This is a genomic window from Flavihumibacter sp. UBA7668, assembly GCF_002483205.1.
Classification (GTDB): Bacteria; Bacteroidota; Bacteroidia; order Chitinophagales; family Chitinophagaceae; genus Flavihumibacter.
In genome coordinates, this window is the sequence record NZ_DLHM01000007.1 from 1,133,330 (window position 1) to 1,245,333 (window position 112,004).

Annotated in this window: 103 protein-coding genes and 1 tRNA gene (1 of these 104 cut by a window edge); 58 read left to right on the top strand and 46 right to left on the bottom strand. The window is 42.4% G+C overall.

What is annotated here, in order from left to right:
- Window positions 1-22: the final stretch of a serine hydrolase gene (locus B2746_RS22210; RefSeq protein WP_422653618.1), read on the top strand. Its footprint begins 1,160 nt before the window's first position; 22 of the gene's 1,182 nt are visible here — the last part of the coding sequence; its start codon lies beyond the left edge, outside the window; the stop codon is at window positions 20-22.
- A gap of 1 nt (window position 23) precedes the next feature.
- Complete coding sequence (locus B2746_RS22215; protein ID WP_290799252.1) at window positions 24-698, top strand: polysaccharide deacetylase family protein; 675 nt, start codon at window positions 24-26, stop codon at window positions 696-698.
- Window positions 699-750: 52 nt separating this feature from the next.
- Here B2746_RS22215 and fabG read toward each other — a convergent pair whose 3' ends face one another.
- Window positions 751-1,506 carry a 3-oxoacyl-[acyl-carrier-protein] reductase gene (gene fabG / locus B2746_RS22220; protein ID WP_290799254.1) on the bottom strand — a complete coding sequence of 252 codons (756 nt, stop codon included), beginning with the start codon at window positions 1,504-1,506 and terminating at the stop codon, window positions 751-753.
- Window positions 1,507-1,593: 87 nt separating this feature from the next.
- On the opposite strand from fabG, the gene B2746_RS22225 reads away from it, so the two are divergent.
- Complete coding sequence (locus tag B2746_RS22225) at window positions 1,594-2,331, top strand: hypothetical protein (protein WP_290799256.1); 738 nt, start codon at window positions 1,594-1,596, stop codon at window positions 2,329-2,331.
- Here the strand turns inward: B2746_RS22225 and B2746_RS22230 are convergent.
- Together B2746_RS22230 and lptB are read right to left on the bottom strand one after the other, a co-directional pair.
- Entirely contained in the window at window positions 2,318-3,823 is a 1,506-nt protein-coding gene (locus tag B2746_RS22230; protein ID WP_290799258.1) for a GH3 auxin-responsive promoter family protein, read from the bottom strand. The genes B2746_RS22225 and B2746_RS22230 overlap by 14 nt on opposite strands.
- A gap of 24 nt (window positions 3,824-3,847) precedes the next feature.
- Window positions 3,848-4,639 (bottom strand): LPS export ABC transporter ATP-binding protein, encoded by a 792-nt coding sequence (lptB, locus tag B2746_RS22235; protein WP_290799260.1) that lies wholly within the window; start codon window positions 4,637-4,639, stop codon window positions 3,848-3,850.
- An 84-nt stretch (window positions 4,640-4,723) separates the two neighbouring features.
- On the opposite strand from lptB, the gene metF reads away from it, so the two are divergent.
- Complete coding sequence (gene metF / locus B2746_RS22240) at window positions 4,724-5,677, top strand: methylenetetrahydrofolate reductase [NAD(P)H] (protein ID WP_290799261.1); 954 nt, start codon at window positions 4,724-4,726, stop codon at window positions 5,675-5,677.
- 77 nt (window positions 5,678-5,754) lie between these two features.
- Here metF and B2746_RS22245 read toward each other — a convergent pair whose 3' ends face one another.
- Genes B2746_RS22245 through B2746_RS22255 form a run of 3 tightly spaced genes read right to left on the bottom strand, consistent with a single transcriptional unit; the run spans window position 5,755 to window position 9,847 of the window.
- Window positions 5,755-6,450, bottom strand: coding sequence for a porin family protein (locus B2746_RS22245; RefSeq protein ID WP_290799263.1), 696 nt, complete (start codon window positions 6,448-6,450; stop codon window positions 5,755-5,757).
- A 59-nt stretch (window positions 6,451-6,509) separates the two neighbouring features.
- A complete protein-coding gene (locus B2746_RS22250; RefSeq protein ID WP_290799265.1) occupies window positions 6,510-8,375 on the bottom strand; it encodes a peptidylprolyl isomerase in 1,866 nt (621 codons plus the stop codon).
- Window positions 8,372-9,847: a TlpA family protein disulfide reductase gene (locus B2746_RS22255; RefSeq protein ID WP_290799267.1), complete on the bottom strand. Its 1,476-nt coding sequence runs from the start codon at window positions 9,845-9,847 to the stop codon at window positions 8,372-8,374. Before B2746_RS22255 ends, B2746_RS22250 begins: the two co-directional genes overlap by 4 nt.
- Window positions 9,848-9,899: 52 nt before the next feature.
- On the opposite strand from B2746_RS22255, the gene rlmD reads away from it, so the two are divergent.
- From rlmD to B2746_RS22295, 8 genes are all read left to right on the top strand, one after another.
- On the top strand, window positions 9,900-11,303 hold the full coding sequence (rlmD, locus tag B2746_RS22260) for a 23S rRNA (uracil(1939)-C(5))-methyltransferase RlmD (protein WP_290799268.1): 1,404 nt from the start codon (window positions 9,900-9,902) through the stop codon (window positions 11,301-11,303).
- Window position 11,304: 1 nt separating this feature from the next.
- On the top strand, window positions 11,305-11,901 hold the full coding sequence (locus tag B2746_RS22265) for a rhomboid family intramembrane serine protease (RefSeq protein ID WP_290799269.1): 597 nt from the start codon (window positions 11,305-11,307) through the stop codon (window positions 11,899-11,901).
- A gap of 13 nt (window positions 11,902-11,914) precedes the next feature.
- A complete protein-coding gene (locus B2746_RS22270) occupies window positions 11,915-12,841 on the top strand; it encodes a rhomboid family intramembrane serine protease (protein ID WP_290799271.1) in 927 nt (308 codons plus the stop codon).
- Window positions 12,842-12,849: 8 nt separating this feature from the next.
- Window positions 12,850-14,004, top strand: a complete 1,155-nt coding sequence (locus tag B2746_RS22275; RefSeq protein ID WP_290799273.1) for an endonuclease/exonuclease/phosphatase family protein — start codon at window positions 12,850-12,852, stop codon at window positions 14,002-14,004.
- Window positions 14,005-14,078: 74 nt separating this feature from the next.
- A complete protein-coding gene (gene cysS / locus B2746_RS22280) occupies window positions 14,079-15,575 on the top strand; it encodes a cysteine--tRNA ligase (RefSeq protein WP_290799275.1) in 1,497 nt (498 codons plus the stop codon).
- Window positions 15,576-15,585: 10 nt separating this feature from the next.
- Window positions 15,586-15,972, top strand: a complete 387-nt coding sequence (locus tag B2746_RS22285) for a Dabb family protein (protein ID WP_290799277.1) — start codon at window positions 15,586-15,588, stop codon at window positions 15,970-15,972.
- 81 nt (window positions 15,973-16,053) lie between these two features.
- Window positions 16,054-18,765, top strand: coding sequence for a glycoside hydrolase family 78 protein (locus B2746_RS22290; RefSeq protein WP_290799279.1), 2,712 nt, complete (start codon window positions 16,054-16,056; stop codon window positions 18,763-18,765).
- A 55-nt stretch (window positions 18,766-18,820) separates the two neighbouring features.
- Window positions 18,821-20,410: a GDSL-type esterase/lipase family protein gene (locus B2746_RS22295; RefSeq protein WP_290799281.1), complete on the top strand. Its 1,590-nt coding sequence runs from the start codon at window positions 18,821-18,823 to the stop codon at window positions 20,408-20,410.
- Here B2746_RS22295 and B2746_RS22300 read toward each other — a convergent pair whose 3' ends face one another.
- The gene (locus B2746_RS22300; RefSeq protein WP_290799283.1) at window positions 20,411-21,442 is read right to left on the bottom strand and encodes a GntR family transcriptional regulator; all 1,032 of its coding nucleotides are present in this window, start codon (window positions 21,440-21,442) and stop codon (window positions 20,411-20,413) included.
- Between the two features lie 121 nt (window positions 21,443-21,563).
- Here B2746_RS22300 and B2746_RS22305 point away from each other — a divergent pair, with 121 nt between their 5' ends.
- The 7 genes from B2746_RS22305 (at window position 21,564) to B2746_RS22335 (ending at window position 33,664) form a co-directional block, all read left to right on the top strand.
- A complete protein-coding gene (locus B2746_RS22305) occupies window positions 21,564-24,998 on the top strand; it encodes a ThuA domain-containing protein (protein WP_290799285.1) in 3,435 nt (1,144 codons plus the stop codon).
- Window positions 24,999-25,016: 18 nt separating this feature from the next.
- Window positions 25,017-27,386, top strand: coding sequence for a TonB-dependent receptor (locus B2746_RS22310; RefSeq protein ID WP_290799287.1), 2,370 nt, complete (start codon window positions 25,017-25,019; stop codon window positions 27,384-27,386).
- Between the two features lie 104 nt (window positions 27,387-27,490).
- Window positions 27,491-28,573, top strand: a complete 1,083-nt coding sequence (rhaT, locus tag B2746_RS22315; protein ID WP_290799289.1) for an L-rhamnose/proton symporter RhaT — start codon at window positions 27,491-27,493, stop codon at window positions 28,571-28,573.
- 23 nt (window positions 28,574-28,596) lie between these two features.
- Window positions 28,597-30,717, top strand: a complete 2,121-nt coding sequence (locus B2746_RS22320; RefSeq protein WP_290799291.1) for a bifunctional aldolase/short-chain dehydrogenase — start codon at window positions 28,597-28,599, stop codon at window positions 30,715-30,717.
- Window positions 30,718-30,732: 15 nt separating this feature from the next.
- Window positions 30,733-31,047 (top strand): L-rhamnose mutarotase, encoded by a 315-nt coding sequence (rhaM, locus tag B2746_RS22325; RefSeq protein ID WP_290799293.1) that lies wholly within the window; start codon window positions 30,733-30,735, stop codon window positions 31,045-31,047.
- Window positions 31,048-31,061: 14 nt separating this feature from the next.
- The gene (locus B2746_RS22330) at window positions 31,062-32,336 is read left to right on the top strand and encodes a TIM barrel protein (RefSeq protein ID WP_290799295.1); all 1,275 of its coding nucleotides are present in this window, start codon (window positions 31,062-31,064) and stop codon (window positions 32,334-32,336) included.
- An 8-nt stretch (window positions 32,337-32,344) separates the two neighbouring features.
- A complete protein-coding gene (locus B2746_RS22335; RefSeq protein WP_290799297.1) occupies window positions 32,345-33,664 on the top strand; it encodes an FGGY-family carbohydrate kinase in 1,320 nt (439 codons plus the stop codon).
- On the opposite strand, the gene B2746_RS22340 is transcribed toward B2746_RS22335, so the two are convergent.
- The 3 genes from B2746_RS22340 to B2746_RS22350 all read right to left on the bottom strand — a co-directional run bounded on the left by B2746_RS22340 (window position 33,659) and on the right by B2746_RS22350 (window position 37,141).
- Window positions 33,659-34,096, bottom strand: coding sequence for a carboxymuconolactone decarboxylase family protein (locus tag B2746_RS22340; protein WP_290799299.1), 438 nt, complete (start codon window positions 34,094-34,096; stop codon window positions 33,659-33,661). The genes B2746_RS22335 and B2746_RS22340 overlap by 6 nt on opposite strands.
- Before the next feature lie 90 nt (window positions 34,097-34,186).
- Complete coding sequence (locus B2746_RS22345; RefSeq protein WP_290799301.1) at window positions 34,187-34,759, bottom strand: Crp/Fnr family transcriptional regulator; 573 nt, start codon at window positions 34,757-34,759, stop codon at window positions 34,187-34,189.
- 18 nt (window positions 34,760-34,777) lie between these two features.
- On the bottom strand, window positions 34,778-37,141 hold the full coding sequence (locus tag B2746_RS22350; RefSeq protein ID WP_290799304.1) for a S9 family peptidase: 2,364 nt from the start codon (window positions 37,139-37,141) through the stop codon (window positions 34,778-34,780).
- A 109-nt stretch (window positions 37,142-37,250) separates the two neighbouring features.
- Between B2746_RS22350 and B2746_RS22355 the strand changes: the two genes are divergently transcribed.
- From B2746_RS22355 to B2746_RS22375, 5 genes are all read left to right on the top strand, one after another.
- Window positions 37,251-38,015, top strand: a complete 765-nt coding sequence (locus B2746_RS22355) for an oxygenase MpaB family protein (protein ID WP_290799306.1) — start codon at window positions 37,251-37,253, stop codon at window positions 38,013-38,015.
- Window positions 37,990-40,413: a hypothetical protein gene (locus tag B2746_RS22360; RefSeq protein ID WP_290799307.1), complete on the top strand. Its 2,424-nt coding sequence runs from the start codon at window positions 37,990-37,992 to the stop codon at window positions 40,411-40,413. The genes B2746_RS22355 and B2746_RS22360 overlap by 26 nt, the downstream gene beginning before the upstream one ends.
- Window positions 40,414-40,541: 128 nt before the next feature.
- Window positions 40,542-41,285: a (Fe-S)-binding protein gene (locus tag B2746_RS22365; protein ID WP_290799310.1), complete on the top strand. Its 744-nt coding sequence runs from the start codon at window positions 40,542-40,544 to the stop codon at window positions 41,283-41,285.
- Complete coding sequence (locus B2746_RS22370; RefSeq protein ID WP_290799312.1) at window positions 41,278-42,648, top strand: lactate utilization protein B; 1,371 nt, start codon at window positions 41,278-41,280, stop codon at window positions 42,646-42,648. Before B2746_RS22365 ends, B2746_RS22370 begins: the two co-directional genes overlap by 8 nt.
- Window positions 42,645-43,229, top strand: coding sequence for a LutC/YkgG family protein (locus B2746_RS22375; RefSeq protein ID WP_290799314.1), 585 nt, complete (start codon window positions 42,645-42,647; stop codon window positions 43,227-43,229). The genes B2746_RS22370 and B2746_RS22375 overlap by 4 nt, the downstream gene beginning before the upstream one ends.
- Here the strand turns inward: B2746_RS22375 and B2746_RS22380 are convergent.
- Window positions 43,201-43,992, bottom strand: coding sequence for a zinc-dependent peptidase (locus tag B2746_RS22380; RefSeq protein WP_290799316.1), 792 nt, complete (start codon window positions 43,990-43,992; stop codon window positions 43,201-43,203). The genes B2746_RS22375 and B2746_RS22380 overlap by 29 nt on opposite strands.
- 155 nt (window positions 43,993-44,147) lie before the next feature.
- On the opposite strand from B2746_RS22380, the gene B2746_RS22385 reads away from it, so the two are divergent.
- The 5 genes from B2746_RS22385 to B2746_RS22405 all read left to right on the top strand — a co-directional run bounded on the left by B2746_RS22385 (window position 44,148) and on the right by B2746_RS22405 (window position 48,732).
- Window positions 44,148-45,125 (top strand): fasciclin domain-containing protein, encoded by a 978-nt coding sequence (locus B2746_RS22385; protein ID WP_290799318.1) that lies wholly within the window; start codon window positions 44,148-44,150, stop codon window positions 45,123-45,125.
- A 114-nt stretch (window positions 45,126-45,239) separates the two neighbouring features.
- Window positions 45,240-46,178, top strand: a complete 939-nt coding sequence (locus B2746_RS22390; RefSeq protein WP_290799320.1) for a fasciclin domain-containing protein — start codon at window positions 45,240-45,242, stop codon at window positions 46,176-46,178.
- Window positions 46,179-46,265: 87 nt separating this feature from the next.
- The gene (locus B2746_RS22395; protein WP_290799321.1) at window positions 46,266-47,285 is read left to right on the top strand and encodes a sensor histidine kinase; all 1,020 of its coding nucleotides are present in this window, start codon (window positions 46,266-46,268) and stop codon (window positions 47,283-47,285) included.
- Between the two features lie 9 nt (window positions 47,286-47,294).
- Window positions 47,295-48,017, top strand: a complete 723-nt coding sequence (locus B2746_RS22400; protein ID WP_290799323.1) for a LytR/AlgR family response regulator transcription factor — start codon at window positions 47,295-47,297, stop codon at window positions 48,015-48,017.
- Between the two features lie 10 nt (window positions 48,018-48,027).
- The gene (locus B2746_RS22405; protein ID WP_290799325.1) at window positions 48,028-48,732 is read left to right on the top strand and encodes a hypothetical protein; all 705 of its coding nucleotides are present in this window, start codon (window positions 48,028-48,030) and stop codon (window positions 48,730-48,732) included.
- 2 nt (window positions 48,733-48,734) lie between these two features.
- Here the strand turns inward: B2746_RS22405 and mnmD are convergent, their stop codons facing one another.
- Window positions 48,735-49,403, bottom strand: a complete 669-nt coding sequence (gene mnmD, locus B2746_RS22410) for a tRNA (5-methylaminomethyl-2-thiouridine)(34)-methyltransferase MnmD (protein ID WP_290799327.1) — start codon at window positions 49,401-49,403, stop codon at window positions 48,735-48,737.
- Between the two features lie 28 nt (window positions 49,404-49,431).
- Here mnmD and B2746_RS22415 point away from each other — a divergent pair, with 28 nt between their 5' ends.
- The gene (locus B2746_RS22415) at window positions 49,432-50,037 is read left to right on the top strand and encodes a DNA-3-methyladenine glycosylase family protein (protein WP_290799329.1); all 606 of its coding nucleotides are present in this window, start codon (window positions 49,432-49,434) and stop codon (window positions 50,035-50,037) included.
- On the opposite strand, the gene B2746_RS22420 is transcribed toward B2746_RS22415, so the two are convergent.
- From B2746_RS22420 to B2746_RS22480, 13 genes are all read right to left on the bottom strand, one after another.
- A complete protein-coding gene (locus tag B2746_RS22420; RefSeq protein ID WP_290799331.1) occupies window positions 50,034-50,447 on the bottom strand; it encodes a hypothetical protein in 414 nt (137 codons plus the stop codon). The two genes, B2746_RS22415 and B2746_RS22420, sit on opposite strands and share 4 nt — an antisense overlap.
- Before the next feature lie 56 nt (window positions 50,448-50,503).
- Entirely contained in the window at window positions 50,504-52,927 is a 2,424-nt protein-coding gene (locus tag B2746_RS22425) for a hypothetical protein (protein ID WP_290799333.1), read from the bottom strand.
- Window positions 52,928-52,938: 11 nt separating this feature from the next.
- Window positions 52,939-53,943, bottom strand: coding sequence for a GTPase ObgE (gene obgE, locus B2746_RS22430; protein ID WP_290799335.1), 1,005 nt, complete (start codon window positions 53,941-53,943; stop codon window positions 52,939-52,941).
- 59 nt (window positions 53,944-54,002) lie between these two features.
- The gene (locus B2746_RS22435) at window positions 54,003-54,599 is read right to left on the bottom strand and encodes a transferase hexapeptide repeat family protein (RefSeq protein WP_290799337.1); all 597 of its coding nucleotides are present in this window, start codon (window positions 54,597-54,599) and stop codon (window positions 54,003-54,005) included.
- 8 nt (window positions 54,600-54,607) lie between these two features.
- The gene (locus tag B2746_RS22440) at window positions 54,608-55,291 is read right to left on the bottom strand and encodes a hypothetical protein (RefSeq protein ID WP_290799339.1); all 684 of its coding nucleotides are present in this window, start codon (window positions 55,289-55,291) and stop codon (window positions 54,608-54,610) included.
- 72 nt (window positions 55,292-55,363) lie between these two features.
- Entirely contained in the window at window positions 55,364-55,780 is a 417-nt protein-coding gene (gene paaI, locus B2746_RS22445; RefSeq protein ID WP_290799340.1) for a hydroxyphenylacetyl-CoA thioesterase PaaI, read from the bottom strand.
- Window position 55,781: 1 nt separating this feature from the next.
- Window positions 55,782-56,558, bottom strand: coding sequence for an enoyl-CoA hydratase-related protein (locus B2746_RS22450; RefSeq protein ID WP_290799341.1), 777 nt, complete (start codon window positions 56,556-56,558; stop codon window positions 55,782-55,784).
- Window positions 56,559-56,606: 48 nt separating this feature from the next.
- Window positions 56,607-57,095: a 1,2-phenylacetyl-CoA epoxidase subunit PaaD gene (gene paaD, locus B2746_RS22455; protein WP_290799343.1), complete on the bottom strand. Its 489-nt coding sequence runs from the start codon at window positions 57,093-57,095 to the stop codon at window positions 56,607-56,609.
- A gap of 28 nt (window positions 57,096-57,123) precedes the next feature.
- Window positions 57,124-57,921: a 1,2-phenylacetyl-CoA epoxidase subunit PaaC gene (paaC, locus tag B2746_RS22460; protein WP_290799345.1), complete on the bottom strand. Its 798-nt coding sequence runs from the start codon at window positions 57,919-57,921 to the stop codon at window positions 57,124-57,126.
- Window positions 57,922-58,011: 90 nt separating this feature from the next.
- On the bottom strand, window positions 58,012-58,302 hold the full coding sequence (gene paaB / locus B2746_RS22465; RefSeq protein ID WP_290799445.1) for a 1,2-phenylacetyl-CoA epoxidase subunit PaaB: 291 nt from the start codon (window positions 58,300-58,302) through the stop codon (window positions 58,012-58,014).
- Between the two features lie 71 nt (window positions 58,303-58,373).
- Entirely contained in the window at window positions 58,374-59,330 is a 957-nt protein-coding gene (gene paaA / locus B2746_RS22470) for a 1,2-phenylacetyl-CoA epoxidase subunit PaaA (protein ID WP_290799347.1), read from the bottom strand.
- A gap of 53 nt (window positions 59,331-59,383) precedes the next feature.
- Complete coding sequence (gene paaE, locus B2746_RS22475) at window positions 59,384-60,466, bottom strand: 1,2-phenylacetyl-CoA epoxidase subunit PaaE (protein ID WP_290799349.1); 1,083 nt, start codon at window positions 60,464-60,466, stop codon at window positions 59,384-59,386.
- Window positions 60,467-60,491: 25 nt separating this feature from the next.
- A complete protein-coding gene (locus B2746_RS22480; RefSeq protein ID WP_290799351.1) occupies window positions 60,492-61,082 on the bottom strand; it encodes a TetR/AcrR family transcriptional regulator in 591 nt (196 codons plus the stop codon).
- 150 nt (window positions 61,083-61,232) lie between these two features.
- Here B2746_RS22480 and B2746_RS22485 point away from each other — a divergent pair, with 150 nt between their 5' ends.
- The gene (locus B2746_RS22485) at window positions 61,233-62,156 is read left to right on the top strand and encodes a PfkB family carbohydrate kinase (protein WP_290799353.1); all 924 of its coding nucleotides are present in this window, start codon (window positions 61,233-61,235) and stop codon (window positions 62,154-62,156) included.
- 15 nt (window positions 62,157-62,171) lie between these two features.
- Here B2746_RS22485 and B2746_RS22490 read toward each other — a convergent pair whose 3' ends face one another.
- Entirely contained in the window at window positions 62,172-63,872 is a 1,701-nt protein-coding gene (locus tag B2746_RS22490) for a lamin tail domain-containing protein (protein WP_290799355.1), read from the bottom strand.
- A 229-nt stretch (window positions 63,873-64,101) separates the two neighbouring features.
- On the opposite strand from B2746_RS22490, the gene B2746_RS22495 reads away from it, so the two are divergent.
- Window positions 64,102-65,091 carry an aspartate-semialdehyde dehydrogenase gene (locus tag B2746_RS22495; protein ID WP_290799357.1) on the top strand — a complete coding sequence of 330 codons (990 nt, stop codon included), beginning with the start codon at window positions 64,102-64,104 and terminating at the stop codon, window positions 65,089-65,091.
- A 47-nt stretch (window positions 65,092-65,138) separates the two neighbouring features.
- Here the strand turns inward: B2746_RS22495 and B2746_RS22500 are convergent, their stop codons facing one another.
- The 4 genes from B2746_RS22500 to ligA are packed head-to-tail and all read right to left on the bottom strand — an operon-like array spanning window position 65,139 to window position 70,411.
- Window positions 65,139-65,804 carry a DUF2461 domain-containing protein gene (locus tag B2746_RS22500; RefSeq protein ID WP_290799358.1) on the bottom strand — a complete coding sequence of 222 codons (666 nt, stop codon included), beginning with the start codon at window positions 65,802-65,804 and terminating at the stop codon, window positions 65,139-65,141.
- A 5-nt stretch (window positions 65,805-65,809) separates the two neighbouring features.
- On the bottom strand, window positions 65,810-67,651 hold the full coding sequence (locus B2746_RS22505; protein WP_290799360.1) for a UbiD family decarboxylase: 1,842 nt from the start codon (window positions 67,649-67,651) through the stop codon (window positions 65,810-65,812).
- A gap of 49 nt (window positions 67,652-67,700) precedes the next feature.
- Window positions 67,701-68,264, bottom strand: a complete 564-nt coding sequence (locus B2746_RS22510) for an NUMOD4 domain-containing protein (protein ID WP_290799362.1) — start codon at window positions 68,262-68,264, stop codon at window positions 67,701-67,703.
- A 53-nt stretch (window positions 68,265-68,317) separates the two neighbouring features.
- Window positions 68,318-70,411, bottom strand: a complete 2,094-nt coding sequence (gene ligA / locus B2746_RS22515) for an NAD-dependent DNA ligase LigA (RefSeq protein WP_290799364.1) — start codon at window positions 70,409-70,411, stop codon at window positions 68,318-68,320.
- A 70-nt stretch (window positions 70,412-70,481) separates the two neighbouring features.
- Here ligA and B2746_RS22520 point away from each other — a divergent pair, with 70 nt between their 5' ends.
- The 6 genes from B2746_RS22520 (at window position 70,482) to B2746_RS22545 (ending at window position 80,941) form a co-directional block, all read left to right on the top strand.
- Window positions 70,482-73,379 (top strand): alpha-amylase family glycosyl hydrolase, encoded by a 2,898-nt coding sequence (locus B2746_RS22520; protein ID WP_290799366.1) that lies wholly within the window; start codon window positions 70,482-70,484, stop codon window positions 73,377-73,379.
- A 10-nt stretch (window positions 73,380-73,389) separates the two neighbouring features.
- Window positions 73,390-74,094 carry an NUDIX hydrolase gene (locus B2746_RS22525; protein ID WP_290799368.1) on the top strand — a complete coding sequence of 235 codons (705 nt, stop codon included), beginning with the start codon at window positions 73,390-73,392 and terminating at the stop codon, window positions 74,092-74,094.
- Window positions 74,095-74,332: 238 nt separating this feature from the next.
- The gene (locus B2746_RS22530; RefSeq protein ID WP_290799370.1) at window positions 74,333-77,299 is read left to right on the top strand and encodes a SusC/RagA family TonB-linked outer membrane protein; all 2,967 of its coding nucleotides are present in this window, start codon (window positions 74,333-74,335) and stop codon (window positions 77,297-77,299) included.
- A gap of 18 nt (window positions 77,300-77,317) precedes the next feature.
- Window positions 77,318-78,919: a RagB/SusD family nutrient uptake outer membrane protein gene (locus B2746_RS22535; RefSeq protein WP_290799372.1), complete on the top strand. Its 1,602-nt coding sequence runs from the start codon at window positions 77,318-77,320 to the stop codon at window positions 78,917-78,919.
- Between the two features lie 21 nt (window positions 78,920-78,940).
- Entirely contained in the window at window positions 78,941-79,765 is an 825-nt protein-coding gene (locus tag B2746_RS22540) for a SusE domain-containing protein (RefSeq protein WP_290799374.1), read from the top strand.
- Window positions 79,766-79,792: 27 nt separating this feature from the next.
- On the top strand, window positions 79,793-80,941 hold the full coding sequence (locus B2746_RS22545) for a SusE domain-containing protein (RefSeq protein ID WP_290799376.1): 1,149 nt from the start codon (window positions 79,793-79,795) through the stop codon (window positions 80,939-80,941).
- A gap of 38 nt (window positions 80,942-80,979) precedes the next feature.
- On the opposite strand, the gene B2746_RS22550 is transcribed toward B2746_RS22545, so the two are convergent.
- The gene (locus B2746_RS22550; protein WP_290799378.1) at window positions 80,980-81,591 is read right to left on the bottom strand and encodes a hydrolase; all 612 of its coding nucleotides are present in this window, start codon (window positions 81,589-81,591) and stop codon (window positions 80,980-80,982) included.
- A gap of 174 nt (window positions 81,592-81,765) precedes the next feature.
- Between B2746_RS22550 and rplM the strand changes: the two genes are divergently transcribed.
- The 4 genes from rplM to tsf all read left to right on the top strand — a co-directional run bounded on the left by rplM (window position 81,766) and on the right by tsf (window position 84,493).
- Window positions 81,766-82,209 carry a 50S ribosomal protein L13 gene (rplM, locus tag B2746_RS22555; protein ID WP_290799380.1) on the top strand — a complete coding sequence of 148 codons (444 nt, stop codon included), beginning with the start codon at window positions 81,766-81,768 and terminating at the stop codon, window positions 82,207-82,209.
- Between the two features lie 30 nt (window positions 82,210-82,239).
- On the top strand, window positions 82,240-82,629 hold the full coding sequence (gene rpsI, locus B2746_RS22560) for a 30S ribosomal protein S9 (protein ID WP_290799382.1): 390 nt from the start codon (window positions 82,240-82,242) through the stop codon (window positions 82,627-82,629).
- Window positions 82,630-82,671: 42 nt separating this feature from the next.
- A complete protein-coding gene (rpsB, locus tag B2746_RS22565; protein ID WP_290799383.1) occupies window positions 82,672-83,532 on the top strand; it encodes a 30S ribosomal protein S2 in 861 nt (286 codons plus the stop codon).
- A 124-nt stretch (window positions 83,533-83,656) separates the two neighbouring features.
- Window positions 83,657-84,493, top strand: a complete 837-nt coding sequence (tsf, locus tag B2746_RS22570) for a translation elongation factor Ts (protein ID WP_290799385.1) — start codon at window positions 83,657-83,659, stop codon at window positions 84,491-84,493.
- Window positions 84,494-84,647: 154 nt separating this feature from the next.
- Here tsf and B2746_RS22575 read toward each other — a convergent pair whose 3' ends face one another.
- Together B2746_RS22575 and B2746_RS22580 are read right to left on the bottom strand one after the other, a co-directional pair.
- On the bottom strand, window positions 84,648-86,342 hold the full coding sequence (locus B2746_RS22575; RefSeq protein WP_290799387.1) for a hypothetical protein: 1,695 nt from the start codon (window positions 86,340-86,342) through the stop codon (window positions 84,648-84,650).
- Entirely contained in the window at window positions 86,335-87,150 is an 816-nt protein-coding gene (locus B2746_RS22580) for an ABC transporter ATP-binding protein (protein ID WP_290799389.1), read from the bottom strand. The genes B2746_RS22575 and B2746_RS22580 overlap by 8 nt, the downstream gene beginning before the upstream one ends.
- Window positions 87,151-87,202: 52 nt before the next feature.
- On the opposite strand from B2746_RS22580, the gene pyrH reads away from it, so the two are divergent.
- From pyrH to pdxH, 3 genes are all read left to right on the top strand, one after another.
- Entirely contained in the window at window positions 87,203-87,928 is a 726-nt protein-coding gene (gene pyrH, locus B2746_RS22585) for a UMP kinase (protein ID WP_290799392.1), read from the top strand.
- A gap of 188 nt (window positions 87,929-88,116) precedes the next feature.
- The gene (locus B2746_RS22590; RefSeq protein ID WP_290799393.1) at window positions 88,117-89,181 is read left to right on the top strand and encodes a hypothetical protein; all 1,065 of its coding nucleotides are present in this window, start codon (window positions 88,117-88,119) and stop codon (window positions 89,179-89,181) included.
- A 63-nt stretch (window positions 89,182-89,244) separates the two neighbouring features.
- Window positions 89,245-89,889, top strand: a complete 645-nt coding sequence (pdxH, locus tag B2746_RS22595) for a pyridoxamine 5'-phosphate oxidase (RefSeq protein WP_290799395.1) — start codon at window positions 89,245-89,247, stop codon at window positions 89,887-89,889.
- A gap of 102 nt (window positions 89,890-89,991) precedes the next feature.
- Here the strand turns inward: pdxH and B2746_RS22600 are convergent, their stop codons facing one another.
- The 4 genes from B2746_RS22600 to B2746_RS22615 all read right to left on the bottom strand — a co-directional run bounded on the left by B2746_RS22600 (window position 89,992) and on the right by B2746_RS22615 (window position 91,721).
- Window positions 89,992-90,111, bottom strand: coding sequence for a 30S ribosomal protein THX (locus B2746_RS22600; protein WP_234866755.1), 120 nt, complete (start codon window positions 90,109-90,111; stop codon window positions 89,992-89,994).
- A 103-nt stretch (window positions 90,112-90,214) separates the two neighbouring features.
- Window positions 90,215-90,502 (bottom strand): HU family DNA-binding protein, encoded by a 288-nt coding sequence (locus B2746_RS22605; protein WP_290711378.1) that lies wholly within the window; start codon window positions 90,500-90,502, stop codon window positions 90,215-90,217.
- Between the two features lie 135 nt (window positions 90,503-90,637).
- Window positions 90,638-90,949, bottom strand: a complete 312-nt coding sequence (locus B2746_RS22610; RefSeq protein ID WP_290799398.1) for a DUF4286 family protein — start codon at window positions 90,947-90,949, stop codon at window positions 90,638-90,640.
- Window positions 90,950-90,953: 4 nt separating this feature from the next.
- Complete coding sequence (locus tag B2746_RS22615; RefSeq protein WP_290799400.1) at window positions 90,954-91,721, bottom strand: exodeoxyribonuclease III; 768 nt, start codon at window positions 91,719-91,721, stop codon at window positions 90,954-90,956.
- Between the two features lie 49 nt (window positions 91,722-91,770).
- Here B2746_RS22615 and B2746_RS22620 point away from each other — a divergent pair, with 49 nt between their 5' ends.
- Window positions 91,771-92,502, top strand: coding sequence for a TIGR00730 family Rossman fold protein (locus tag B2746_RS22620; RefSeq protein ID WP_290799402.1), 732 nt, complete (start codon window positions 91,771-91,773; stop codon window positions 92,500-92,502).
- A 1-nt stretch (window position 92,503) separates the two neighbouring features.
- Window positions 92,504-93,268, top strand: a complete 765-nt coding sequence (locus B2746_RS22625) for a type II CAAX prenyl endopeptidase Rce1 family protein (protein WP_290799404.1) — start codon at window positions 92,504-92,506, stop codon at window positions 93,266-93,268.
- Here B2746_RS22625 and B2746_RS22630 read toward each other — a convergent pair.
- From B2746_RS22630 to B2746_RS22650, 5 genes are all read right to left on the bottom strand, one after another.
- Window positions 93,260-93,589: a DMT family transporter gene (locus tag B2746_RS22630; protein WP_290799406.1), complete on the bottom strand. Its 330-nt coding sequence runs from the start codon at window positions 93,587-93,589 to the stop codon at window positions 93,260-93,262. The two genes, B2746_RS22625 and B2746_RS22630, sit on opposite strands and share 9 nt — an antisense overlap.
- A 27-nt stretch (window positions 93,590-93,616) precedes the next feature.
- Entirely contained in the window at window positions 93,617-96,301 is a 2,685-nt protein-coding gene (gene metH, locus B2746_RS22635; RefSeq protein WP_290799408.1) for a methionine synthase, read from the bottom strand.
- Window positions 96,298-97,317, bottom strand: coding sequence for a homocysteine S-methyltransferase family protein (locus tag B2746_RS22640; protein WP_290799410.1), 1,020 nt, complete (start codon window positions 97,315-97,317; stop codon window positions 96,298-96,300). Before B2746_RS22640 ends, metH begins: the two co-directional genes overlap by 4 nt.
- A 452-nt stretch (window positions 97,318-97,769) precedes the next feature.
- Window positions 97,770-98,384, bottom strand: coding sequence for a recombination mediator RecR (recR, locus tag B2746_RS22645; protein WP_290799412.1), 615 nt, complete (start codon window positions 98,382-98,384; stop codon window positions 97,770-97,772).
- Window positions 98,385-98,403: 19 nt separating this feature from the next.
- Entirely contained in the window at window positions 98,404-99,852 is a 1,449-nt protein-coding gene (locus B2746_RS22650) for an Ig-like domain-containing protein (RefSeq protein WP_290799414.1), read from the bottom strand.
- Between the two features lie 81 nt (window positions 99,853-99,933).
- Between B2746_RS22650 and B2746_RS22655 the strand changes: the two genes are divergently transcribed.
- Window positions 99,934-100,392, top strand: coding sequence for an SRPBCC family protein (locus B2746_RS22655; protein ID WP_290799416.1), 459 nt, complete (start codon window positions 99,934-99,936; stop codon window positions 100,390-100,392).
- Between the two features lie 85 nt (window positions 100,393-100,477).
- Here B2746_RS22655 and B2746_RS22660 read toward each other — a convergent pair whose 3' ends face one another.
- Both B2746_RS22660 and B2746_RS22665 read right to left on the bottom strand, forming a co-directional pair.
- Window positions 100,478-101,128, bottom strand: a complete 651-nt coding sequence (locus B2746_RS22660; protein ID WP_290799418.1) for a tetratricopeptide repeat protein — start codon at window positions 101,126-101,128, stop codon at window positions 100,478-100,480.
- Window positions 101,129-101,209: 81 nt separating this feature from the next.
- Window positions 101,210-101,722, bottom strand: coding sequence for a VOC family protein (locus tag B2746_RS22665; protein ID WP_290799420.1), 513 nt, complete (start codon window positions 101,720-101,722; stop codon window positions 101,210-101,212).
- Between the two features lie 95 nt (window positions 101,723-101,817).
- Here B2746_RS22665 and B2746_RS22670 point away from each other — a divergent pair.
- The 7 genes from B2746_RS22670 to B2746_RS22700 all read left to right on the top strand — a co-directional run bounded on the left by B2746_RS22670 (window position 101,818) and on the right by B2746_RS22700 (window position 106,231).
- A tRNA-Arg gene (locus B2746_RS22670) sits at window positions 101,818-101,892 on the top strand.
- Between the two features lie 521 nt (window positions 101,893-102,413).
- On the top strand, window positions 102,414-102,863 hold the full coding sequence (locus B2746_RS22675) for a hypothetical protein (protein WP_290799422.1): 450 nt from the start codon (window positions 102,414-102,416) through the stop codon (window positions 102,861-102,863).
- Between the two features lie 115 nt (window positions 102,864-102,978).
- The gene (locus B2746_RS22680; RefSeq protein ID WP_290799424.1) at window positions 102,979-103,422 is read left to right on the top strand and encodes a hypothetical protein; all 444 of its coding nucleotides are present in this window, start codon (window positions 102,979-102,981) and stop codon (window positions 103,420-103,422) included.
- A 176-nt stretch (window positions 103,423-103,598) separates the two neighbouring features.
- Window positions 103,599-103,835, top strand: a complete 237-nt coding sequence (locus tag B2746_RS22685) for a hypothetical protein (protein ID WP_290799426.1) — start codon at window positions 103,599-103,601, stop codon at window positions 103,833-103,835.
- 862 nt (window positions 103,836-104,697) lie between these two features.
- Window positions 104,698-105,024: a hypothetical protein gene (locus tag B2746_RS22690; protein ID WP_290799428.1), complete on the top strand. Its 327-nt coding sequence runs from the start codon at window positions 104,698-104,700 to the stop codon at window positions 105,022-105,024.
- A gap of 263 nt (window positions 105,025-105,287) precedes the next feature.
- On the top strand, window positions 105,288-105,896 hold the full coding sequence (locus B2746_RS22695) for a DUF6088 family protein (protein ID WP_290799448.1): 609 nt from the start codon (window positions 105,288-105,290) through the stop codon (window positions 105,894-105,896).
- Between the two features lie 50 nt (window positions 105,897-105,946).
- Entirely contained in the window at window positions 105,947-106,231 is a 285-nt protein-coding gene (locus tag B2746_RS22700; RefSeq protein ID WP_290799430.1) for a hypothetical protein, read from the top strand.
- A 34-nt stretch (window positions 106,232-106,265) separates the two neighbouring features.
- On the opposite strand, the gene B2746_RS22705 is transcribed toward B2746_RS22700, so the two are convergent.
- Both B2746_RS22705 and B2746_RS22710 read right to left on the bottom strand, forming a co-directional pair.
- The gene (locus B2746_RS22705) at window positions 106,266-107,975 is read right to left on the bottom strand and encodes a UvrD-helicase domain-containing protein (RefSeq protein ID WP_290799431.1); all 1,710 of its coding nucleotides are present in this window, start codon (window positions 107,973-107,975) and stop codon (window positions 106,266-106,268) included.
- Window positions 107,966-110,077, bottom strand: coding sequence for an ATP-dependent nuclease (locus B2746_RS22710; protein WP_290799433.1), 2,112 nt, complete (start codon window positions 110,075-110,077; stop codon window positions 107,966-107,968). Before B2746_RS22710 ends, B2746_RS22705 begins: the two co-directional genes overlap by 10 nt.
- Before the next feature lie 165 nt (window positions 110,078-110,242).
- On the opposite strand from B2746_RS22710, the gene B2746_RS22860 reads away from it, so the two are divergent.
- From B2746_RS22860 to B2746_RS22720, 3 genes are all read left to right on the top strand, one after another.
- Window positions 110,243-110,398 carry an AAA family ATPase gene (locus B2746_RS22860; RefSeq protein ID WP_414655287.1) on the top strand — a complete coding sequence of 52 codons (156 nt, stop codon included), beginning with the start codon at window positions 110,243-110,245 and terminating at the stop codon, window positions 110,396-110,398.
- A gap of 372 nt (window positions 110,399-110,770) precedes the next feature.
- The gene (locus tag B2746_RS22715) at window positions 110,771-111,571 is read left to right on the top strand and encodes an AAA family ATPase (protein WP_290799435.1); all 801 of its coding nucleotides are present in this window, start codon (window positions 110,771-110,773) and stop codon (window positions 111,569-111,571) included.
- A gap of 2 nt (window positions 111,572-111,573) precedes the next feature.
- Entirely contained in the window at window positions 111,574-111,918 is a 345-nt protein-coding gene (locus B2746_RS22720; protein WP_290799437.1) for a hypothetical protein, read from the top strand.
- The last annotated feature ends 86 nt before the right edge of the window (window positions 111,919-112,004 follow it).

The following is a 112,004-nucleotide window of genomic DNA, read 5'->3' on the forward strand; positions in this document are numbered from 1 at the left end:
ACCGGTGCCACCCGGCGGGTGAGATGAAGACCAGGGGGGATACCTCGAGGAAGGCTATAGCGATTGTTTTTACCGGACATGAATTTGCGGAAGGCGGTAAGAAAATTGCCTCCGTTCTAAAGAAGCGGGGAGTAAAGGCTTCGTTTTTTTTAACAGGAGATTTTTATCGAAATCCGAAACACCGGCAACTAATAAAGCGGCTGGCTGCGGAGGGTAATTACATGGGCGCACATGGCGACAAGCACCTCCTTTACAATGACTGGACAAAACGGGATAGTCTGTTGGTGACAAAGGCTGAATTTATGGCCGATTTGCGAAACAATGAGGCAGCCATGAAAGCCGTTGGTGTGGATCCCATAAAAGCGATCTATTTTCTGCCTTCCTATGAATGGTTTAATGATAGTATAGTAAGGTGGACCAATCAATTGGGCAGGCACCTGGTAAACTATACTCCCGGAACACTTAGCCATGCGGATTATACCCGTGTGCAGGATAAAAACTATCGAAGCACTGCCACCATTCTTGAATCGATCCGGAAGAAAGAAGCTGATAGCGGTTTAAACGGGTTTCTACTATTAATGCATATTGGAACCGGTCCCGGTCGTCCGGATCCACTCTGGGATCGGCTGGATGAACTAATCGCCTGGCTGCAGGATCGTGGTTACAAATTGAAAACCGTTCCCGAATTGCTGGATTAATCTTCACCGGTCGGGTGGCACCGGTCGGGTGCCACCCGACCGGTGAAAGGAGTTATTGGTTGAGGCCGCCGCAGGTGCTGATCACCTGGCCGGTGATATAGGAGCTGAGGGGGCTGGCAAGGAAGAGGGTTACGTTGGCTACTTCTTCGGCGGTTCCGAATCGTCCCAACGGAATTTTTTTCAGGTACTCTTCGGCACCACTGCTTTCTTTCAGGTAGTGGGTCATATCAGTTTCGATAAAACCGGGCGCAATCGCATTGCAGCGGATATTACGGCTTCCCAACTCCTGTGCAATAGATTTCGTAAACCCAATTATCCCTGCTTTGGAAGCAGCATAACTGCTTTGTCCGGGGTTGCCTTTCATCCCGATAATCGAACTCATATTGATGATACTTCCGGATTTTGCTTTCATCATCGGCCTGATCACCTGTTTGGTCATATTGAAGACCGATTTCAAATTCGTATTTATGACATCATCCCACTGTTCAGGGGTCATGCGAAGCAGCAAATTGTCTTTCGAAATGCCCGCATTATTTACACAGATATCCACTCCGCCAAACTGGCTGATAACATCGTTTACAAAGCTTTCGCACTCTTCGAATACTGCGGCATTGCTACGGTAGGCCTTTGCTTTAACACCCAGGCCGATAAGTTTTTGTTCAAGTGCTGCTGCTTTCTCAGCACTGCTTTCGCTCACGTAAGTAAAGGCAATATGAGCACCCTGTTCTGCCAGTTTTAGGGCGATTCCCTCCCCAATTCCCCTTGCGGCACCGGTAACGATGGCTGTTTTATTCTCTAGAAGTTTCATTCGTCTAAAAATTAGCTGTGAATTTAGGCAGTTTTAGGAATTTGTCTATTTTTAAATGCATTAATCCCTAAACAAGTAGTTTGTCATATGGTCTGGTACTCTAGAAAGTTTTATGTATTCAATGTACATGATAACTGGTTTTCAGTTCGCCCCGGTTTCATAAACAAGTTGTCCATCCATTCCTTCAATCATGTGCGCGAAGAATTTAATTCTCCTCTTCTGATTAAGGAACCCAATTATACGGTAGAATTGGATTTGACCAAATCAAAGGAAAAAATTCTGGAGGATTTTTCCCGAACCGTGAAAGCGCAGGTCCGGAAATCAGAAGAAGACGGAGTCATTTGTTATTTCGATACTGATATCTCAAAATTTGTTCAATTCTTCAATGAATTTGCAGTAAGTAAAGTGCTCTCTCCTGAAACCAATGAGCGAATTGCCAGTTTTGGTGAGGCCCTTCGCATCAGTTATGCAGAGCTGGACGGACAAATACTCGCAGCCCATACCTATGTTTTTGATCCCGAGCAAAAAATTGTTCGCCAAATGCATTCTGCATCCAAACGCTTTGATGAAAATTTCGACCGCAATAAAATCGGCAGAGCAAATAAATACCTGCATTATCGCGACATGCTTGCTTTTAAAGACGAAGGAATTGAAGCCTATGATTTTGGGGGTTATACCCCGGTTAACAGCAAGGAAGTAATCGAAAGTCTGCTCCAATTCAAGCTGGATTTTGGAGGTGTAAAAAAAGTATCTGCGAACTACTTTACCTTACCCTACTACCTGCTGCGTACCCTGTATATCAAACTGGGGACTACAAAAAACTAAGAATAGATTCAAGCACATCCCGATCATTACTAAGGCGTGGCACTTTATGTTGTCCACCCAGTTTTCCCTTTGATCGAAGCCATTCATTGAATATGCCTTTTTTCACAGCGTGCACTACCGGCATTCTCAGGGCGATATCCTTCTGCCGTTTTGCTTCGTAATCGCTGTTAATATTTTTAAGTGCAGTATCCAGTTCATAAGCGAATAATGCAATATCATGCGGCTCTTTTTCAAATTCCAGCAACCACTCATGCGCACCATTTCCATGTTGACTGAAATAGATAGGCGCAGCCGTATAATCATTCACCGCAGCTCCCGTTTTTTCACAAGCAATGGAAATAGCTTTATCTGAATTATCGACGATCACTTCTTCACCGAATGCATTTATAAAATGCTTGAGTCGGCCACTTACTTTAATGCGATAAGGCGCCAGTGAGCTGAACTGAATTGTATCACCAATAATATACCGCCAAAGTCCACCTGTGGTGCTGATAACAGGGGCATATTGTTTTCCGATTTCCACTTTATTCAGTCCCACTGTAGCAGGAAACTTTTTCCCATATTCTTCAATTGGCATGAACTCATAAAAAATTCCATGCCGTGTAAAAAGTAACATGCCATCTGAATTCGGACTATCCTGTGCAGCAAAAAAACCCTCGCTGGCATTATACATTTCGAGATAGTGAATGTCTTTGCCAATGAGTTGACGGAATTGTTCTTTATAGGGAATAAAAGATACTCCACCGTGCATATATAATTCCAGATTAGGCCAAACTTCGGCTATACAGGATTTCCCGGTCATTTCCAGTATCCGTTTCATCAAAACCAGGGTCCAGGTAGGAACCCCTGAAATGGAGGTTACATTTTCCGGAATCGTGGTGAGGGCCAGTTGTTCAATTTTGTGTTCCCATTCATCGAGCAAGGCGATGGACAATTCGGGTGTTCGGATCCAGTGCCCCCAAAATGGCGTGTTTTGCAAAAGCACCGCACTCAGGTCACCAAAACTGATTTCTTCAGTAGCCTGACTGAGTTGATGTGAGCCGCCTATTACCAGGCCCTTTCCACCCAAAAGTTCCGATTCCGGATTGCATCCATAATAGAGGGTTAGTACATCTTTGGCACCCTGGAAATGGTTTTCTTCCAGACTTTCGTCGCTAACCGGAATAAACTTGCTTTTGTCGTTGGTGGTACCACTACTCTTGGCGAACCATCGGATTGGGGTGTTCCAGAGCAGATTTTCTTCCCCTGTCATCATTCGCTCGATATAGGGTTTCAGGTCATCGTATTCATGAACCGGCACAGTACGTTTAAATTCCCGAACGGTGAATAAGCGGTTAAATCCATACTGACGCCCGATTTCCGTGTATTGTGCTGAGGTTACGAGTTCCTGTAATACTTCGCGCTGGGCAGCTACCGGGTTGGTAACCCACTGCTCAATTTGCCACAGCCTTAGCCGGGCCAATCTCGATATGGCTGGCGAGAAAAGTTTCATACAGCAGGGGGCAAAATACGAAAATTACTCTTCAAACCTGGGTAAATCGCTGATCCCCTTCATCACTTCTTCGTGCAGATAGTCTTTTCGCTTGAGTTCAAAGTTGCGTCCGAGGTATAAACGACGCACCTGTTCATCGTCTGACAACTCCTCAGCGGTTCCATGTTTGAAGATTTTTCCATCAATCAGGAGGTAGGCGCGGTCACAGATCGACAGGGTTTCATTTACGTTGTGGTCTGTAATCAGGATACCTATATTCTTGTACTTTAACCGGGCAACAACCGTTTGAATATCTTCCACCGCAATAGGATCTACCCCGGCAAAGGGTTCATCCAGCAGTATAAATTTAGGGTTCACAGCGAGCGCGCGGGCGATTTCTGTTCTTCTGCGTTCACCCCCACTTAGGCTGTCGCCATTGTTTTTACGAACATGATGGAGTCTGAATTCATCGAGCAATTCTTCCAGTTTATTTCTTTGCTCCTGTTTGCTGAGCCGGGTCATTTCAAGAACAGAACGGATATTATCCTCCACCGAGAGAGAGCGGAATACCGAAGCTTCCTGGGGCAGATAGCCAATTCCAAGCTGCGCCCGCTTGTACATGGGCAGCTCGGTAATGTCCTGGTCATTCAGGAAAACCCGTCCTTCATCTGGCTTGATCAGTCCAACTACCATATAAAAGGTAGTGGTTTTGCCGGCACCATTTGGTCCTAATAAACCAACTATTTCACCTTGTTTAACGTTAACGGATACATGATTTACCACGGTTCTGCTACCGTATCGTTTAACCAGCTCGTTTGTTGAAATAACTAGACTCAAGGGATGATGCTTTTGACAAAAATACCTTGTTATATCCTAACAGCGTCCTAAGTTTGCAGATAGTTTATCAATCAGCGAACGAACATGAAGGTAATTGATCATATTAAGCAGGCGAAGGACACATTAATTTCATTTGAAATACTTCCGCCTTTGAAAGGAAAGGGGATTAGTGCAATTTATAATCACCTGGACCCTTTGATGGAGTTCAAGCCGGCGTTTATAAATGTGACCTACCATCGGAGTGAAACCATGTTTAAAAAGCAGGCTGATGGCACCTTCAATAAAATTGAAGTGAGAAAACGGCCGGGTACAGTTGGGATCTGTGCCGCTATTATGCAGCACTACAATGTTGATCCGGTACCACATCTGATTTGCGGTGGATTTACAAAAGAAGAAACAGAAAACGCCCTGATTGATCTGGCTTTTCTGGGAATTGATAACGTGCTTGTATTAAGAGGCGATGCTGCAAAGAATGAAACCTTTTTCGAACCGGAACCCGGCGGTAACCGCTATGCAATTGACCTGTTGAAGCAGGTGATGGACCTGAATCATGGTATTTATCTGGAAGAAGAAGTGAAAGATCCCGGTAAAGCTACTTTTTGTGTAGGCGTGGCCGGATATCCTGAAAAGCATTTTGAAGCGCCCAATAAAGCCACTGATATAGCTTATCTGAAAGCCAAGGTAGATGCGGGCGCAGAATATATTGTAACTCAAATGTTCTTTGATAACCAGAAGTATTTTGAGTTTGTACAGAATTGTCGCAATGCTGGTATCCAGGTTCCGATTATACCAGGATTAAAACCAATTACCAATAAAAAGCAGATGACAATTCTGCCGAGAACCTTCAATGTGGATCTGCCTGATGAGCTGGCTTCTGAAATAATGAAGTGCAAAGTGGATGCGGATGTTGAAGCTGTTGGTACTGCCTGGCTGCTGCAACAAAGCCGTGAATTAAAAAAAGCCGGTGTTCCTGTTTTACATTATTATACCCTTGGCAAACCCAAGGTGATTTGGAATGTTGTGAAAGAACTGGTGTAGGAGGTAAGAAGTTGGAAGTGGGAAGTTAGAAGTATAGATCCAATGTGACTAACTTCTAACTTCCCACTTCCCACTTCCTAGAGGCTTATTCCTAAGGAAAGACTCCAAACGCGATTTTTGAATTTGTCATTCTCTTCGTTATCAGCTCCTGAATTCAATTTGGTTAATCCATGACCATAATTGATGGAGAGTAATACATTCTTGAAAGCAAACCCTGCCGTACCATTTAAACCAAAATCAAAACGTTTCATATAACCAATTCCTGCTCCTTCTTCGGTGCCGGTTGTGGTAGGATCATCATTGCTGAATTCAATTTTATCTTCTGATTTAAATCCTACCCCAAATATTTTGCCTTCTACTTTATTTTTTCCACCAATGCCCATAGCTGCATAGGGTCCTGCACCAACAAAGAATTTAGATTCTTTATCTGCCAGGGGTAGATTAACTACCAGATTCATTGGAATTTCAATGTATTGTGGATTGGTGGTTGACTTAAAATAACTGGCATCCGTGCTTTTACCATTTTCCACTTTTGTTCCTTTACCTGTATAAAGTATTCCGGGTTGCAGAGACAGAAACCCTGCTCCGATGGGAAGATCCACCATCAGCCCCGCGTGGAAACTGGAAAGCGCTCTTGCATCATCCACTGCACCATCACCGGTTACAGAAACATTGGCAAGGTTATAACCACCTTTTAGATATAGTTTATTGTCCTGCGCATTGGAACTTGTTGCAATGGCACCTACTGCCAGCATCAGAATCATTTTCTTCATGAGTTGTTGTTTTTTGGGTTTATGTTTAACGCTCAGGGCTAAACGCAGAAACCATGCCATTACCTGTTAAGGCTATTCAAAACTGACTTATTGACCTTTACCGGATAGGTTTTCTTTAGTTCCCGGATCCAGTTTTCTTCCACCTGATTCTGGTAGTCATTCAATACATATCCTCTTGCATCCTGAAATGTACGGGGAAGATTTGCCGCCATTTTTTCAATGCAATAGATAAAGGCAACCTGCTCGGATTCCTGAATCGCTTGTGGGCGGGTAAGTGTTGTTGCAGCAATTTTATTGGGGTCCAGTTTGAAGGGCAATTGATCGTATTCAAATCGACCTGTATCTGCGATTACCGTATTTCTGAACCGGGCAATAATTGTTGACCAATTGGAAGGTTGCTGTACCAATTGCTGATAAATTGTTTGCGCTGTGGCCTCATCGGAACAGGTAAATAAAACTCCCCTGAAACTGTCTTTCCAGGTATACCGATGCACGTTTTGTCTGTAATAATCTTCCAAACCCTTTTCATCATTGGCTGCTTTGTCCCAAACCTGCTGCTGCATGGCTTCAAAAATGAGGGTGCCTTCCCGGAAATCTTTTAATTGCGCAGCAAAAGCCGGACTGTAAATTTCCAGATTACGCAGGTATTCCTGCATTACCTGCTGCTGAATATACTGATGCCGCTCCTGTTCTTCTGTTGGGATCTTTTCGTTTTCCCTTCTTAGTCCGGCTTGATCCTGACGGTATAACTGAAAGCCACCTTCAGTTATTTCGCGTTTGCCCAGGGTGGCAATCACAGTGGTGGCATTTCGGTTGGCAGCTACCGGTAGTAATTTTAATCCCGTTTGTTTACGGGCTTTTAAGTAGGCTATTTCATTAGTTAGCTTATTTCGGTCGGATGACAGCACTTTATTCCGAACCTCCTCACGAACATTGTCCCTGCTGGTATCCGGAATTCCTTCACGCGACAACAGTTTAACAATATGATATCCCTGGCTGGTTCTGAAAGCTGCACTGATTGAACCCGGTGTTTGTAAACGGGAAATGTTTTCTTCATAGGAAGGATCATAGGTGCCGGGAGCAAAAGCAGGTAATTCTCCACCATTCATATAACTGCCATTATCGTCACTGAACTGTTTCGCCATCTGTGAAAAATCAGCACCTGCCTGAATCGCTTTATAAATTGAATCCGCTTTTTTCTTTACCTGCTCCTCCGCAGTTGCCGGAACCTCCAGGAGTATTTGTGCTATACCTGTTTTACCCTGTGCCGGGCGGCTATCGAGCACTTTAAAAATATGCCAGGCATTTTCGGATGAATAAACCTGACTAATGGTATTGACGGCAGTTTCGTATGCCAGATTCTCCAATGCATAGGGTAGTACAAAGGGACTGATCCAGCCAATGGTTCCTTTATTCTGATTCACAGAGGGATCTTCACTGAATTTTAGTGCAACTTCTTCAAAGGATTTCCCCGCTTTCAGGGCAGTCATCGCCGCAGAAATTTTAGCAAAGGACTGAGCCGAATCGGAAGTTCTTGCTACATATATATGTGCAATTTTTCGATCACTCATTGATCTGACCATCGCCTGTGTTACCAAGGCCTGCAAGGTGCTGTCGTCGGTAATATAATGAGCGGCTACCTGGTTGCGGAAACTTTCCCATTCCATTTGTACAGATGGCAGGGTATCCAGTTGCTGCTCATATGCCCATTGAACTTTGAGGCGATACCGGATATACAATTCCAGGTAGTCTTCCATTTCCTGCCGGCTAGGTTTACCCTCCGGATTATTCTTATAATAAGCGTTTAGAAACTCGTCTTTGGATACCCTGGTTCCTCCGAAACTAAAAAGCGTTTGGGCATCAGTAATCGCCGGCAGACAAAGTAGCATGCCCGCCAATAGCGGCAACCATTTTTTCAAACTCATTTGGAAGCTTGCTTTTGTTGTTTCATGGAGATCACATCATCCATTTGCTGGTAAGTCAGTTTTTTTGCGATAATTCTTTTCTGCTCATCAAGCAGGTAGAGTACGGGCGTTTGGTATACATCATAGAGCTGGCGATAATTGGGTTTGCCTGCATCCCGTTCTTCTTTTTTCTGCTCTTCTGTCTGGTATACATGGATCCAATCATTCAGTTTATTTTCCTTAATGAATTTGGTCCAGTTGTCTTTGCCGCCTTCGGTCATAACACCATAAATCCGGATGCCCTGACTTTTCCATTTAGCCTGGTACATAGAATCGAGTTTGGGTACCAATTCCTTACAATGTCCACAGGTTGGATCCCAGAAACAGATGACGGTGTAGGTAGCTTTCACTTCATAGAGCGGGCGCATTTTTCCATTGGAGTCTACCAGGGGAAGATCCCATGCCGGATTTCCGATCAGGTTAGCCATCAGGGAATAGGCCCGGTCTGTCATATGTTTGCGGTATTTTTCTGTAAACCAGTCCACATCCGGTTTTTCATTAATGTATTTTTCAAAAAGGTGTACAAATACAGCATCCTGTCCCATGTATTCAGGTTGAATATATTTCTGTACAAAATGAGTCAGCAGATACCGGTACATATCCTTACTGCTTCTTGCATAGAGCAGCATATGATCAATTTCTTTTTTAATGGAATCAGCATCGGGTGCAACAAGGTTACGGAAATAACGATCCAGCCGGCCTTCAAAAAAGGGGGTTCGAACCAGGCGTTCATCACTGAAACTGATATTATCCCAATAATGATCTTTGAAATAAGCATAGGCCCAGGCAGTGTCATATATGCCCTTGGGATGCTGTGCAGCAGGCGGGATAACCGGTTCCTGCAGAGCCGCAAACAAAGCACTCAGAAAATTATCCGGTGCTTTGTCGATATAATCTCCCCTGTATTGCTGAATGGCGGCATTGAGCTGTCCAATCTGTTGCTGTAGGGCCAGCGAATCTTTTTTATTTGGCGCGTTTGCCAGTTGTTTTTGCAACGCAAAGATTTCTTTACCCCTGGTTTGGATAAATCCGGTATAGTTAAGAAAGGCAGTATTGTCGCTGCTTCCGGTAAATTTAACATCGTGTAAACGGGCGGTATCTGCCTGTACGGAGAAGCGCTGTTCCTTATCTACCAGTAGTTCAAATAAAAATTCTTTTTTTGGAGAAACCATGATATAAATCCCGCCAGGCAATGTTTTTGCGCCTTTGAACAAAGCGGTTCCATTGGCCTGAACCAATGCAGAATCAGCCAGGGCCTTGGTTTTGCCGTAATGATAGGCGAGGTAGAGGTATTGATTCTGGTAGGCATTCAGGGATACTCTGATTTCATATCCGGGTGCCGAACCTTGTGCCAGGGAATTGGCTGAACTCCCCAGTATCAGGGAGCAAAGTCCCAAAGCAATATAGAGATTCGAGTTTTTCATTGGTTTCATTGATGCTAATTTCACGAATTGGCCACAATAATATTGTGTTTACTTTTGCCGCATGCGTAAAAAGAACGTACGACTTGAAAAATTAACAGTTGAAGACTATGCAGCCGGCGGAAAATCACTGAGCCGGGTGGAGGGGAAAGTAGTATTTATAGAAGGAGCAGTTCCGGGTGATGTGGTGGATGTTCGCCTGAGTAAGAATAAAAAGGATTGGGCTGAAGGACGGGTTGACCGCTTTCACAGCTTTTCAAAAGACAGGGTAGACCCCTTTTGTGAACATTTCGGTATCTGCGGAGGGTGTAAATGGCAGATGCTGCCATATGAAAAACAATTAGTATATAAGCAACAGGAGGTTGAGCAGCAGCTTCGGCGCATAGGAAAAGTCGAAATTCCCGTGATTTTACCCATTTTAGGCTGTGATCAAACCCGGTATTATCGGAATAAGCTGGAATTTACTGCCAGTAACAGAAGATACCTGAGTGCTGAGGAAATTCAGACAAGTGGAGAAATCCTACCTGAAAATGCGCTGGGTTTCCATGTGCCGAGACTTTTCGATAAGGTGATTGATATAAAAAACTGTCACCTAATGGCTGAGCCAACCAATGCAATCAAGAATACGATCCGCGCGTATGCTGCAGCCCATCAGCTCGATTATTATGATATCCGGGAGCACAAAGGCTTTTTACGTACCCTCTTAATCAGGGTATTATCAACCGGAGAGGTGATGGTGAATCTGGTATTTGGGAAAGAGGACAAGAAGGCCAGAATTGCCTTATTGGATCATTTGCTGGCGAAAGTGCCTGGTATTACGACACTGCTTTATACGATCAATGCGAAGTTTAATGATAGCTTGAACGATCAGGAACCAATAGTTTATTTTGGTAAAGGCTATGCAATGGAGCAACTGGAAAATTTTCAGTTCAAGATAAGTCCGAAATCATTTTTTCAAACCAATACCCGTCAGGGAGAGCGACTGTACCAGGTAACCCGGGATTTTGCTGAACTAAGCGGGAAAGAAACTGTTTATGACCTGTACTGCGGAACTGGAAGTATCGGGATCTTCCTGAGCGGACAGGCTGCAAAACTGGTAGGGGTGGAGGTGATTGAAGATGCTATCGCGGATGCAAAGGAAAATGCAGCCATAAATAATATTACGCATGCTGATTTTTTTGCCGGAGATGTCGTTGATATTTGCGATGATGCATTTTTTACCGAGCATGGCCAGCCGGATGTGATTATAACCGATCCTCCCCGAGCAGGTATGCATGAAAAGCTGGTGCAGAAAATTCTTGAGATAGGTGCGCCTACAGTGGTATATGTCAGCTGTAACCCATCCACCCAGGCCCGCGATCTAAGCCTGCTGGATCCAGGATATATAGTAACAAAAGTGCAGCCGGTGGATATGTTTCCGCATACCCACCATATTGAGAATGTTGTACAATTAAAAAAGAGGAAGTAGTATGAGGCAATTATCACCGATAGTTAAGAATTTAATTATAGCCAATGTACTGGTCTTTTTTGCCCAGTATCTGTTTAAAAACCAGGATTTCCTGATTGAGAGATATGGAGCCCTTTTCCCACTTGGTTCGCCCTTTTTCAAAATCTGGCAGTTGGTTACCTATATGTTCCTGCATGGTAGCATTATGCATATTTTCTTCAATATGTTTTCGCTGTTTTTTTTCGGACCAATCCTGGAGAACCTGTGGGGTGCTAAACGATTCTTCAATTTTTACATTATTTGTGGAATAGCAGCAGGCGTTGCGCAGTTATTCATTGATCCAAATTTTAACATGGCCGTTGGCGCATCCGGTGCCATTATGGGAATAATGGCTGCCTTTGCCTATCTCTTTCCAAATACGGAATTAATGCTAATGTTTATTCCGGTTCCCATCAAGGCTAAATACCTGATTCCGGGTTTCATGGCGCTGGATCTTTTTGGTGCATTTGCCAGGGTTGATGGGGATAATGTAGCCCATTGGGCCCACCTGGGTGGTGCGCTTGCCGGGTTTATTTTAGTCCTGATCTGGAACAAAACCAATCGTAATACGTTTTATTAAGTAGTAATAACCTATGAATTTGCAGGAACAAAGAAGCGGCAGAAAAATACTGCTTGGTGCTGATGGAAACGCCCTCGTTAACCTCGTGGTAGTGAACGCAGTCCTGTTTGTATTGCTCAAATTTATATATGTAATCTACCAGTTGAGCCATATGAATATGGCCTCATATGGTCCTACAGTGGTTGACTGGTTTACGCTGCCGGTCACCATAGATAAATTGGCAACCAGACCCTGGACGCTGGTAACCTATATGTTTACGCATCTTGATGTACTGCATGTGCTGGCAAATATGCTCTGGCTCTGGATGTTCGGCTATATTCTTCAGGACCTGACGGGCAACCGCAAATTGGTTCCAATTTATCTGCTGGGAGGATTTGCCGGTGCTTTTGTTTTTATAGTTACCTATTTGTTGATGCCGCATACCAATGCATTGACTTCTCCAACCGCATTCATAGGCGCAAATGCGTCTATCCTTGCAGTTGCGGTTGCAACCACTGCGGTTGCACCCGATTACAGAATTTTCCCTATGATTAATGGAGGGATTCCGCTCTGGATTATCACCGCCGTTTACATCATTGTAAATTTTGCCGGAATGCCAGTTTCCAATGCGCACCATTACCTGGCACAGATCGCTGGCGGAGTAACCGGTTTCCTGTTTATTTATCAGATGAGAAGGGGGCGTGACTGGAGCAGTTGGATCAATCGCTTTTTCGACTGGGTGGAAAATCTGTTCAATCCGGATAAACCCGCATTGAAAAAGAAAAAGAAGGATAATTTTTTTTATAAAGTAAGCGGACAGGCGCCATTTAAAAAATATCCGCATATTACGCAGCAGCGAATCGACCAAATCCTGGATAAAATTAATCAGGAAGGGTATCATATGCTGACCGACGAAGAAAAAGATATTCTTAAAAGGGCAGCAAACGAAGAGGAATTGTAATTTAGGAGATGCCATTCACCCTGCGCAGTTTCTCAAAAAAAATCGGCATCTTCCTTACCATCGGGGTTTCCATACTCTATGGGATGGCTTGCCTGGCCTGGTATTTTCCTCCGGGAAAATACTGGTATATCGCATTATTGGGTGTCGGTTATGCCTTTCTGTTAGTTTCCTTGCTTGGCCTCCTGATATTCTGGATCTTTGCTCGCAGCAAATGGCTCTTTCTCCCTTTATTGGTTCTGATTGCCAGCTGGAAATCAATTCATGTTTTTTTCGCGTTTCATCCAATGGCAAGTACCACTATTACCAAACCGGAGGGTAGTTTCCGGGTAATGCAATGGAATGTGGAACGATTCGGTCAGATGCGACCACCCAACAGAGAAAACAGAGTAAAACGCAAACAGATTTTCTCCTATATCCGGATTCAGGATCCCGATATTCTATGCTTACAGGAGTTTTTTGAATCGAATGATCCGAAACGATTCGCTGAAAATATCCCCTATTTCAGGGACAGTCTTGGCTTTCGCTATTTCTATTATGCAATGGACCACCGAAGACCTGATACTGCTTATGAACATGGAATAGCTATTTTCTCCAAATTTCCGATAAAGAAAACACATAGGGGACGATTTACCGGACCCAAGGAGAAGAAAGCCAATGAAAGTTATATTTACATTGATCTCGAAATTAATGGTCACATGATCAGGGTGCTGACCACCCATTTACAATCTCTGTTGTTTACAGGAAAAGAATTCAAAAGTCTGGAAGACATTAAAAAAGGAGACGATAGTACCCTCACCAAATCGGTAAGTATTTTTCGGAAATTCAAGCAGGCATATGGATTTCGGAAAGAGCAGGCTGATAAGGTACGTGCAGAGCTTGATAAAAGTCCTTATCCTGCCATCGTAACCGGTGATTTTAATGACCTGCCTCATTCTTATGTGTATAAAACCGTAAAAGGCAATTTTCAGGATGTATTTACCCTGAAAGGTTTTGGTGTAGGCCGTACCTTTTCCTCCATTTCACCTACCTTACGAATAGATTATACGCTGGTTGATCCGGCATTTGAAGTGATTCAGTGCAGGAATCCGCACCCACAGTTATCGGATCATTTCCCTGTAATTACGGACCTTCGACTTCCGAACCGTACCGGTGTCTCAAAGTAAAATATTTCCCAATATATAATCTTTATCCAATAAAGGACGTTATCCCTTTATTTTTGCAAGCAATCCACTAAATCATGGCTGAACTGAAAGTTTTTAACTCCTACACAAGACAGAAAGAAGTATTTGTACCCCTGGTACCCGGTTATGCCGGCATGTATGTGTGCGGACCAACGGTTAGCGGTGAAAGTCACCTTGGTCATGCCCGCCCTTACATCACTTTCGATGTACTGAACCGTTATCTTGTTCATCTGGGATATAAAGTTCGGTATGTCCGGAATATTACTGATGCCGGTCATTTTGAAGAAGAAGGCAGGGAAGCCGAGGACAAAATTTCTACCAAGGCCCAGATCGAAAAACTGGAGCCGATGGAACTGGTTACCAAATACACCAATCTCTTCCATTGGGCGATGAAACAGTTCAATACCCTGGATCCTTCCATTGAACCAACTGCAACCGGTCATATTGTGGAGCAGATTGAAATGATCAAAAAAATAATGGAAGAAGGCTATGCCTATGAAAAGAATGGCTCGGTATACTTCGATGTAAAAAAATATGCTGAAAACTATCCTTATGGCAAGTTAAGCGGCCGGGTTATGGAAGACTTGCTGGAAACCACCCGCGAGCTGGAAGGTCAGGAGGAAAAGAAGAATAAGCAGGATTTCGCACTTTGGAAAGCTGCACCTCCAGAACATATTATGCGATGGGCAAGTCCATGGGGCGAAGGTTTCCCTGGCTGGCATATTGAGTGTTCTGCCATGGCAACCAAATACCTGGGCAAAGAATTCGATATTCACGGCGGAGGGATGGACCTTCAGTTTCCACATCATGAGAGTGAAATAGCCCAAAGCACCATCTGCAATAAACATGTACCTGCCCGTTACTGGATGCATAATAATATGATCACGATTAACGGCCGAAAAATGGGTAAGAGCTACAATAATGTGATAAAACTGACGGAGCTTTTCAGCGGCAATCATCCCTTGTTGGAACAGGCGTATCATCCAATGACGGTACGTTTCTTTATCCTGCAAACCCATTACAGAAGCACCCTGGATTTTGGAAATGAAGCCCTGCAGGCTGCACAAAAAGGCATGCGCAGGTTATGGGATGCTTACCAGGTATTAAAAGGCTTCACCATTGGTGGAGCAGCAGCCGGAGATGCAGAACTGGAGGCCAAATCAAATACCCTTGTAGATGAATTTGACGCGTTCATGAACGATGATATCAATACTGCCAAAGTGCTGGCCAATATGTTTGAACTGGTTCCGGTGATCAATGGTATCAAGGATGGTCATATAAGCGCCGATGCACTTTCAAGAGGTACTATTGAAAAAATGCAAACAGCCTTTAAAGTATATCTGGAAGATATTTTCGGCCTGCAGGACGAACAGGCTGCTGCGGCTGATAATGGAAAACTGGATGGAGTGTTGCAACTATTAGTGGATATTCGCAAAGAAGCGAAATCGAAAAAGGATTTTGCCACATCTGATAAAATTCGCAATCAGTTGCAGGAATTAGGTATCTTACTGAAAGATGAAAAGGACGGCGGTGTGAGTATCAGTTTTGCCTAATTAAACGACCATGCATAAATTCTTTGTAATTGTTATCATCGGTTTCCTGATGAATACTAGCCTGAATGCACAAACGAATCAACAGCACCACAAGCAATTGCGGCATGTGGTGCTGTTCTCTTTTAAAACAACCAGCTCTGCTGAGGAAATAAAAAAAGTGGAAGAAGCGTTTCGCGCTTTACCATCACAAATCAAAGAAATCCGCGATTTTGAGTGGGGTACTAACAATAGTCCGGAGAATCTGAACCAGGATTTTACCCATTGTTTTCTGGTCAGCTTTGCAACTGAAAAAGACAGGGAAATTTATCTGCCCCATCCTGCACATAAAGCATTTGTAGACGAATTGAAACCACATCTTGAAAAAGTACTTGTAATTGATTACTGGGCAACCAGATAAATTGAGCTTCAGGATGGTTCAGGATGGTCAAACCATCTTTTCCCTGTTATTTAGGTCAACTAAATGCCCTGACGGTTGCATATGATTGCCAGATTTTATCTTAGTTTCCTGCTATTACTAAGCAGTACAGTCGTATTTTCCCAAATTTCTCTTTCGCGATTACAAACAGAAGGATTGACCAATCCTTTGGGAGTGGATCACCCACAACCCCGTTTCAGCTGGCAAATCAACAGCACGCAGAGAGGAGTGATGCAATCTGCCTACGAAATAGAAGTGAGGCAGTCTTCGCCCAAAGGCAAAATGGTTTGGCAGTCAAAAAAGCAGGTTTCGGATAGTTCAGTACTGGTGACTTACAAAGGACAGGCCCTGGAATCCGGACAGGATTATTATTGGCGCGTACGGATTTGGGATCAACAGAATAAAACAAGCAACTGGAGTAATTGGGTGTTTTGGCATACCGGTGCTTTTCAGGCTGATTTCTGGAAAGCAAAATGGATTGGTGTGGCAGCCGAAGAAGAAGGCAGGCCGAGCCCTATTTTACGCAAGGCTTTCAACCTGGGTAAGAAAAAAATTAAATCAGCCTATGCTTATATAACGTCCCTTGGAATGTATGAAGCGCAACTGAATGGCCAGCGTCTGGGTGATGCGTATCTGAGTCCCGGGTGGACCAGTTACGATAAACGACTTCAATATCAGGTATATGAGGTGAGCCGGTACCTGCAATCAGGCGATAATGCTGCAGGGGTAAGTTTGGGAAATGGCTGGTACAGAAGTTATATAGGATTTGCCGGACAGAAAGATTTTTATGGAAAAGAATTAGCCCTGTTATTTCAATTGAAAATCACCTATACGGATGGAAGTTCTGAATGGATACTGTCTGACGAAAACTGGAAAAGTTCCACTGCAGAAATTAGATCATCCGAAATCTACCATGGTGAAACCATTGATGCAAACAAGATGAAACCGGGCTGGGCTTCTCCGAAGTTCAATGATCAGGACTGGGCTGCTGTGAAAATAATGCCGGCTTATTCAAAAGCATTGGTAGCAACGCAGAACGAACCAATTCGCAAAAGAGAAGTATTGCAGCCGATTAATTTTATAAGAACACCAAAGGGAGAAAAAGTGCTCGACTTTGGGCAGAATATGGTAGGCTGGGTAAAGTTGAAACTAAACGGTAATAAAGGTGATACAATTACCGTGTTGCATGCTGAAGTATTGGATAAACAGGGAAATTTTTATACGGAAAACCTGCGTTCTGCCAAACAGCAAAACCAGTTTATCCTTTCTGGTAAAGGGGATGAAATTTTTGAACCGCATTTTACTTTTCAGGGTTTTCGATATATTAAAATTGAAGGGCTGAAAGCAGATCCCAATCCCGCAGATTATACGGCTTATGTGCTTTATTCTGACATGGAAAAAACAGGAGAATTCGAAACCTCCAATGCGTTGATTAACCAGTTGCAGAAAAATATTCAGTGGGGACAAAGGGGGAATTTTCTGGATGTTCCAACCGATTGCCCGCAGCGTGATGAGCGACTAGGCTGGACAGGAGATGCGCAGGCTTTTTATCGCACAGCTACATTTAATTTCGGTGTACGTAGTTTTTTCGCCAAGTGGTTGAAAGATCTTGCATTGGATCAGCAGGCAAACGGAGCCGTGCCTTTCGTTATTCCAAATGTATTAGGTGATGGTGCCGTAGCATCAACCGGATGGGCTGATGCTGCCACGATAATTCCCTGGCAGCAATGGGTGGTTTATGGAGATAAACGCACGCTGTCTGAACAATACCCCAGTATGCAGGCATGGATCGGTTACATGCAAAGCAAAAGCAGTAACTATTTATGGAATACCGGATTTCATTTTGGTGATTGGTTGTTTTACCGTCCGGATGATGATACCGATGGTCGTGCAGCCATTACAGACAAATACCTGATTGCCCAATGTTTTTTTGCATATAGTACGCAGCTAACTTTAAATGCAGCAGAAGTGCTCGGAAAAATTGCCGATGCGGATAAGTACAGATCATTGTTGGCAGAAATCAAAAAAGCATTTTTGAAAGAATATGTTACGCCTGGTGGCCGGCTGGTTTCCTCATCGCAAACAGCATATGTCCTGGCACTGCAATTTGATATGTTACCCGAATCCATGCGTCAGCAGGCAGCTGATCGGTTGGCAGAGAATGTAAAAAGTTATAATAATCACCTTACAACCGGGTTTTTAGGTGCTCCTTATTTATGTAAAGTGTTATCACAATTTGGGCATGAAGACCTGGCTTATTCGCTGTTGTTACAGGAAACCTATCCTTCCTGGTTATATCCGGTTAAGATGGGTGCCACTACCATTTGGGAACGCTGGGACGGTCAAAAACCTGACAGCAGTTTCCAGAATGCTGGGATGAATTCATTTAATCATTATGCTTATGGAGCAATAGGAGAATGGATGTATCAGCATATTACAGGCATTCATGCTGATCCACAGCAACCCGGATTCAAATCAGTTATCATCCGTCCTGCTCCAGGCGGTGGATTAACGCATGCCAAAGCGAGTCTTCAGACTTCCTATGGTAAGCTGGAATCAGGTTGGAAAAAAGAAGGGGATTTGCTTGTGCTGGATCTGACTATTCCGGCAAATACAAATGCTACAGTTTATTTTAAAACAGGTACTGCCGAAAATATTCGGGAAGGTGGTTCTCCTGTTTTGGGAAGGGCGGACTTTGAATTAGGTGGTCTCGTTCAGGGCCATATTCCGCTAAGGCTTGGTTCAGGTACCTATCGGTTTGAATATAAGAATTGATTGGGGTCAGCTCCTTAAGTTGAAGTATATTTAACTATTAAACTTCAGGAGTACTATGCAACGATTGATTTTGGCCCTGCTTATCCTGGTATTAGCTAACGGTCAGGCGTATTCGCAACAACAGGTCATCAAATTATACAATGGTAAAGCACCCGGTTCAGAAACATGGAATTGGGAAGAGAAATACCTGGAGAAAACAAGCTGGCAAACACCCATTATTTACAATGTGGCCGAACCAACACTTACTGTATATCCTGCACCGGCTGGGAATAATACCAATACGGCTGTGATTATTGCGCCAGGTGGTGGTTTCCATGCTTTATCTATTAAAAGTGAAGGAACGGATGTGGCAAAATGGCTGAACAGCAAAGGGGTTACTGCTTTTATTTTAAAATATCGGCTGGTAAAAAGTTTAACGGAAGAACCAACCATAGAAATGGGGCAGGCGATATCCGGCAATGGCACAGAAAAATACGACTACAAAATGGTGGTGCCGATGACTATGCAGGATGGACTAAAAGCGGTTGAATATGTTCGCCAGCATGCCGATGAATTTAAGATTGCAAAAAATAGAATCGGGTTTATGGGATTTTCAGCAGGCGGACATGTAACAATGTCAGTAGCATATAATTCAACGGAGATAAATCGCCCTGATTTTATTGTTCCCGTTTATGCGTATACCGGAAATATGCCGGGCAGCAGTACTGTACCATCCGCTAAAATGCCGGCTTTTATTGTTGCTGCCACCAATGATAACCTGAATCTTGCGTCGCATAGTGTAGAAGTTTATAACAAATGGATGGCTGCTAAACAGCCTGCAGAATTGCACATGTATGAAACCGGAGGACATGGATTTGGAATGCGTACCCAAGGGCTGCATACGGATACCTGGATTGAGCGGGTTGGTGACTGGATGGCGGAGCATGGCTGGTTATGGCCGTTGAATCCAACCGGTTGGAAAGCAAACACAGATTATAAAGGTTGGAAAAAACACAGTATGGAACAGGAAGAACTGAATCGAAAAGACTGGGCAAATTTTCGCAAATATGCGAAGGAGAATGAATCACTGGGAATGTTGAAACAGGGAGAAAAAAGAATTGTGTTCATGGGGAATTCCATTACGGAAGGTTGGAAAAACAGCCGGCCTGCATTTTTTTCAGGTCGCCCTTATATTAATCGGGGTATAAGCGGACAAACAACACCGCAGATGTTGTTGCGTTTCAAACCGGATGTGGTTAATTTGAAACCGGCCGTTGTGGTAATTCTTGCCGGCATCAATGATATTGCAGGAAATACAGGACCAATGACAATTGAACAGAGCTTTGATAATATTGTATCTATGGCAGAAATTGCGAAAGTAAATAATATAAAAGTGGTACTCTGTTCTGTATTACCAGCGTATGATTTTCCCTGGAGTCCGGGTATGGAACCGGCCCGTAAAGTGGTTGCCCTTAATGCATTGTTGAAAGCCTATGCACAAAAAAACCAGTTGGTATATGTAGATTATTTTACTGCCATGGCAGATGAACGAAAGGGATTACCTGCTGATCTTGCAGGTGATGGTATTCATCCAACAGAGGCAGGTTATAAAATCATGGAGCCATTGGTTGAAAAAGGAATTGCTGACGCATTGAAGAAAAAATAATCAGAGCGAAGGCCGAAGGTTTAACCTAAATGGAACTTCCAGTTCCTGCAGATGATTTTCCAGAATCATGCGGGCAGTTGCCTCACCCATTTCCTTAAAATCAGTAGAGATGGTAGTTATGCCGTTCAGGATAAAACGCTTAAGTGGTGTTTCATTGTAGGAGATTATACCCACTTCATTTCCGGGCTGGTATTGCATCAGTTGTATTTTATCCAATAATACAACCAGGTCTTCTTCCATCAGGTTGATAAAAACTTCCCCTGTCCCTATGGGTTCTTCTTCGATATTTGGTACAACTTTATACTGGAACGCATATTCTCTGCAAAAGCTGTAAAAACCTTTCAGAATTTCCTCAGGAAAATAAGTATAGGAAGGAAAAATGATTTTCAGGGTATCGTATCGTTGCAATGCAGGAAGCGCATTTTCCAATGCGGAAAAAATATCACGCTCAAAATTTTCATAAACCGCTCCAAATGGACGGGTGATACCGGCAATTTTTTTATCGAGCAGGATTAACTGGGCGTTTTCGATTGCATTGATTTCCTGATAGGCCAGCTCACCGCCTTCGAGGAAATGGGGTATAATAACATAATGCGTATAATCATTTTTGCAGTTTTGAAGTAATTGTTTGAACAACCCGTAATCGTTATTGTAGATATAAAAATCAATGGCAGCTTTTTCTCCAAGTATTGCTACCAGGGAGTCATAAATTATTTTCTTATGTGCACTTAGTTTATTGAATAGGAGAAAGACCCGGATCGATTGCCTGAAATCTGTTTTGATTACAAAATAACCTTTACCAGGAACAGATCCTATTATGCCCAGTTGTTTTAGATGCCGGTAGGCTTTCTCCGCTGTATCACGGGAAATGTCCAGCTCATAACTGAGCTCATTAATGGATGGGAGTGGATAATCTGTAGTGATACCACCAGATTCAACAGCTTTTAAAAGAGAGCTGATTAGTTGTTGGTATTTGGGTGTAACTGATCGATCATCTATTCTGATATAACGATAAATATTATCTGTATGCATGTTTATTATTGCTAAACTTAAAATGTACGGAAATTGAGGTAAAAAAATAGCATTTTTCACATAGATAGTATTACGTAATAAACCATCTATTCGGTAGCTTTAACAAATTTAATTGTTTAACATGCAACGATTCTCTGTCTGGCTGCTGGTTTTGGTAATCTTTAGTGCACTTCTTTTTTCCTCCTGTGGTAACAGATCGGGAAAACCCAGAATTCTGGTTTTCAGTAAAACTGCTGGCTATTATCATAATTCTATTCCGGAAGGTATGGCTGCCATTCAGCAGTTGGGAAGGGAGAACGGGTTTGATGTGGATACTACCCGCGATGCGGCTTATTTTAATCAGGACAGTCTCGATAAATATGCTGCCGTTGTTTTTTTAAGTACAACAGGTGATGTACTGAATCAGTATGAAGAGGCGGCATTTGAACGATATATCCAGGCCGGAGGAGGATTTGTAGGGGTACATGCTGCTGCTGATACCGAATACGATTGGGGATGGTATGGACGAATGGTAGGAGGCTATTTCCTGGATCATCCCGGAATTACCGATACATTTCCGAATGTGCAGGAAGGCGTTTTAAAAATAAAAGACAAGCAGCATGGAGCTACCAAGCACTTACCGGCTGATTGGAAAAGAACGGATGAATTTTACAGTTATAAAAAAATGAACGATGCGGTATCGGTATTAATGACTATAGATGAAAAATCCTATAATGGTGGTAAAAATGGCGATAATCATCCAATGTCCTGGTACCATGAATACGATGGTGGCAGGGCTTTTTATACCGCCCTTGGACATACCAAAGAATCCTATTCGGAAGCCAATTTCCTTCAGCACTTGCTGGGTGGAATTCAATATGCTATAGGAAAGAACAAAAAACTGGATTATTCCAAAGCAAAAACAGCACTGGTTCCTGATGAGGATCGATTTACGAAAACCATGCTGGTGAATGCAACTTTTTTTGAGCCAACTGAATTAACGGTGTTGCCAAATCTGGATATACTGGTTGCTCAAAGACGTGGTGAAATTCTTTACTATAAATCAGGTGACTCTACTGTTAAACAGGCCCTGTTTTTAAATGCTTATTGGAAAACAGAAACGCCGGGAGTAAATGCAGAAGAAGGTGTTTTGGGGATGCAGGCTGATCCAAATTTTGCGAAGAATAAACAGGTATTTATTTTTTATAGTCCCGCTGAGGCTTCCGTGAATCGATTGTCCCGATTCACATTTGAAAAAGACACTCTTTTGAATGAAAAAGTGATACTGGAATTTCATTCCGACCGGAATATCTGTTGTCATACCGGAGGTTCCATTGCCTTTGATAAAGATGGTTTATTATATGTTTCAACCGGTGATAATTCCACTCCATTTGATGAGCCGAAACAGGCTTATGTGAGTCATGGTTATGCGCCACTGGATGACCGCCCCGGGCATCAGCAATATGATGCGAGACGCACATCCGGAAATGCAAATGATTTGCGTGGGAAAATTTTGCGGATTCGTGTAAAAGAGGATGGTAGTTATGAAATCCCGGATGGTAACCTGTATCCCAAAGGTACTGCTGGTACAAGACCGGAAATATATGTACAGGGGAATCGTAATCCTTACCGGATTTCGGTAGATCAAAAAACGGGTTATCTGTATTGGGGTGAAGTAGGTCCGGATGCCAATGTGGACAGTTTCGGAACAAGGGGGCCAAGAGGTTACGATGAAGTGAACCAGGCGCGTACAGCAGGTCATTTCGGATGGCCTTATTTCATTGCAGACAATAAGCCTTATCACGTGTATGATTATGCGACCGGGGTAAGCGGTGAGCTGTTTGATGTAAACAAGCCGATCAATACATCTCGAAATAATACGGGCATTCAGGAACTGCCGCAACCAAAGTCTGCATTTATCTGGTATCCATACGGGGCATCTGCTGAATTCCCCCAGGTTAAAACTGGCGGAAGAAATGCGATGGCCGGTCCGGTATATTATACGGATCGATTCCCGGCGGAAACAAGATTACCTGAATATTATAATGGGAAACTGATCATTTATGATTGGATAAGAGGTTGGGTGAAAGCGGTGACGATGTTGCCGAATGGTGACTTTGATAAAATGGAACCCTTTATGGAGAACACCAAGTTCAATAGTATGATTGATCTGGAACTTGGTCCGGATGGAAAATTGTATTTCATTGAATATGGTAGTGGCTGGTTCAGCAAGAACCCCGATGCAGGCTTGGGAAGAATTGATTATAATGGAGGTAATCGCGCTCCTAAGGTTGGCGCAGTAACGCTTGATAAAACCTCCGGAAAATTACCACTTACAGTAACGGCCTCTGTGGAAGCAAAAGATCCGGAAAAGGACAAGATGAATTATAAATGGAATCTTGGTAATGGGGTTACTAAAGAAACTGTTGAGCCAAGGATTACTTATACCTATGAAAAGGCGGGAGATTATGGAATATCAGTAGAAGTAAGTGATGCTTCGAAGCTGACCGGAAAATCTGCAGTGGCTTACTTATATGCCGGAAATATAGCACCTGAACTAAGCATCCGTGTAAAAGGGAATCAGCGTTTTTATTTCCCGGGCATTCCGGTTGAATATAGTGTTTCAGTAAGGGATGCAGATGATCCGGCAGCTGGTTCTGATCCGGCTGATTTATTTGTTTCGGCTGATTATGTGGAAGGCTATGATAAGGCCGGTTCCAACCTGGGTCATCAGGTAGTTTCGGATGTTATTATTGGTAAAAGTCTGGTTCAATCACTTGATTGTAAATCCTGTCACAAGGAAGCCGAAAAATCAATTGGTCCGGCTTATTTTGATGTGGCAAAAAAATACGCAGGACAGGCAGATGCGGTGAGTTATCTCACTAATAAAATGATTAAAGGGGGAGCCGGAGTTTGGGGTGAGGTCGCAATGCCTGCTCATCCGGATTTGAAAGCGGATGAAGCGAGAAAAATAGTTAACTGGATTCAGTCTTTAAGTGGCACTAATAAACAGAAATCATTGCCTGCAACAGGAAGTTTGCAACCTACGCTTAATAAGCCGGTTAAACCGAATGGTTCCCTCGTGATTTCTGCTACCTACAGTGATAAAGGCGGTCCGGGTTTGAAATCCTTATCCACCTCCACGGCAATTTCGTTGAGGAACCCAACCCTTGATTTTACGGAGGCAATGGACCTGAAGGATTATTCAATGATGAATTACAACGGAATGAATCTGATGATAGTTCCAAACAGTCCGGGACATTTTGCAATTCCTGAAATTGATCTTACAGGTGTTTCGGGAATTCAGGTAATGGCTGGCTGGCAGGAAGCACCAAAAGAGGCTATTGCATTTGAAGTACGGTTAGATGCACCGGATGGGAAATTTTTGGGAACGCTGACACTTGGTACAAATCATCCAGCCGTTAAACCCGGTGCTGTTGGAGGTACAATGCTCAGTAGCACTTTGGAGCAGGTAACAGATGGCAAAATGCATAAATTATATATTGTAAGCAAGCCAACCGGGGCAGGAGCCTTCTCTACGGTTGCATTGCAATCGGTTATATTAAACGGAAAATAAATTTCAGATTGGATACGTATGAAAAATCTTGGATGTTTTTTAATTGGATTTCTGTTGATATTAGTTCAATTTTCTGTAAAAGCACAGGAGGGATTAAACCTGGGAGGGCGTATTACGGGAACGGGTAACCGAACCATTGAAAATGCTTCTGTTCGATTATTGAATACGGATCGTTCCATTAGTGCAGATGCTTCCGGAGCCTTTTTATTCACGAATTTACCTGCGGGCAACTATGTACTGGAAGTTTCTGCTGTTGGCTTTGCAACCAGGATTGAAGATGTAGCGTTGTCCCAATCAAAAACAGACCTTGTAATTAGTCTGTCTGAATCAGCCAGTCAATTAGATGAGGTAATCGTAAGTGCTGAAAAAAAGGAACAGCGTCTGGTGACTCTTCCATACAGCATAAGTTCATTGTCTGCCAGACAAATCAACCAATATCGTTTATGGAATACCCGGGAACTTACTGGTATTGTTCCGAATTTTTTTGCCGGGCATTCAGGAGATGATCGAAATGTGATCAGTATCCGGGGTATAACAACTACTTCCTATGATCCCGCTGTTGCAGTATATGTGGATGGGGTGAATCAGTTCAGTCTGGATACCTATATCCCTCAATTAAATGATGTGGAAAGAGTAGAAGTATTACGTGGTCCGCAGGGTACTTTATATGGACGTAATGCGATGGGTGGCGTAATCAATATCATTACAAAACAGCCTTCCAATAAAACAAAAGCTTTTGTTGAACTGACCAATGGCAATTATGATCAGTTCCGTTACACGGCCGGATTACAAACGCCGGTTCTGAAAAACCGCCTTTATTTTGGTGCCACCGCTATGATTCAGGGCAGGGATGGTTATTATAAAAATGTGGTTTATAATAATAGCTTTGATGATCAGCAGGGTTTTAGTGGGAATTATTTCCTGAAATACCTGTTTAATTCCAGGTGGACGATAACAGCTAATTATAAACATCAGAATAACCAGAATTGGGGTGCGTTTCCTTTGGTAAATGGAGTGGAGACAGCACTTGCTGATCCCTATGTGCTGAGTCAGAATGCTGTGGGTAAAATGATGGATAATACGCAGAATGCCAGTTTGTCTGTACAACATCGCTCCAATAAATTATTATTCAGTTCACAGACAGCCTATCAGAAAAATTATCGTTACTATAAGTCGCCATTGGACGGTGATTTTTCTCCCCTGGATGCTGTTTCAATTATTAATGATTATGGGAAAGACTATAACAAAGTGAATGTTTGGACACAGGAGTTTCGTTTGAATAATACGCCATCGGCTTCTTCATTAAACTGGACCGCAGGCGCTTATTTTTTCTCACAGGTAGCACCTGTTAAACAGGCAACTTATTTTGGTGAAGATGCCGAAATGATTGGAGCACCAATGACCAATTTTGCTTCAATTACAACATCTAAAGCCCGCAATCGCGGATTGGCATTTTTTGGACAGGCTGAATATGCAATTTCGGATAAGTGGAATCTGCTGGCTGGTTTGCGGTATGATTATGAGTCTAAAAAAATGAATGTCTTGGGTGAATTTCAGCCCGATGGTGCTGATCCGATGATTACCCGTCCGGATACATCGGCTACTGCAGGTTTTTCCGCATTTTCTCCTAAGGTGGGTATCAGTTATTCAATAAATGCTCAAGGACGGGTATTTGCGAATTTTACCCGTGGATTCAGAACAGGTGGACTAACAAGTTTGGGTTCTGATCCTTCCCAGCCACCACTTTTTTCTTATAAACCTGAATACAGTTCCAATCTTGAATTGGGTTTTAGGCAGGAGTTATTGGATCGCAAACTGCGGTTAGGCATTACTGTTTTTTATACAGAGCTCACCGATGCGCAGGTGCCTACACTGGTTTTGCCGGATGCAATTACCATTACCAGAAATACGGGAAAATTACTAAGCAAGGGCTTGGAGCTGGAGCTGGCTGCAAAACCATTCAAGGGACTTGAACTTGATTATAGTTTTGGTACTACAAGGGCTAAATATAGTTCGCTCAAGGTGTCGAGTAATGGTGGGGAGTTGAACCTGAATGGCAAAAGACAATTATTTACACCTTCTGTAACCTCCATGCTGGCGGTGCAGTACAAGCGGTTGGTTATTCCACGGGCACACATGGGTATTTTGGTGCGCGGTGAGTGGCTTTATTTGGGTGAACAATTTTTCAATCTTTCCAATTCAATCAGGCAATCTCCTTATCAGCTTTTGAATGCAAGGGCTGGGATTTATACCCGGCGCTCGGAGTTTTTCTTCTGGAGCCGGAATCTTACCGATCAGCAATATATTTCCTATGCGTATGATTTCGGTGCGGTGCATATTGCACCCCCCGCAACCTATGGCCTGACCTACCGCTATACCATCCATTAAATTCACCCGACCGGTGGCACCGGTCGGGTGACGGCAGGACAGTTGTTCGGGGGCTTACCTGTAGTTTTATGCCAGATTGCTTTTGCTAACTGAATAAACTATACATGCAAGCCATACTAGGAGTTCTGTTTCATTTTATCGGCGGATTTGCTTCAGGCAGTTTTTACATTCCGTACAAAAAAGTTAAAGGCTGGTCATGGGAAACCTACTGGCTCATCGGAGGATTATTTTCCTGGTTAATTATTCCCCCACTGGCGGCATGGATCACCATTCCGGATTTCACAGGCATTATTGCTGAAGCAGGTGGATCAACTTTAGCCCTGACTTATTTCTTCGGTCTGCTTTGGGGCATTGGGGGTTTAACCTACGGACTTGGAGTACGTTACCTGGGAGTTTCATTGGGCAGCAGTATAATCCTTGGATTGTGCATGGTGTTTGGTGCACTAATCCCTGCCATCTATTACCAATACAATCCGGATCTGGGAAAGGATACAATTGGAATGCTAACCGGTACTAACTGGGGATTAACCATATTAGCTGGATTGCTGGTTTGTATTGTAGGAATTATCTGGTGCGGAAAGGCAGGGATGCAAAAGGAAAAACAATTAACTGCCATCACAATAACTAATTCAATCAGTCAGGAATTCCGATTTGGGATTGGACTCCTGGTATCGATTGTAAGTGGTATTCTTAGTGCCTGTTTCAATTTCGGACTGGAAGCCGGCAAGCCCATGGCAATTGAGGCCAATGAAATATGGAAAGCAGTTCATCCCGGTGAGGGAGAATTCCTTTTCCAGAATAATGTAACCTATGTGGTGGTTTTATGGGGTGGACTTACTACCAATCTGATCTGGTGCCTGTATCTAAACTTTCGCAATAAAAGTTTTGGTGATTATACAAAGAAACAAGTACCTGTAATAAAAAATTTATTATTCTGCGCATTAGCCGGAACAACCTGGTTTCTTCAGTTTTTCTTTTATGGAATGGGAGAGAGTAAACTGGGAAATGGCCCTAGTTCCTGGATTCTGCATATGGCGTTTATAATTTTGGTTGCAAACGCATGGGGGCTCATATTAAAAGAATGGAAGGGTGTATCGTCAGCAACAAGAAGAAATGTTGTGGTTGGGATTTTCTTAATCATCCTGTCTGTATTAATTGTGGGATATGGTAACTCCATCCGAACCTGATCTTCTACTTTGAATTTAATTATATGTCTACAACTGCTAATCAATTTAAACATGTGTCGTATTTGTGGGATCCTGAAAAGGCTGCTGCAATGGAGGGAGATGAAGTTGCGCTGTTGATTTATAGATCCAATTTGCTCGGAGCTGATTTGCGATTGACCAATTACGGAGGAGGCAACACTTCCTGCAAAGTTCAGCAAGCTGATCCCCTTACTGAATCACCTACAGAAGTGATGTGGGTAAAAGGTTCCGGTGGCGATATTGGGACGCTCAAAAAATCAGGATTGGCGGCTTTATACCTGAACCGGCTTCGTCAATTACAATCCATTTACAAAGGAATTGAAATGGAAGATCAGATGGTGGATCTGTTCAATCATTGCATTTTTGATCTGAACAGTAAAGCCCCTTCCATTGATACACCGCTGCATGCTTTTCTACCTTTTAAACATATCGATCATTTGCATCCGGATGCAGCCATCGCGATAGCTGCAGCAAAGGATGGCAAATCCATTACTGCAAAATTATTTAATGGAAAAATCGGATGGGTTGAATGGCAACGTCCCGGGTTTGACCTGGGATTGAAACTCCAGCAATGCCTGAATGAAAATCCGGGTATCAGGGGTATTATGCTGGGATCACATGGGCTCTTTACCTGGGGTGATACCGCCTACGATTGCTATTTGAATACACTCGAAGTAGTGGAGCAATGTGCAGCATTTATTGAATCAAAAGTGGCAGCCAAAGGATCAGTTTTTGGAGGCAATAAAATTAAATCAGCACCTAAGGAAAAAAGACTAGCACAGGCTGCTGCGCTGGCACCTGTATTAAGGGGATTTTGCAGTAGTCAGCAATCCATGGTTGGACATTTTACCGATGATGAACGGGTGTTGGAATTTATCAATTCGGTTGATCTTGCTCGTCTGGCTCCCATGGGCACCAGTTGTCCTGATCATTTTCTTCGAACGAAAATAAGTCCGCTTGTTCTGGATCTACATCAAGATGAGAATCTTGATGATACCAATGCGCTTAAAACTAAACTTGCCCCGGCATTTGATCTTTATAGAAACATGTACGCGGATTATTATGAAACCTGCAAACATGCAAATAGTCCTGCCATGCGGGATCCCAATCCCGTTGTTTTGCTTTATCCCGGTATCGGATTATTTACTTTTGCAAAGGACAAACAAACAGCACGTGTAGCAGCGGAGTTTTATATCAATGCCATCAATGTTATGCGGGGAGCGGAAGCAGTAAGTGAGTATACATCTCTTCCAAGACAGGAGGCATTTAATATAGAATACTGGTTATTGGAAGAAGCTAAATTGCAACGCATGCCAAAACCAAAGGCATTGAGCGGGAAGATTGCACTTATTACAGGAAGTGCCGGTGGAATTGGTAAAGCAATCGCAAAAAAAATGGCGGAAGAAGGCGCCTGTATTTTATTGAATGATATTAATGAAGAACGCATGAATGGCGCAGTGAAGGAGTTCACTGATTTGTTCGGGAAAGATATCGTTGGTTCTGCCTTATTAAATGTTACGGATGAAGAGAGCATATCAACTGCTTTTGAACAAATTGCGCTGCAATTCGGAGGTGTTGATATCATCGTAAATAATGCAGGTATCAGTATATCGAAATCAATTGCTGATCATAGTCTGGAAGAATGGGACCGATTGTATGATATTCTTGTAAAAGGTCAGTTTATGGTATCTAAAGCTGGCATCTCGGTATTACGAAAACAGCAAATGGGGGGCGACATTGTAAATATTGTTTCAAAAAACGCAGTGGTAGCCGGACCCAATAATCCGGGTTATGGCTCAGCAAAAGCTGCGCAGGCACATCTGACCAGATTGATGGCTGCTGAATTGGGTGCTGATAAAATCAGGGTGAATGCGGTGAATCCGGACGCCGTTATTGCCGATAGTAATATCTGGTCGGGTGGCTGGGCAGAAGGAAGAGCAAAAGCATATGGTATAAAAATAGAAGAACTCCCGGCTTATTATGCGAAACGGACTCTATTGAATGAAATCATATTGCCGGAAGATATCGCGAATGCATGTTTCGCATTGGTTGGAGGTCTCCTGAAAAAATCGACCGGTAATGCATTGAATGTGGATGGCGGAGTTGGAATGGCTTTTTTACGTTAATGCAAAACCGAAAAAATGAAAAAGATTGCATTCAAAATGAAATTGCATGCTGGTGCAGAACAGGAATATCGTAAACGGCATGATGCTATCTGGCCCGAATTGCAAAACTTGTTAAAGCAAACCGGAATAAGTGAATATTCTATTTTTCTTGATCCGGATTCTTACTATCTTTTTGCTGTGATGACTATTCAGGATTCTGCGAAACTGGATTTATTACCGGATGAACCGATTATGAAAAAATGGTGGGAATATATGAAAGATCTGATGGAAACAAATCCGGATAATAGTCCGGTAAGCATACCGTTGAAAGAAGTATTTTATCTGTCCTGATTAAAACGATTGTCATGATTTTTGAAAAAAGCAAGATTGAGCAACACAATAGCAAAGGAGAGAAATTGCATTCTTTGAAGCTTGCTCCATTATTAAATGAATTTCCTGATGTGGAAGAGGTAATCAGCTTAATTGCAGCATTTCAGGTAGCAATTCCGAGCTGGGCATTGGGAACAGGAGGAACACGTTTTGGTCGGTTTTCAGGTGGAGGCGAACCCCGAAATCTGGAAGAAAAAATGGAGGATATTGCACTTCTTAATCAGTTAAATCGGGCAAGTGGTGCCATTTCATTGCATATACCCTGGGATATTCCAACAAATCCGTCTGCCATCAAAGCACTTGCTGCAGATTATGGACTGCGATTTGATGCCATGAATTCCAATACTTTTCAGGATCAGCCCGGACAGGAATACAGTTATAAATTTGGCTCTCTTCAACATGTTGATAAAGCCGTCCGTAAACAGGCTATAATACATAACATTGAAGTTATTAAACATGGTATTGATTTGGGTTCAGAATCTCTTAGTGTCTGGCTGTCGGATGGCTCCTGTTTCCCAGGTCAGCTAAATTTCAGAAATGCCTTTGAGCGTACACTTGAATCCTTGCAGGAGATCTATGCAGCACTTCCTGAAAACTGGAAACTCTTCGTGGAATACAAAGCATTTGAACCGAATTTTTATAGTATGACTGTTGGTGATTGGGGACAATCACTGCTCTTTGCAAATAAATTGGGACCAAAGGCATTTACACTCGTAGACTTAGGTCATCATTTACCCAATGCCAATATAGAGCAGATTGTGGCATTGCTGCTGATGGAAGGGAAGTTGGCCGGCTTCCATTTTAATGATTCCAAGTATGGGGATGATGACCTCACTGTTGGAAGCATCAATCCATACCAGCTTTTCCTGATATTTAATGAACTGGTAGAAGGAATGAATGCAAGATCTATGAATCACGCAACTGATTTGGGGTGGATGATCGATGCTTCACATAATGTAAAAGATCCTTTGGAAGATTTGCTCCAGTCAGTTGAAGCTATTCTCATTGCCTATTCACAAGCCTTGTTGGTGGATGTTAAAGCATTAAAAAATGCACAGGAAAATAGTGATGTGGTGAAATGCCAGGAATTATTACAGGCGGCCTATCGGACGGATGTTCGCCCATTAGTAGCAGAGGCAAGACTACGCAACGGTGGCGCTTTAGAACCCCTGCGTTTATTCCGTGAACAATCGGTAAGAGCTGACCTTATTAAAGTAAGGGGTGAAAAAACAACAGCAACCGGATTATAATTTGTTGTATGCCTGTGATAGCGGTTATAGCCATATTTGATATCGGCAAAACAAATAAGAAATTGCTCATTTTTAATGATCAATTTGAGTTGATTGAACAGGTATCAAAACGCATTGAAGAAATTCAGGATGAAGATGGATTTTCCTGTGATGACCTGATGGAAATTGAACAGTTTGTTTTTTCGGGGCTTGATTTTATTCTTCAGCGTCCTGATTGGATTTTAAAAGCAGTTAATTTTTCTGCCTATGGCGCAAGTCTGGTATATATTGATGACAAAGGGAAACCACTAACTCCTCTTTATAACTATCTCAAACCATATCCGGATGCTCTATTAAAGGCGCTGCTCGATAAATATGGAGGAGCTGAACGTTGGTCCAGAGAAACAGCTTCTCCGGTTTTGGGAAGCCTGAATTCCGGGTTGCAATTATATCGCATAAAAAATGAGCAACCGGAGCTCTTCAGTCGAATAAAATATGCATTGCATTTGCCACAATACTTGGCTTATTTATTGACAAAGCTGGCATGTTCTGATTTTACCAGTGTAGGATGTCATACAGGACTTTGGAATTTTGATAAGATGAAGTACCATGCCTGGGTTGAGTTGGAAGGGCTTTCAGAGAAACTGGCTCCTTTATTTCCCTCCAATCATAAAGAAAGGGTAGAGTACAAAAACCATTCATTTTGGTGCGGTATCGGTGTGCATGATAGTTCGGGAGCTTTGCTTCCTTATCTTCAGAATACACAAACTCCATTTGTGTTATTGTCTACCGGTACCTGGTGTATTACGCTGAATCCATTTAATAATCAAACATTAACTAAAGATCAACTACTTTCAGATTGTCTTTGTTATCTGATGTTTAATGGAAACCCCGTCATGGCATCCAGACTATTTGCGGGACAGGAACATGAAGCTCAGGTTACAAGAATTGCTGAACAATTTAAACAATCTAAAATATCAGTTGAGGAATCGACAGTTAATTTATCCTTTATTCCAAAGACTGATTTGGCAGGGTTCGAAGCAGAAAAGGGAAAGCAGACACCTATTGATTCCCTGCGTTTTCGGAGTAGAAATATTGAATCATTCAAATCAGCATCGGAAGCATATCATCAGTTGATCTTTGAACTTGTTGAAATACAGGTTCAATCTATGCGTTGGGTTTTGACAAATGAAATCCGCCTGATTTTTATTGATGGTGGTTTTGCAAAAAACAAACTATTCCTGCATTTTCTAAAGGAATCATTTCCAGGTATAGAAATTCAAACTTCCGAAATATCCCAGGCATCTGCTTTAGGTGCTGCTTTATTAATTGAGAAGATCAGCTTATAGTACAGGCAATCTTGTGCTGATTGCAATTCTGTTCCACGCGTTGATTGTAACAATCGCAACGATTATCTGAGCAATTAATTCTTCGGAAAAAAATTCTTTGGCTTTTGCATAGGTTTCATCACTAAGTCCATGTTGATGAATTAGTGTTATTTCTTCTGTGATTGCCAGAATAATCTTTTCTTCTTTTGTAAAAACATCAGTTTCTCTCCATGCATTCAAAAGGAAAATACGTTGATTACTTTCACCATATTTAATAGCGTCTTTAGTATGCATATCAATACAAAAAGCACATCCATTGATTTGAGAGGCCCTAATTTTTATCAATTCTTTTTGTGTTTTATTGAGATTGGTGCCTGCGAGGTAATTTTCAAGCCCTATTAATGCTTTATATGCAGCCGGTTGAATTTGCTGTATGTTCATTCTGTTTTCCATATTTGTCTGTTTATGATTGTTTAATGATTGGACAAAAATGGCGAGATCTGGCGTATAAAATCTTAAGCTGGTTTAAGAAATGTATTTATGTTATTTATGCTTTGCCTTTTTTCTTCTTAATTCACTCAGGTATTCCGGAGTAAATCCGAGGAAGGAGGCCAGGATCTTTTGTGGTATTCTTTGAACGAATTCCGGATATTGTTTCTCAAACATATTGTATGAGATGTCTTTTGGCAATCTCAATACTTTCATTCTGAATAATGCAGCTGAATAGGCTCTTTCGTAAATTCTTCTAAAATACTTTTCTAATGCAGGATGTTTTTCCATCAGGGATTGTAACGTTTTATTTTCAATACCCATTATCGTGCTTGTTTCCAGTGATTGAATAGAATAAGATGAATTTGAATTTTTATTAAATGCATTCAAATCTGTCATCCACCAGGATTCCAGCGCAAATTGAATAGTCTGTTCTACTCCTTTATCATCGGTGAAATATAATCTGAGACAGCCCTTTTCTACATAATAATAGTGGCAGCAGCGTTGTCCTTCTTCTAAAAGAATTTCTTTTTTACGGGCAGTAATTTGGGTAAATTTATTACAAATCGCTGCAACAACATTATCATCAAGTCCCGTAAATTTTTGAATATGTTTCGCGAGTTGCATTCACTCTTTATTTTTAGCTTACCTGTCTTTTAATACCTCTTCAAATAATTTATAGATACGTTTATATTCATCAGTCCAACTGGATGGCTCTACAAATCCATGGTCTTCAACCGGATATAGGGCAACCTGCCAGTTTTCTTTTCCCAGCTCGATCAGACGTTGGTTAAGACGAACCACATCCTGAAAATGCACATTTACATCTATTACACCATGGCAGATCAACAGATGATCTTTCAAACCTTCTGCAAAATAGATGGGTGAGCTTCTGCGGTAAGCGATACTGTCTTCAGAGGGAGTATTTAAAATATTGGAGGTATATCCATGGTTATAATGAGCCCAATCTGTTACCGGTCTTAAGGCGGCACCTGCAGCGAAAGTTCCAGGAGAAGTAAATAATCCCATTAAGGTGATAAAACCTCCATATGAACCACCGTAGATGCCAATTCTTTTAGGATCCACGTCGTATTGTTCAGTCAGCCATTTTGCCCCATCAATATGGTCAGATAAATCCTTTCCTCCCATGTGGCGATAGATCCCTGTACGCCAATCCCGGCCATAACCGGCACTGCCTCTGTAGTCCATATCCAATACATAATATCCCTGATCTGCCAGCATATTATGGAACATATATTCGCGGAAATAACTGCTCCACCATTTATGCGCATTCTGTAGGTAACCTGCGCCATGTACAAAGATAACGGCTGGTTTGGATGGATCGGGTTTAGCGGGATGATATAAGCGTGCCGATACCATTTTCCCATCAGCAGCAGGAATCTGAACAAGTTCCGGATCTCTCCAGGAATAGGATTTAAATAATTCCGTCTGTGCTTTATTGGTAATCTGCTGGCTTTTGGCATTGGGCTTATTATCCTGCAGATACAATTCCCATGGTTTATTGGTATAGGAGTGTAAAAAGGCCAGTTGTTTTTCATTGGGTGACAATACAACCTGATTGGCACCTGTTAAATGCGTGAGCCGCGCTGCTTTACCACCATTAACTGAAATTCGATAAAATTGTTTTTCTCCGGGATGCACTTCATTGGATGAAACATAAAAATATTTTCTGTCCCTGGAAAGTTGAACGGATTGTATTTCAAAATTTCCCTGTGTAAGTACAATTTTCTTGTCGTTTTCCAGATCATACTTGTATAAATGGGAATATCCGCTTTCTTCAGACTGAAACCAGTAAGCTGATTCATTTATCCATCCTCCGGAACCGATACCGGGACCACCAATCCAGGCTTCATCCCGCTGGCGATCTACCAGTTTTAAGCTTCCGTTTTCAGGAGTCAGCATTGCTATCCACCTGTCTTTATTGTCGCCAGAATAAATTTCGACAATGGCAATCGCACCTTTGGGAGACCAGTTAATCCGCCCTATAGAAATATTCCTTATCGATTTTTCTTTATTGTTTATTGCAGGGTAGTCTTTTGTATAATCAGGCAAATCGTGCAATCCGGGAAGCGAGTCAATTTTAATCTGGATAATGGTATCCATTTGGCGATCGTATACAAATAATTCACTACTTCCAAAGGCCGTTCCCACTTTGGTTCTTGCGGGAATATCTTCCGTAAATCCACTTTCTGTTACATAATTGGGTACAATTGTTCTTTTGGAGTTTGCAGCAGGCTTAAGCAATATATAACTGATATATCGCCCATCAGAACTGATCTGAATAGTACGAGCAGTTTTATCACCGTAATATACAGCCGGCACTTCTCTTAATTTGGGCAATGATTTATTATATTTTTCCGTTGCTTCTTTTTTCTCTTTACGTTCTTTCACAACCTGCAACCACTTCAGCTGGTCTTTTTTTAGCCAGTCTTCCTGTATATTTCCTTCTTTTCGATTTGATTCTGAGGGTGGTGCTGTTTTCTGAAAATTAATCAGTTGCTGAACTGAGCCATTAACCGGATCCCATGCAAAGAGATCCTGATTTTGCTGATAAACTATTTTCCTGTCGTCAAATGAAAACACGGGATTGGTTTCATAAGCTGTTGTTTCAGTTATACGTCGTGTTATTCCTGATTTTAAATCAACGAAGTAAAGATCTCCATCCTTGGTGTAGAGGTATTGCGTTCTGGCATTATTATAAACCAGACTATGGGCGAAAATCAGGTCTTTTTTCTGTGCAACTGTTATTTTTTGCGGGATGGTACTTCCTTTGCTTAAATAATACATGGAATCAGCAGGTGCATTGTCAGGATTCCAATTAAAATAAAGAGTTGTACCATCTGCTCCCCATTGAAGATTGGAAGGGGAGGAGCCGATCCAGGAAGGGTCTTTCATTATTTTTTCAACTGTCAGCGGCCCTAAAGCAGATTGAGCATAAATGGTTCCTGTACCGCATACCAATAAAGTCAATAAAACATATTTTTTCATGAAACACCAGCTTTAGTTGCTAAGATAGCAGTTGATGGCAAAATCAGGCGATTTTGAACAAATCTTGTATGGCAGTTCTGGCTTAACTTAGTAGAAATCACCTGTTTCAATGACCTACTTTGTGGAGGAAAATTCGATCGTCAGGAAAATCTGGGGTAAAAGCGATACCATCCTTTTCATCTTTGCGGGTGCATCCGCTGAGTTTGCCTTGAATAAAGCGGTGGATTGGTTATATTTTACAGGTAAATTGCCGGCAGATCCGATTGGAAGACTATTTTCCACTGTTGAATATGCAAGGAAAATTGTTTTTACTTCTATGGAAGAAGCGAATTATGCCATTGATACCCTTCGGAAAATTCATGGATCAGTGGAAAGTAAAAGAGGAGCAACAATCCCGGACTGGGCCTACCGGGATGTGTTATTTATGCTGATTTATTATTCAATTGCTGCTTTTGAATTATTGGAAAGAAAACTCAAAGATCCGGAGAAGCAGGAAGTATACGATGTTTTTTATCGGGTAGGTACCAGAATGGGTTTGAAAGAATTACCGGTTACTTACCAGCAATGGCTGCCGGTTCGGGAGGAACACCTGCAGTCAGATTTAGAAAAGTCTGAATATACGTCTGATCTTTTTCTGCAGTATAAAAAACACCTGGGGGCAATGCGATTTAAAGTGTTGACAGAGGGGCAAAAACTCGTTGTGCCCGATCGCGTAAAAAAATTATTGCAGTTTGCAGATTTTTCTTTGTTAACCCCTGTAGTGCCGTTGTATAAATTAAGCAGGGTAATGAAAATGGATTGGTTGCTAAAAGGCGTTTTGTTACCTGCGGAGTATAAAAAACAAATTAATGAACTGGATATTAATGGAAAATAAATACTTCCTATTCCTGCTGCTTTTCCTTTTTGCATGCCGCAGTCAATCCGTCAATAAACAGATTTTGCATGATGAGCAAAACAAAATCATTACTCTTTGTACGCAGGAGGGGAAACTGAAAATGGAGATTTCCTATGCAAATGGTTGTTTTATAAGAAAACTTGACGTGGATAGTAAAACAACTTTATCTCCACAGGGAGTTTACACGGGTGTTACTACCAAAACCGACACGATTAGTTCTCGTCAGTTGAATGGTTTACCAAAAGTTGAAATTCAGGATAAACTGGTTCGGATTACCGAAATAATGTTTGGTTCGGATTCTTTGATGCTTGAGGAAAATTGGGAATTCAAACTAGATTCATCAACAATTACATGGTCAATAAGCAGAACCTTTAACCAGGATTTTATTGCAGAAGATGCTGCTTTTCCTCAGTGGAATTTTGCTGATTTAGTAACCTGGAAAGGGGGTATTCTTGATAATGGGGGTGTAGTATGGTGTAAATACCTGCGTTCAATAAATGATACCTATGGAGTTCACACTGGCGGTACAAAATTCTGGAATGATTCCACTGGTAATGGATTGTCAATACAGGGTACTGGTATTGGTAATACAGAAATCGCGACTAAATTTTCTCAGGGAGAAAACGGTGTATTTACAAGCACAAATCTTGTTACAGAAAAAGCACTTAAACAACGCCATCATCTTAGCAGGATGGTTCATGGTAAGTTTGATGTATTCGCCCCATTTCAGGTTTCAAAAGGTGAAATTTCGGCTTCTTATATACTATCGTATTTCAATTATGCAGAGGAATTTAATCGGGGTGATTTAAAATCGATTCCTGCCGAGGCGGTTCGGGAATTATTGAATACAACGGCGAGATATGGTGTAGTTGATAATGGTATTGTTGGTGCAAACGGCTGGTTGACCAATTGGAAATGTATGCATGAACCTTTTTTTGCACAAATAGCTGTGGGTGTAATGGATAGTAATTATACCCGAAACCTTGCCAATACCCTGGATCAGGAGCGGGATTTAGCCATGCTGCCGGATGGTCGTGTTCTTTCCCGCTGGCACAATGAAAGAGGAGATGAAATACCCGGAACCTATAATGATTCGACCGGTTATTATGAAGCCATGTGGGGATATACAATCGATTCCCAGACAGGCTATGTTCTGAACGTAACTGAGTTGTTTGATCTTACCGGTGATCGTACCTGGCTAATGGCACATCAGGCAAGTTGTGAAAAAGCGCTGGAATGGTTATTAAAGCGCGATGAAAACCGGAATGGAATTTATGAAATGATGAATCGTACAACAGGAGAGGGTAAGGCAAGTGATTGGATTGATATTGTTTGGGCCAGTTATGAAAATACTTTTGTAAATGCGCAATTGTATAGTGCGCTTCGAAAATGGGCTGCCTGTGAATTGTTGTTAAACAATAAAACTGCGGCAGATTCTTATCAATCTATTGCTGCGAAATTAAAAGATTCCTTTAATCGCCCGGTTCAGGAAGGAGGATTCTGGTCTCCCGAAAAGCATCAATATATTTATTGGAGAGATGCCGATGGATCCATTCATGGAGACAATCTGGTAACGCCTGTGAATTTTATGGCAATTGCATCTGGAATTTGCGACGATTCTACCAGAGTCCAAATAATTCTTGATCAGATTGAACGCCGCACCTCGGCAGAAAATCTATTCCACTGGCCGCTTTGTTTTGATTCCTTTAAAAGAGAAGAAGTACATGAAAATAACTGGCCTTTCCCAACCTATGAAAACGGTGATATATTCCCTTCCTGGGGAGGAATCGGGATTCGTTCCTACGTTCAGTACGACAGGCAATTGGCATTGAAATATATTAAAAACCTGTTGAAACAATACCAAATAGACGGACTCTCATCTCAGCGATACAGCAGAAAAACACAGAAAGGATTGGGGTCTGATATTCTGGCAGGTATAAGTACAGGTGTAGTTGCTTTGTATTCAGATATTTATGGTATTCAACCTCGTTGGAATCGATTTGTTTTAAATCCGGCTATGGTTTCTGAATTGAATGGAACTAATTTCGATTATATTTTACGTGGGGAAAAATATCATGTTGTATTAAATGAAAGCAATTACCAGTTGTCAACGAAAGACTGTAGTGTTCAGGCAAATCAAACATTTGGACTTGCCTGTAAACCTGGTGAATTGCAATTTTTTCCAGGTGACCAGGATATAAGTTATTTGAAGGTAAATAAAGAGGATAAACAACCAATTCGCATAGTAGTACATAAATCGGATAGCGCGGCAATAGAATTTACTTTGCAGGAAACGGGAAGGTATAAAATACAATTTGGCAATTTGACAAAGGATACGCTTGTAGATAAAAATACCCGCTTAAAACTTAGTTGGTAAATGCTGATCTAAAAAGTCAGCATAGCTCAGTATAGTTAGTTCTATAGATAATTTACCTTTAGCATCGGATAATATTTACCTAATAGCGAAGCGGTAATTTGTTCAAATTCGCATAAAATAAGGATTTCATGTACACGGTGGGCTTATTCGTTCCCTGTTATGTTGACCAGTTTTACCCACAGGTAGCAATCGCCAGCCTTCAACTGCTTGAAAAGCTGGGTTGTAAGGTGGTAGTTCCAATGAACCAAACCTGCTGCGGACAACCGATGGCCAATAGCGGGTTTGCCAGTCTTTCATATGGATGCGATCAGAACTTTATTCAGAATTTCGATGGGTTGGATTTTATCGTTTGTCCATCCGGAAGCTGCACTCTTCATATAAAAGAGCACCTGCATTCCACACAATACCCCAATAAGGCGGATAGCATACGAAGAAAAGTAGTTGAATTAACGGAGTTTCTTACGGATATTTTGCAGGTAAATCAACTCAAAGGTAAATTTCCACATAAAGTTGGATTGCATAATTCCTGCCATGGACAAAGAGGATTGAATCTCTCTTCTATGTCTGAGTTGGTTGCACCTTATTTCTCCAAACCGGCCAGCCTCCTTCAGCAAATCAGTGGATTGGAATTGGTACTCCCTGATCGATCGGATGAGTGTTGTGGTTTTGGTGGCACTTTCTGTGTATTTGAAGAAGCTGTAAGTGTTAAAATGGGTAAGGATCGAATCCGGGAACATGAAGAGAATCAGGTGGAATTTATTACGGGAGGTGACATGAGTTGTCTGATGCATCTTCAGGGAATCCTTAAACGAAAAAACAGTAAGGTTCAAGTGATACATATCGCTGAAATTCTAAATGCCGGGTATGAGTAGTCAACACGCTTCCTTAGCTGAAAAATTTAATTCAGACGAAGCCAGAACTAACTGGCATGATCAGACGCTTTGGTGGGTGCGGCAAAAAAGAGATCGTGCTGCAAACGCGCTTCCGGAATGGGAGCAATTACGTCAATGGGCTTCTGATATTAAAGATCATACACTTTCTAATCTTTATAATTACCTTGTTGAATTTGAGCAGAATGCACTTTCAAATGGGGTGAAAGTACATTGGGCCAGTGATGCTGAGGAGCATAATCGCATTATCCATTCGATTATCCAGGAGGCAGGCATTCGGAAAATTGTGAAGAGCAAGAGTATGCTTACAGAAGAATGTCATCTGAATTTCTATCTGCAGACAAAAGGAATTGAGGTCGTTGATACGGATCTGGGTGAACGGATTGTACAATTTCGGGAGGAAGCCCCCAGTCATATTGTTCTGCCAGCCATCCATCTGAAAAAAGAAGATGTAAGTGACACCTTCCATGAACATTTGAATACTGAAAAAGGCAATTTTGATCCTCAATATCTGACTCATGCAGCGCGTATTCATCTGCGGGAAAAATTTGTGAGTTCAGAGTTGGCGATTACGGGTGTTAATTTTGCAGTAGCTGAAACAGGTGGAATCGTTGTTTGCACCAATGAAGGCAATGCTGATATGGGAGCGCATGCGGCTCGAATTCATATCGCCTGTATGGGGTTTGAAAAAATCATTCCAAAAGCAGAACATTTGGGTGTATTTACGCGCTTACTTGCCAGAAGTGCGACAGGTCAACCGATCACTACCTATACGAGTCATTTTCATTGTCCCCGGCCCGGCCAGGAAATGCATATCGTGCTGGTTGATAATGGACGTTCCCGCCAGCTTGGAAGGGAAGATTTTCGAAATTCGCTCAAATGTATTCGATGTGCTGCCTGCTTTAATACCTGCCCGGTTTACAGAAGAAGTGGCGGACACAGTTATCATACTGCCGTTGCCGGACCAATAGGATCTATTCTGAATCCCAATTTGGATATGAAAGCAAATGCTGATCTTCCTTTTGCTTCAACTCTTTGCGGCTCCTGTACCAATGTTTGTCCGGTTAAAATAAATATTCATGAACAACTCTGGAAATGGCGGCAGGTGATAAGTGCGGAAGGGCTGACAGAGCCATCCAAAAAAATCGGCATGCAACTGATGGCCTGGATACTTGCAAAACCTGCAGTATATCGCATGGCAGGTTCAACTGCCCGCTGGGTTTTGCGGAATTTTCCCTCAGTTGCAAAAAGTAAAAGATGGAACCCCTGGTACAAACAACGGGAGCTGCCGGATGCTCCCGAAGAAAGCTTTCAGGAATGGTATAAAAAACGACAACGCTCATGAGTAACCGAGATCATATTCTTTCAGCAATTAAAGCATCTCAACCGGCCTTACGTCCCTTGCCCATATTGGATTATTCAGTTGTGCCGGTTATGGCTGACCTCTTAACTTCATTTGCACATTTTGTAAATATGGTAGGTGGACAAGTACGTTTGCTGGATGATCTTTCTATGCTGAATGAAGAATTGGAGGCAGAACAAAAACAGGGTAGATTGCTGATTAACAGGATTGGAGATCCCGCCAAAATGGATGAAGTTTCACAAAATGCTGTTGCATTGGAAGCAGTTGATCGTGCTTATATTAAAGGTAGTATCGGTGTAGCAGAAAATGGTGCGATCTGGGTAAATGAAACGGCAATGGGTAATCGAATTCTACCCTTTATATGCCAGGAATTGGTGATCCTGATAGAAGCTGATAAATTGGTGGCAACCATGCACGATGCTTACCGGGAAATTCAGATTAATCAGGAGGGATTTGGGGTATTTATTGCAGGCCCATCAAAAACAGCAGATATTGAACAATCGCTGGTAATTGGAGCACATGGCCCGGTTGCTCTTACGGTTTTGGTTTTGACACACGGGTAGGAGGGGTCTGTTTAAATATTTTTTCCATCATTGAATAAAGTTTGGGATGTTTTGATCGTAACAAATCCGGGCGTTCAAAAAAATACTCTGCGGCAACTGCAAAAAATTCAGTCTGACTTGTACCTCCATATGGATTGATATCGGAATCCTCTTCTTTTATTTCTTTTATCTTCCGATGAATCAGATCCAGCCAGGGTATTGTATATTGCCGGGATAACAACGCTTTCGGAATTCCATCAACTGCTCCATCCGCTTTATCGAGGAGGTGTACAAACTCATGAATGGCGGTATTGTTTTTATCCGTTTTGTTGGAGAACCCTTCTCTGAGAGCCGCCTTACTGAGAATCATTTTATGATTCATAACCCCAGATCCAACCATTCCGAGAATATTCCTGTCGCGCGATTTGGTGTCAAATTCTTCATCAAAGCGATCATTGTAAATCAAGACATCTGTAAGGTTGGTATAATGCCATTCAGGGAATCCAAAAATCGGGATTACCGCACTGGCCGCAACCAGAATCCGATCCGTATCATCAATGGTTGTTCCAATCGGGGTGATTCTTGTCTCTGATAAAAATTGTTGCACTTCTTCAATAAATCTTGGTTTATCAATTTCCGGCAGCGACCTGTAATAACTGACTTTATTTTCTAATGTAGCCGACAGGTTATCCGGGATTTCAATAGCGGTCATTTTTTTCTTTTCTGACTGCTTCCATATATAAAGCGCCACCAATAAACAGACAAAAAATACAAGTCCAAACATGCGCGAATATATCCAATTTCACCGGTCGGGTGCCACCCGACCGGTGAAATTGACTCGCGGTAAATGCGGGATGATTCACGCCACAAAAGCCACAATTCACTCCCTTGTTAAAATCTTAACAATTGTTTCAGGTGTAATATTCAAAACATATTACTATGCTCAACAAAACTATTTTAAAAGCTGCCCGCTACTGGGTTGTATTGCTGCTAGTTTCTCTGTTTTTTGTAGGTTGCCAGAAAATGGGCCCCATACCTCCACCCTGGAAAAATCAGGCAAAGAAGAAAACTATTTGGGAAGTGGCTGCCTCAGATAGTCGATTCAGCTTGCTTAAGGCCGCTGTTGCAAGAACCGGTCTGGTACCTGCTTTGAATGATAAAAAAGCAAATTTAACGGTGTTTGCACCTACCAATGATGCATTCAAGGCAGCCGGATTTAAAACCGTTTCAGATATTGCTAAAGCTCCTGTGGAAGTATTGAAATCCATTCTGCTTTACCATGTAGTAGGTGATGAAGTTTTTGCCGGAGAAATTCCTCAGGCAAGCAATACGCCTGTATCCAGCCTCAATGGGCAGCCATTGTATATAACCCGCACTACTGGTGGTAATGTATTTGTAAATGGAGTTAAGGTAATCATCGCTGATATTGATTGTGTGAATGGGGTAATTCATGTTGTAGACCGGGTTTTAATTCCCGCGCCTGGAAATATTGTAGCACTTGCTGCCTCCGACAACAACCTTAGTCTGTTAGTTGCTGCTGTAATAAAAGCCGGAGAAACCGGAACAGACGTGGCTGCCATTCTGAGTAGTGATGGGCCTTTTACTGTATTTGCTCCCACTAATCAGGCATTTGCTGCAGCCGGATTAGGTACGGTTGATGCAATCAATCAGGCTGATCCCGCATTTCTTCTGAATGTATTGGCCTATCATGTAATTGCAGGTGCCCGAGTATTTAGCGCTGATCTGGTGGATGGTTCAAATGTACCAACATTCCAGGGAGGCACATTGGAAATTAGCTTAGGAACTGTAGCCACCGTTAAAGGCTCAGGAAATGATACCGCATCTACTATCACTGCAACCGATTTGCTGGCAACAAATGGGGTAATTCATATCATAGATCAGGTATTATTGCCATAAACAAATGCCGTACCCTTTTAATTTTCATACAACTCACTCCTTAATCTCAACAACTCACTCCATTCTGTTCATCTTTTGCATTTAAAATCTGTTACAAAAGGAAAATCTAGCATCATGAAAAAATTTATGACATCCCGCATTTTTCTTATGGCGGTAGCCTTATTCAGTATTGTGACCTTCTCTGCCTGCTCAGATGACGATGATGATGAGCCACCTGTACCAACTATTACAGATGTGGTTGCAACCAATCCCAATTTTTCCCTGCTATTATCCGCTGTAACAAAAGCCGGATTGGCAGATGAATTGAGTGCGCCAGGTAATCTCACTGTTTTTGCACCGGATAATGATGCTTTTGCAGCAGCCGGCGTAACTCAGGCGTTTATTAACAGTGCTACTCCACAGGCTTTGGCTGATATTCTCTTGTATCATGTTGTTGGAGCCAGAGTTGGTTCTGCTGATGTTCCTGCAAGTGACAGTGTTAGAAGTCTGGCTCAAAAATTGATTTTCGCTTCAAAAAATGCAAATGGTGTTTTTGTAAATGGAGTGGCTGTAAAAACAGCAGATGTATCTGCAAGTAATGGCGTTATCCATGTAATCAGCAGTGTTCTGATTCCTCCAACCCTAACCATTGCAGGTGTTGCAACCTCTTCTGATGATTTCTCCATTCTGGTATCAGCAGTTGTAAAAGCAGGATTGCTTGATGCAATCAGCAATCCCGGAAAATATACCGTATTTGCTCCTACCAATGACGCTTTTGAAGCAGCTGGCGTAACACAGGCAACTATTGACGGATTATCTGAAGAGGAAGTGGCAGCTATCGTTGCTCAGCACGTTATTGGTACAAATGTATACGCTAGTGATCTGATCAATAATACAACTGCTCCAACTCTAAATACCAATGCTACACTTACTATTGGAACAACTCCTCCAAGTGTTAAGAAAACCGGTAGTAACAGTGTGGCGAGCAATGTTGTTACCACTACCCCTGGAGCCACCTTTAATATTACGACCACCAATGGTGTGGTACATGTAATCGATCGCGTTATCCTGTAGAAAGATTGTAGTAGTTTTGATACTGCGGGGATGGCTAGATAGTTCCGGTTTAAACACCGGAACTATCTTCTTACTTAACCTCAACCCATGTTTGCCCATAAACACCGATTTTGGCTGATCCTCCTGCTGGGAAGCTATTCCTATCTGAATACGCTTTTTGCGGAAGTGTATACATATTACAAAATCGATGCACCCTGGTACCTTAGCCTGCTGACGATGCTGTTAGTTACCCTGGCAATATGGGAAACAAACCGGTTGCTGGAAGTTAAGATCAATAAATTATGGGCAAACAAGCCAACCTGGAACCGTTTGGGTATTTTTTTTCTTGCAGGAACCATTAGTTCAATAGTATTAGCACTGCTTATTATATCCATTACGGGTAAAGGGTTTACTGATTTGTCTGGTAAGGCTTTTATGCTGCCTGCCAAACTTACCACCATGTATGCAACCCGTATCAACCTTTTTCTGCATACAATTAATGCCCTCTTTGTATTTATAAGTAACCTTCGGCAAAAGGAAGTGGAAGCAGAATCATTAAAGCGGATATCCGTACAGGCACAATTGCAGGCGATTCGCAACCAGATCAATCCACATTTTCTTTTTAATAACCTTAATGTACTGTCAGGGTTATTGGTGAAAGACAACCCGGATGCGAATGAGTTTGTGGAATCTTTTGCAACAGTTTACAGGCATATTTTAAGCAATCAGGATAAGGAACTCGTTCCCCTTCGTTCTGAACTTGAATTCATTCAGCCCTATATATTCCTGCTTAAAAAGCGATTTCCCGATAGTTTATCTGTGTCTCTTTATGTTCAGGAAGCAGACAAAATGAAACTGATTGTTCCCGGTGCATTGCAACTTTTGATTGAAAATGCCATCAAACACAATGTTCTGTCTAAACAATTTCCATTGGTTATTGATATTTCAGTGAACGGAAACAATAGTTTGGTTGTTAGTAATAACCTGCAAATCAAAGCACCTGTAGAGCCTTCAACCCGTATTGGGCTCAAAAACATTCAACAACGATACGAGTTGAGTACGGGTAAGACGATAACTGTCAAACAGGATGAAAAGATTTTCAGTGTTTATTTGCCATTGATAAACTGACTTTTGTTTATGCGAACGCTTATTGTAGAAGATGAACCACTTGCCGCTGAAAGGCTGATAGTTTTACTCCAACAATTACGCCCCAATGCCAAAGTCGTGGCAGTAATTGACAGCATTTCTGAAACCATCACCTGGCTGCAGGAAAATGCCGCACCAGATCTAATTCTGATGGATATTCAATTATCTGACGGAGCCTCTTTCGAAATTTTCCGAAAAATCAAAACCCAATCACCGATCATTTTTACCACTGCCTTTGATACCTATGCATTGGATGCCTTTAAGTTGCTGAGTATTGATTATTTATTAAAGCCGGTTTCAAAAGCTGCTTTTAAACAGGCACTTGATAAACTGGATTGGCTGAGTGGAAAACAAACTAGTACCACACGCACCTATAAGTCCAGGTTTTTAGCCCGAATCGGAAATCGTAGTTTTTTTATTGAAGCAACAGAGATCGCCTACTTTTCGGCTGATAATAAAATAGTATATTTAAACGCGCATGACGGTACACGTTATCTGGTGGATCATACGCTTGAGAATCTGGAACAAATGTTGGATCCCAGGCAGTTTTTCAGGCTAAACAGAAGCATCATTGTACAGGCATCCGCTATTCAACATATAAAACCATATATTAACAGCCGCCTTAAACTCAATGTGAAAGCAGGTTCAAATTTAGATGAACTCATTGTTAGCAGAGAACGTGTTTCTGCTTTCAGAGAATGGGCGGAGAGTTAAATTTTGTCGTATGAGAATTTCACTTTTCGTTTTATTTTCACTGCTTTACGTCAATTCATTTGGTCAGGGAAAAAAAGAAGATGTTCTGTATTTGAAAAATGGCAGCGCCATCAGAGGAAATTTACTTAATAATAATGATCAACAGGTAAGTATTCAAACCCAGGATGGAACGATATGGGTATTCAGCAAAGCTGATATCAAAGAACTGAAATCAGAAGATCGCTTCCGGAATTTTTCCTATAAGACAAAAGGGTTTGCCCACTTCTCTGAATTGGGGCCGCTGGTTGCCGGTAAAACTACGGTTGAAGGCGTCACCACCGCTGCCTTCTCCTTTCAAACCATAAATGGATATAAATTCAGCCAGGCAGCTATGCTGGGATTTGGAACAGGGGTTGATTTGTATGCAACACAAACCATTGTTCCTTTATTTGCAAGTTTTCGGGGAGATCTGACTAATAAAGGAACAGTTCTTCCTTTTTATTTTATTGATGCAGGATATGGTGCCAATATCACCCAGGATTCTCAGAATGGAGAAGACTTTAAAGGCGGACTTCTATATGCTGCGGGACTTGGAGTAAAAATTCCATTTAACCGATCTGCAGGGTTTTTATTAAGTATTGGATATCGTTACCAGGCAACCAAATCTACAAGAGGAACCGATGAAATTGATACCAAATACCGCAGACTCGCCATTCGAGCTGGATTTTTTCTCTGAACCTAGGCAGGTTTAATTGCCCGCACCATTTCCCGTTTGCCCGGTGGACCGGGTATTTTTTCCACCTGTAAACCTGCGGCAACCATTGCTCTTCTTACATCCCCTTTGCTACAATAGGTTACCAAAACACCGGTTGGTTTCATCCACTTATTTAATTTCCGAAAAATCGACTCCGTCCATAATTTGGGTTGAGCAGTCGGTGCAAATGCATCAAAATAAATCAGGTCAATTAATTCCGCAGAATTAAAATCAATGAGATCCTGATTTCGTTTGCAGAGTTGAAAACTGTCCGTAATTGAAACCCATTCATTCCAATTTGCTTCATGAAGTTGCCTTAAAAAATTGCGCGCATTTTTATTAGGCAATAATTCGCCATAATTGAGTGATCCTGCCATTGCGGGTTCAAGAGGAAATGCTTCCAGGCTTTCATATCGAATCAACCGGGTGCTATTTTCTAAAACTGTTAGCAATGCATTGAGCCCTGTTCCAAATCCCATTTCAAACAGATTAAATGTACCCTCCGTTTTTTCCATCTGGTACTTTAATCCTGCTTCAATAAAGACATGCTTTGATTCCTGAATGGCTCCATGTTTGGAGTGATAGGTTACATCCATTTCTGGAACGGCAATCGTATGGCTTCCATCTGAAGTTGCCTGAACTATTCTTTCCATTCTGTAAAGTTAATTACTACTTTCGGGTATGTTATATTTAGAACAATTATCCCTAGATAAAAAAATGGCTTCCATACTGGATGGCGAGCCATATACTTTGAAAAAGCAAAAAAGAATTGATTTTTATCTATGCAGCTCCATAATGAGTCAGCAACTTTCAGTAAAAGTTGCTGCCGTTATTAAACAGCGATTTCTTGCCCTTTATGAAGGAAATCCGCCTATTCCTCAACAAATTCTGGATACTCCATTCGAGTCCTTAAGGGGAATTGGATTATCAAATGCCAAGGTTAATTATATTCAGAATGTGGCGAGGTTTGCTATGGAACAGGGTATGGACTGGAAAAAACTGGAGAAATTATCCAACGAGGAAGTAATTATTTACCTCACACAGATTAAAGGCGTAGGTCGGTGGACGGTTGAAATGCTACTTATGTTTGCAATGGGACGGGAAGATGTTTTTGCAGTGGATGATCTCGGTATTCAAATGGCCATGAAAAAATTATACAAGTTGGATGATTCTGATAAGAAAACATTCAAGGAAAAAATGCTTAAAATTTCTAAAAAATGGGCACCCTACCGTACCTATGCCTGCATCCATTTATGGAAGTGGAAAGATAATGGTCCGGCTGTTTAGTTCATTCGGCTTACTGTTACATAACTTGTTTCCGACCGGAATACTTTGAATTTTTTTATTAAGATCCGTTGCGGTTTTACCCATTCAAAAACGAGCTCTCTGGAACATGCTGAAGGAATTGCATAAATTTTCTGTGCCTGAATTCCAGTCAGTTTATCTTCAAATACCAATTCACCATCCTGATCCCTGACATACAAGGTTGTCTTTTCTTTTTTCGAGCTAAAATATTGTGCTCTGAAATGTAATTGACCATCTTCAGCTTTGAGAAATTCAATGCTTGCAATCAGAGTATCCTTGGGTTGGACATTTTTTCGTCCCTGTGCCTGGCTACTTTTGTGGGGGAGGCAGGTAACAAAACATCCTGTTAGGAGAATCAGGACTAATTTTCGTATGCCAGCAGAACTTTCCATGGCTGCAACCTATACATACAAAGTTACCGGTAAATTAAATTCATATTATCAAATTATCACCTTGAATGGGAGCTGTATTCATTTATTAACATTTCCAGTCTTGGTTGGTTCTTCAAACGACGATCCATCTGGTTCCGGACGCTGTCGGATATAAACCAGTTCATAGCATAGGGTCCTTTTGATAAACTGTCTGAAGGATGTGCAGGATCATTGTAAAGATGTATGGGAATATAATCGAAAGAGCGAAATGGCCCACCTTGAGTAATATCCCTGAGATCATTCATGTAGGTAATAAACCGACGATCGTTCACTGTAGTTTGCATATCAAATGCACCTGTAATTGTAAGTAGTGGAGATAATAAGTCATTTACAAAAGGGCCGATGGGTTTAAGGGGAACCGTACCCTGTGGACTATTGGTGATATGAATTACACGAATATTCAATTTGGTTGCCCGCTGACGTATTACAGGATCCTTACTGCTTCCGGCAAGTAACAAAAGCGTTCGGATCATTTCCTGCACAGCACCCGCACCTGAATTGTCAAAATATCCTCCATCCACAAAATAGTGCGCACGAAGTGTATCTGATCCATTTTCAGTGGAAGGGTTTTTATGTTGGTTAATTCGTCCAGCCGGACTAATATAAGGAAACCTTGCACCGAGTATGGTAGCTGTACTGAGGCGGATCGTCTGATTAACTGGTAAGAGAGCTGCTACATCCACCCGCCGGTTAAAAATATTGGGCGATATATGAATATTTGAAACCACACCCGGACTCCCGTCTTTTACTCTGGTAGTATTGATAAAAAGTATGGGTAAGCTATGCGGTTTGCCTGTTTGTGTGAGGCATTGATCGAACCAGGTGCTATCAAATCCTACCCGGTAATAGGCGTTATCCAGCCCTTTTTCAATGGCCTGTTCCAATGCTTCTGCACGGTCTTCATTTGGTACAACCTGATTCAACAGCGGGATATAATTGAAAAAATCCGATCCCAGCATCCTTGCCAGTGTAAAACTCAAAAAATCCTGGCGTAAAAAATTCCGACCTGATTCCTCAAATCCCCTAACCGCTTCTTTTTCCTCTTGATGCAGCAGGGTGGTGTAAAAATTTGAAATACCCAGAGCTCCACCGGAGGTGCCTGATAAACAGAATAAATGACGTGAAAATCGTCCGCGTGAATCTTTTAATGATGCATCTTCCAGTTTACCCAAAACAGTTGCTACCCAATAGGCTGAACGCGAAGCACCTCCATTGGCAAGCACCAGATTCATATCATAATCAGACATGGTGTCTATTTCTGGCCGGCTTACTAACCAGTTATTAAAATATTCGGATAAGTGCTGGCGCCTGGAATAAATGGCCGGATCAACCTGCCGATCAGTTAAGGCAGCTGTGCGTACAATATGATGATCCGGTGTAGGCAAAAACGCTGCCAGCAAAAGGATGATAAAGTGAACATTGAGCTGGTATTTACAGGATAATGCAGAGAGCAAATTCCCAAAACCCAGTAATACAGCAAATGCAAGCAAGAGAACTGCAAAAGGGCCCATTTGTACACTGGCAGTTAGAGAATTAATAGCAAGTAAATAAAAGAATAACCCAATTAATCCCACCAAATTAAATACAGCAAAGTAGTTTTTTTCTTCCTTCGGCAAATGAAGATAATTCATGCCCGCTTCAACCAATTTTTCCCAGGATTTTACTGGGTTGATTCGGGTAGAACGTTTCGATTCTCTTTCAATCCGGTTCATATGCTGTCTTCGAACATTTATATAAAGCATATAAAGTGCCAGCAATAGAAACAACAAAATCAGGATATAAGGAAGTTGTCGGAATAGTTCCAACTTTACAAATAAAGTTGTAAGCAAAAGAACAAGTGCAAATAATACCCAGGCTAAATTTCGCAGGAAGATAGATTTTCCGGGTATTGCACTCCATCGAATCATAGTTCTGTCGGCAATCCATGCCAAAAGAGTAAGCGAAATGAGTAATAAGAACGGTTGTTGATTCAGCTTACTGTCTGGGAATTGAAGAAGACTTAAAGCCAGAATTACTACTAACAAACAGCAATAACCGATAATTCTGGGAAAGCGGTGCAGGAACCGTAGTTCCATTGCATAGAGTTCTTCATATTTCTCATCACTGATTATTGGATCAATAATTCTGACAGCTTCCCTATGCTGATATTCCTTGATATACCCAACCATCCGTGATGAATACCAGCTAACATAAACCCAGAAAAATATAGCAATTGTAAAAATGAATTTTGCTACCAGTACATGGCCAAAATTTCCGGCTGTTTCTGTGAAGGATATTAAAATATCCCGACCCTGACTCAATTGCGAAAAAACCACCAATGCCAGAATAATAAATACCATGGACGGGAAGAACAGCCAACAACTGCGCATCAGGTTAGAAAGGAAGCGAAGTGCCGGATATTTTCTAAGTCGAAGGGTTAAGAAAATACTTCCTTTTCGCATAGGTAAATTATTTAGTCAACCGGCCTGTTCAGAATTTGCCATAGCAGATCTTTTAATTCACTAAGGCCCTGTTGAGCCACAGAAGATATGAAAAGATGTGGAATATCGGCAGGTAATTCTCTGCTTATTGCAGCTTTTAGTTCATCATCCAGCATATCGCATTTACTAACGGCGATGACTATGTCCTTTTCCAGCATCTCCGGATTATATTCACTTAACTCATTCAGAAGAATATCAAATTCTTTCCTGTGATCCTTGCTGTCAGCAGGCAAAAGGAACAACAAAGCGGAATTTCGTTCTATATGGCGAAGAAAACGATGTCCTAATCCACGGCCTTCCGCAGCTCCTTCAATAATTCCAGGGAGGTCGGCAATGCAAAAAGATCGCCCGTCTCTATATTCCACCATACCCAACTGCGGGTTAATGGTAGTAAATGCATAATCAGCGATTTTAGGTTTAGCTGCAGTCAACACACTGAGCAGGGTTGATTTTCCTGCATTGGGAAATCCTACCAGTCCAACATCAGCCAACACTTTTAATTCCAGAATCTTGAATCCCTCCACACCGGGTTCTCCGGGTTGCGCATGTTCAGGAGCCTGATTGGTAGGGGTCGCAAACCGGGCATTTCCAAGACCGCCACGGCCGCCTTTCATCAGAATGATTTCCTGTCCGTCATCCAGGATTTCAGCTTCTTTTTCACCAGATTCCTCGTCAAATACAATGGTGCCAAGAGGAACATCAATGAAAATATCCTTTCCACTGCGGCCGGATGAATTATTTCCGCTTCCGGCCTCACCGTTTTCAGCCAGGATATTTTTATGGTAACGCAGGTGGAGCAGGGTCCAAAGGTTCTTGTTACCCCTTAAAATGATATGGGCACCACGTCCGCCATCCCCACCATCAGGTCCTGCTTTAGGATTGAATTTGGTGCGCATGAAGTGTTTACTTCCCGCTCCGCCATGGCCACTGCGGCAAAAGATCTTTATCTGATCAACAAAATTCGATTTCTCTGACACTTGTATTCGATATTAAAAACGCGAAGGTAATCCTATTTCCGCTAAGCCAGTTTTCGGGTTCATTCCTGCTGAAACCGCTGCCAGGTTTCATAAAGAATTTCCTGCTTCGGCCGGTTGGCAGGCAGCTCTCTTAAAGGCTCACAGGCTTCGGCTTCCGTATGCAATTCTGCCGGCAAGGCCTGGTACAAGGCAGTGCCTTTGGTTTTCCATGCCAGCATTTCATCAGTTACCTCTTTGATCACTTTAGCCGGATTTCCAACCACCAGGCTGCGTGGTGGAATCACAACTCCTTCCTTAATGAAACTCAGGGCTCCAACAATAGATTCATCACCTAGTTCTGCCCGGTCCATCACCACGGCATTCATACCAACCAGACAATTTTTACCAATTTGTGCACCATGAATAATTGCACCATGACCAATATGAGCGCCGGCTTTTAAAAGAACAGTATAACCCGGAAACATGTGGATGGTGCAGTTTTCCTGAACATTACAGCCATCTTCCAGAATGATGCCTCCCCAATCACCCCTTAGAGCGGCACCCGGACCTACATAACAATCTTTTCCAATAATTACATTTCCGGTTATACATGCCTGTGGATGTACAAAGGAGCTTGCATCTACTACAGGAATAAATCCTTTAAATGAATAAAACATATAGTAATCTACTGAACATTCTGTTTTGGTTTTCCCCTGATTTTCTGAATCCATCTAACGATTCCATAAATAATGGCACCTGTTCCCACTACAAAAATTCCAATACCCAGCAAAACCGGACCTTCACAGGCAATTGCACAGGAAACAACCGCTAACCCTAGAATAAGAATTACAGAAAGTATAATGATTAAAGCAATTTTTCCGCCCTGTCCATCCTGGCTGATCTTTCGTATCTCTTTTCTCCAGGATTTTTTCTCCATCCGGGAAAGTTTATTAGACTTTCTTGTGATTCCTGCCGGCTCAATAATTTCTTGAACCGGAATTGACGTTTGATGAGTGGTTAAACCTGCCATTACTCCATGCTGAAAACTAACCCAGGTCATATTTCGGTTAAAGGCCACAAGAACTAATAAAAAACTTGCCGCAATGACCGTACCATCAAATAGCTTTCTTCGGTAATAACTGCCAACTAAGCGCCGCTTTGTTTTTATCCTGATATTATAAAGAAAAAAATATCCGGCCAGTACAACCAACAATGAAAACCAGAAGAGCCAAAGGGGTAAATAAACTCCAATTTCCTGAAAATCATATGCAAGCTGAATCATTAAGGAGAAGACCAGAATTTGAACAAAAGCGATAATGAATCTTGCGGACTGGGGCCATTGGAAAGCCCACCTGGAAAGCTGTTTCATGGCAAATGTTTTAGGGTGTTGAGAGGCAAATTGGTTCCTATAAGGTACTAAAACATTTTCGCATAATTGAATTTATATATGTGCTTTACCGGTGCGAAAACAGGTCCCTTTAAATAGCGCAACCTGTTGCTGGTACTGGTTATAAACAGATATAGAATAAACCCCTGTACTTCTGCCATTATGTATTTCGATGGCCTCTGCTGTAAGCTGGTCACCAACCTGCACGGCTCTTGTGAAACTGATATTCGTATCCAGTGCTACCGATAAATTGTTGCGGTTATTGCAGGCAAACGCAAAAGCACTGTCTGCCAGAGAAAAAGCAATCCCGCCATGTGCAATTCCGAATCCATTTACCATCTCTTGTCGAACGCTCATGGTAATGCGACTATATCCTTCTTTAATTTCGAGTAGTTCAATTCCCAGCCATTTACTGAAGGCATCCTGTTGCATCATATGGTCTGTAACCTTTTCAAATGAAGATTTTTCCATCTTATTTTCCTTTAAATACAGGTGATCGTTTTTCAAGAAATGCCTGAACGCCTTCTTTGAAATCTTCTGTATTAGCAGCCCTTTGCTGCAGTTTGTCCTCATTGGCCAATTGTTCGATCAGCGTATGTGTAAAAGACCACTGTAATGCTTTCTTGGTATAGGCAAGTCCAATTGTTGGCATTAATGCAAGCTTGTTTGCGATCTGATTGGCTTCCTTTTGGAAAATGTCATCTTCAAAATAGTTGTAGATCATGCCAAGGCGCTCTGCTTCTTCGGCAGAAATTTTATCTCCCAGCATCATTATGGCACTGGCTTTCTGATGACCGATTAGTCTGGGTAAATAAAAAGTGCCACCGCTATCCGGAATCAATCCGATTTTTGAAAAGGCCTGAATAAAACTGGCTGATTTGGCGGCTACGACAATATCGCACCCAAGTGCCAGATTAGCCCCCGCCCCCGCAGCAACCCCATTCACCGCTGCCACAACCGGTTTTTTCAAATCCCGTATCGCCATTACAATCGGATTATAATGTTCCGATAAGATTCTTGCCATTCCAGGGCCCTGGGGGTCTGCCACCTCCGATAAATCCTGTCCGGCTGAAAAAGCTTTACCTGCTCCTGTTATATAAACAGAACGAACTTCAACTGCTTCACATTCTTTTAATGCAGTCTGCATCTGCAGCGCCATTTCACGATTGAATGAATTTAGTTTATCAGGGCGGTTGAGGGTGATTTTACCAACACCGGCTTCAATGGAGAAAAGTATGGAATCAGACATTGTAATTATTTCTGGTACAAACCTATTAAATAAATGATCGTGGGAAGGCTAATGACATTTGAAATAATCAAATGGCTCCAGACAATCATCACATTGGTAAAGTGCTTTGCAGGCTGTTGAACCAAATTCACTGATCCGATGCGTACGATGTGATTTGCAATGTGGGCATTGCACCACTTCTTCCTGTTGAAAATATTCGGGTGTACAAACCTGTTGTTTCGGATTGGGAGGGGCAATCCCATAGGCGGTTAATTTTTCTTTTCCCGCTTCGGTCATCCATTCGGTTGTCCATGCAGGGGAGAGTACAGTTTTAATGGTTACCGGTGCATAACCGCGACTGCTTAGCTGCATCCGAATCTGCATGGCAATAATATCCATAGCCGGACAACCGGAATACGTGGGGGTAATTGTAACCTCAACCGCTTTACCCTGCTGCTTGATCGAACGGATAATTCCCAGATCCACAACCGATAATACCGGCAGTTCCGGATCCTTCACCTCCTCCAATAACTCCCATATGGTTTCTTCGTTCTGCATATTACTCTTTTCACCCGACGGGTGGTTGCTACCACGAGGATCCGGGGTAGCTGCGCTGAAGGTATTGTAATTCAGCCAGCAGGTAACCCAGGTGTTCGGTATGAATGCCCTGTTTGCCGCCTTTTTGTGTCCAACCGCTTTCCGGGATAACCAAACCAGCCTGGTCAAATGCAGCACGAACTTTTGCCATCCAGCTTTCGCGATAAGTCCCCGGATTAACTAAAATACCCAGCTGCACTGCCTTTTCCTGATAATCAGCCGGTATAAATAATTCTCCGGTATATTGCCAGAGTTGATCAATTGCTGAACGCATACGGCGATGGCTTTCCTCCGTACCGTCACCCAGCCGGATTACCCACTCCCCACTCCAGCGAACATGATAATTCACTTCTTTTAGTGACTTTTCAGCTATCGCTGCTATTTGCCTGTCGGAGCTTTTTTGTAAATCTGAGTACAAATGCTGCTGATATAAGCTGATAAAAAATTGACGCGTTATGGTAAAAGCCCAATCCCCTTTATTTAATTCAACCAGTAAATGATTGCGGAATTCATTGGCATCGCGCAGGTATGCGAGATCATCTTCATCAAGGTTTTCCGCTACCTGTTGAAATGCCGGCGAATTTATAAGGCCTTCATATGCGGTTCTGTTTTCATTAAACTGGAAAGCTGCATATTGATAAAAATTCCTTGCCTGCCCAATCAGATCCAGAGCTATATTGGAAATCGCAATATCCTGTTCAAGATTCGGACCATGCCCTGTCCATTCGCTGTTGCGGTGTCCCAGTAGAAGGGCATCATCGGCCATTTGGAGAGAAAGAAGAAACATCGGGGAAGTTTGAAGTTTGAAGTTTGAAGTTTGAAGTGGGAAGTGGGAAATGAGAAGTGGGAAGATCTTTAACTTCAAACTTCCTACTTCCTACATGGCTTTTAGTTCATCGGGCAGCTCATAAAAAGTTGGATGCCTGTAAACCTTGTCGTCAGCAGGGTCATAAAAACTGGCGGAATCATCCGGATTGGAAGCATGGATATTTTTACTTTCCACCACCCAGATACTGATGCCTTCCTGGCGCCGGGTATAAACATCCCGTGCATTCTCAATCGCCATCTGTGCATCTGCTGCATGCAAACTACCCACATGTTTATGATCCAATCCCATTTTACTTCTTATGAATACTTCCCATAGTGGCCAGTCGCGATTAGATGGCAAATTTCCAGACGATTCTTTGGCCGTTTCCCGATCACCATAATCGCCATAATATTGAATGGTTATATAGGTTTTCATGCTACTGCTGCCGTTTGTTTAGTTTGTTGTTTTTCCGCATAAGCGGATGCCGCTTCTCTAACCCACGCACCTTCCTCATGCGCTTTCACCCTCGCCGCAATCCGCTCTTTATTACATGGACCATTTCCGGCAATTACCTGCCAGAATTCTTCCCAGTTAATAGGGCCAAAATCAAAATGCCCCCTTGCTTCATTCCATTTCAAGTCCGGATCAGGTAACAGCATTCCCAGAATTTTTACCTGATCAGCACAGATATCCACGAATTTTTGACGAAGTTCATCATTGGTGAACCGTTTGATTTTCCAGGCCATACTCTGCGCGGTATGGGGCGATGCGTCATCAGACGGACCAAACATCATCACACTTGGCCACCACCAGCGATTAATTGCATCCTGACACATTGCTTTCTGTGCTTTATTGCCCCTGCTAAGGGTGAGCAGGATTTCAAATCCCTGCCGCTGGTGAAAACTCTCTTCCTTGCAAATGCGAACCATTGCGCGGGCATAAGGTCCATAGGAAGTTCGGCATAAAGGCACCTGATTCATAATGGCAGCGCCATCCACCAGCCAGCCAATTGCTCCGATATCAGCCCAACTTAATGTCGGGTAATTAAAAATGCTTGAATATTTTGCTTTTCCTGAATGCAGCTGGTCAATCATTTCAGCACGGCTTATCCCCAGCGTTTCTGCAGCGCTATAAAGATATAATCCATGTCCGGCTTCATCCTGTACCTTGGCAATCAAAGTGGCTTTTCGCCGAAGGGATGGTGCACGGGTAATCCAGTTACCCTCCGGTAACATGCCTACAATTTCACTATGGGCATGTTGGGAAATCTGCCGGATCAGTGTCTGCCGGTATTTTTCCGGCATCCAATCTCTGGGTTCAATCCGGATATCCTGATCAATCCGATCCTGAAATACCGACTCCAGCTGGATAGTTCCTTGTTTTTCCATATGGTAAAAATAGCAATTTACACCTTAAATACTAACAAACGTTAGCAATTCATCTATTTCTGATCGAAATCAATTAACAGACGCTGGCTTCTCGGGTGACTCTGACAAGTCAGGATATATCCTGCCCTTAGTTCTTCCGGTTCCAATGCGTAATTGGTATCCATATCCACCGCCCCTTCAACCAATTTCGCCCTGCAGGTACAGCAAACACCGCCTTTGCAGGCATAGGGAAGATCTGCCCCTGCCTGTAGAGCAGCATCCAGAATGGCCATACCCTGATAAGGCACTGGTAACTCAATGGATCTTCCATCCAGTTTAATAGTGACCATCGCAACCGGACCCTTCTCCACAGGAGCTGATTTTGTCTCTGAGCCTGAGTTGTTGATCTGGCCGGGAGTGGTAAACAATTCAAAATGAATGGCCCCGGAAGGAACTCCAACTGATTCAAGGAAATCACGAACAGTAAATATCATCTCCCCCGGACCGCATAAAAAATAATGGTCAACTCCTTTAAAATTTAGTAGGGTAGACCCTAAAGCCGAACATTTATCCGCATCAATCCGCCCGTAATGTATGGCCGCATCGGTTTTTTCACGGCTCAGAATATGGATTAGCCGGAACCGATTCATAAACAAATTTTTTAATGCTTCCAGTTGCTCCCTGAAAATGATCGATGACCGGTTGCGATTCCCATAAATCAATGTAAATCGGCTATGAGGTTCTTTCGAAAGTATAGTTTTAATGATGGAAATTATTGGTGTAATCCCGCTGCCGGCAGCAAATGCAACATATTCTTTGTTCGAATCCGGATCCAGTTTTGTATAAAATTTGCCGGTAGGTGGTAATACTTCAATTTGATCTCCCTTTTTTAGTTGGGAATTCGCATAGTTCGAAAATTTACCATCCGTTACTGCCTTCACGGCAATTCTCAACTCATTTTCCAATGGTGAACTACAAATGCTATAGGAGCGTCTGATTTCTTCCCCATTAACGGTGGCGCGAAGCGTAAGTGTCTGTCCCTCCCGAAACCGGTAAGTTTCTTTCAATTCTTCTGGAACAGCAAATGCGATGGATACACAATCCCGGGTTTCGGTACGGATATCGCTGATCGTCAGCGGGTGAAAATGAATGGACATAACAAGCGTTCAAATCGTTTACAGATCAGGATTTCAGGCCTTCAATCATAATCAGTACCATATTCTCTTCCAATTGTTTGGCGGATATTTTTTCCTTACTACGATGCCAGCTTTCGATTCCATTGACCGCATGTAACATGATCAGCACCACAGTTGGTGCATCCACCTGTTTGATTTCCTTTGTTTCGATTCCCTGCTCAATTATTCCGGCGAGTCTTTTTCGATAGGTTCTGCGCTGGTTATGAAAATTGGAGAGATAGGGGTCAGACAGGTGTTTCCAATCGCGATCTGCAACCAATACCAATTCATATTGCTCGATCATTTGTCGGATATGGAACCGAAGCAGGGATTCAACTTTGCGGATCACCGGCAATTCGCTCGCTTCAATGGTATCGATATGGTGGGTAAAGGTATTGGCTACCTTAAAACAGATTTCCTGTAACAATTCCTCTTTCGACTGGATATGGTTATACAGGCTGGCTGCTTCCACACCTACCGCTTCAGCCAGATCACGCATGGAAGCTGCTTTGAAGCCTTTTTCGCGGAATAAGCGGGTGGCAGCTTCTACGATCACTTCCTTTTTGGTGCCATTATTTTTGCTTTTAATCTTCGCCATATGACCTCAAAGATACATACGAACAACCGTTAGTGCATCAAATCAAAAAATCGGGTACTTTTGCGCCCGGTTACATCCACCCTCCGGGTGCCACCCGATCGGTGGCACCCGGAGGGTAAACAAAGAAAATTCAACTCTTCAAATTTAAGTATGTCGTTAATCGTAGTGGGAACTATGGCCTTTGATGCCATTGAAACACCTTTTGGAAAAAGTGGACAAATTATTGGCGGATCAGCCACTTATGTTGCGTATGCCGCTTCTAATTTTGTGCAGCCCATCAACCAGATTTCAGTTATCGGGTACGATTTCCCAAAAGAAGAACTGGATGCCCTTCAGGCAAGAGGCGTACAGCTCGATGGCGTTGAAATAAAACAGGATGAGAAATCCTTTTTCTGGGCAGGTAAATATCACCTCGATATGAACACCCGCGACACATTGGATACCCAGCTTAATGTACTGGCCGGATTTGACCCCAAAGTGCCGGATTCCTACCAGGGTTCAGAATTCCTGATGCTCGGTAACCTGATGCCCAGTATCCAGCTGAGCGTAATCCGTCAAATGAAAATCCGTCCCAAACTGATTGTGATGGATACCATGAATTTTTGGATGGATTCAGCCATGGAAGATTTGGAACTGGTGCTGAAAGAAGTCGATGTTCTGATGGTGAATGACAGCGAAGCTCGTCAGCTCAGCGGTCAGTTTTCTTTGGTTAAAGCCGCCAAAGAAATTATGAAAATGGGACCGAAATTCCTGGTAATTAAAAAGGGTGAACACGGAGCATTATTGTTTCATGAGAATGAAGTGTTTTTTGCACCTGCCCTACCACTGGAAGAAGTATTCGATCCAACAGGAGCCGGAGATACATTTGCAGGTGGTTTTGTTGGACATCTTGCTGCTACCAGGGATATCTCTTTCAATAATATGAAAACGGCTATTATCAAAGGTTCTGCTCTGGCTTCTTTTTGTGTGGAAAAATTCGGGACAACCCGTATGAAAGAAATTTCAGCTAAACAGATTGATGATCGCATCCAGCAATTTGTTGACCTCGTGAATTTTGAAATTAAACTGGCATAATAAGCGCCTGTTTATTCAATATATTTTACCCAACGTTACCGACATCCGGTAACGTTTTGTTTTTCCGGAAACATGCCATGTATCTGCAATAAGTAGGTATAATCCATTTGGCAATGCCCGTCCTTTATTATCTGTGCCATCCCAGATAAACTTTCCGGCTGGTGCACAAATCACATTATTCACCAATACCCGCTGCAACAATCCCTGTCGGTTATAAATCCGGATACTCGTCAGATATCCTGCCTGTACGAATTGATATTGGATACTGCAATGATCCTGAATTCCATCTCCATCCGGACTAAATACTTCAGTTTCCGGATACATCTTGTTTTGATCAGCCGATTCCAAACTCTGTGAATTTTCATAACCCGGTGTTCCGTAACCAGCATGCATAGCCGCAGAAATCCAGTTAGCTGACTCCTGCGTTTTAATGCTGCTATTCCTTCGTTCCAGTGAAACATTTTCTTTGTTTCCCAGCATCTCATGATGCCAGTTAGCTGAATAATGCAATTCATCCAGAATGGTACTGTCCTCTTTGATAAGAACCAGCTTGCCTTCTTCATTGGGCATGGAAGGAAGTGAACTCAATCCTACTATTGCATGCGGCACTTTCACATGAAACCGTCGTTTCAACCAGCTTACGCCCATAGTTATAGCAAAATAGTTGCCCGGATACATAAATCGCGGACCAGACACCAGCATCTGTAATCCGGACAAATCCCCATTTTTATCACGGTTCGCAATTCGAAATCTGGCAAGATTAACGGGTCGCTTACCTGTATGAATAAATTCTATATAATCACTTCCCTCTGGTGATGGGTCAAATAAAATTTCGTTGATCAAGACGGAAGTTTCTTCCAGGTCATCCAGGCCGAAAGCCAATTCCTGTGGAGGGCCTCCGGTACCAATTGCATCCGAGCAGGCACCAATGCCTGATATCGTAAGGGAATAAATTGATTGAGCATCGATCAATTTATTCAATAAAAGCTCAACTTCCTGCTGGAAAGGTTCAAGAATTTTCACCTTACGAATTTCATAGCCAGCCGTCAATGAATAATTCGAATTTCTTTCTGCTTCTTCCCTGTTCACTCCATCCGAAAACATAACCCGGATGGTACTATCTGTTGGACACCAGGCGAATAGTGCATCAACCTGAGACTGAAAAAATTCATCCTGATCTTGCGGATTAGCTTTACCCGGACTACCACCTCTTGCATCATTACTGGCTTTCCAGTTACCGGTTTGCCGGCAGGCCATAGATTTGTTCACCAGCTCCAGCGACCAGCCACCATCAGCCTGATCTGGACTAAAAAAAGCCGGCAGATGAGCTGCGGCATGTATTAACTTACCCTGTTTATCCAACAACAAAATAGTATCTCCGGCATTGGAGATCACTGGAAAGGGACTCAATCCGATTGTTTTGCCATACTCCTGAAAAAACGAAAGAGCCCGGCTGGCACAAATGATAAGAAACTCACCTGGCTCAATTGATGTTTCTTCCGGAAGCAGGCTGCGTGTTCGACCATTTGTGATCGTCCAGCCACTTAAATCCACGTTCTGACTGCTAACATTTGTTAGCTCAATATATTCCTCTGCAGGCAATCCAACACTCGGCAAAGGATCACCCATCAGCTCGGATATAACCACTGGAAATCCTTGTCCGGCAAGAGTTTCAGCATTCAGTAAACTTATACAACACACTATCCATTTCCACATTTTTCAAAACTAATGAGAAGCAGCAGTAATGTCAACCTGAAATATTTTTTTGGGTGAAAAAACCCTACACATTAATTTCGTGCACCATGATTATAATGAAACATACAACGAAGACCAAAAAACAGCTCCCACAGATGGAAGGTGTGTGATCTCGTATATGTTCACTAAATAACACGGCCTTCCCAGAATGGGGAGGCTTTTTTTTTAACCAAATGCAAGCAAAAACGCAATGAAAGTCGCAGTAGTGGGTGCCACCGGACTGGTAGGTACCAAAATGTTACAGGTTTTGGCAGAACGGAATTTTCCGCTCACAGAATTGATCCCCGTAGCCTCTGAACGATCCGTAGGTAAAGAAGTTGAGTACCAGGGAAAAAAATTCAAAGTGGTTAGCATGACCGATGCCATCGCCGCCAAACCGGCTGTAGCCATCTTTTCGGCTGGCGGTAGTACCTCGCTGGAATGGGCTCCAAAGTTTGCCGAAGCAGGCATCACTGTAATTGATAATTCCTCCGCCTGGCGAATGGATCCTACCAAACCACTGGTTGTTCCTGAACTCAACGCTGATATCCTTACCACCAATGATAAAATCATTGCCAATCCCAATTGCTCAACCATTCAGATGGTAGTAGCATTGAATCCACTCCATAAAAAATATGGCATTCAACGACTGGTAGTTTCTACCTACCAGAGTGTTACTGGTACCGGAGTAAAAGCAGTTACCCAATTAATGAATGAACGTAGTGGGGTAGAAGGGGAAATGGCGTATAAATATCCCATCGACCTGAATGTAATTCCTCAGATTGATGTGTTTCTTGATAACGGCTATACCAAGGAAGAAATGAAAATGGTGAATGAAACCAAAAAAATAATGCGTGATGATTCAATCCGTGTAACAGCAACCACCGTAAGAATTCCGGTAATGGGCGGACATTCAGAAAGCGTGAACGTTGAGTTTTCAAAAGATTTTGATATCAATGAAGTTCGTTCTCTGCTGGCTTCTGCTCCCGGAGTTGTACTGGTAGATGATCCTGCAAATGCCCAGTATCCCATGCCAAAAGATGCACATGAAAAGGATGAAGTATTTGTTGGACGGCTGCGTCGCGATGAATCTCAGCCGAATACCTTAAACATGTGGATCGTCAGCGATAATCTCCGCAAAGGCGCAGCAACAAATGCCGTGCAGATTGCAGAATACCTGCTGCAAAAAGGATTATTATAATATTGAAGAGCCGAACCCAACTGCGCAGGTTCGGCTCATTTTATCTTTTATTCAAGGCTTCGTTTAATAAAACCAAGCAGCGGTTGCAACGCTTCAAATGCTTTCAGTATTTTTTTGGTGATGGCGGGATCCGTCAGTTCCTTGTCCGTTAACGGCACCATTGCGATATAACTTTTATAAACGAGATAATCTGCTGCGGGTGATTCCTTATCAAACCCCTGCGGTACCCGGGATAGTTTCATGCCTTCCCCATCTGATAATCCGCCATAAATCGAGGCGAAAGATTTTGCTTTCAAAATACGTTCAAATTCTTCTGTATTATAGTCAATCTCCTGTCGAACTTTTTTTAGCTCTGGAGGCATCGGCATATAAATTCCACCACCTGCAAAACTTTTGCCCGGTTCAATATGGATATAGTATCCGCCAGCCAATGCCTTCTTCCCTCCCTCATTTATACTGACTCCAAAATTGGTTTTATAGGGCGATTTGTCTTTGCTAAAACGAACATCCCGGTTGATGCGGAACATGCATTTTTTAGCCTCCAGATCAGCAATACCGGAATCTTTTTTCGCATGTGCATCAATGATAGATTGTACAAATTCTTCCACATTTTTTTTCGCAGCATCATATGCTTTGCGATTGGCCTCAAACCAGGTTTTTTCATTGTTTTTTTTCAATCCTTTCAGAAAGGATAAGGTGCTTGTCTGGATCATGGTTGTCATTTTATAACTCTGTATAAACTTCCGCCTTTATCAAAAAGACGATCAATTTTTTTCTCCACACCCGGATCGGTTTCAACTGGGGGTGCATGATGTGGTTTGATACGTGCATCAAGAACCATCGGTCCCCGGCATCCCCAGTGTTTATTTACTACAAAAGCATCTATCCCATAAATATCATGTGATGGGTTGCTTCTTGTAAAGCTGACCCATAACCAGTTTCGGAGGTTGGCAGCTGTAAAGGCTGCGTCATCACACCAAACCAGCAGAGCTAATGTATTTAATTCGGGTATAGATGGCCGTAAGTAGTCATCCATTTTTTGAATGGCAACGGCAGCTTCCTCGGGGGTTGAATAGGGTGATGTCTGAATCGCAACCACACCCGGCATAACCAGTTTCGCATCGCGAATAAACGGTATGGCATTTATCTGTTCCGGCACTTCGGTGCAGAGTGTTCGAACCGGATCACCATAGGCTGCAATCACCACTTTACTGCCTGTATTTAATCCGGTACCTGAATAATCAAGGGTGTCAATAGTGGTATTGGTATAAAAATGGATATCCCTGTCCAGATGAATCCGCTCCAAGAGGAATTGAAAAAAAGCCGCTTCATTATGCGTGCTGACCCGGTTCTGGTCATCGGCTGTTATGAACAGGAATTTAGCCAGACTTAACTGCCCGGTTCCCAGCACATGATTGGCAATGGTTAGTAATTCTGCCGGTTGTTTGGTGGGCAGATAAGGGGTATACCGTTCACTTCCTACTGCTAACAATAATGGGTGTACCCCTGCAGCATCTACTGCATGTACTTCTTTTAATCCTGGTATTTCCTGTGGAATGGCATCACCTGTTATTTCATGGATTAGCTGCCCAAAACTGGTATCCTCTTGCGGTGGTCGGCCCACTACTGTAAAGGGCCAGATGGCATTTTTCCGCGCATAAACATTACGAACCCGCATCAGTGGGAAATCATGTCGCAGGCTGTAATAACCGAGGTGATCACCAAAAGGGCCTTCCGGTTTATTTTCTCCGGGATATACTTCTCCGGTTATTACAAAATCTGCATCGGTACTGATGCAAAATCCATCCTGATAAGCATATCGGAACCTTCGACTTCCCAATAAGCCTGCAAAAGTCATTTCACTCATTCCTTCCGGTAAAGGCATCACTGCTGAAACTGTATGAGAAGGTGGTCCGCCTGCAAATACAGAAACTTTCAGCGGTTGTCCTTTCCTGTTAGCCCTGGTCTGGTGAACACCGATGCCCCGATGCAGCTGATAATGCAGGCCAATTTCCTGATCCGTCACATAATCATTTCCGGTTAACTGGATTCTGTACATTCCCAGATTGGCTTTCATTATACCTGGCTGGTCTATATCTTCGGTATATACCTGTGGCAGGGTAACAAATGCACCTCCATCCATTGGCCAGTGGTGTACCAATGGTAGTTCGCTTATTCGTATCTTTTGGAATAAGACCGGCTTGCTGCGTGGATTTCTTAAAGGAAGTGCTTTTAAAGCCGCCATACCTGCACCTGCATACCGAAATGGATGCTTCAGTGCTTTTATGGGATCGTTTTTTAACTGAATTAATTGCTGAACCTGCTGCAGACTTTCCCGAAACAGAAACCTGCTTCGGTCGAGGGTTCCAAATATATTGGAAGCTGCCCGAAATCGACTTCCCTTTACCTGCTCAAACAATAAGGCTGGTCCTCCTGCCTCATAAATGCGCAGGTGTATTGCCGCCATTTCCAGATAGGGGTCAACTTCTTCGCGAATCCGAACCAATTGTCCGTTCCGCTCTAAATCCAATAAGGCTGCTTCCAGAGAATGATAGGCCATGCGATGTTTTAAAGTGTCCAAAGGTAAAACAGAATCGCAGGCAGCTTGTTCATTTTACTTTTGCCCAGTTTTCACCGCTTTTAATCCGATAGAGGGTCATTTCACTTACCCCATATTTTTCAGCCAACTGACGGATGGTCATGGTGCGGTTCTTACTGTTTAATGTTTTCTTGATCGAACGCACCTGGGTGGCATTCAGCTTTAAACCGTTTGAACGGTTTGCCTGCACTTTTTTGTAGGCCAGCTTAGCCGGACTGCTTTGCTGGTGTTCGATCATTTCTTCCAGTGTAGCCCATTGAAGGTTTTTGATTGAATTGTCTGTTTTGTTATGATTCAGGTGAATTACATAACGATGCCTGGGTGATGGCTTCTTCAGGAAGAGTCGGGCAATTTCACGGTGGATATACAATGTTCCGTTATTACCTGGCCGGTGCAGATTTAAGGTTTTGTAACCGGTGGTAAGCGAACCGTTCAACAGTTTACCATCCTCGTTAACTTTTTCAGCATAACTGGCAACACGACCGTTGGAGGACAAGGCATACTGTTTGCGAAGGTGTTTCCATCCCGGAAACTGAAGAGGCTTCCATACTTCGCCAGATATTGATTTAATCATCGTACCCTTTTTTTTAAAGTTACGAAAAGATATGCACCAAAATCATTATGCGTTTATTCTCCACCCATCATTTTTATAAAGTCTTCTTCTGTAAGGATTTGAATCTGCGGGATCTTCTTCGCCTTTTCCAGTTTTGACCCCGCATCGTCCCCTACAACCAGGTAATTCAGCTTACTGCTGACGCCGCTCAGCAGCTTTCCACCGCGGGCTTCCACCATTTCTTCCGCTTCTGTCCGCTTTAATCGGTTAAGGGTGCCTGTGAAAAGAAAACTTTGTCCGGATAATAACCCGTCTGTCATCGGTGTTTTCTTTTCCGTTTGCATGGTTAGTCCCAATGCTTCCAGCTCCTTTATCAGCTCTATATTGGCCTGATTCCGGAAAAACAGGTAGATGCTGTTGGCAACCTTCACACCAACATCTTCCAGCGACTGCAATTCTTCCAGACTCATCCGGCTCAAATCATTCAAATGACTAATACTTTGTGCAAGGGTTTTAGCGGTAGTTTCACCCACATACCGGATTCCCATAGCAAAAATCAATCGATGCAGTGGCTGAGTTTTCGATTTTTCAATATTGGTTTGCAGATTGGTGATGGACTTCTCACCAAATCCACCCAACTGCCGCATTTTTTCGTAGGGTAGGCGATAAATACCCGGTATATCAGACAACCAGCCCAGTTCATAGAATTTCCGCACATTGGCTTCTCCAAAACTCCTGATATCCATGGCATCTTTGGACACAAAATGAATAATTCGTTCCACTACCTGAGCCGGACAATCAATATTAATACAACGCCAAACAGCTTCTCCTTCTTCCCTTGCCAGCGTACTGGAACAACGCGGACAGGCAGAAGGAAATAGTATCGGTTGTTCCTCACCGTTACGAAGTTCTGCCAATGATTTTACTATGTAAGGAATCACATCACCTGCTCTTTCAACCAGCACGGTGTCTCCAATCATCAGGTCTTTTTCTTTGATCACATCCTCATTGAACAGCGAAATTGAGCCTACTGTAACACCACCAATTGGAACGGGATCAATTTTTGCTACGGGTGTTATGGCACCGGTTCTGCCCACCTGAAAATCCACTCCCCGAAGTTTACTGGTAGCTTGCCTTGCTTTGAATTTGTACGCAATGGCCCATCGGGGGTGATGGGTTGTCATTCCCAATTCATCCTGCAAATCAAGGCTGTTTACTTTAATCACCATACCGTCAATTTCATAGGGCAGATCATCGCGCCCCGCTTCAAAATCCAGGCAATATTGAATAACATCTTCGATGCCGGTAAATACCTGCTTTTCTTTAGCCGGACTGCGAAAACCGAGCTCCCATAAAAGATCCAGACTGGAACTGTGTTTTTCCAATGCGGCCGGGGTTTGATTGGCCTGGTCTACATGATAGCTGACATGGTATAAAAAAGCTTCCAGATTTCGACGTCGTACTTCTTCAGGATCCTTGATCCGAAGGGATCCTGATGCCGCATTCCGCGGATTGGCAAGTGGTGGCAGATTTTGTTCTGCCAGTTTATCGTTGAAAGCTTTGAAATGTTTTTTTGTAAGCAATACTTCGCCCCTTATTTCAATTTGTGTAATACCATATTCTGAAAACCTGGCGGATAGGGGTACGGAACGGATCTGACGTATATTGGTGGTGATATCATCCCCCTGAATGCCATCACCACGGGTAGCTCCCCGCACCAGCAAATCATTTTCATAAATCAGTGAGATGCTTGCTCCGTCAAATTTTGGTTCAACACAGTATTCAATAGTGGAGGTTTTGGCACCTTCCCGTACACGACGATCCCAATCAATTAGATCCTCCGCATTGTAGGAATTATCCAATGATAACATTGGTACCAGGTGATTTACGGTTGGAAAAGCACCATTCAGGGAGTTGGCCACCCGTTGTGTGGGGGAATCGGGCCGAATCAGCTCCGGATTTGTTTTTTCAATTGCTTCCAGGGCTTTGTATAACTGATCGTATTCGAAATCGGCCAGCAGGGGTGCATCCAGCACGTAATAGCGGTATTCATGAAAACGCAATACATCCCGCAGTGCTTCCACTTCTGTGGATGGCAGCGAAGGCAAGTTTTGTAAAAAGACAGCAGTTTTGGATTGAAGATCCCTGGTTTGTTGTTCCGTATACATGGCCGTAAAGTTTCAACAAAATTTGGATAGTATCATTTAATGTGTATTTTTAACACATTATTGCTTTGCCATGAGAAAGACTGCTTACCTGTTCTTGCTGCTGTTATCTGTTTGCCGGATTCAGGCACAAATCGTCACAAATCCATTTTTCCCCACCGATGATAAAGGGGTTCATATAATTTTTGATGCCTCCAAAGGCAATCAGGGATTGCTAAATTATTCAGGTGATATTTATATCCATACCGGAGTAATAACGGATAAGAGTACCAACAGCGGCGACTGGAAATATGTTACCACCACCTGGAATACCAATGATGTTGCCGCGCGTATGGTAAAAGGTTCCGGTACAACCTATTCCTTTACTATTCCCAATATTCGAAGCTATTACAATGTACCGGCGGGAGAGAAAATTCTAAAAATTGCGATGGTCTTCCGGTCTTATAATCCATCGGGAAATGCGTTGGAAGGAAAAAATTCGGATCTGAGTGTGGATCAGGGCAATATTTATTGGGATGTGTATCCAGCAGGGACTGCTGCCGTGCGATATACCAAACCTGCATTTGAACCAAGATTCAAACCATTTTTACTACCACAAAATCTGACAGTTGGTTCCACTATTGAAATTGAAGCAAGGAGCACGATTTACCAAAAGCTGGCAATCACCCGGAATGGAGCCCCGCTGGCTACTGAAAATAATGATACGATCATAAATTTTACGGCCACCATCCCTTCTGCCGGTGAACATGTTTTTATTGTTACCAATCCGGATAATCCAAGCATTCTGTCGGATACATTTCGTGTTTATGTAGCACTTCCAACAACAGAAGCTCCCTTACCGGCAGGTTTGAAGGAAGGCATCAATTATGAAGCCGGGGGTATAGCAGCAACACTGGTATTAAAAGCACCGGGGAAAACGAGGGTCAATTTATTGGGTGATTTCAATAACTGGGAAGAATCACTCGCCTACCAGATGAATAAAACCCCGGATGGCAATCATTTCTGGTTACGGATAACGGGATTGAATCCCAGTACGGAATACGCGTATCAATACCTGGTGGATGGCACTTTAAAAATCGGCGACCCCTATTGTGAAAAAATACTAGATCCATGGAATGATCCGTTTATTTCTGCTGCAACTTATCCTAACCTAAAGGCCTACCCGACGGGAAAAACGACCGGAATAGTAAGTGTGTTACAAACCAATGCGCCCGGTTATACCTGGCAGGTACCCAGTTTCCAACGGCCGGCAAAAGAGAAGCTGGTAATCTATGAAGTATTGCTGCGTGATTTTGTGGAGAAGCATGACTGGACAACCCTTAAAGATTCGATCGGTTATTTCAAAAATCTGGGTGTAAATGCATTGCATCTGATGCCGTTTAATGAATTTGAGGGCAATAGTAGCTGGGGGTATAATCCTTCTTATTATTTCGCTCCCGATAAATACTACGGACCGAAAAATACACTGAAAGCGTTTATTGATGAGTGTCATAAAAACGGAATTGCTGTGGTCATGGACATGGTATTGAATCATTCATTTGGACAATCACCCATGGTTCAATTGTATTTTGATGCGGTCAATAATCGTCCGGCGGCCAATAATCCCTGGTTTAATCCGGTTGCCAAACATGCTTTTAATGTTGGCTATGATATGAACCATGAAGCAGTTGCGTCCAAGAAATTCTTCAGTGATGTTTGTTCTTTCTGGTTGCAGGAGTACAAGCTGGATGGCTTCCGTTTTGATTTGTCAAAAGGCTTTACCCAAACCAAAACCTGCGATGATTCGGGGGGCAATTGTGATGTAAACGGATGGAGTTCCTATGACGCCAGCAGGGTAGCCATCTGGAAAGCCTATTATGATACGCTTCAGCTGAAAGCTCCCGGTTCCTATGTAATACTTGAACACCTGGGATCTAATAATGAAGAAAATGAATTGTCAAATTATGGTATGATGCTTTGGGGAAATATGAATTATAATTTTACCGAAGCAGCCAAGGGGCAGATCAGCAATTCCAATTTCAGTGGGGCACTTCATACTGTTCGTAACTGGCAAAAGCCACACCTGATCAGTTATATGGAAAGCCATGATGAAGAACGTTCCATGGTTAAATGCAAAAATGAAGGCGCCAGTATTGCTGGGTACAATATCCGTGAGGAATCCATCGCGCTAAAAAGAAATGAACTGGCTGCCAGTTTTTTACTGGCTATACCCGGACCAAAGCTCATCTGGCAGTTTGGAGAGTTGGGCTATGATTTAAGTATCAATTACTGTCCGGATGGCACGGTTAATAATAATTGCCGTACAGATCCCAAGCCGATTCGATGGAATTACTACCAGAATGCCGGCAGGGTTCAGTTGAGAAATGTGTACAAAACCATGTTGGAACTTCGGAATAATCAATATTTCGAACGATTGTTTATAGCGGGTGAAGTTCAGCATGATCTGGTAAATGCGGTTAAGTGGCTGCGATTAACCAGTGATAGTTCAAAAATTGTAGTGGTTGGAAATTTCGGTACCAATCAGGCTCCGGTTCAGATCTCCTTTCCTCAGGCGGGTATCTGGTTTGAATTATTCACAGGTGAACCTTTTGCAGCCACCGGTAACGCACAAAGCATAAATTTGCCGGCGGGAGGATACAAGGTTTTCCTTAACAGGAATCTGAATGGTAGCCCTCCAACTCCGGTTCGGGACATAGAAACAACGGATATTTTCCGTTTGAGGATGATGCCCAATCCGGTTCAGGTAAGTTCAATAATCCGTTATGAATTGCCGGAAGCCGGGAAGGTTCAGTTCACATTGATGGATATGAATGGCCGGTCGATAGGAATTATTCCGGTTGGCAACAGGGCTATAGGCGCACATCAAACTCGTCTTGATCCGGCGCTCGTAGGTAGTTTGCAAAAAGGTATTTATCTTTTGCAATTACAGGTCAATGATAAACGAAAGATAATAAAACTGCTGGTGCAGTAAAAACAACAACATGAAACAGATTTCGAGGTTCAGTCATTTTGGAGAATTAAGTGATAAGGATTATTTCCGGATAGCGTTGTCTGTGGATTGTGTAATCTTTGGTTTCGAGGATGGAGAACTGAAGGTTTTGGTTATTAAATGTAATATCAAGGAATATAAGGGCATGTGGTCTTTATTGGGAGATTTGGTGAAGCCCGATGAAGATATCAATTCGGCCTCCTATCGGATTTTGAAGGAAAGAACCGGACTGGATGACGTGTACCTCGAACAGGTTCATACATTTGGTAAAGTGAATCGCCACCCTGCCGGAAGGGTAATAACCACAGCGTATTTTTCACTGGTAAATATCAAGGATCATCAGTTGAAATTATCGGATAATGAATTGCATTGGCATCCGGTAAAAGACATTGCAGAAATGGCGTTTGACCATAAAAGTATTCTTGATACCTGTCTGGATCGACTGCGTGAAAAAGTGGATGATCAGCCGGTTGTATTTAATCTGCTACCCAAGAAATTCTCTCTTCGTGAATTGCAAAGTGTATATGAAGCAGTTTTGAATTGCGAATTGGATCGCCGGAATTTCCGCAAAAAATTCTTCATGATGGACTGGCTGGTGGATCTTAATGAACTGGAGGAAGATGTGCCCCACCGTCCGGGTAAACTATACAAATTCAACGCTGCGAAATTTGCCAAAAAAGCAAAAAAAATCTCCTGAGCAGCCACTTGTTTTTCCTTCTTAATGACTGGATAAATTGATTTACACAGGTTTATGCCCTGCGTCAGGAAATCATGTGTAGTCTTTGGTTTCAGCGTAAAAAAAATCTTTAACAAATGTTAAATTCTAGAAATTTTATTTCTATGTTTGTGTACTTTTTACACATTTTTAATATGTAGAAAGTACACAAAGCCGGCTTAACGATTTCTTTATTATAAAAAACGCAACACGCACGATTATGTCATTGAAACGTCTGCTTAAGATTGCCTTGCCGTTATTGTTTCTTACACTACTGCAGCAGGGCGTTCATGCACAAACCAAAACAATCTCCGGAAAGGTTACAGACAGAAAGGACGGTACACCAATTGTGGGTGCTTCTGTACTGGTAAAAGGATCCAGTACCGGAGTTCAAACAGCTAGTGACGGTTCATTCAGTATTACCGTTTCGGAATCAGCCAGAGTGCTGGTTATATCCTCCGTAGGATTTGCCAGTCAGGAAATTTCAACTGCTGCTTCCAGTTTCAACATTTCATTGGGACCCGATAATGCTGCATTGGGAGAAGTGGTTGTGGTTGCCTATGGAACCAGAAAAAAATCAGATTTAACCGGTGCTGTAACATCTGTAACAGCCAAAGAATTCCAGAAGGGAGTGATCAACTCACCGGAGCAATTGCTAACTGGTAAAGTGGCAGGTTTACAGGTAACCACCGGTGGGGGGTCAGCAGGTGGAGGAAGCAGGATCCGGATTCGTGGTGGTGCGTCTCTTAACTCAAGTAATGATCCACTGATTGTAGTAGACGGAGTTCCCCTCGATGGTGGTGGTGTAAGTGGTTCCGCGAATATTCTGAATACCATCAATCCGAATGATATCGAATCAATGAACGTATTGAAAGATGCAGCAGCTACCGCATTGTATGGTTCCCGCGCTTCCAATGGTGTGTTGATCATTACTACAAAAAAAGGCACCAGCGGAAAGCCAAAATTTAATTTCAATTCTACATTATCACTTGGTCAGCTAACAGATCAGGTAGATGTATTGTCTGCAAGTGAAATCAGAAACCTGATTCAGGAAGAAGGCAATGAATCTTTTCTCAACTTGCTGGGGTCAGCCAATACCAACTGGCAGGATGAAATCTTTCAGGATGCAATTGGATTCGATAACAATTTCAACGTAAGCGGTTCATTGGGAAAAAAATTGCCTTACCGTTTATCGGTGGGTTATCTGAATCAGGAAGGAACCTTAAAAACAAATGAATTTGATCGCTTTTCTACGGCGCTTAATCTTAATCCTAAATTTTTTGATGATCATCTGACTTTAAATGTTGCAGTGAAAACAGCAAGTACCTCCAATCGTTTTGCGGATGAAGGTGCAATTGGTGCAGCTGTAACATTTGATCCAACACAGCCGGTATACAGTGGAAAGCAGGAGTGGGGTGGTTATTACGAATGGCTGCAATCCGATGATTTACCGATTAATCTGGCAACCCGGAATCCGGTTTCCTTACTGAACCTGAGGGATAATCGCTCCAATGTTTTTCGTTTTATCGGAAACGTACAGGCGGATTACAAACTTCATTTTCTTCCCGATTTACATGTATTGGTAAACCTGGGGGTGGAGTACAATGAAGGAGAAGGTCGTGATATATTTGATAAACGTTCTGCTACCAATTTCCGCACCAACGGACGGGTATCTCAATACCAGCAGATGAAACGCAACCAGCTCGCTGATTTCTCCTTGTTTTATACAAAAGATCTGACTTCCATCAATAGTAAATTTGATGTATTGGTGGGTCATAGCTACCAGGATTTCCTCATTAAGAATTATAATTTCTCCGCTTTTGGTCAGGATGGAAGACTGATTCCGGGTTCTACTCCGAATTTTCCATTTGATGAGCCAAGGTATCGCCTGGAATCTTACCTGGGGCGGTTAAACTATACACTGGCAAATAAATACTTGTTGACCGCTTCCATTCGTCGGGATGCGAGTTCTAAATTTTCTCCTGATACCAGGGTGGGATATTTCCCTGCAGTTGCACTGGCCTGGAGAATGAATGAAGAATTCTTTAGCAGCAGCAATACAGTTAGTGATTTAAAACTTCGTTTAAGCTGGGGTGTTACCGGGCAACAGGATATCGGTGATTTTTATTCTTATCTGCCAAGATATACTGCCAGTACACAAACCGCACAATACCAGTTTGGAAATACCTTTTATTCGTATTTACGTCCGGCTGGCTATGATCCCAATATCAAATGGGAAACTACCACCACTGCGAATATTGGATTGGACTTTGGGTTCTTTGGTAACCGAATCTCAGGTAGTATCGATGTATATCAGAAGAAAACAGAAGACCTGTTGAGTACCGTGCCGGTAGCCCCTGGTTCGAACTTTGTAAATCAATTGACAACTAACGTAGGGAATATTGAAAACAAAGGAGTTGAATTTGTATTAAACACAGTACCGGTTCGTACCAATAACCTAACCTGGGATCTTGGATTCAATGTGACGTTTCAGGATGTAAAAATCACGAATCTTTTAAAACAGGAGGATGCCTCCTTTACCGGAATTGATGTGCTCGGCATTCAGGGAGGTACAGGTAATACAATAGCCAAACATGTGGTAGGCTATCGTCCCTATACTTATTTTGTTTACAAGCAGATTTATGATCCGGCAACCAATAAACCGATTGAAGGATTATACGAAGATCTCAATCGGGATGGAACGATCAATCAATCGGATCGATATCTCTACAAGCAGGGTGCACCTGATTTTCTTTTTGGGATTAACACACAGGTCAATTATAAGCGGTTTATGGTTGGATTGGCAGGCCATGGAACAACAGGAAACTACCTGTACAATAACCTGAATTCAGAACGCGCCGCCTTCCGGAATGTACAGAACCCGATCAATTTTATACAGAATACCACCCGTAGTTATTATAATACCGGCTTCTTTAATAACCAATACCTGTCGGATCATTACATTGAGAATGCGTCCTTTTTCCGGTTGGATAATATAAACCTCGGTTACACTGTAGGGCAGGTATTTCAGGGAAGAGCCAATATGCGTCTTGGGGTTAGTATCCAGAATGTTTTCATCATAACGAAGTATTCCGGACTTGATCCTGAACTCGCAAATGATGGAGTGGATAATACCATTTATCCTCGTCCGCGTATTTACTCATTGGGTATGAACCTCGATTTTTAATCAACAATTGTTTGCAGTATGAAAAATTTGATCAAATCAAAATTTGCGATAGTGGTGTTGGGCGCAACATTGTTGGGCTCCTGCGCTAAAAAACTGGATTTATTTCCAACCAACGATTTAACACCTCAAACGGCTTATGCCACACCCGAAGGATATAAAGCCGTACTTGCCAAGATTTATGGTGGAATGGCTACAACAGGTAATGCTGGTCCGGCTGGACAATCAGATATCCAGGGACTGGATGAAGGATCGCAATCACCGTTTATCCGTGGATTTTTTAACTGTCAGGAATTACCGACAGATGAGGCGGTGGTTGCCTGGAATGACCAGACCATTCAGGATTTTCATGCATTAAGATGGAATGCTGGTGATCCATTTATTTTAGGAATGTATGCCCGTCCGGTTTATAATATCACGATCTCTAATGAGTACTTACGGGAAGCAACAGACGAAAATATAGCAGCACGTGGAATCACCGGAACTGCTGCTTCAGAAATTGCCGGCACCCGTGCAGAAGTTCGGTTCCTTCGTGCTTTTAATTATTGGGTAATGCTGGACCTGTTTGGTAAGTCCACTTTTGTTACTGAAGTGGACCGGATCGGAACAGCCCTTCCACGGGAAATTTCAAGAGCGGATTTGTTTGCATACATCGAAACCGAATTGAAAGCGATTGAGACGGAATTGGGGGCAGCCAGATCCATTGAATATGGTCGGGTTGATCAGGGAGCTGCCTGGGCCTTACTTGCAAGATTATACCTGAATGCGGAAGTTTATACAGGAACTCCCCGATATACAGATGCATTGACTTATGCTAAAAAAGTTATTGATGCCGGCTATGAATTGCATCCGAATTATCGGGAAGTATTTATGGCAGACAATGATAAGGCTGCAAGTGAGTTTATGTATGTTATCAATTGTGATGGTTTGAGAACGCAGAGTTTTGGTAATACCACCTTTTTTATACATGCTGCTTCCGGTGATAATTTCGCAGAATATGGGACCAATGGTGGCTGGTACGGCTATCGCGCTACAACAGCATTGGCCAATAAGTTTGCGGATCAATCCGGTAATACGGATCAGCGGGCTATGTTTTCCAATCTTGCCAATGGAACCATTAATGCATTGAGTGATTTTGCTCAGGGTGTATGGGTTCGCAAGTATGTTAATATCCGGTCAGATGGTCAGCCGGTGAGTGATGTGAATAAAGAGTTTGCAGATATCGATTTTCCTGTTTTTCGGTTGTCAGAAATGATTCTGATTTATGCAGAAGCCCATTTGCGTGGCGGTGGGGGAGACCTTTCTACCGCACTGGCGCAGATGAACCGGATACGCTTTCGTGCCTATGGACAGAGTTATGGTCCGAATGATGTGGGACGGTTGATTTCAGCTGATTTAACTATACAGAATATTCTGGATGAGCGTGCGCGGGAATTGTATTGGGAAGGTCATCGCCGTACAGATTTGATTCGCTATGGACAGCTTACAACCGGTGCCTATTTATGGCCCTGGAAAGGAGGGGTTTCATCCGGTTCAGCAGTTGATGAAAAATATAATCTATTCCCCATTCCTGCTACGAATCGAACAGCCAATCCGAATCTTGGTCAGAATACCGGTTATTAATCAAAGCAAAAAATTAGTGATATGAAACGCTTATCAATATTTTTTCTTTTTATAATTCTTTTAGGCACATTAATGTCCTGTGAGAAAGAAGAAAATAGAATTTATCTGGAACAAAATGAAGTGCCTGTGTTAAGTGCAAGTACCTTAACGCCGGCATTGAATGCGGCGGACTCCCTGAAGGAGGCCATAAAATTCAGTTGGACAAATCCTGAATTCAGATTTACGACAGGGGTCAATTCACAGGATGTAAATTATATTCTTGAAATTGATACTGCGGGAGCAAATTTTACTGGTACTGATAAAGTATCATTGGGTATCAACAGAGAATTAACCCGCTCATTCCAGGTTCGTGAACTGAACGATTTTATATTGAATACACTGAAGATGGCAAATAGTGTGGAGCATAGTCTGGAAGCCAGGGTCAAAGCTTCAATTGGCACATCGGCTGCTTCTGCGTTCTCCAATAATATTTCGTTTAAAGCTACACCATATGCAATTCCTCCAAAGGTCACACCTCCGGCAACCGGACGGTTGTTTATCGTTGGAAATGCTACGCCTGCAGGCTGGAACAATCCGGTACCGGAAGCTACAAATGAGTTCACAAAAATAAGTGAAACATTGTATGAGCTTACCATAAGCCTGGTAGGAGGTGGAAACTACCTGCTGCTACCAACCAACGGTGACTGGACAAAATATGCTGTTACGGAAAATAGTATTGCAGGGCTTTCTGAGGGCGGTGATTTTATTTACAATAGCGGCGAAGATTTCCCTGGTCCGGCTGCTGCTGGTACATATAAAATTACGGTGGATTTTCAACGGGGAAAATTTACTGTTATCAAGCAGTAAGTAGTGTAACCATTAAAGAAATAAATCATGAACAACATAATAAAATTAATAAGCAGTCTATTGCTTGGTGCAATGCTGCTGATTGGATGCGATAAAGCAGATGATCTTCCATATTATGAAAACGGAATAGAGCCGTCGATTACTGTTTCGGCGAATACAATAGCTCCGGTACCATCTGATTCGCTGGAAACGGGCTTGGTGGTTAATTGGACCAATCCCGGTTATGCAGCTGATACAGCCGGATTTAAATATGTTATTGAAATTGATCAGGTTGGTAATAATTTTTCTAAAGCAAATCAGCGGGTATTGACAGGGGCTTTATCAACCAGTTATCTCAACAAAGAACTCAATACATTCTTATTGGACAGAGGCTTTGAATTTAATACGCCCTATGATATGGAATTGCGGGTGATTTCTTCCTATCCGAATAATAATGAGCGTCGGTTTTCGAATGTTTTGCCTATTCGAATGACACCTTACAAAGTACCTCCTAAAGTTGCGCTTCCTGAAAGCGGCCGGTTGTTTTTGGTTGGTAGTGCAACACAGGGCGACTGGACGAATCCGGTTTCGGTGCCAACTCAGGAGTTTTCGCGCATTTCAGAAACAGTATTTGCGGGAGTTTTTGATTTGAAAGCGAATGGGGAGTACCTGGTATTGCCTATGAACGGACTTTGGGATCAAAAATATTCTGTTGCAAATAAGGGCCTGAGTGGCTTATCGGCAGGTGGAGATTTTGGATTTGGGTTGAATGACAATATACCCGGACCAGCAACAGCCGGACTATATAAAATTGAATTGGATTTTCAGTCGGGCAAGTTTGTAGTAACCCCATTTGCGGATGCAGAATTGCCTTCCGCTTTGTTTATGGTTGGCAATGCTACTCCGGGACAATGGAATAATCCGGTACCTGTTCCGAGCCAGCAGTTTACCCGGTTAAATTCCGTAGAGTATGAACTCACGCTAGAACTCAATGGGAATTCGGAGTATCTTTTATTGCCTGAAAATGGTAACTGGAATAAAAAATATGCTGTTGCCAATAATACATTACCCGGATTGCGGGAGGGTGGTGTAATGGGGTTCAACCTTGCCTCCAATATACCTGGTCCCGTTAATTCCGGCACTTACAAAATCAAGGTGAATTTTGCAACCCACAGTTATTTGGTAACTCCACTTTAGGTGTCAAAAAGGTATCAGACACATGTTAGGACAATGTTCTAACATGTGTCTGATACCTCTCTCTGATGTGTAAGGATAAACCCGATTATTTCTTCCAGCGTAAAATCTATCCTGCTGAGGGCATCCTGGATTTCCTCTCGGTTTACCTGAGCGGCGAAGGAGGGAGTCTTCAGTTTTTTGAGTACTGATTTCACATCCATCCCTTCGTATTGAGTGGGACGGATCAATGCAGCGGCATGAATGAACCCTGAAAGTTCATCAAACACATAGATCATTTTCTCCATTGTTGTTTCCGGCTCCACACCAAAATGACGCGGACCATGACAGGCAATGGTTCGAATGATGGTTGGATCCACCTGTCGGTTCTCCAGTTCTTCTATTATACGGCTACAGTGCTGATCAGGATATTTCTCCCAATCCGCATCATGTAGTACACCTGCCAGCCACCATTTGTGTGCTTCTGATACGGGCAACCCTTCTTTTTCCAACGCCCAGGATTTCATAACTGCGCCAACCTGCAGCATATGCAGGCGAAGTCGTTCATTTGGTACCCATTCATTAAGTAAAGCCAATGCTTCCGCTTCGGAAAGTACCCGATCTGCATGTGCCGGATTGCCAAAACTTGACCGGCCAAGGTTCAAATCTGCCATCTATAAAAATTTAGTGTAAAAATGTTTATTGATAATCAATTGGTTACAAATGCATGATTAAAATTAGTGATGAAATTTGTTGGTAAAATGCATCGCTTCCGCCTACCTTTGCGCTCCGAATTATTTCATCATTCCAGTTACCGGGATGGCGGTAACGGACTAAATTAAGTTTAAATGAGCAAATTACATTTCACCACCAAGCATGCGAACGAGGCTACAGTACAGCGTAACTGGTACGTTGTAGATGGTACCAATCAAACCGTAGGACGCATGTGTGCCAGAATCGCGGCCGTACTTCGTGGTAAGAACAAAGCGTATTACACTCCTCATGTTGATTGTGGAGATTTCATCGTCGTTATCAATGCCGACAAAATTCAGTTCACTGGTCAGAAGCTGGATCAGAAAGTGTACGAAAATTTCAGTGGTTATCCAGGTGGACGTAAAGAAGAGGTTGCAAAAGATCTGTTGAAACGTCGTCCGGAAGTGATTATCGAGCGTGCTGTAAAAGGTATGTTGCCGAAAAATCGCCTTGGCCGCAAAATGTACAAGAAGTTGTTTGTATATGCCGGTGATAGCCACCCGCACACTGCACAGCAACCGAAAGAACTGAAATTTTAATCACCAATCATTATCTCAAATTCCGAATAGATGGAAAAGCAAAAAAACGGATTAGGCCGTCGTAAGGAAGCTGTGACACGTGTGTTCCTCAGCAAAGGCGAAGGTAAAATCACTATAAACAACAAGGATTACAAAGTATATTTTCCCCTGGTTTACTTGCAAAATCAGGTAGAAGCTCCGTTGAAGGCAATCGAAGCCCTCGACAAGTTTGACATCGTAATTAATGCTACCGGTGGTGGTGTTAAAGGTCAGGCTGAAGCTGCCAAACTGGGTATTGCCCGTGCATTGCTCGAGGTAAATGCTGAATTCCGTCCAACCCTGAAGGCTGGTGGTTACTTAACCCGCGATCCCCGTGGTGTTGAACGTAAAAAACCAGGACGTAAGAAAGCCCGTAGAAGCTACCAGTTCAGCAAACGTTAATCTGTCTGCTTCAACCTTCAAACAAAAATTAAAAAGACTACGATGGAAAATAATACATCCTTACAACAGCAACTTCTTGATGCAGGTGTACATTTCGGTCACCTGAAGAAGAAGTGGAATCCAAAAATGTTGCCTTATATCTTCGCTGAGAAGAAAGGTATTCATATCATCGACCTGAACAAAACAACTGAAAGTCTGCAGGAAGCAGCAGCTGCCCTTAAGCAGATTGCTCGCAGCGGAAAGAAAGTAATGTTCGTAGGCACCAAGAAACAGGCGAAAGAAATCGCTACGCAGTGCGCACAGCGTGTAAACATGCCCTACGTAACCGAGCGTTGGTTAGGTGGTATGCTGACCAACTTCAACACGGTTCGTAAGAGCGTGAAGAAGATGCAGAGCATCGAAAAAATGCTGGGTGATGGTACCTTGGATAATATCACTAAAAAAGAGCGTTTAACGCTGACCCGCGATAAAGAGAAAATGGAAAAAGTGTTGGGTGGTATCGCTCAACTGGGACGTGTTCCTGCTGCTTTGTTCATTATTGATATCGGTCACGAGCATATTGCACTGGCTGAAGCCAAGCGCCTGGGTGTAACAACCTTCGGTATGGTGGATACCAACTGTGATCCGAATAAAGTTGATTTCCCGATTCCTGCGAATGATGACGCAACCAAGTCGATCGCAATCATCGTTGAATACATTACTGCTGCAATTGCTGAAGGTCTTGCTGAAAGACAGGAAGCGAAAGATTCTGATGTGGAAGACAGCAATGATGAAAACGAAAAGCGTGCTGCACGTCTGGAAGCTGAAGCGCAGGCAGAAGCTGGTCGCGGTGGCCGTACTCGTGGAACAAACGCACCTAAGCGTCGTGTTCCAAACAGCCCTAAGCGGACTGGAGCGAGATAATTAATACTGGTCAATAAGTGAATGAGTGAATAAGTGAATGGTAATACTACCAGTGGCTTATTCACCCGTTCACTAATTGACTTATTCACTTTATTAGATCTGAAATATTTTAAACTTCTATACAATGTCTACTGTAACAATTACAGCTGCGGATATCAATAAATTGCGTCAGGCAACTGGTGCAGGTATGATGGATTGTCGGAAAGCTCTGACAGAGAACAATGGTGATTTTGAAGCTGCAATCGACTGGCTGCGTAAGAAAGGAGCAAAAGTTGCTGCACTGCGTAGTGATCGTGAAGCGAAAGAAGGGGTGGTATTGGCTAAAACAACGGCTGATAACAAAACTGGTATTGCTCTTTGTGTTAGTTGCGAAACTGATTTCGTGAGTAAGAATGCTGATTTCGTTGCTTTCGCTCAAAGTATCATGGATGCTGCGATCGATAATAATGTGAAAACTGCTGAAGAGCTGAATGAGGTAAGTATTAATGGCCAGAAAATCGCAGATCTGGTAAATGATAAACTCGCTTCTATTGGTGAGAAAATCGGTATTTCCAAGTTTGAGCGGGTGGATGCTGCATATGTAGCTTCTTATATTCACGGTGCAAACCGGATGGGTGTACTGGTAGGGATGAACAAAGATGCAGTGGAAGCAGGTAAAGATGTTGCGATGCAGATTGCAGCTATGAATCCAGTGGCAATTGATGCAGATGCAGTTCCTGCAGATGTAGTTGCCCGTGAAAAAGCAATCATCACTGATCAGGTTGCTGCTGATCCAAAGATGGCAGGCAAACCTTCCGAAATGATTGAGAAAATCGCTGCTGGTAAACTGGGGGCTTTCTTTAAAGAAAATACCCTTACTGCTCAGGCATTTGTTAAGGATGCTGCACTGAGTGTAGGCGATTACCTGAAAAAATCCGGTGATGTGGTAGTTACCGAATTCAAGCGAGTAGCACTGGGATAATTTTCCTATTACAATATCTTTTTCAAAGGCTGTACGGTTTCGTACAGCCTTTTAAGTGTCAGACAGGTGTTAGAACAATGTTAGAGAGGTGTCAGATAGATGTTAGAACGTTCTTAGACATGTGTCTGATACCTGTCTCACTGGTGTCTGACACCTAAAGCTCGGACCAGCTCACACGGGCAATCCTGCGGTAAACCAGCCAAACGCTTAAACCGCTCAGAACAACCGATATCCAAACCACCACGGGAAAAGAATAGATAAAATAATGGACCAGACCAAAGCCCCCGTTAAACAACAACATCAACATTCCTCGTAAAAAATTACCTGTTGCATCCGCCTTATTTGCTGGTAAGGATGCCGGTAGCTTTTTGTAATTCACCAATAATAACAAACCCGATATCAACAGCTGATTGGAAAATCCCAATAGTAAATTAGGTACTGCACTCATACCCTGCCAGCTAATCCCCAACACAAGTAACAACACAGCCAGCGGTAGAAAAAACTGTGCTAACAATGCTTTGAGCGTACCTGACAACAGTAGTCCAGGCGCAGCAACCGGAGAACTGTAAAAAATCCAGGAAGCTTTGTATTCATCTGCCTGACTGATTTGTTGAATTGCACTAATGAAAATAAAACAGCTCAGGTATATTAATCCCAATAGTCCGGCTGCAGATAACATAATAGAAGATGACTCCGGTTCATTATCATCCAACTGAAGTACATTCCGATATATACTTATTACAAACCAAACAACAATATAGCCGATCGCCGGATAAACCCGCATTCGAAAACCCCGGTTTCGCAAGGCCCATTTCCAGGTAAATAAAAAGCCTGCCCGCTCAACAGATGAAAAAGTAAACCAGTTCGCCAACCGATCAGCATATCCCACCCGACTCATCCCGGATACCACAGTACTACCAGCAACCGCACCAGTTTCTCCGCCACTCAGCATCGCCAGTTTTTGATTAAAACTTGGTGCCAGAAACCGGATCACCACCCAACTACTTCCAATACTCATCACCACAGTCAATAGCAACCACCCCCAGGATCGCACCCCATCCAACCCCGCGCCTTCAAAAATCGATGAAGCAAACCAGTAAGGTGGAAACAGTCCAATCAGCGAATAATCCTGAACAGAAAAATTCTGTACAGATTCCATGGAACTGGCCCTCGGAACCACCTGATACGCACCATAAATAAGGATCATGAATCCGATTTGAAACCAGGCAATAAATGATTTGAATTTTTCAGGGGTTGTAATTCGAATAATTAGAAGATAAATCGCATTAATAAAAAAGATTGCCATCAGACTGGCCAGCAAAGCTGCCAATAAAAAAAGCATCACCACCTGCCAGTTATATTCAACTGCTAAAAATACCAGTGCAGGTAACAGCATCGGTACAATCACCCGAAACATATGCACCATTATATGCAGGATTCTTGCCAGTAAAAACGTGCGATCATGAACGGGTTTTGGTAATAAAATAACCGTATCGCGCACATCTATCAATACCGCTGTAAAATCACTTATAAGGGTAGATGATAATAAAAATAAAAACAGCGAGAAATAGATGGTGAAATAAGTCAATTCATCAGCACCCATTGCAAATGCAACCAGGTTAAGCAGCCCCATTAATAAAGCAATAAGCATGGTACCATAGGTAGCACGACTAATCCCTTCTTTCTTTCTATTCACCTGTGTTTGCTGAAAGGTATTGGGTCTCCGATCATCCATTATCAGCTTGTAGCGGAGAATCAGCGATAACTGAACCAGATCCACACCCATGCGTCTGTACAGGGAACCTGGCAATAAAGCCAGCCAAAAAAAGAAAGCACTTATTTTATTCATGAATCCCCCCTTCCTGCCGGAATGCATCCATTATTTCCGAAGCTGTGTCACGAAGATTATCCGTTGATGTTAGTTGTGCAAAAATACTTTCCAGGCTTCCCTTTCCCATCATCTCCTGTAAGGATTCAAAACTTCCATCAGCCAGAATACTACCCTGGTTGATCAGCACAATCCGATCACTCACTTTTTCAACCACATCCATCATATGGCTGCAATAAAATATTGTTTTCCCTTCTTTCGCCAGTTTGTTTATTAGCTCTTTTACAATGATCACACTGTTGGCATCAAGTCCACTTAATGGTTCATCCAGAATAATAATGGAGGGATTATGAATCAGGCCGGATATCAACAAAACTTTCTGCCGCATTCCTTTACTGAAGGTATCCATCCGCTGATCCAGATTTCCGCCCAGTCCGAATGCCTGCAACATTTTTAAGATGCGCAGTTTGCTTACTGCCGGGTCGAGTTGATACAATCCCGCCATTAATTCAAGAAACTCAAGCGGTGTTAATACTTCATACAAATCGGCCAGCTCAGGAACATAACCAATCATTTTTTTCACCGCCACCGGATCCTGCTGAATATTAACTCCATTCACTAAAACCGTCCCTTCAAAATCGGAAATCAATCCGCATAAAATTTTTACGGTCGTACTTTTTCCCGCCCCATTCGGTCCAATATATCCGATTACCTGTCCCGCATAAATGGACAGATTAATATCACACAAAACCTGTCTGGTTCCGTAGGATTTATTTAATCCGATGAGCTCAATCACCGGTTTCGTTGAATCATTGTCCGCTTGCATCATTTCGGAAAGATAAAAATTCCTTTCTTTGCACCACACTGTAAAAACAGCGCACATGCAACCCAAGTACAAAAGAATCCTGTTAAAACTATCGGGCGAGGCCCTGATGGGCGAAGGTGGAACCAGTGGCTATGAGCCTCTGAATTCTGCAATCATCACCCAGTATGCGAAAGAAGTGAAAGCGGTTGCAGCAGCCGGAGTTGAAGTTGCCCTTGTAATAGGTGGCGGAAATATCTATCGCGGTATGAACGAAGCCGAAACCGGCATCGAACGCGCCCATGGTGATTATATGGGAATGCTGGCTACGGTCATTAACGGAATGGCACTGCAGGCCGGACTGGAAAAAGAAGGGCTCTACACACGCCTTCAAAGCGCCATTAAAATGGAACAGATCGCAGAACCCTATATCCGGCGCCGTGCTATCCGTCACCTGGAAAAACATCGGGTAGTGATTTTTGGAGCCGGTACCGGAAACCCCTATTTCACCACAGACACCGCCGGTTCACTCAGAGCTATTGAAATCAAAGCGGATGTCATCCTGAAAGGCACCCGGGTTGATGGAATTTATACTGCTGATCCGGAAAAGGATCCCAGTGCCACCAAGTTTGAATCGATCACGTTTAAAGAGTGCATTAGCAAAAATCTTAAAGTGATGGACATGACGGCCTTTACTCTTTGTATGGAAAACAACCTGCCAATCATTGTATTTGATATGAATAAACCGGGAAACCTGATGCGGGTGGTAATGGGAGAAGGTGTTGGAACCCTGGTGAAAGGCTAAGCAGACCTACTCATCTAAGTGGAATTGCGTAGTTTTACTCGAAAGCCGCTACCGGCTTGCATAATTCGGTTATCCTTGCTATTTTGCATACTGAAAAACCACCTTATAAAGGGTGGTTTTTTAATCCCGCGTCTCAAAATCCTTTGGAAGCCCACGAATTTGGATGTACCCCGAAAACTCCGACCATTATGAGGACGCTTTTGAATTTATTGGTAACCGACATTACCGTGGGAATAGCTGAAATAATCATTTTCTCGCTTGGTGCCATCGCACTTGGTTTCGCTATTCACCTGTTTATAACTTCCCGCAAAAATACCAAACTGCAAATGGGCGAAAACGGCTCCGGGTCTGCTTTGCAGGAAGCAGATGAATGGAAGCTGAAGTATTTTAATGATACCGAGGAACTGGAAAAAAGAATCGTAAAACAACAGCAGGATCTCGCCCGCTACCAGCATGAACTCAATAAAGTAAAGGAGAATGAAGAGTTTCTTTCCCTTGAAATTGAATCCTTACGGGCAGAACGGGAAGAATTATTGGAAACACAGGCTACTTTATCCTTAGCTGCGGCTCCCAAAGAAGAATCGCATCTTGATTACCTGGGTCAGTTGAGAGAAACCCAGCAGCACGTACAGCAATACAATCAGCATATCCAGCAGTTACTCGGACAAATTGACCAGCTCAAAGCAATGGAATTAAAACACCAGGAGCTTACGCAAAGCAATGAATCACTGAACCGGCAAATTGGTGAAATGCGGGTGGTATTGGTGGAGAAAGAACAGGAAATCCGCGGCCTCCGTCAGCAAAACAGACTGGGTGATGAAATGCAGCAGCGACTGGAAAAAGTGTATGCCGATTACAACAGTCTGCTGGAAAAAATGCATAAACTGGAATCACATGTTTCGCATTCACAGAAAGAAGGAACCAGTTATGCTGAACTGCAGGACTCCTACTTTAAAGTTACCAAGGAACTGGATGAATTCAAACTGAAATACCTGCACCTGCTGGAAGAAAATCAGCGACTCACCCGATCCCTCGCAGAAGTGGAAGACAAGTTTCGCGAAACAAATTTCCAGCGGCAGCAACTGCAGAAAAAAGCCAGCTATCTGGAAGAGCTGAACCAGGATTTGCAACAGGTAGCTGAACAGCATAACAAACTGCACAGCCAAATGCGTCGTATTGCTGAAATTGAGCAATTGCTGGCCAAAGCAACGCAATTATCCGGATCAACAGATAAAGAAGATCCGGCGATCTGATAAATAGCAAAAACAACATGGAAGTTGGCAGCAGGGTGTATAACTTTGCTGCCAAATTTCTTTATGTCCCATTCCATTGCCGCCATCCGAAAAGACTACAAACAGCACACACTTAATGAAGCGGATGTTGCTGCAAATCCACTTGCACAATTCAATACCTGGTGGCAGGAAGCAACAAAAAGTGAAATTGATGAAGTGAATGCCATGACGCTGGCTACCGCATCTGCAGACGGACTGCCTTCTGCCCGCATCGTATTACTAAAGGGATATGATCAAAACGGGTTTGTGTTCTTCACCAACTATAACAGCTTTAAAGGGCAGCAACTGGAAGAAAACCCGAGAGCCTGCCTCGTGTTTTTCTGGAAAGAACTGGAGCGTCAGGTGCGCATAACCGGACTGACTCATAAAGTTTCCAACGAAGAAAGCGATACCTATTTTCAAAGCCGGCCTGAAAGCAGCCGAATAGGAGCCTGGGCATCTCCTCAGAGCCAGATAATTGAAAATCGTATTCAACTGGAAGAAAAAGAAAAAGAATTAACCGCAGCTTTTGAAGGAAAAGAAATTCCCCGTCCCTTGCATTGGGGTGGATATCGTGTCCAACCCCTGATCATGGAATTCTGGCAGGGCAGACCCAGCCGTTTACACGACCGGATTCAATATAGCATGGATGATGCCGGCGGTTGGAAGATTGAACGCCTGGCACCTTAATAAAGACGTCAGACACCAGTTAGAACATACGTCAGACACATGTTAGAACACTATCCTTACACCTGTCTGACACCTCTCTAACACCTGTCTGACATCTATTGATTACGCTTTTTTCTCAGCAGCAGCAGCTTTTTTAGCCTGTGCCGGACGAGCTGGACGGCTCTTACCGAATGAACCTTTGAAGATTTTACCTTTCTTGGTTTTTTTATCACCTCTACCCATAATAAAAAATTTAGACGGCGAAGGTAAGCAAAAAATGGAAAGGGAACAGGTAAAACCCATTCCCTTTCGACCGGCATCCTGCATCTGCTGGAGATGCTGCCGATTATAATTTAGAGGACAGTTCTTTACCAGCCTTAAAGCGGGCAACTTTTTTAGCCTTAATCTTGATAACTGCGCCGGTCTGAGGGTTACGGCCATTACGGGCAGCTCTTTTGCTAACAGAGAAGGTTCCGAAACCAACCAGCGTAACCTTACCACCACCTTTCAGCGTTTTGGTAACAGCTTCAATAAAAGAATCCAGCGCAGCATTGGCCTGGGTCTTGGTAATTTCTGCGTCGTCGGCGAGTTTTGCGATTAATTCAGCTTTGTTCATAGTGGGAAATTTTAGAATTTTAAGCAGAACAAATATAGACGGTTTTTACTTCCATTAATTTTTTTTTCAGGTTTTATTTCCACTATCCGATCTATCTGGAACCCGCATCTAGGCTGGATTCCAGATATGCACAGGAAATACACATGCGTGCTTTTACGTAGGAAAAACCTGCTGCATTACTGATCGAAATGCAATAAACTGATCACCCCACTGATCAAAACTTTTTTTTCTTAATCCCTCTGCATACTGGCTGATGTACTGATTGTACAATGATTTGGATGCTGCCGTATATTGAGCTGCAAAAGTTGGCCCTTCTGTTTCATCTACCTCCACAAGACGCAGCAGCCGGCTTGAGCTAAAGCAGCCGGTAGCTACCACTTCAGGCATATGAATGGTTGTCATCCACTCCAGCCATTGTTCATGAATTGCCCAGGTAACCTGTATTGTTACATTGTATATAAACATGGCATCATGGCTTTAGTTTTAAATAAACGGGACAATGATCGCTGTGTTTAACATCCGGATAAATTTCTGCATCAAGTAATTGTTTGTCCAACTCCTCTGTAACATTGATATAATCAATTCTCCAGCCTTTATTATTCAGCCGTACACTCGGGAAACGCTGGCTCCACCAGCTGTAGCGATGCGGCTCCTGATGAAATTTTCTGAAACTATCCACCCATCCTGCTGCATAAAATTTATCCATCCATTCCCTTTCTTCCGGCAGAAATCCGGATGATTTTTTATTTCCTTTCGGATCATGGATATCAATTTCTTTATGCGCAATATTCCAGTCGCCACATACTATTAACTTAGGGCGTTCTTTTCTTAACAGTTCCGTATAACCGAAAAATTCATCGAGCCACTGATATTTATATTCCTGCCTTTCATCGCCGGATGTACCGGAAGGGAAATATGCATTGATGAGGGTGATATCTCCAAAATCTGCACGGATTACACGACCCTCCGCATCACTTTGCATATAACCATTTCCCATTTGAACCCGATCCGGTTTAATCTTTGTAAAAATAGCAACCCCGCTATATCCTTTTTTCTCTGCTGAATACCAAAAATCATGATAACCCAGCTCCGTTATGGCAGCATGATTAACATTTTCTTTATGTGCCTTGGTTTCCTGCAAACAGATAATATCAGCCGGATCCGTTTTTAGCCAGTCTACGAGGCCTTTATTCATCGCAGCTCTTATTCCATTTACATTGTAAGATATTATTCGCATAACCCGTTTCATTTATTAAATTGGTTTCCGATTGTTCAAATTTATTAAAATGGCGCCTCAACAACCTATAATTCCTCCAAAAGAACTGTTTTATCTGGATGGCCCCAAGCCACGCAGTTATGAATTTCGGTTTGCTCTGAAAGTTTTCTGGCAATTCCTGAAAGGATTCCGGACCCTTCACTTTGTTGGCCCCTGCATTACAGTATTCGGATCAGCCCGGTTTCAGGAAGATCATCCCTATTATACGCTGGCACGCGAATGTGGTAAACGCATAGCCGGACTTGGTTTTACCACCATGACCGGTGGTGGGCCCGGCGTTATGGAAGCAGCCAACCGGGGTGCATTTGAAGTGGGTGGTTATTCAGTGGGTTGTAATATTCAACTCCCATTTGAGCAACAGGCAAACCCCTACCTGAATAAATCCATCACCTTTGAGCATTTTTTTGTTCGCAAAGTATTGCTGGTTAAATATTCCTATGCATTTATAATTATGCCAGGAGGAGTGGGAACTATGGATGAATTTTTTGAAACACTCACCCTGGTTCAAACAAAAACCATTATTCAGTTTCCGATTGTACTTATAGGAAAAGCTTTTTATCAGCCATTGATGGAATACCTGCAATACATGAAGGAACAAAAAACCATTGGCGAACATGATCTTGACCTGGTTTTATTAACAGATGATATGGATGAAGCCATGGAGCATATCAATAAATATATCAATACCAACTACGCAAAAAAACCAAGGAAAAGATGGTGGTGGTTGTTTGAAAAAAAATAATATGACTGAAGAACTCGATTCCGCTAATCAATGCAGTGCATGTGGTGTTTCTCTCAATCCCGACGACGTAATCTGTCCCCAGTGCGGTGAACCCAGCATGCCGTCTGAAGAATGGGAAGGCGCGTATGAACGATATCGATTGATGGTGGTTATTTTTTTCAGCATCAATCTGTTTGTTTGTCTGCTCTTTAATTTCTGGCCACCCGCAGGTGAAACAATAACCGGACTCGTATTGGTGGATGGATTTCTTCTTTCCTGCGGGCTGTTTTTTGCCTACCAGCTTTGGAATGAAATAAAACCATTACTGCGCTGGAATAATTTCGCCTGGTGGCGATTGATTTTGTTAATTTTACTGGCAATCTGTGCGGCCATACTCGTTAATTATGGAGTGAAATGGATCAATGAAAAAATATTTGAGCGGGAACTTTATTATTATTCTTCTTTTAGGCATCTTCCTTTTCCGATAGCGACTATGTTTCTGATGATTGCATTCATCCCGGCTTTTTCCGAAGAACTTGCATATCGTGGTATAATTCAGGCGGGATTGCTGAAAATTATGCATGGCCGTCAGGCCGTGGTTATTACGGCCCTGTTATTTGCTATTATTCACATGAGCCTGATATCCTTTATCTGGCTGCTGCCCTTTGCGCTTTTTTTAGGCTGGTTACGTCAACGTATGAATACACTCTGGTATGGCGTGGTAATTCATTTTTGTTTCAATGCCACTACCTGTCTGATTGAATTGTATGAACTTGGTTTAGTGTGAGGTCACAAATTTCAATCCAACTATAGATGCTATCAATGTGCATAGAAAAAACAAACGCCAGAAATCTGCCGGCTCTCTGAAATAAAGAATGCCAACCAATACGGTACCTACTGCACCTATTCCTGTCCATACAGCATAGGCAGTTCCAATAGGCAGACTTTGTGTTGCTTTATACAACAAAAACATACTGATGGACAGGCATATGAAAAAGCCAATCATCCACCAGGTTGAGGTTATACCGGTTGTTTCTTTCGCTTTTCCCAGACAGGTAGCAAAACCAACTTCAAATAAGCCGGCAATGATTAGTAATATCCAGTTCATACCACTTTGAGTTAAACTGCAAATGTATCAATCTTCCAGAATTGGACGCAGCCATCTTGTTATTTCTTCCAATGATAAGCCTTTGCGTTTTGTATAATCTTCCAGTTGATCTTCCTTAATTTTCCCCACTCCAAAATACTGACTTTGCGGATGTGCAAAATACCAGCCACATACCGATGCTGCCGGATACATCGCCAGGGATTCAGTGAGTGTAATGCCGGTGGTTTGTTCTCCTCCCAGCAAATGGAAGAGCTTGTATTTTTCTGTATGATCCGGACAGGCCGGGTAACCCGGTGCCGGACGAATACCCACATATTTTTCTTTGATCAGTTCTTCATTGGAGAGCTGTTCTTCTTTGGCATAACCCCACCAGTCTGTTCTGGTTTTTGCATGCAGCCATTCTGCCAACGCTTCTGCCAACCGGTCGGCCAGTGCCTGCAACATGATTTTATTATAATCGTCGTGATTCTCCTGGAACTGTTGAATATAGGGTTCGATTCCCTCAATCGTAACTGAAAAGGCACCCATATAATCTGTCAGCCCGCTTTCAACTGGTGCCACAAAATCTGCCAGAGAAAAGTTGGGTTGTCCGGGTGCTTTTTTAATCTGCTGCCGTAAACATTCCAATTGCAAAATATCCTTTTCAGTTTTTAACTGTATACTGTTTCCGGTTGAATTCGCTGGCCAGAAACCTACTACTGCTCTTGCCGTAAGCCATTTCTCTTCTATTATCTTTTGCAATAAATCAAGCGCATCCTTATATAATTTGGTGGCTTCTTTTCCAATTACTTCATCTTCCAGTAACTGTGGAAAGCGCCCGCCTAATTCCCAGGCAATAAAGAAAGGACCCCAGTCTATAAATGGTACCAATTCGTTTAAGGGTACCTGTTGCAAAACTTTGGTTCCGGTAAATTGCGGTGTTACCGGTTTATATACCGCCCAGTCAATTGCCACTTTATTGGCCGATGCGTCCTGAAAAGACAAATACGCTTTGAATGTTTTTTTCTTTTCAAAATCTTCTCTTAGCTGATTGTACTCTGTTACTGTATCGGAAAGGAATTTTGTTTTCTGCTCATTGCTTAACAGCGAGCTGGCAACCGTTACACTTCTTGATGCATCCAGCACATGTACCACACCGTTATCATACTGTGGTGCAATTTTTACAGCAGTATGCATACGACTGGTGGTTGCTCCACCAATAAGCAGCGGCTGCTGCATATTCCGGCGTTTCATTTCATGGGCCACATGAACCATCTCGTCCAGCGATGGTGTAATCAATCCGCTTAATCCAATTATATCAACTTTTTCTTTAACCGCCGTTTCCAGGATTTTGTCCGCCGGTACCATTACACCAAGATCTATAATATCATAGCCATTACAGCCTAATACAACGCCCACGATATTTTTACCAATATCATGCACATCTCCCTTTACAGTAGCGAGTAATACTTTCGCTGCTGAACCCTGGCGCGCAAGCGGATTGTTTCTTTTTTCCTCTTCAATGAAGGGCGTAAGCCAGGCCACACTTTTCTTCATTACTCGTGCACTTTTTACTACTTGTGGCAAAAACATTTTTCCTGCACCGAATAAATCACCCACCACATTCATGCCATCCATAAGCGGACCTTCAATAACATCCAGCGGACGGGGATATTTTTGTCTCGCTTCCTCCGTATCGATATCGATATAATCGGTTATTCCATTGATAAGTGAATGCGTAAGCCTTGCTTCAACTGTTTCATTTCTCCAGCTTTCATCCTTTACATTTATCTTACCCTTGGCTTTAACAGACTCAGCAAAATTGATCAGTTTTTCAGTTGCTTCGTTATTGTCATTATTCCGGTTGAAAATAACGTCTTCGCATAAAAGCCTCAACTCCGGTTCAATTTCATCGTATACAACCAATTGTCCGGCATTTACGATTCCCATGTCCATACCCGCCTTGATGGCAAAATATAGAAACACACTGTGCATGGCTTCCCGAACATGGTCATTGCCGCGGAAAGAAAAAGACAAATTACTTACTCCGCCACTGATTTTGGCAAGTGGCATGCGTTGTTTGATGATGCGGGTGGCTTCAATGAAATCAACTGCATAATTGTTATGTTCTTCCAATCCGGTTGCAACGGCAAATATGTTTGGATCGAAGATGATGTCCTGCGGATCAAAGCCAACTTCATCCACCAGTATATCATAGGCACGGGTACAGATATCAACCCTGCGTTGCAGGGTATCGGCCTGCCCTTTTTCATCAAATGCCATTACCACAACGGCAGCACCAAAGAGTTTGCAGATATTGGCTTCGTGTTTGAATTTTTCTTCTCCTTCTTTCATGGAGATGGAGTTCACAATACACTTTCCCTGCACGCATTTCAATCCGGCTTCAATGATTTCAAACTTGGAAGAATCGATCATGATCGGGATACGAGCAATATCCGGTTCGCTCTGCAGCAGGTTGAGGAATTTGGTCATGGCCTGCACGCCATCCAGCAGCGCATCATCCATGTTTACATCCAGAATCTGGGCGCCGTTTTCTACCTGTTGACGGGCAACAGATAAAGCTTCTTCGTAGTGATTTTCGCGGATAAGTCGCGCGAATTTTTTTGATCCGGTTACATTGGTGCGTTCACCGATGTTGAGGAAATTGGTTTCCGGGCGAACCACCAGCGGTTCCAGTCCGGCCAAACGTAGAAAAGGTAAAATAGTACTCATGCTTCAATGGCGGTTGCGATGGTTGGTAAGGGACGGGGTTGAAATTTCTTTACGTGCTCTGCGATGTGACGGATATGGTCGGGAGTTGTGCCGCAACATCCGCCCACAATATTCACGAATCCTTCCCTGGCCCAGTCTTCCAGGAAATTCGCAGTTTCTTCCGGCTGTTCATCATACTCGCCCATGGCATTCGGCAAGCCGGCATTTGGATAAGCCGATGTATAACAGGAGGCGATCTGACTCAGCTCTTCAATATGGCTGCGCATATCGGCAGCACCCAGGGCACAATTCAATCCCACACTCAGCGGTTTGGCATGCATAACCGAGATATAAAAAGCTTCCAGTGTTTGTCCCGATAAGGTCCTTCCGGATGCATCCGTAATGGTACCACTGATCATGATCGGCAGTTCCGGTTTATGTTTATCCTGAAAATATTTTTTCACGGCAAAGATGGCTGCCTTGGCATTGAGGGTATCGAAAATGGTTTCGATCAGGATCAGGTCAATGCCGCCATCCACCAGTCCGCTGATCTGTTCGTAATAGGCCTCTACAGCTTCATCCCAAAGCAATCCGCGGAAACCGGGATTATTGACATCGGGTGAGAGGCTGAGCGTTTTATTTAGCGGGCCAATTGCACCGGCAACAAATCTGGGTTTGGATGGGTCTTTGCTGGTAAAATCATCGGCTACTTTGCGGGCAATTTGAGCCGCAGCCAGGTTGATTTCATAGGCAAGTGCTTCCATATTATAATCAGCCAGACTTACCTTTTGGGAATTAAACGTGTTGGTTTCAATGATATCTGCACCTGCATCCAGGTATTCACGATGAATGCCTTCGATAATGTCGGGTTGGGTTAGGCAAAGCAGGTCATTGTTTCCTTTGAGATCGGATGGCCAGTCTTTAAATCGTTGTCCACGATAATCTTCTTCGGTCAGGCGATGCCGCTGAATCATGGTACCCATGGCTCCGTCAATGATCAGGATTCTTTTTTGAAGGGCGCTGCGTATGTCTTTCATGGTCACAAGTATCTGGTTGATAAATGGTACCAACATAGTAACTACACTATAAACGCGGGGGAAACAGAAGGGGTGAGTTTCGGACGGCGTTTATTAGTTCAGTTAATCGCTGTTGGCGTTGCCAGGTCGAACAATAAACAAATCCCCCTGGCGCTGCAAAGATAAGGGAAAGAGGAGACAACGGAGAAAAAGGGGGAAAAGGGGGAAAGGGAGACAACGGAGGAAAGGGGGAAAGTGCAGTCAGATGAAGAACTTTCAATAGTGGGTTTTACCAAATGTTTTGAATAGGTTATGCCGTTGGCCTGGCTTAATAGTTAACTATACTTTGCAGAAGTATAGTTATTTTACACTTCTTTTAAACTGCTTTTATTAGGGGGGTATAGCGCTTTCCTTTTCCTGCTTTTCTTCGTTTTCTCCGTTGTTTCCTCTTTCTCCTTTTCCTCCCTTGTCTCCTATGCCTTCAAATTCTCCACCGGCATGCGGTGCTGGAGGCTGCGGGCCAGCGTCATTTCATCCGCATATTCAAGCTCGCCGCCGAAGGCGATACCCCGGGCAATGGTGGTAACCTTCACGGTTGAGGGCTGCATTTTTTTCTGGATATAATAGATGGTCGTATCTCCCTGAATAGTTGGATTAAGAGCAAAAATCAATTCCTGCACATCACCTTCCCGCACCCGTTTGAGAAGGGGTTCAATATAGAGCTGATCAGGTCCTATTCCGTCCAGTGGCGAAATGATGCCACCCAACACATGGTAGGTGCCGTTAAATTGTTGGGTGCTTTCTATGGCGATCACATCCCGAATGGATTCCACCACGCAGATGATTTCCTGCTTGCGCATCGGATTGGAACATATCGAACAAAGCAGACTATCTGAAATATTATAGCAACGCTGGCAGATATGGGTATCTTTTCGCATCCGCAAAAGAGCCACACCAAAGGCCTCCACTTTTTCAGGCTCCTGTTTCAGTAAATGCAATACAAGTCGTAAGGCAGTTTTCTTTCCGATTCCGGGTAATTTGCTGAATTCATTCACCGCTTGTTCCAATAAGGCAGATGGGAGTTGCATCCGGCAAATTTAACGCATCCTAGAGATTGATATCGATTTCATTGTCCCAGTTACCCTTGATGGTAATTTTTTTGCCAATGGCTTTTACTTTTTCAGGCTGTCGTTTTTCGCCAAAGAATTTGCCATAATCCCATTTGCCATTTTGATTTTCGTCGAACAAAATGCGGATCTCAAACTCAGCGGGACGGAATCGCGCCACCCGCAATTCTTTACCGGGAATGGCATAGCTGAATAATACCTTATCATTCTGCACTAATTGTAAAACAGGATGCTGGCTGGTATCGATATTAGGGAAACGGAACCGGATACTGCCATAATCACTGTCCTTCATTGTGCGGAAGGAAATGGTATCGGTTTTTAGAATCGATTTGCCAAGCGTATCCTCGGCCATCCCTTCCTGGGCAATCAGTTTGAATCCCTGATCAATCGGCCAGTTGTAATGAAGGGTATAAAGTTTTCCGGTGGTATCCATTTCAAGCCGATATTCCAGCGGCTTAAATTTTTCATCCGTTAATTGCAATTTGGAACTGTCAAAGCTTTTGAGTGAATCCGGAAAACTCAGCACCAGTGTTTTCAGCACATCCAGCGTATTGTTTTCAAGATTCAGACTAAAGCGTAACCGGCGGTCCTTTTCCTCTTCTTTTTCTTTACGGCGATTAGTGGTGGCGGCAGGTTTTTTTGCCGGCTTTGGTTGCGCCGGTTCTGCATATGCATAAAGCTGAATGGGATCACGGGTCTGATCATTCAGTACCAGGTGTTGCGGATGAAACGCAAATAATTGGGTGGTATCCAGGTATTGCGGAATGCCTTCATTTTTCAGCGCATACAAAGCATAGGTTCCCGGAGCCAGGTTTTTGAAATGATAATTACCGGAACTGTCCACCCGGGTGTAATACCGCGGATTTTCCTTGGCAACAGCGGAGTCATCCAGGTTGCGATGCAGTAATACAATCAGGGTCGAATCGTGTTTACCAGTTTCAGCCAGGATCACATTCCCACTTAATTCAACCGAATCAATATAAGCGCCGGTGGAAAAGGTATACGTGAAATTGGTGAGCGGATTGTTTTCATTCACATCCCGAATGGCTTTGCCAAAGTTCAGGGTATAGGTGGTATTGGGTTCCAGGGTATCCCGCAGACGAACGCTCACAGTGCGGAGTTTGGATTCCACTGTGGGATTTATTTTCGGCGTCGGACTCACCAGCAGGTTTTCCTGAATCTGATCGAGGGTAACGTATTCATTAAACGTAAAAACAATTCGTTGTCCCTTGAAATTGAGGGTGGAATCCTTTGGCTGGTAGTTGAGCGGCACAGGAGGCAAGGTATCTTTCGGACCGCCAAGAGGTGGAATAATATTAGCGCAGCTTTCGAACAGACTGATCAGGATAATCAGGGATAGAAACAAAGCCAGGGAATAACCTGCTTTTTTTCGCGATTTGTTTCCGGTGGTGCTAAAATGGTGCTTCATTGAAGCTGCAAACTTAACCGATTTGTGTTCATCCCGAACCATTTTCCTGTATTGGGGTTGTTAAAGCAGCAATTAAAAACTATGGCAGTTTATTCCCTGAAAACAGTGCAGGTTTTACCGGTAAGTCTGGAGCAGGCCTGGGACTTTTTTTCCAGTCCGGCTAATTTAAGCGCTATTACACCCGCCAAACTGGGCTTTAACATTATTTCCAAACACCATGGAGAGAAGATGTATCCCGGACAGATCATTGAGTACACGGTAAAGCCAGTATTAGGGATTCCGCTCTATTGGATGACGGAGATCACGCATGTGGAAGAGGGGAAATATTTTGTGGATGAGCAGCGCTATGGGCCCTACAGCATGTGGCATCACCAGCATCATTTCCGCGAGGTTTCCGGTGGGGTGGAGATGACGGATATTGTACACTACAAAATCCCGCTCTGGTTCCTGGGAGATCTGGCGCACGCCCTCTTTGTTCGCCGGCAGTTAAAAGAAATCTTTGACTACCGTTTTCAAAAAGTAAATGAGTTGTTTCCTTAATGAATTTTTCCCGTAGGGTACTGAAGCAATGGTGACCAATGGTCAATGTTCCCGACGGGTAAAATTCCATCGGAATATCTATCCATCACCCAGGCATCCTGGCAATATACTTCTCAATCTGTTTAATCTGATCCACAATCTGCGGGGTTGTAGGTTTCAACGCTTTTGCTTTGCGGAAGAAATCTTTGGCAGCGCGGAATTCGCGTTTGGTCATCATGATGGAACACATCTGGAGGTAGGCAGCTGCTTCGTTTTCTTTATCGGGCAGGCCTTTGCGGATGGCGGAGCGGATATAGTTTTCACCGCCTTTCATATCGTTCCGTTGTAGTGCGATCATGCCCATTTGCAGCAGGGAAGCCCCTTCTGCTTCTTTCATCGGCATACCAAGATCGAGGCCTTTTTTCATCATTTTTTCGGCACCGTCGTAATCCTGTTTCATCATCGCGATATTGCCTTTCAGGGTATAAAATACCGAGCGGATGGGCTTATAGAGCAGGTTGGGGTATTTCACCTGGTTCAGGATTTTTTCAGCACCTTCCATATCACCGGTTTCCATATATTCCTGGATCAGTCGCATGGGGCCGAAGAAAAAATGTCCGAAAATCAGCACCGCGCCAACGAGGTAAGCGATAAATGCGGGCCAGAATCCGGCGTAAATATTGGTGACTATAGCAATCGCCAGCAATGAAAATCCCAATAGCAACCTATAGCGAATAACAAAATTGTAGAACTTCATAATGGTAAAATGGACCGCAAAGTTAAGGAAATCCGGGTTCTCCGGTCGGGTGTTTTCCCGACTGGTGAACCCTGCTGAGTTTTAAAAATCATCATTAATCTCAATCCAGTATCCATCCGGGTCTTTCAGGTAAATCTGGCGGATTCCGTCCACGCGTTTGGTAACGGTGAGGGCTTTTCCGGGCCAGTCTTCAAAATGGATCCCTTTTGCCTTGAGGTTTTCGAGCAGTTCATCCATTTTTCCGGTGGAGAAGCAGAGATGGGTATTTTTTTCAGCTTCCGGCGGATTTGCCCGGCCGGAAATCAGGTGAAGATGGGCGTTTTCACTGACGCTGAACCAGGTATGGCGGCCATCATGAAAGGGTTCAGGGATGGTATCGAGGCCGATTACATCCTGATAAAAAGCGGTGCTGGTTGCGAGGTTTGTAACATATAAGGCAATATGATTGATGCGGATTTGCATGGAGGGCTTGGTTTTGGTGGATTTTTTGGCTGGCCGGCTGTTTTGGCTTTGTGCGGCAAGTGAAAGCCAGCAGCACAGTGCGATAAGCATTCCACAGCGACCGGCAGCAATGGTGATTTTAATCGGTTTCATTGGCAACATTTCAGCCGGGAAGCTAGCCAATAAATCCGTTGTTCGCACGGTCAAAACCATTATTTTTGCCACCCCGGAATAGAAATTGTTCCGTTGGTCCCGTAGTTCAATGGATAGAATAGGAGTTTCCTAAACTCTAGATACAGGTTCGATTCCTGTCGGGACCACCAGAGGAGGTGAGAAGTTGGAAGTAAGAAGTACGATTTGGTTCTTACAGCAACCATCATTGGATCCTGCAAAAATGCGGGAGTATAAATTGAAGAAGCGATTAAGGTTCAATTTTCCAATATGTCAAAGAACTAAGAGAAAACTCTTCTGTGTACATTCTTTAGTTGCACCGGCTACATTGTTGCGGCAATGGTCAGAATGAATTCCCCTTACATTATTAGTGTATTTTTTTTCGTATTTATTACAGGTATTTCAGGTTTTTTTTGGGGAAAGCTGGAGCAACAGTTTCGTGATGGGTTAAATAGACGATCTGCGGTATGGTTTGCTTCTTGTCGGGACCACCACAGGAAGAGGGAAGTTAGAATTTGGTACTTTTTGGAGCGTTTCAACTTTCTTTTTTTTGACTTTTTTTAATTCCATGTCCTCTTAGAATGTGTAAAGCTATTTCAGGGCAATACAAAATATTTTTGATTTCAGCGGCAATTGCTGCATTTATTAGCGTAATTGTTTATCATTAATTGATATGAAGTATTTATTTATTTTATCATTCTTAATATTTAGTTCTATTTCATTTGGGCAGAAATATTTTAATGATGCTGATCAAATAGTTTCTGTTTTAAACCAACGGCAGATTATACATTATTTAAAGTTGCCAGTAAATGTTGATACTCTTCATTTAATTGATAGAGAAAAATTGTTTAAAAAATTTAATGAAATAAAAATTTATTGGAATGACTGTTTAACTTATGTAGATTTTAGTGATAGTATCATTCAAAAATTAACTAATCATAATCCTAATACATTATATAGAAAAGAGTGTAATGTTTATATTTTAAGTTATCGGGTTGATGAATCAAAATATTTTAAAATGACTATAGATAAGCCATGTGTTAATGAACAAGTTGAAGTTGTATTTAAAATAAGAAGAAATAAAAAATTGAAATTGCAGAGTATAAAAAGTTATGCATTATAATCTACGTTTTACTGTATTGAATGGATTGAGGGAGTGAAGAAAGCTGGTCATAATATTATCGATGCTGGCGGAGCAAATACAAGTAGGTTTTACAATATGGAAAAGATAGCTGTATATGGAGAACAATAATGAGGTTCAGCAAGTAATCAAAATGATTATTGACGAGTTTAAATTTTTAGAAGACTTGGGATATAAATCGTCCATTAATTTTCCGACTAGTGAGGTTTTTTTGGATCATGTAAAAGTGGAATATAATAACTCTGAAAAAAAGCGCATTGTAAGTATTAGCTATACTAAGAACATACTATTAAATGATATTAAGCGGTCGTTTAATTTGAACATTGTTAAACTGCCTTATCAGGATCCAAGAAAGGACTATTTCAGCCAAATTGCATTTATGGAGTCGATCGGAAAGGAGCTAGTATCTTCGATGATAAATGATTTTTCAAATGAAGAAGTGGAGCAGATTTTAAGGAAAATATCTACATCTTTAATATCGTATTCTATGAAAATTATAACTGGTGAAAAATGGGAAGAAGGGTATTTTCCGAGTTGGTAAAACATAATTACTTGACAAACGCTCCAAAAAAACTGGTTCGTTTTTATTTGGTATAGATCAATATGGAAAATCATTGTACGCTAGAACTGTTGTTGACGGCACTGAAATTTATACATTTTGCAAGGATGGTGTAATTAAAGGAATATTGTTGCAATGTATAAATTAAAGCAAATCAAATGAAGATAGAAGGCAATAACTTGATCACTGAAAAAGAGGGATATGAAGCTATGCTGTATATGCTCAAAGCTTATTGGGAATCTACAGGATCTGCAGATCTCACAGATATTCTTAGTAGCGGTGAGTATTGGCTTGAAGAAGATTCCCCAGCAGATAGTGCATTCTGGGAATATTGGTTAGAAGCAATTGAGAAGGTCCGACGTGAAGGTCCCCCGCCATTAAAAGAACTAAAGTAGTACGGGCGAGGCCAAAAGCATGTTCCATATAAATGGTCGCATTTAAATAAATTGGTCGACTTAGATAGTGTTAATAATAAACAGGTGTATTTTAGAATTCATCCAGAGGAAATGTATTTAATTTCATTGCAAGGGCAAATTGTATTGTCGGATGTGTACAACACAAGTATAGTATCCAATGATTGGATTTCATCTGGAGATAGTTTATCTCGAAGCGAGGAAGCTAGAATAATTGAGAGATTTAATTATCAAATTTTGGATGTGATTGAATCTATGGCCAAAAGTGATGGAATCGCAGATTCTTTGATTTATAAAAGATGAGAAATAGATTGCCTAAGCAAGAATGGCGTAGATCTAATAGGGGTGAGAAAAAAACAAAATATAATTAATTGTGCCTTACAAAAATGAAATTTTAAACTGGTGGATAAGCAAGCTGAGCAAGTTTAATAGTGTGTTTTTGATATCTGGGGTAATTTGTTTTTTATTACTATACTTTGGTGCATTATTTTTTAATCGACCTATTTATTTCTTCTTTATGCTTCCCTTTGCAGGTGTTTATATTTTATTATTGAATGTATTATATATGGTTTCAGGAGCAGTGTATTATTGGCTGGCAGGTAGGGTTGGAAGCATAGTTGATTCTCTTAAAATGCGCAAGAGAATTTTCAAGTTTGTCACTTATATTGCTATTGGTTTAAATTTCACCATTCTTGTAATTTGTCTGATAGGGTTTAAGATTATTAAATTCTTTTAAACGACCCTGCAGCTGGAATTTTGTTGTTGGGCTACAAAAATATATGTGTTGGCTGGCGGATAAAATACCCTGACCACTTTCTGTACCCGTGACGCCCAGGGAAATACAATGACGGTCTATGAGCAATCTGCAACCACCTACAAGTGGGCAGAACAGCACTTGTATGGAAGCAGCAGACTGGGCATCTTTAAACCAGCATTCGAGGTGGTTTCCTCCCAGCCCTTGGGTTCTGATGCGTATTCCGATATAAATGATCTGCTGAAAGATCAGCGAAATGGAGCTGTGCAATTGCAGGACCTGTTTACCCCGGAAGAACTAGTGACGCTGCTGCACCGCAGGAAGCGCTATACGGCGCTCGAACTCCGCAATTGGTACCCGTCAGCCTACTGGTGTATCAGGCGCTTCATCCCGCTGAAATGGCCGCGCTCCGCGTAACGGATAATGATCCGGAAGCCGGCATCCGGGACGAGCCCATGAAAGGGAGGACATTACCAAACCCTTTTTAATTAGACCAACTTTAAACGAACGTTAGACGAAAAAACATCATCAAGTGTTGGGTTTAAATTTTTTATATTATCAGTAGTAGACGATTTTGGCCCTAAAATTAGACGAAATACGGAGTGGTTAAAATGTAGATTTGAAACATGACTTGTTACAAATATTCATAAATTTGTAACAAGGAAAGCCTCCAACAAGCTATTAAAAATTCATTATCAGCAACCAGGAATGGGGCTATTATTTTCCCCAGTGATTTTCGTGGTAAGGGATCAGAGGGTGCAATTAAGATGGCACTATCCAGGCTTGTAAAAGAAGGGGTGGTTGAGCGGGTAGCGCATGGTGTTTATCATATTCCCTATATCGATCCGGTATTAGGTAAGCTTAGTCCGGCACCCGAAGAGTTTGCTGAAAAATTGGCTGAAAAGGAAAAAATAAAAATACGACCTACAGGCATTTTTGCTCTTAATAAATTGGGTTTAAGTACACAGGTGCCAACTAAACTGGTGTACCTGACAGACGGCCATCCACGCAAACTCAAAATTGGAAATGCTATTATCGAGTTCAAAGCGACATCACCCAAGCGAATGGCGCTTTCGGGAGAGATGAGCAGTATGTTAATACTTGCTCTCACAGAATTGGATCTCGACCATTTAACAAAAGAGCAGGAATCCAGGATTTTTAAGTTGTTACAAGTAATGGATAAGAAAGAACTTGATAAGGATATGCGGCTGGCTCCTGCCAAAGTGTACAATTACTTATTCAAGCTTCTGCAAAGAATAGACAAGAACCACCCGGATGAACTTGGATAAAAAATCTTTTACTTTTTTTCCTTTTAAAGGCAGAGGTTTATATGCCAGTGATGGAAGCAATGGTAAGCGTCATTGTGGTCCCGGAAGCCGAGTGGAAAGCTCTGCTGGCCGGGCAGGCGGAATTGATCCGATTGGTTAAAGAATGGCAGAATAGTATACCGATGACAGTTTCTACAAGCCCCTATATTACGGCTATGAAATTTATGCAGGCCGTGCGGATCGGGCGAACGAAATTCGATCAGCTCGTAGCTGCTAACAAAGTGAAGACGATTAAAAAAGACCGGAAGATTTATGTGCCGGCGGGGGAGGTGGAGAGGTATTTTAGATCACTGTAGGATAGTATTGTATATTATAGATTCACCTAGGCTGTTACAGTATTTGGATGTTTATGCCCAACTTTTCTATTGCTGGTATATTGTGTGCAGAAATCGAAGGGGCAGAAATGACAAGATGGTTTCTCGGTCGGCTAATCGCAACGTATTTAATTCGATGCTCCTCATCATTTTCCAGGTCTGGCTTCAAAAAGAACGAAAGTTCCGCCATTTCATTGAATTGACCTTTTTCGTCTTTATCTAATACAAGCAGCACTGTCTCAAATTCTTCGCCCTTAGATTTATGAATCGTCCGATGGTTGCCGGCTTCATAGAGATTCTTTACTGCAGCAGCCATGAAATCATATTCGGTCGTTTCATAAAATGTTTTTGCTGCTCCTTTAGATAATTTTGATAGCAGCATTGTTCCTTCATTGTTCAATAGGTTATATAGATCAATCACTTTTTTCCCACTATATTGACTATAGTTATCGAGCAACAACTTGAGACATTTTAGCGATCTCTTTTTGTCTAAATCAGATTTTTTGTAATTAAATAGTTTTTCTATCGTTTTCAATGCGTCTTTAAAATAGCCCATTCTTGCATTTTCTACAGCTTTGGTAGCGTTAGATACAGCACGTCTTCGCGTTGAGTTGCCATCCTTTTCCTTCAGTTCGATCAGTAAGTTCTTTTGAATTGAGGCGGCAATGCCTTTTTTCAGGCTATTGGCCGTCAGGTTTTCCCTACATAAAGAGACTACTTGTCTGCCTGCATGCGTAGCTTCCGTCCATTGTAGCGCTGCAGCTTTATCTCCTATAACCATCGTGATTGACGTGTGACTTTCACCTCGCTTTGCATCCTGATATAATGTCGGACGAATCTTGTTCAAAAGATCGACAATTTGATTACTACTTCTATGATTGTCTTTAATTTCAAACAACTTCATTCCCGGTAATGTGAAAGCTTTTAGTTGGCCGGGAACAGCACCTAAGAACTTATATATCGACTGTGCTTCATCGCCCACAATGCCTACAATAGTTTCTTTTTGGCCAATTAGTCTAAGTATCTCAATTTGAATGGGGCTCGTATCCTGAAATTCATCTACTATAAAATATGGAAACTGTGCTCTTAATACTTCTAGGGCAAATGGTAGTTTTTTAATAATCTGGTGGCTGAAAAAAAGTATGTCGTCATGATGCAGCAACCCTTTTTTCCAAACCATTCTTTTGTAAATCCAATAGCTATCAGGTTTAAAGTTATATTTCCCGGATTTCTGAGGATAGGGAGGCAATGGCGCCAAATCTCCATTACCGTCAAATTTCCATCTCAGCCTTTCGAAAGCGCTTGCTATATCACCGTCATCGAGGTAAGTTTGGGCTGTTGTTGATTTCCATTCTTTTAGAAATTGATAGCCGGAGAACAAAATGTCATCATGTCCGTCAATGGCCTCCGCCTTCAAATCATACTCATCCGCTATAAGATGGACATACGGCTTTACAATATATTTATATAAAAAGCTGTGAATGGTACTTATTTCCAATCTGCCACCGTGATCGCCTGCCCGTTTCAGAATGGTTTCAGTAGCAACATTCGTAAATGTGATGCAGGCAATTTTTCGACAAATCTGTAACCTTTGTGAGTTGTTCAACACGTTTCTAATATGGTTTACTAAAAAACGCGTTTTGCCGGCACCAGGGCCGGCAAAGACTTTGAAATGGCATTCAATGTCTGATAGGTGATGGTTTGCGTCAATAATCTCTATGGACATGTCCAGTCAATTGCGTCAGTTAAGTATTGAGGTACATCGAATTTAACAGTCGGATTCGCTATCAGGTTCTGCTCCAATTTGTCTGCTAACTCAAGCGCATTGCCGCCTTTTCCAACGCTATTCAGGTAACGTGCTGCCAGCAGAGCTTTCATCTTTGAGTCGGAATTCCAATGTGCCGCTTTACAGGCGGTCAATGATTTCAGAATCCGGTCATTTTCTGCGCTTTTTATCATCATGTTATTTGATGCAATGAAGGCGACATCCTTTTTTTCACCATAAGCTTTTATTAGTTTTTGCAATTCATCCTGATTGCTGGTGCTGTCGGTCAATAATAAGGGACAGGTTGGATTGGTAAACATCAACTCATATTCTAGCGTTTTACCGTAGTTGCTATCCTGTGAAAAGAAACGAATAGTTTGGTGTGTGGCATATTTTGTCATTAATGAACTCGCATGCGAAGAATACTCATAGGCGGTATCTTCATTTACTTCGAACGGATAGCATTTCTTATGATTATCGCTACTTCCAATCAGTTTTCTTGCCGGATCACGATCAGTAATACATGCTACTTTTTTGTGGATAGTATGATCTTTAGTGCTGTCAAAGAGGGTCAAAAAATGCTCGAAGTAACGACCACCCACATGAATCACCACAGTATGACTATCTTCCAATGACTTTGCTTTATATTTTGCGAGCGTTGGTAAAAGCAGTTGTTCCGCGATTCCTTCAACCAGAATAATATTTTTTGCAAAAAGCATATCCGACCTTGTCGCGTCTAAAAACCGCTGTACATAAGCTTTTGCATTTTTCCCTGCAGTCGAATCTTCGAAAACGTTACCAGGATACCCAATATTCAGCGACCCATCTGAACGGCCGTGAAGACAAATGATCTGATCTAATCCGACAGCGGCAGTTATGTTTGTGGAATGAGTACTGATGAAAACCTGCCGAGCTTTTTGGTTGGAATTGCTGTGCAGAAATTTTAAAAATTTATATTGAAGGGATGGATGCAGATGTGCTTCCGGCTCTTCAATCACGAGTACGGGGAATACTTTCGCGTTACTGCCCAGGTAATCCCCATTGATATCTACCTGCATTTTGGCCAGTAGCAGGGACATGTAAATGAGGTTATTATAGCCAAGGCCATTATGTGTAGCGGGTATTTCGATACCTGTGCTATAGGATATAATCAATCGAAGTGCAGAATATAACTCCACTTCAGATAATTGACCATCAAACTCTGGTTTTGCGCTATTAAAGGAAGCCCCGGTTTCTTCGGCATATTTCATTATGTGCTCGCGTCCCTTTTCCATTCTATTGCGCAGTTGTGTAATAAGCTGTTGTGCTCCTTGGGAAAACGTTAGTTTGTGGGTTGAAATTTCAGATCGTTTGAGTGCAATGGCTTTCGCTTTGTCATTTTTTATTTCGTAGTCCATGAAGAAGTCAATAACTTCTCTAAGAAGAGTATTTCGCCCGGTAAACATATCACGTTCAACATCGCGTATGGCATTTAGAAACTGATAATCGAATTTATTAAGCGAGTCCGAATCGGCTGTGGTCTGAAGGTCCGCATTTCCTCCATATATTTTTACAACATATTTTCTCAGAAAATCGTGTTTTATTCTTATCCAGGCATCTTTTCTATCATCCTGTTTCACCTTACCCATTTCCTGCTGGTATTCTTCATGCTCACTTTCGGGAAGAAAAAAAGTATAGGTCAATAGTGCTGTATAGGGATCCTGTAAAGCAATCAACCATGGAGCGACTGTTATTAAATCATCACTCATCAGGTCCTCTCCGGGGCTTTGGATAATCGTGAGAGAGATTGTTACTTTGGGTGGAATTGTAATGAGATCAGAGAAGGGAATATTCTTGTTAAAGTCATCTACTTCCAGCCTTCGACTGGTTTTGTTATCCAGTATCAACGATAAACTTTTTAGCAGGTTGGTCTTCCCTGCATTGTTATGGCCTATAATTACATTAACGCCTTCTTTGAATTCAACGGTGGTGTCCTGAAAATTTCTGAATCCCTGTATGCGGATACTTTTTATGTACATCGAATTGGTGGATTGGTTTAATGGTTCGTTCAGCAAAAGTACCATTTTCAATTGTTAGAAACTTTAAGTTAATTGCACCGTGAGCCAGCTACGGGTGAAGATAATTTTTTCATTTATTTGCCTTAAGTAAGGAAGTTTGTGCGTAGTTGTTTATCTTGCAATCGATTGATATATAATGGGTTGCTATTTTATTGATATCTAATACTCAAGATGGAGGTTCGCCACATACATATTTCTAATTTCAGGGGTTTCGAAGAGCGTAGCTTTGAATTTAAGTCCAAGTTTTCAGTTGCGATTGGAAACAATGGCGTGGGCAAGTTCAGCTTATTGAATGCCCTCCAGGTAGGTCTGGGTGCTATACTTTAATATATTCCAACTTTACCAGCAAATTATATTTTTCGAAGGCAATTTAGAAAAGGAGAAAGGTTTGTAAAATTTGATCCCGAGCGTAGAGATTTTATTGCCAATAGGGAAAACCCTTCCATAAAGATAGTCGGAAGTTGGTACCATAATGATCATGACGATGAAATTCCTGAATCCATCATGTGGGAGCGGCATTATCTGCTAAGTAATAGCACAAAACATAATAGATCCCATTCGGCTCAAGTCGTTTACTATGGAAATTTTTTATATGAGAACCATGGGGCTAAACCTCATGTGTTATTTCCAATCTTAGCGAATTTCTATATTAATCGTACTAATGCACAAGTTCGAAGAGTCGACAAAAGATGGAAAAGGATGTCTCGGCTTGAAAAAGGATATTATGCTGCTTTAGGAGATAGTGTAGATTTCACCGGAGTATATGAATGGCTTTACTCTTACAATACACTCATTAGAGACGGTAAAGAATTTGAGGGTACTAAAGATGCTATGTTCGGGTGCATCAAAAAAGCGATACCATTTATTAAAGAAATCGAGTTCAATTCTAAGTACCACGAATTTGAAGTGCTTGTCGATTTTGAAGATGGACAACCTGTAGAAAGAAAGCTAGCTTCTTTCCTGAGCGATGGAATGAAGGCTGTTTTAAACATGGTAGCTGAAATTGCTTATCGATGCGTTTTGTTGAATGGCAAGTTGGGTCAAAATGCCATTGTTGATAGCCCTGGGATTGTATTAATTGATGAAATAGATATGCATCTTCATCCTAAATGGCAAAAAAGAATAGTGGCAGATCTTAAAAATGCTTTTCCCAAGTTGCAATTCATTGTAACCACTCATTCTCCTTTTATTGTTCAGAGCCTGAAGTCAGATGAGCTTCTAATTTTAGACTTCGATAAGGTAGAAGGACTGGATGAGGATCCGAACCGACATAGTATAGAGGAAGTTTCTACCGGCGAAATGGGCGTACCTAACGTAGAGCGCAGCCAGTTATTTCTTAAGATGCAAAATGAAGCAAAAGAATATTTTGATTTGATAAAAAACAAATCGGATAAAGAGTCGATTGCAAAAGCAAAAAGAAAGCTTGATGAGTTGAGAATTAGATTTAATAGTGATCCGGCGTATGTTGCATTATTGGAATCCGAGATGAAGGAGAGTTAACCATGAGACCAGTCGTAAAATCTGTTCGTAACGATGCTTTGGGCAACCCTCTCACATTTGCCGACTGGTCTGATGCTAAACCAGATTTAATTAACGAGATAGGATCTTTTTGTTCATTCTGCGAAAAATACAATAGCCGCGCAGCACTTCATGTAGAGCATATTCTGGGTAAAAAGTGTAAGAATGCGGCTGGTGATTTGATATATGATCATCTAAAATTCAGCTGGGATAATTTTCTGCTTGGATGTGTGAATTGCAATAGTGTGAAAGTAAATAAAGATGTTAATGTTCTAAATCCTTACATGCCTGTTTGTACCGATTCAATTATGTACCACCATTCCGGGTGAAAACTGTACCACTCAGTAGGGGTGTAAATGTAGTTTCATTTTAGATAAATATGCTTTGATATTTATGCCTTTTAAAACCTACTACT

Bases quoted from the DNA above. Each gene is read 5' to 3' on its own strand.
- B2746_RS22215 (WP_290799252.1), top strand. From the start codon at position 24: ATGAAGACCAGGGGGGATACCTCGAGGAAGGCTATAGCGATTGTTTTT.
- fabG (WP_290799254.1), bottom strand. From the start codon at position 1,506: ATGAAACTTCTAGAGAATAAAACAGCCATCGTTACCGGTGCCGCAAGG.
- B2746_RS22225 (WP_290799256.1), top strand. From the start codon at position 1,594: ATGGTCTGGTACTCTAGAAAGTTTTATGTATTCAATGTACATGATAAC.
- B2746_RS22230 (WP_290799258.1), bottom strand. From the start codon at position 3,823: ATGAAACTTTTCTCGCCAGCCATATCGAGATTGGCCCGGCTAAGGCTG.
- metF (WP_290799261.1), top strand. From the start codon at position 4,724: ATGAAGGTAATTGATCATATTAAGCAGGCGAAGGACACATTAATTTCA.
- B2746_RS22245 (WP_290799263.1), bottom strand. From the start codon at position 6,450: ATGAAGAAAATGATTCTGATGCTGGCAGTAGGTGCCATTGCAACAAGT.
- B2746_RS22250 (WP_290799265.1), bottom strand. From the start codon at position 8,375: ATGAGTTTGAAAAAATGGTTGCCGCTATTGGCGGGCATGCTACTTTGT.
- B2746_RS22255 (WP_290799267.1), bottom strand. From the start codon at position 9,847: ATGAAACCAATGAAAAACTCGAATCTCTATATTGCTTTGGGACTTTGC.
- rlmD (WP_290799268.1), top strand. From the start codon at position 9,900: ATGCGTAAAAAGAACGTACGACTTGAAAAATTAACAGTTGAAGACTAT.
- B2746_RS22265 (WP_290799269.1), top strand. From the start codon at position 11,305: ATGAGGCAATTATCACCGATAGTTAAGAATTTAATTATAGCCAATGTA.
- B2746_RS22270 (WP_290799271.1), top strand. From the start codon at position 11,915: ATGAATTTGCAGGAACAAAGAAGCGGCAGAAAAATACTGCTTGGTGCT.
- B2746_RS22275 (WP_290799273.1), top strand. From the start codon at position 12,850: ATGCCATTCACCCTGCGCAGTTTCTCAAAAAAAATCGGCATCTTCCTT.
- cysS (WP_290799275.1), top strand. From the start codon at position 14,079: ATGGCTGAACTGAAAGTTTTTAACTCCTACACAAGACAGAAAGAAGTA.
- B2746_RS22285 (WP_290799277.1), top strand. From the start codon at position 15,586: ATGCATAAATTCTTTGTAATTGTTATCATCGGTTTCCTGATGAATACT.
- B2746_RS22290 (WP_290799279.1), top strand. From the start codon at position 16,054: ATGATTGCCAGATTTTATCTTAGTTTCCTGCTATTACTAAGCAGTACA.
- B2746_RS22295 (WP_290799281.1), top strand. From the start codon at position 18,821: ATGCAACGATTGATTTTGGCCCTGCTTATCCTGGTATTAGCTAACGGT.
- B2746_RS22300 (WP_290799283.1), bottom strand. From the start codon at position 21,442: ATGCATACAGATAATATTTATCGTTATATCAGAATAGATGATCGATCA.
- B2746_RS22305 (WP_290799285.1), top strand. From the start codon at position 21,564: ATGCAACGATTCTCTGTCTGGCTGCTGGTTTTGGTAATCTTTAGTGCA.
- B2746_RS22310 (WP_290799287.1), top strand. From the start codon at position 25,017: ATGAAAAATCTTGGATGTTTTTTAATTGGATTTCTGTTGATATTAGTT.
- rhaT (WP_290799289.1), top strand. From the start codon at position 27,491: ATGCAAGCCATACTAGGAGTTCTGTTTCATTTTATCGGCGGATTTGCT.
- B2746_RS22320 (WP_290799291.1), top strand. From the start codon at position 28,597: ATGTCTACAACTGCTAATCAATTTAAACATGTGTCGTATTTGTGGGAT.
- rhaM (WP_290799293.1), top strand. From the start codon at position 30,733: ATGAAAAAGATTGCATTCAAAATGAAATTGCATGCTGGTGCAGAACAG.
- B2746_RS22330 (WP_290799295.1), top strand. From the start codon at position 31,062: ATGATTTTTGAAAAAAGCAAGATTGAGCAACACAATAGCAAAGGAGAG.
- B2746_RS22335 (WP_290799297.1), top strand. From the start codon at position 32,345: ATGCCTGTGATAGCGGTTATAGCCATATTTGATATCGGCAAAACAAAT.
- B2746_RS22340 (WP_290799299.1), bottom strand. From the start codon at position 34,096: ATGGAAAACAGAATGAACATACAGCAAATTCAACCGGCTGCATATAAA.
- B2746_RS22345 (WP_290799301.1), bottom strand. From the start codon at position 34,759: ATGCAACTCGCGAAACATATTCAAAAATTTACGGGACTTGATGATAAT.
- B2746_RS22350 (WP_290799304.1), bottom strand. From the start codon at position 37,141: ATGAAAAAATATGTTTTATTGACTTTATTGGTATGCGGTACAGGAACC.
- B2746_RS22355 (WP_290799306.1), top strand. From the start codon at position 37,251: ATGACCTACTTTGTGGAGGAAAATTCGATCGTCAGGAAAATCTGGGGT.
- B2746_RS22360 (WP_290799307.1), top strand. From the start codon at position 37,990: ATGAACTGGATATTAATGGAAAATAAATACTTCCTATTCCTGCTGCTT.
- B2746_RS22365 (WP_290799310.1), top strand. From the start codon at position 40,542: ATGTACACGGTGGGCTTATTCGTTCCCTGTTATGTTGACCAGTTTTAC.
- B2746_RS22370 (WP_290799312.1), top strand. From the start codon at position 41,278: ATGAGTAGTCAACACGCTTCCTTAGCTGAAAAATTTAATTCAGACGAA.
- B2746_RS22375 (WP_290799314.1), top strand. From the start codon at position 42,645: ATGAGTAACCGAGATCATATTCTTTCAGCAATTAAAGCATCTCAACCG.
- B2746_RS22380 (WP_290799316.1), bottom strand. From the start codon at position 43,992: ATGTTTGGACTTGTATTTTTTGTCTGTTTATTGGTGGCGCTTTATATA.
- B2746_RS22385 (WP_290799318.1), top strand. From the start codon at position 44,148: ATGCTCAACAAAACTATTTTAAAAGCTGCCCGCTACTGGGTTGTATTG.
- B2746_RS22390 (WP_290799320.1), top strand. From the start codon at position 45,240: ATGAAAAAATTTATGACATCCCGCATTTTTCTTATGGCGGTAGCCTTA.
- B2746_RS22395 (WP_290799321.1), top strand. From the start codon at position 46,266: ATGTTTGCCCATAAACACCGATTTTGGCTGATCCTCCTGCTGGGAAGC.
- B2746_RS22400 (WP_290799323.1), top strand. From the start codon at position 47,295: ATGCGAACGCTTATTGTAGAAGATGAACCACTTGCCGCTGAAAGGCTG.
- B2746_RS22405 (WP_290799325.1), top strand. From the start codon at position 48,028: ATGAGAATTTCACTTTTCGTTTTATTTTCACTGCTTTACGTCAATTCA.
- mnmD (WP_290799327.1), bottom strand. From the start codon at position 49,403: ATGGAAAGAATAGTTCAGGCAACTTCAGATGGAAGCCATACGATTGCC.
- B2746_RS22415 (WP_290799329.1), top strand. From the start codon at position 49,432: ATGTTATATTTAGAACAATTATCCCTAGATAAAAAAATGGCTTCCATA.
- B2746_RS22420 (WP_290799331.1), bottom strand. From the start codon at position 50,447: ATGGAAAGTTCTGCTGGCATACGAAAATTAGTCCTGATTCTCCTAACA.
- B2746_RS22425 (WP_290799333.1), bottom strand. From the start codon at position 52,927: ATGCGAAAAGGAAGTATTTTCTTAACCCTTCGACTTAGAAAATATCCG.
- B2746_RS22435 (WP_290799337.1), bottom strand. From the start codon at position 54,599: ATGTTTTATTCATTTAAAGGATTTATTCCTGTAGTAGATGCAAGCTCC.
- B2746_RS22440 (WP_290799339.1), bottom strand. From the start codon at position 55,291: ATGAAACAGCTTTCCAGGTGGGCTTTCCAATGGCCCCAGTCCGCAAGA.
- paaI (WP_290799340.1), bottom strand. From the start codon at position 55,780: ATGGAAAAATCTTCATTTGAAAAGGTTACAGACCATATGATGCAACAG.
- B2746_RS22450 (WP_290799341.1), bottom strand. From the start codon at position 56,558: ATGTCTGATTCCATACTTTTCTCCATTGAAGCCGGTGTTGGTAAAATC.
- paaD (WP_290799343.1), bottom strand. From the start codon at position 57,095: ATGCAGAACGAAGAAACCATATGGGAGTTATTGGAGGAGGTGAAGGAT.
- paaC (WP_290799345.1), bottom strand. From the start codon at position 57,921: ATGTTTCTTCTTTCTCTCCAAATGGCCGATGATGCCCTTCTACTGGGA.
- paaA (WP_290799347.1), bottom strand. From the start codon at position 59,330: ATGGAAAAACAAGGAACTATCCAGCTGGAGTCGGTATTTCAGGATCGG.
- paaE (WP_290799349.1), bottom strand. From the start codon at position 60,466: ATGTCCATTCATTTTCACCCGCTGACGATCAGCGATATCCGTACCGAA.
- B2746_RS22480 (WP_290799351.1), bottom strand. From the start codon at position 61,082: ATGGCGAAGATTAAAAGCAAAAATAATGGCACCAAAAAGGAAGTGATC.
- B2746_RS22485 (WP_290799353.1), top strand. From the start codon at position 61,233: ATGTCGTTAATCGTAGTGGGAACTATGGCCTTTGATGCCATTGAAACA.
- B2746_RS22490 (WP_290799355.1), bottom strand. From the start codon at position 63,872: ATGTGGAAATGGATAGTGTGTTGTATAAGTTTACTGAATGCTGAAACT.
- B2746_RS22495 (WP_290799357.1), top strand. From the start codon at position 64,102: ATGAAAGTCGCAGTAGTGGGTGCCACCGGACTGGTAGGTACCAAAATG.
- B2746_RS22500 (WP_290799358.1), bottom strand. From the start codon at position 65,804: ATGATCCAGACAAGCACCTTATCCTTTCTGAAAGGATTGAAAAAAAAC.
- B2746_RS22505 (WP_290799360.1), bottom strand. From the start codon at position 67,651: ATGGCCTATCATTCTCTGGAAGCAGCCTTATTGGATTTAGAGCGGAAC.
- B2746_RS22510 (WP_290799362.1), bottom strand. From the start codon at position 68,264: ATGATTAAATCAATATCTGGCGAAGTATGGAAGCCTCTTCAGTTTCCG.
- ligA (WP_290799364.1), bottom strand. From the start codon at position 70,411: ATGTATACGGAACAACAAACCAGGGATCTTCAATCCAAAACTGCTGTC.
- B2746_RS22520 (WP_290799366.1), top strand. From the start codon at position 70,482: ATGAGAAAGACTGCTTACCTGTTCTTGCTGCTGTTATCTGTTTGCCGG.
- B2746_RS22525 (WP_290799368.1), top strand. From the start codon at position 73,390: ATGAAACAGATTTCGAGGTTCAGTCATTTTGGAGAATTAAGTGATAAG.
- B2746_RS22530 (WP_290799370.1), top strand. From the start codon at position 74,333: ATGTCATTGAAACGTCTGCTTAAGATTGCCTTGCCGTTATTGTTTCTT.
- B2746_RS22535 (WP_290799372.1), top strand. From the start codon at position 77,318: ATGAAAAATTTGATCAAATCAAAATTTGCGATAGTGGTGTTGGGCGCA.
- B2746_RS22540 (WP_290799374.1), top strand. From the start codon at position 78,941: ATGAAACGCTTATCAATATTTTTTCTTTTTATAATTCTTTTAGGCACA.
- B2746_RS22545 (WP_290799376.1), top strand. From the start codon at position 79,793: ATGAACAACATAATAAAATTAATAAGCAGTCTATTGCTTGGTGCAATG.
- B2746_RS22550 (WP_290799378.1), bottom strand. From the start codon at position 81,591: ATGGCAGATTTGAACCTTGGCCGGTCAAGTTTTGGCAATCCGGCACAT.
- rplM (WP_290799380.1), top strand. From the start codon at position 81,766: ATGAGCAAATTACATTTCACCACCAAGCATGCGAACGAGGCTACAGTA.
- rpsI (WP_290799382.1), top strand. From the start codon at position 82,240: ATGGAAAAGCAAAAAAACGGATTAGGCCGTCGTAAGGAAGCTGTGACA.
- rpsB (WP_290799383.1), top strand. From the start codon at position 82,672: ATGGAAAATAATACATCCTTACAACAGCAACTTCTTGATGCAGGTGTA.
- tsf (WP_290799385.1), top strand. From the start codon at position 83,657: ATGTCTACTGTAACAATTACAGCTGCGGATATCAATAAATTGCGTCAG.
- B2746_RS22575 (WP_290799387.1), bottom strand. From the start codon at position 86,342: ATGAATAAAATAAGTGCTTTCTTTTTTTGGCTGGCTTTATTGCCAGGT.
- B2746_RS22580 (WP_290799389.1), bottom strand. From the start codon at position 87,150: ATGATGCAAGCGGACAATGATTCAACGAAACCGGTGATTGAGCTCATC.
- pyrH (WP_290799392.1), top strand. From the start codon at position 87,203: ATGCAACCCAAGTACAAAAGAATCCTGTTAAAACTATCGGGCGAGGCC.
- B2746_RS22590 (WP_290799393.1), top strand. From the start codon at position 88,117: ATGAGGACGCTTTTGAATTTATTGGTAACCGACATTACCGTGGGAATA.
- pdxH (WP_290799395.1), top strand. From the start codon at position 89,245: ATGTCCCATTCCATTGCCGCCATCCGAAAAGACTACAAACAGCACACA.
- B2746_RS22600 (WP_234866755.1), bottom strand. From the start codon at position 90,111: ATGGGTAGAGGTGATAAAAAAACCAAGAAAGGTAAAATCTTCAAAGGT.
- B2746_RS22610 (WP_290799398.1), bottom strand. From the start codon at position 90,949: ATGTTTATATACAATGTAACAATACAGGTTACCTGGGCAATTCATGAA.
- B2746_RS22615 (WP_290799400.1), bottom strand. From the start codon at position 91,721: ATGCGAATAATATCTTACAATGTAAATGGAATAAGAGCTGCGATGAAT.
- B2746_RS22620 (WP_290799402.1), top strand. From the start codon at position 91,771: ATGGCGCCTCAACAACCTATAATTCCTCCAAAAGAACTGTTTTATCTG.
- B2746_RS22625 (WP_290799404.1), top strand. From the start codon at position 92,504: ATGACTGAAGAACTCGATTCCGCTAATCAATGCAGTGCATGTGGTGTT.
- B2746_RS22630 (WP_290799406.1), bottom strand. From the start codon at position 93,589: ATGAACTGGATATTACTAATCATTGCCGGCTTATTTGAAGTTGGTTTT.
- metH (WP_290799408.1), bottom strand. From the start codon at position 96,301: ATGAGTACTATTTTACCTTTTCTACGTTTGGCCGGACTGGAACCGCTG.
- B2746_RS22640 (WP_290799410.1), bottom strand. From the start codon at position 97,317: ATGAAAGACATACGCAGCGCCCTTCAAAAAAGAATCCTGATCATTGAC.
- recR (WP_290799412.1), bottom strand. From the start codon at position 98,384: ATGCAACTCCCATCTGCCTTATTGGAACAAGCGGTGAATGAATTCAGC.
- B2746_RS22650 (WP_290799414.1), bottom strand. From the start codon at position 99,852: ATGAAGCACCATTTTAGCACCACCGGAAACAAATCGCGAAAAAAAGCA.
- B2746_RS22655 (WP_290799416.1), top strand. From the start codon at position 99,934: ATGGCAGTTTATTCCCTGAAAACAGTGCAGGTTTTACCGGTAAGTCTG.
- B2746_RS22660 (WP_290799418.1), bottom strand. From the start codon at position 101,128: ATGAAGTTCTACAATTTTGTTATTCGCTATAGGTTGCTATTGGGATTT.
- B2746_RS22665 (WP_290799420.1), bottom strand. From the start codon at position 101,722: ATGAAACCGATTAAAATCACCATTGCTGCCGGTCGCTGTGGAATGCTT.
- B2746_RS22675 (WP_290799422.1), top strand. From the start codon at position 102,414: ATGAAGTATTTATTTATTTTATCATTCTTAATATTTAGTTCTATTTCA.
- B2746_RS22680 (WP_290799424.1), top strand. From the start codon at position 102,979: ATGGAGAACAATAATGAGGTTCAGCAAGTAATCAAAATGATTATTGAC.
- B2746_RS22685 (WP_290799426.1), top strand. From the start codon at position 103,599: ATGAAGATAGAAGGCAATAACTTGATCACTGAAAAAGAGGGATATGAA.
- B2746_RS22690 (WP_290799428.1), top strand. From the start codon at position 104,698: ATGACGGTCTATGAGCAATCTGCAACCACCTACAAGTGGGCAGAACAG.
- B2746_RS22700 (WP_290799430.1), top strand. From the start codon at position 105,947: ATGGAAGCAATGGTAAGCGTCATTGTGGTCCCGGAAGCCGAGTGGAAA.
- B2746_RS22705 (WP_290799431.1), bottom strand. From the start codon at position 107,975: ATGTCCATAGAGATTATTGACGCAAACCATCACCTATCAGACATTGAA.
- B2746_RS22710 (WP_290799433.1), bottom strand. From the start codon at position 110,077: ATGGTACTTTTGCTGAACGAACCATTAAACCAATCCACCAATTCGATG.
- B2746_RS22860 (WP_414655287.1), top strand. From the start codon at position 110,243: ATGGAGGTTCGCCACATACATATTTCTAATTTCAGGGGTTTCGAAGAG.
- B2746_RS22715 (WP_290799435.1), top strand. From the start codon at position 110,771: ATGTCTCGGCTTGAAAAAGGATATTATGCTGCTTTAGGAGATAGTGTA.
- B2746_RS22720 (WP_290799437.1), top strand. From the start codon at position 111,574: ATGAGACCAGTCGTAAAATCTGTTCGTAACGATGCTTTGGGCAACCCT.